Genomic DNA, 113,471 nt, shown 5'->3' on the forward strand with positions numbered 1-113,471 from the left:
TTCCAGCACTTCCAGCGCCTGCGGGACCGCCTGGAGGCCGTCGACGTGCAGCCGACCGGGGCCATGGAGCCCTTCGCGGCCGGCGTGGACGAGTTCCACCGCCAGACCGCCCCGTCGGACTGGCTCGAGGGCCTGGTCAAGGCCTATGTCGGCGACTCGATCGCCAGTGACTTCTACCGCGAGGTCGCGGCCCGGCTGGACTCCGACACCCGGGCGCTGGTGCTGACGGTGCTGGACGACACGGGGCACGCCACGTTCGCGGTCGAGAAGGTGCGCGCCGCGATCGAGGCCGACCCGCGGGTGGGCGGCCGGCTCGCGCTGTGGGCGCGGCGGCTGATGGGCGAGGCGCTCTCGCAGGCGCAGCGCGTGGTCGCCGAGCGTGACGCGCTGTCGACGATGCTCGTGGGCGGAGTGGCCGGCGGCTTCGACCTCGCGGAGGTCGGGAAGATGTTCTCCCGGATCACCGAGGCGCACACCAAGCGGATGGCCGCGCTCGGCCTGGCGGCGTAACGAAGGACGCGGCAGGGACAACGCGCACCACCGGATCCCGCGGATCCGCCCCTCAGGCCGTGGCTGATCGGCGGGGCCGGGCGGCCGGGCGCAGCAGCAGGGAGACCAGCGCGAGGGCCACGCCCAGCGACACCCCGAGGGTGGCCAGGGTGTGGCCCGGTCCCAGCACCGAGTGGGCCAGCAGGGCGCCGAACAGCGCGGCGCCCGGTCCGGTGGACAGCGCGAGGGCGCGGGAGCGGAACTGTCCGAAGCGCGCGGGAAGCCACCGCAGGGCTCCGTAGGAGACGGCGAGGCCGATCAGGACCGAGCCGAGCGCTTCCCAGAGGATCATGCTCATTCCCTCCCGTGAGTGGCCGAGAAGCGGGGTGCAAATCGGTCGTAGCGGTCTTACCCCATGACCGACCCGGGCAACCCTCGTTCCGGGCCCGGTGTGGCGTACGAACAACGGCGGGGCCCCGGTGAGTTCAGCACCGGGGCCCCGCCGTTCATTTCCGCTGGACGCGGGTCACATGGCGCCGAAGCCGACCTTGCGGACGGTGGGCTCGCCGATCTCCACGTACGCCAGGCGGTCGGCCGGGACCATGACCTTGCGGCCGCGGTCGTCCACCAGGGTCAGCAGCTGCGTCGTGCCGGCCAGCGCCTCGGACACCGCGCGCTCGACCTCCTCGGCAGTCAGCCCGCTCTCCAGAACGATCTCGCGGGGCGCCTGCTGCACGCCGATCTTGACCTCCACGGTCTGTCCCTCCGAAGGTGTGGGGTTCCCCCTTGGCTGAGCCCAGGGGAGGGGTGCGCGGAGCGATCCGCGCCGTACGGTCCACACATTAGCCCGGCACGGGCGCCCGGCCGGGCCCGGTGCGCACGCTCGCAGCGAACACGTGCGACGCGCCCGGGCGCGGGGGTCAGTGCTGCTCGGGGCCGACCTTGGGGAAGCCCGCGATGCCGCGCCAGGCCAGCGAGGTCAGCAGCTGGACCGCGGTCTCGCGGGGCACGGAGCTCTCGCTGGAGAGCCAGTAGCGGGCCACGACCTGCGAGACCCCGCCGAGGCCCACGGCCAGCAGCATCGCCTCGTCCTTCGACAGGCCGGTGTCCTCGGCGACCACGTCGCTGATCGCCTCGGCGCACTCGAGCGAGACGCGCTCGACGCGCTCGCGCACGGCCGGCTCGTTGGTCAGGTCGGACTCGAAGACCAGGCGGAAGGCGCCGCCCTCGTCCTCCACGTACGCGAAGTAGGCGTCCATGGTGGCCGCCACCCGCAGCTTGTTCTCGGAGGTGGAGGCGAGAGCGGTGCGGACGGCCTGGAGGAGGTTCTCGCAGTGCTGGTCCAGCAGCGCCAGATAGAGGTCCAGCTTGCCGGGGAAGTGCTGGTAAAGGACCGGCTTGCTGACGCCCGCGCGCTCGGCGATGTCGTCCATGGCCGCCGCGTGGTAGCCCTGGGCCACGAAGACCTCCTGCGCGGCGCCCAGAAGCTGGTTTCGTCGGGCTCGGCGCGGCAGGCGCGTGCCTCGCGGGCGCGCCTCGGTCTGCTCGATGGCTGTCACGCCGCCTCCCATGATTGTTCCCTGCACGGTGTGCACCGCGCCCGCCATCGTACTTTTGGGTAACCGGGCCGTGCGTGGTCGGAGCGGAGAATTTCACGGACCGGACGCTGTGGGAAGCCGACAAAGTCGACAAGCGGTACACGCCGCCCGTCCGCCCCCGCCCATACCGGCCGGTATGCGGCTAGCGGTAGTCGTCCTCGTCGAGCTCCACCACCCGGGCCTGCTCGACCCGGTCCGCCTCGTTGGCCGAGGCCGGGTCGCCGGTCGGCAGCGCCTCGTCGCGCTGCGGGGCCAGGTCGGCGTGCTGTTCTGCGACGTCGGCCTCCGGGGTCTCGGCGTCGGCGGTGATCACATCGGCTGCCGCGGCGTCCTCGTCCTCGAAGGTGTCCGGGTCGGTCGGGTCGACAGGCATGCGGGATCCCTTTCCAGCATCCAGGATGAGCGCCCTCGTACTCCTTGGTACGAGCCTAGGAGACGCGGACGCGCACCGCCAGGCGATCTGTGACCGCCGCCACAACAGTCCCGGCGTGATCGTCTCGTAACATTGCCCGCATGTCTTCGACCGAGTCGCCGGATGCCCGCGCCGTACCGGTGGTGCCGCCCACGCGGTCATCGCAGGTCAGCGCGGGCGAGAAGCTGCGCACGGTGACCCTGCCCGGGGTCACGCTGACCGTGCGCTCCCGGCCGCCCGCCCGCGAGGGTCTGCCGCCCGCGCTCTACGTCCACGGACTCGGTGGTTCCTCGCAGAACTGGTCCGAGCTGATGGAGCGGCTCGCGGACACCGTCGACGGCGAGGCGCTCGACCTGCCGGGCTTCGGCGACGCGCCGCCCCCGGGGGACGGCGACTACTCCATCACCGGGTACGCACGCGTGGTCATCCGCTACCTCGACGCCTCCGCCCGGGGCCCCGTCCACCTCGTCGGGAACTCGATGGGCGGCGCCGTCGCCACCCGCGTCGCGGCCGTGCGGCCCGACCTGGTCCGCACCCTCACGCTCGTCTCGCCCGCCCTGCCCGAGCTGCGGCCGCAGCGCACGGCGGTGCCCACCGGGCTGCTGGCCGTGCCGGGCGTCGTCTCGCTCTTCGCCCGGATGACGAAGGACTGGAGCCCCGAGCGGCGCACCCGCGAGGTGCTGGCCCTCTGCTACGGCGACCCCTCGCGGGTGTCGCCCGAAGGATTCGCCCTGGCGGTGGCCGAGTACGAGCGACGCCTGGAGCTCCCCTATTTCTGGGAGGTCATGGCCCGCTCGGCGCGCGGCATCGTCGACGCCTACACGCTCGGCGGACAGCATTCGCTGTGGCGTCAGGCGGAGAAGGTCCTTGCCCCTACTCTGCTGGTGTACGGAGTGCGCGACCAGCTCGTCTCCATCCGTATGGCCCGCCGCGCGAGCAAGGCGTTCCGCGACTCGCGGCTGCTGACGCTTCTGCAGGCGGGTCATGTCGCGATGATGGAGGACCCGGACGTGGTGGCTCGCGCCTTCCGGGAACTGCTCGCGGATACCGCCACGACATCTGAACGGAGCGCCCCGCCCCGTGGGTAAACACAGCGCACGCGCCGACCGGCCCCGCCAAGGCTCCGCCGCAGGCTCCGGCCGCCGGGTTCCGGACGGTCAGGGACCGGCCGACCACGGCCCGGGGGAGCTGCCCCCGGTACCCGGTCCGGGATCGGGGCGCAGGCGCGGAGGGGCCTCCGGCGACGACGCCGCGGTGCTCGCGGCCGACTTCGACGCGGGCTTCGGCCCCGACTTCGACGCGGGCTTCAGCGCCGGGCTGCGGACGGGCTCCGGCCCGGAGACGGACGCCGCCGGACGCGAGCAGAGCGCCGGATGGGGCGTCATCGGCGCCCAGCGTGCCCAGGACGCCCCGGCCGGTCAGGTGCCCTCCGGGCGGACGCACTCCGCCACCGGCTTCAGCCCCGGCGGGCTCGACGTCGCCACCCCCACCCGCACCCGGCCGGCCGCGTCGGCGGACGGTCCCGGGCGGCCGCGGGGCCGCGCGGCGACCCGGACCCGCAGCGCCTCGCGCGCGCCGGGCGGCGCCGTGGCCCGCACGGTGACCGGGGTGGCCGCCGCCGTGGTGACGGCCGTGCTGGCGGTCACGGTGGCCGGGCAGGTCGAGGAGACCACCGAGAGCAAGGCGCAGGCGCGCTCCATGGACCTCGCGAAGCGCGGCGGGCCGGACGCCGCCTCCCGTTCGGACAGCAGACCGACACCCAACGGCGGCGTCACGATCCCCGCCACGTACGAGCAGAAGATGGCGCGCGCGTACCCGCTGGACGCCAAGGCGAGCGCCTCGGGTGAATTCGAGACCGTCGAGGGCGGCGAGAAGGCCCCCGGTAAGGGTGAAGTTCTGCGGTACCGCGTTGACGTGGAGAAGGGGCTGCCGCTGGACGCCGCGCTCTTCGCCGACGCCGTGCACCGCACCCTCAACGACGACCGCAGCTGGGGCCACGACGGCAAGCGCACCTTCGAGCGGGTCTCCTCGGGCAAGCCCGACTTCGTGGTGACCCTGGCCAGCCCGCGCACGACGGCCACCTGGTGCGCCAAGTCCGGGCTGGACACCACCGAGGACAACGTCTCCTGCGACTCGGCGGCGACCGACCGGGTGATGATCAACGCCTACCGCTGGGCGCAGGGCTCGCAGACCTACGGCGACGGCCGGATGTACCTCTACCGCCAGATGCTGATCAACCACGAGGTCGGCCACCGGCTCGGCCACGACCACGAGTCGTGCTCCGAGGAGGGCGCGCTCGCCCCCGTGATGATGCAGCAGACGAAGTTCCTCACCTCGGACGGCAAGACCTGCCGGCCCAACCCCTGGCCGCACCCGGAGGCGACCGGCTCGCCGTCCTGAGGCCCGTAGCGGGGCCGGCAGCGCGTCTTCGTATTCGAGACGATTCGTCTCTGGATATGAGACACCTTTGCCACGGGCCGAAAATTCGTTCAGTCTTCTTCGCATGTCGCACCGCCACGCCTCCGAGAACGCCGGCTTCCAGCTGGCGCTGATCGGCGTGGCCGCACACGCTGTCGCCGACATTCACTGTCGCTGAGAAGTACTCCCTTCCGGCAGTTCCCCCTTCACGCGCCACCGCGCCTTTTGGCGTCGCGTCCGCCGGGGGCGGTCCGCGGTGCTTCCCGTGTGCTTTTCCCGACCGCCTTCCGTGGGTGCTTCGCGCTCTCCTCCCCCTCGCTTCCCGCGAAAGGCCTTTCCTGTCATGCGTCAGATGTCCGTCATATCCCGTCGGGTGGCCGCGGCCGCCGTCAGTGTGGTCCTGGCCGGCGGCGCGGCGGCGTGCGGCCCGGAGAAGAGCGGCGCCCAGGGCGGCGGCGCCGACGGCGCGCCCAAGAAGGGCGGCACGCTCACGGTCCTCAACAGAGGCCCGCAGAAGCAGTTCGACCCCGCGCGCCTCTACACCTCCGGCGGCGGCAACGTCCCCTCGCTCGTCTACCGCACCCTCACCACCCGCAACCGCGAGAACGGTGCCGAGGGCACCAAGGTCGTCCCCGACCTCGCCACGGACACCGGCACGCCCAGCGACGACGCCAAGACGTGGACGTACAAGCTCAAGGACGGGCTGAAGTTCGAGGACGGCTCGCCCATCACCTCCGCGGACATCAAGTACGGCGTGGAGCGCTCCTTCGCGGCCGAACTCTCCGGCGGCGCCCCCTACTTGCGCGACTGGCTGATCGGTGGCGACACCTACCAGGGCCCGTACAAGGAGAAGAAGGGCCTCGACTCCATCGAGACGCCCGATGCCAAGACCATCGTCTTCAAGCTGAAGAAGTCCGAGGGCGACTTCCCCTACTTCGCCACCTCCACCCAGTTCGCGCCCGTGCCCAAGGCCAAGGACACCGGCGCCAAGTACGCCGAGCACCCGGTCTCCTCCGGCCCGTACAAGGTCGTCAAGAACGTGGGCGACGGCGAGCAGCTGACCCTGGAGCGCAACCCCCACTGGTCCGAGGCGACGGACAAGGAGCGGCACGCCTACCCCGACCGGATCGAGGTCAGGTCCGGTCTGGCCCCGGCCGTCATCAACCAGCGGCTGTCCACCGGATCCGGCGCCGACGCCGCCGCGATCACCACCGACACCAACCTCGGCCCGGCCGAACTCGCCCAGGTCACCGGCGACAAGAAGCTCGCCGCCCGGGTCGGCACCGGCCACTTCGGCTACACGAACTACCTGGCGTTCAACCCCAAGGCCAAGCCCTTCGACGACCCGAAGGTGCGCGAGGCGATCTCCTACGCGATCAACCGCACCAGCGTCGTCAACGCCGCCGGGGGCTCCTCGCTCGCCGAGCCCGCCACCACCTTCCTGCCGAACCAGAAGTCCTTCGGGTACACCGCCCACGACCACTTCCCGGCGGGCGCCAAGGGCGACGTGGACAAGGCGAAGCAGCTGCTGAAGGAGGCGGGCCACGAGGACGGGCTGGAGATCACCCTCACCCACTCCACGGCCCAGAACGCCGAGACCAGCCCCGAGATCGCCACCGCCGTCCAGGCCGCCCTCAAGGACGCCGGGATCAAGGTCAAGCTCGAGGCCCTCGAGGACAACGACTACGAGGAGAAGGTCCACAGCGTCGACAAGCAGCCGGGCCTCTTCCTTGCCCACTGGGGTGCCGACTGGCCCTCCGGCGGTCCCTTCCTCGCGCCGGTCTTCGACGGCCGGCAGATCGTGAAGGACGGCTACAACTTCAACGCCTCCCGTCTCGACGACTCGAAGATCAACGACGAGATCGACGAGATCAACAAGATCACCGACCATGACGCGGCCGCCAAGCGCTGGGGCGCCCTCGACAAGAAGATCGGCGAGCAGGCCCTGACCGTGCCGCTCTTCCACCCCGTCTACAAGCGCCTCTACGGCAAGGACGTCAAGAACGTCGTCATCAGCGACTGGACCGGCGTCCTCGACATCTCGCAGGTCGCGGTCAAGTGACGACCGATCTGATCACCACCCGGGAACCGGAGGCGGGAGCCGCTCCCGCCTCCGGCGCCCGCCAGGTCTGGCGGCGGCTGCGCACGCGCAAGGCCGCGCTCGCGGCCGCCGCCGTGCTGGGCCTGCTCGTCCTCCTCGCCGTCGCCGCGCCCCTGCTGGCCGCGCTCGAGGGCCAGGACCCCAACGCGTACCACGACACCCTCGTCGACTCCGCCCGCGGCGGCGTGCCCTTCGGCGACCTCGGCGGCATCAGCGCCGAGCACTGGCTCGGCGTCGAACCCGGCACCGGCCGCGACCTGTTCGTACGCCTGCTGTACGGCGCCCGCGTCTCGCTGCTCGTCGCCGTCGGCGCGACCCTCGTCCAGATCCTCGTCGGCGTCGGTATCGGCCTCGCGGCCGCGCTCGGCAACCGCTTCGTCGAGAGCGTGCTCACCCACGTCACCGACGTGATGGTGGCGATGCCCCTGCTGGTCTTCGCCATCGCCCTGATGGCCGTCGCCCCGGCGGACTTCCCCCGCCCGCTGCTCCTCGCGATCGCCATCGGTCTGCTGCAGTGGGGCGGCATGGCGCGCCTCGTCCGCGCCCAGACCCTCGGCCTGAAGAAGCTCGACTTCGTCTCGGCCGCCCGGCTGACCGGAGGCTCCACCTGGCGGGTGGCCCGGCGCGAGCTGCTGCCCTCGCTCGCCGCCCCCGTGATCACCTACGCGGCGGTCCTGCTGCCGACCAACATCGTGCTCGAGGCGAGCATGTCCTTCCTCGGCGTCGGCGTGAAGCCCCCGACCCCCTCCTGGGGCCACATGCTCTCGTCGGCCACCACGTGGTTCCGCGCCGACCCCATGTACGTGGCGCTGCCGGCGCTCATGCTGTTCGTCACCACGCTGGCCTTCACCGTCCTCGGCGACGGGGTGCGCACGGCACTGGACCCGCGCGAGGCCTCACGCCTCCGCGTCGGCAGAAGCCGGCGCACGGCGCGCAAGAGCGGCGCGGAGGGCGTGGCATGACCGGATACCTCCTGCGGCGCGCCGCCGGCGCGCTCGCCGTCGTCCTCGTGCTCACCGCCGTCGTCTACGCGACCTTCTACATCGCCCCCGGCGACCCGGCCCGCCTGGCCTGCGGCCCGCGCTGCAACCCCGAGCAGATCGCCCAGGTCCGCGAGCAGCTCTCCCTCGGCGACCCCGTGTACACCCAGTACTGGCACTTCCTGCAGGGCATCCTCGCGGGGCACGACTACTCCACCGGCGCCGAGGTGGTGCACTGCGACGCGCCCTGCTTCGGCCTGTCGTACCAGAACAACCAGCAGGTCACCGACATGCTCGTCGAGCGGCTGCCGGCCACCGCCTCGCTCGCGGTCGGCGCCATGGCCGTATGGCTGCTGCTGGGCACCGGCACCGGCCTGCTGTCCGCGCTGCGCCGCGGCGGGATCACCGAACGGGTCCTGACCTGGCTCACCCTCGCCGGCACCGCCACCCCGGTCTTCATCAGCGGCCTCGGCCTGCTGATGCTCTTCTGCACCTACCTGGAGTGGCTGCCCTTCCCGTCCTACGTGCCGCTCACCGACGACCCCGAGCAGTGGGCCTGGAACATGCTGCTGCCATGGGCCGCGCTGGGGCTGCTGGAGTCGGCGAAGTACACCCGGCTGACCCGCTCCTCGATGCTGGAGACGCTGGCCGAGGACCACATCCGCACGTTCCGCGCCTACGGCGTCGGCGAGCGCTCGCTCGTCGCGCGGCACGCCCTGCGCGGCGCCGTCGCGCCCGTCATCGCGCTGTCGGCCGCCGACTTCGGGTCGATGTTCGGCAACGCGGTGCTCACCGAGATGATGTTCGGCCTGCCCGGGATCGGGCAGCTGCTGGTGAACTCCACCAAGAGCCTCGACCTGCCCGTGGTCGTCGCCGTGGTGACGGTCACCGGCACCGCCGTCGTCGTCGCCAACATCGTGGCGGACGTGCTCTACGCCGTCGCCGACCGAAGGGTGGCCCTGCGATGACGACCGAGCCGCTGGTGGCGGTCGACGGCCTGTCCGTCTCCTTCCCCGCCGGTCCCGACCCGGCCGACGGCCTGATCCGGGCCGTGGACGACCTGTCCTTCACCCTCCCGCCCGGCGGATCGCTCGGCATCGTCGGCGAGTCCGGTTCCGGCAAGTCCACCGCCGCCTACGCGCTGCTGGGCCTGCACCGGGGCACCGGCGCCCGCGTCGCCGGCTCGGTCACCGTCGCCGGGCACGACGTGGGCGCGGCCGACGACGCCGGGCTGCGCCGGCTGCGCGGCGGGGTGGCGGCCATGGTCTTCCAGGACCCGCTGTCCTCCCTGGACCCGTACCAGGCCGTCGGCGACCAGATCGCCGAGGTCTACCGCGTCCACCGCCGCGACGCCTCCCGCCGGGCCGCCCGGGCCCGCGCGGCCGAGGTCCTCGACCGGGTCGGCATCCCGGACGCGGCCCGCCGCGCCCGCTTCCGCCCGCACGAGTTCAGCGGCGGCATGCGCCAGCGCGCCCTCATCGCCATGGCCCTGGCCTGCGAACCCCGCCTGCTGGTCGCCGACGAGCCCACCACCGCCCTCGACGTCACCGTCCAGGCCCAGATCCTCGGCCTGCTGCGCGAGCTGCGCGAGGAGACCGGCATGGGCCTGATCCTGGTCACCCACGACCTCGGCGTCGCGGCCGGCAGCGTCGACGAGCTGCTGGTGATGAAGGACGGGCGGGCCGTGGAGCACGGCCCGCTGCGCGAGGTGCTCGGCACGCCGCGCGAGACCTACACCCGCGACCTGCTCGCCGCCGTCCCGCGCGTCGAGGCCCGCCGCCAGGCCCGGCCGGCCGCTGTGCGCGGAGGCGCGGACGACGACGGCGTGCTCCTCGAAGCCGTGGGCCTGACACGGCGGTTCGGGCGCGGCAAGCGGGCCGTCGACGCCGTGGACGAGGTGTCGCTGACCGTACGGGCCGGCGAGACCGTCGGCGTCGTCGGCGAGTCCGGCAGCGGCAAGACCACGCTCGGCCGGATGCTGGTGCGCCTGCTGGAGCCCACCGCCGGCGAGCTGCGCTACCGGGGCCGCGACATCGGCGGACTGAAGGAGCGTGAGCTGCGGCCGTTCCGCAGCGAGCTGCAGATGGTCTTCCAGGACCCGGTCTCCTCGCTCAACCCGCGCCGCAGCATCGGCGAGTCCATCGCCGACCCGCTGCGGGCTGCGGGGAAACTGGGTGACCATCAGATCACGGCCCGGGTAAGGGAACTGCTCGAGCGCGTCGGCCTCGACGCCGGCTCCTACCACCGCTACCCGCACGAGTTCAGCGGCGGCCAGCGGCAGCGCGTGGGCATCGCCCGGGCGCTGGCCCCCGAGCCGAAGCTGATCGTCTGTGACGAGCCCGTCTCCGCGCTCGACGTCACCACCCAGGCGCAGGTCGTGCGGCTGCTGGGCGAGTTGCAGCGGGACCTCGGCCTGTCCCTGGTCTTCATCGCCCACGACCTGGCCGTCGTACGCCAGGTCAGCGACCGGCTCGTGGTGATGCGCGGCGGGCGGATCGTGGAGGAGGGCCCGGCCGACTCGGTCTACGAGGACCCCCGGCACCCCTACACCCAGGGCCTGCTGGCGGCGGTGCCGGTGCTCGAACCGGCGGAAGCCGCTGCATAGCGCGAGACAACGTCTCATCTATTGGAAAGTCACTCCTGTTCACCCCTTCCGGTGGCGCGACGGACAACCGTCCGCCGCGCCACCGGGAAGCGCGCATAGCGTGCTCCCCGCTGCCGTAACGGCGGCTGCCGACAAGGGAGAACGGGGGTGCGTTCGTGCGTGTGGGACTGCTTTCCGAGGGCGGGTATCCGTATGCCGCCGGCGAGGGCGGGGAGTGGTGCGACCATCTGGTGCGCGGACTCGGCCAGCACGACTTCGAGCTCTACGCCCTGAGCCGCAGCGCCCGCCAGGAGGACAGCGGTTGGCACGCGCTGCCCGGCAACGTCCGCCGCGTGCGGGCGGCCCCGCTGTGGGGCGGCCCCGCACCGGGAAGCGTGGGGAGCGCCTACGGCTCCTACGGCCGCGAGCAGCGGCGCCGGTTCGCCGGGCACTTCGGGGACCTGGCCGCGGCGATCACCCTCCCCGGTGACCAGGCGTACCGTTTCGCCGACGGCCTCCACGGACTCGCCGACCTCGCCCGCGACGAAGGCGGCCTGGCCGCCGCCCTCCGCTCCGAACTGGCCCTGCGCGCCCTCGAGACCGCCTGCCGCGCACCCGGCGCCCACCCCGCCGCCTACAGCGCCAAGGTCGCCGACCTCCTGGTCGTCTCCGGCTTCCTGGAACGGGCCCTGCGCCCGCTCTCCCTCGACTGGTACGGCAGCGCCGACGGCGACCGGGGCCTCGCCGGCGTCGACCTCTGCCACGCCACCTCCGCCGGGCCCGCCGCCCTGCCGGGCCTGCTGGCCAAACGCTTCTTCGGTACCCCCCTGCTCGTCACCGAGTACGAGGTCCACCTGCGCGAGTACTACCTCGCCGGCACCGAGACCCTCTCCCTGCCCGTACGCACCCTCCTGTCGGCCTTCCACCGCCGCCTGGCCGCCCAGGTCTACGCCGAGGCCGCCCTGATCACCGCCGGCGACGGCCAGGCCCGGCGCTGGCAGGAGCGCTGTGGCGCCGACCGCGCCCGGCTGCGCACGATCCACCCCGGCATGGACGCCACCCTCTACGAGGCGGTGGGGGAGGGAGACCTGAACGACACCGCCGCCGGCCCCGCCGGCGGCGGACCGGCCCTGGTGTGGGCGGGCGGCGACGTCGAGCCCCACCTGTGGGAGGCACTGGCCGCCATGCGGACCGCCGAGCCCGGCGTACGGCTCAGGGTGCTCGGCCGGCCCCCCGCCTCCGGCAGCGTGCCCGACGGCGTCGCCTATGGTCCGGCCGTCGGCCCCGAGGACTACGCGGCCGGCGACGTCGTCGTCCTCTCCGGCGCGGCCGACGGCTTCCCCACGGCGCTGGCCGAGGCCATGTTCTGCGGCCGGGCCACGGTCTCGCCCGACGCCGGCGCGGTCCGCGAAGTCATCGGCGGCACGGGCCTGGTCGTCCCCGCGCAGGACCCGCGCGCCCTCGCCGAGGCCTGCCTCGCCCTGCTGCGCGAGCCCGAACGCCGCGCCCGGCTGGGCGCCGCCGCCCGGGCCCGCGCCCTGGAACTCTTCACCGTCGAGCAGAACGTCTCCGCCTTCGGCGCCCTCTATCTCGAGGTCCTCTCCCGCGCCCCGGTCCAGCACGCCGCCCCGGACCCCTCCGTCCCCTTCTCCCACGCCGCCGGCACCCAGCAGCCGCTCAGCGTCTCCCCCCGCGCCGCCTCACCCACCTGGGCGGGCCGCCCATGACGACATCGCTGCGGCCCGAGAACGCCGCGCCGAACCCCGTCGGCATAGCCGAAGCGACGGCCGGCGACGCCGCGCCCGGCGAAGGACCGGCCCCCGAGGAGACACGGGCGCACCCGGACGGGACGCCCGCCGACCCGGTCAAGGCGCTCCTGCGCCGGCACCACGCCCTGTGCGCCGGCGCCGTCGACCCCCTGGAGATCGCCGCCGGCCTGGAGGCCCGCGGCGTCTGCGACCGGGTGGCCGCCGCGTACCGCCACCGCGACGTGTTCGCCCTCGCCGAGGAGCTCCACGCGCGCGTGGAACGAGGACAGGAGAGCGAACGGACGGCGGAGCCCGCGCCCCGCCCGGCCGGTGACGGCCCCTGCGCCGTGCTCCGCGCCGGCTGGGGGACCACCGGATCGCTCGCCTGGCTGTGGCTGGCCGCCTACGCGCTCGTCGGCGACGGCCTGGTCGTCCTGCTGCTGCACGGCCGCCGCGGCCTCCCCCCGCAGGCCCTGGCGTCGGCCGCCGTGACCGCCGCCGCGCCCACCGCGCTCGCCCTGGCCTGCTCGGTGGCGCCCGCCGCCTGGTGCGCGCACTGGTTCGCCGGCCGGGCCCGGCGCGTGCTCGGCGCGAGCCGGGGCCTCGCCGAGTTCGGCAGGAGGGTACGGCCGGCGCTGCTGGTGACCGTCACGCTGTTCGTGGGCGCGCTGCTGGCCTTCCTGTGGCCCGCGCGCACCGCCCTGCCCGCCGGCCCCTCGCCCGCGGCCCCGGCCGCCACCCCCTCCTCGCCTACACCGCCGTCGCGGCGCTCGGCGGGCTGATCTTCCTGGCCCGGCTGCTCGCCGCGCACGGCCTGGCCCGGCCGGCCGTCGCCGCCGTCCTCGCCGCCGCCGTGGCCGAGGCGGTGCCGCTCGCCACCCTCCTCGCCGCCCGCCTGCCCGGCTGTGAGGCCCTGCGCTGGCCCGTCGGCCGGGCGGCCGACGCCTACGGACCCGCCGCGATACCGCTCGTCGCCTGCGCGCTGCCGGCCCTCGCCCTGCTGGCCCACGCCGTCCCCGCCCTGTCCCGGGCCTCGGTCCACGGACGCGGCGACCTCCCGCCCGTGCCCCCGCCGTCAGTCCCCCGGTGGCGCCCCCTGTGCCCACGGCATAGGGGAGCGTCCCTCGCCCGGTGACCCACCCACCCTTCAAGAGGAGAACAAGGACGATGACCGTTCACCCCCGCAGCACCACCGGGCGAGAGCGAGGGCACGACCGATGAGGGTCCTGCTGCTCGGCGCCAACGGCTACCTCGGCCGCTTCGTGGCCGACCGGCTGCTGGCCGACCCCGCCGTCCAGCTCACCGCGCTGGGCCGCGGGGACGACGCGGACGTCCGCTTCGACCTGGCCACCGGCAGCCCCGGCGCGCTCACCCGCTTCCTCAACGCCGTCCACCCCGGAGTCGTCATCAACTGCGCGGGCGCGACCAGGGGCGGGGCCCGCGAGCTGACCCGGCACAACACCGTGGCCGTCGCCACCGTCTGCGAGTCGCTGCGCCGCAGCGGCTGCGGGGCCCGCCTGGTGCAGGTGGGCTGCTCCTCGGAGTACGGCCCCTCCCAGCCCGGCTCCTCCACCGCCGAGGACGCCGTACCGCGCCCGGGCGGCCCGTACGGCGTCAGCAAGCTCGCCGCCACCGAGCTGGTGCTCGGCTCCGGCCTGGACGCCATCGTGCTGCGGGTCTTCTCGCCGGTCGGCCCGGGCACCCCGGCCGGCTCGCCGCTGGGCCGGCTCGCCGAGGCCATGCGCCGGGCGATGCAGAGCGGCGACAACGAACTCAAGCTCACCGGACTGGGCGTGCAGCGAGACTTCGTCGACGTCCGCGACATCGCCCGGGCCGTGCACGCCGCCTCGCTGTCCGCCGCCCAGGGGGCCGTCAACATCGGTACCGGCCGGGCGGTGCGGCTGCGCGACGCGGCGAACCTGCTCGCCCGGGTCGCCGGCTTCGGCGGCGCCCTGCACGAGCTCGACGACCCCCACCTGGGCGCCCCGCCCGCCTACCCCTACCCCGACGGCTGCGGCAGCTGGCAGCAGGCCGACGTGCGCACCGCCCGCGACCGCCTCGGCTGGCGGCCGCGCATCGGCCTGGAGGAGTCGCTGGCCGACATCTGGATGGAGGCGGCGTGTCGTATCTGATCTCGCCGGGCCACCGCCGCGCCCTCTCCGCCCGCAAGGCCCCCTCCGGCTGGCCGTCCCCGGCTTCGCCCACCCCCTGGTCGCCCCCGTCGAGTGGGGCGGGCTGCAGCGCGCCGGACTGCCCCTGGACTGGGTGGTGCTCGGCGGCAGTTCGCTGCGCGAGTCCGGCGGCGTCACCGGCGGGCCGGGCAGCCGCCAGGACCCGTACTGGCTGTCCGCCGTCGTCCCGCTGCGGACCGCCGGCATCCGCGTCCTCGGCCACCTCGACATGGGATACGGCTCGCGCCCCTTCGGCGAACTGCTCTCCGACGCCCAGCGCTTCCTCAACTGGTACCGCGTCGACGGCTTCGCCCTGGCCCGCTGCCCCGCGGACGCCGCCTCGCTCCCCGAGACCCGGCGCATGACCGGCGCGCTGCGCACCCTGCTCGACAAGGCGCACGTGGTGCTCGTGCACGGCACCCAGCCCGCCGCCGGCTACGCCGCCCTCGCCGACCAGCTGGTGACCTTCGCCGGCCCCTGGTCCCGCTACCGCTGGTCCCAGGCCGCCGAATGGACCGCCGAGCACCCTCCCGAGCGCTTCTGCCACCTCGTGCACGGCGTGCCGCGCTCGCATCTGGACGAGGCGCTGCGCATCGCCCGCTGGCAGGGCGCGGGCACCGTCTACTTCACCGACCGCACCGATCACGACCAGCTCGATCCCTGGGAGTCCCTGCCCGGCTACTGGGACGATTTCGTCTCGCGGATCGGACCTGCTGTCTCGGAATGAGACGGGGCGTGGCAGTGTTACGGGTACGTGCGCCCCGCACGCGCGGGGACGTTTCGCATGTGTCCGTTCGCGTATGTCCACCGACCTACGGAGACCCCGTGTCGCTGCCACCCCTGGTCGAGCCGGCCGCCGAGCTCACCGTCGACGAGGTTCGCAGGTACTCCCGCCACCTGATCATCCCGGACGTCGGGATGGACGGGCAGAAGCGGCTGAAGAACGCCAAGGTGCTCTGTGTGGGCGCGGGCGGGCTGGGCTCGCCCGCCCTGATGTACCTGGCCGCGGCCGGCGTGGGCACGCTGGGCATCGTGGAGTTCGACGAGGTCGACGAGTCGAACCTGCAGCGCCAGATCATCCACAGCCAGGCCGACATCGGCCGGCCGAAGGCGGAGTCCGCCCGTGACTCGGTCCTGGGCATCAACCCCTATGTGAACGTCGTTCTCCACGAGGGCCGGCTCGAGGCCGACAACGTCATGGAGATCTTCTCCCAGTACGACCTGATCGTGGACGGGACGGACAACTTCGCCACCCGCTACCTGGTCAACGACGCCTGCGTGCTGCTGAACAAGCCGTACGTCTGGGGCTCGATCTACCGCTTCGACGGCCAGGCGTCCGTCTTCTGGAGCGAGCACGGCCCCTGCTACCGCTGCCTCTACCCCGAGCCCCCGCCGCCCGGCATGGTCCCCTCGTGCGCCGAGGGCGGCGTCCTGGGCGTGCTCTGCGCCTCGATCGGCTCGATCCAGGTCAACGAGGCCATCAAGCTGCTGGCCGGCATCGGCGACCCGCTGGTCGGCCGGCTGATGATCTACGACGCCCTGGAGATGTCCTACCGCCAGGTGAAGGTCCGCAAGGACCCCGACTGCGCGGTCTGCGGCCCGAACCCCACCGTCACCGAGCTCATCGACTACGAGGCCTTCTGCGGCGTCGTCTCCGACGAGGCGCAGGCGGCGGCGGCCGGCTCGACCATCACTCCCAAGCAGCTCAAGGAGTGGATGGACGACGGCGAGAACATCGACATCATCGACGTCCGCGAGCCCAACGAGTACGAGATCGTCTCGATCCCCGGGGCCCGGCTGATCCCGAAGAACGAGTTCCTCATGGGCGACGCCCTGCAGGGGCTGCCGCAGGACAAGAAGATCGTCCTGCACTGCAAGACGGGTGTCCGCTCGGCGGAGGTGCTGGCCGTGCTGAAGTCGGCCGGGTTCTCCGACGCGGTGCACGTCGGCGGCGGCGTGATCGGCTGGGTCCACCAGATCGAGCCGCAGAAGCCGGTGTACTGAGGCCCGCACGCTCCCGGGGGACCCGGGAGCCGTGCCTGCTCTGAACCGCCCCCGCTCGCCTCGCGAGCGGGGGCGGTGCTCGTCTCACGGGCAGGTCGTGCCGTCCTTCGGCACCCTTCCCTCCAGGAAGTCGGCGTTCACGGCCTTCGTCGCGCACTCGTCGACGCCGTACGTGCCATGGCCCTCGCCGGTGACCGTCAGCCGGACGCCGACGCCCTTGCCGAGCTTCTCGGCCATCCTCTCGGCGCCCGCCACCGGCGTCGCCGGGTCGCCCGTGTTGCCGACCACCAGGATCGGCGCGGAGCCCTCGGCGCCCACCTCGGGCGTCTTCCACCGGCCCTTGACCGGCCAGTCCGTGCACGCCAGCAGCGACCAGGCGGCGGACTCGCCGAAGACGGGCGAGGCCGCGCGGAACTCCGGCAGGCGCCGCCGGACGTCCTCCACGGTGTAGCGCTGCTCGGCGTCCGCGCAGGAGATGGCCCGGTTGGCGGCCTGGAGGTTGCTGTAGCGGCCGTCGGGGGAGCGGCCGCTCAGCGAGTCGAAGAGCAGCAGCAGGGTGTTGCCGGTGCGCTTGCCGATGGCCTCCTGGAGGCCGGCCGTCAGGTACTTCCAGGTGTCCTTGGAGTAGAGCGCCGCCGCGATGCCGTTGACCGCCTCGTCCTGCGTGAGCTTGCGGCCCTGGGCGGTGGGCAGCGGGGTCGCGTCGAGGTTCTTCAGCAGCGTGGTGATCTCGTCCCGCGACGGGCAGCGGCCCCCCGCCGCGCCGCCCGCGCCGCCGGAGGCGCAGTCCTTGAGGTAGTCGTCCAGGGCGAGTTGGAAGCCCTTGGTCTGGCCGAGGTTGCCCTGCACGGGGTCCTGGGTGGGGTCCACGACGGCGTCGAGGACCGTGCGGCCGACGTGCTTCGGGTACAGGTGGGCGTACACCGCGCCCAGTTCGGTGCCGTAGGAGATGCCGAAGTAGTGCAGCTTCTCCTCGCCCAGCGCGGCCCTGATCAGGTCGAGGTCACGGGCGGCGCTGACGGTGTCCACGTGCGGCAGGACCTTCGCGGAGTTCTTGGCGCAGGCGTCGGTGTACGCCTTGTTCGAGGCGAGGGTCGCGCGGAGCTCGGCGTCGTCGTCGGGCGTGCCGTCGAGCTGGAAGGCGTCGTCCAGCTCCTTGTCGCTCTGGCAGCGCACGCCCGCGCTCTCCCCGACGCCCCGGGGGTCGAAGCTCACCAGGTCGAAGCGGCCGCGCAGGGTGGAGTACGTGTCGGCCAGGCCCGGCAGGGTCGCCACGCCGGAGCCGCCGGGGCCGCCGAAGTTGAAGACGAGCGAGCCGATGCGGTGGGAGCCGTCGGTCGCCCTGGCCCGGATCAGTGCGAGCTCGATCTTCTCGCCGTCCGGCTTCGCGTGGTCCAGCGGGACGGGCAGCTTCGCGCACTCCCACCCCTTGCCGGGCGCCTTGCCGCCGCCCTGGGCGGCGGTGGGGGCGGAGCAGCGGCTCCAGCGGAGCGGGGCGGCCGAGGACCGGCCCTTGTCGTCGGTGGCGCTCGGGCCGTCGGCGCCGGGCTGCGCGTCGCCGCCGCAGCCGGTCGCGGTGAGGGCGATCGCCAGGGCGGCGGAAGCGAGGGCGAGGGCCCTTGGCCGTGTGGGACTCATTCCATCGACTCTACGGAGGAATCGGGCCGCCGGGCGTCCCCCGCCCCCGGCGTACGGTCGCCGTCAGAGGGAGCGCGGGGGCGTACGCCTCCTTCGCGCTCGTCGCGGCCGTGGGCGTCGGCGAGGGCGGCGACGGCGGGCCGGGGCTGGCGGGGTCGGCGCCGGGAGCGGGGCGGGCACCGTCGCCTCCGTGGTCGCGGCCGTCGTGCCGGGCGTGTCCTGGTGGTCCGGCTGCTCCAGGGGGCTCGACTGCGTCTGCCAGAGCGAGACCAGGGCGGCCAGCAGGGCCGCGACGGCCAGTGAGCCCGTGAGCAGCCGGGCCCGCCGTTCCTCCCGGTCCCCGCCCCTGGGGTGCCCGTACCCGTCGTCGTCGCCGTGCTCGGTGGTCCGGGACATCGCTTCCCTCCCCTCGCCGCCGCCCGCTCGGCGGTGACCGGTGCGTGGTTCCCTGCGGAACTCGCGTGCGGGAGATGGTAGTGCGGGCCACTGACATTCGAGCGGACGGAGTTCGTCCTACCAGTGTGATGTGCTAAAGGGTGCTATCGGTCCTATCGGTGCTATGACCACACCTATGTGTACACCTATGAACACACCTTATTGGGTCCTGGAACAGTGCCTTCCAAGAGGTATGCGTCGACTGCGGACTTCACACAGGCATTGCCGCTGTCGTACGCCCCATGGCCTTCGCCCCGGTACGTCATCTCCACCCCGACCCCCGGCCCGAGCTCCTGGGCCATCTTGTGCGCTCCCTCGTAAGGAGTCGCCGGGTCACCGGTGTTGCCGACGACGAGGATGGGCGCCGCGCCCTTCGCGCTCACATCGGGCGTCAGCCATTCGCCCTTTACGGGCCAACCGGTGCACTGCAGCAGGCTCCACGCCATGAAGTCGCCGAAGACCGGCGACGCCTTGCGGAACTCCGCCTGCTTCTGCCGGGCCTGCTCGGCCGTGTAGCGCTGGGCGAAGTCCGCGCAGGTGATGGCCGTGAGGGAGGCCTGCAGGGAGCTGTACTTGCCGTCCTGGCCACGGCCGTTCATGGCGTCGCCGAGTGCGAGGAGGATCTTGCCGTCGTTGTTCTCGGCGTCCTCGACGCCCTCGGTGAGGTAGTCCCAGAAGTCCTTCGAGTACAGGGACTGCGCGATGCCGCTCGTGGCGAGCGACTGCGTCAGGTCGCGGCCCTCGCCGCCGGGGACGGGCTGCTTGTCCAGGCGCGCCAGCAGGCTCGTGATCTGCTGCTCGGTGGGGCAGTTGTCGGACGTCTGTGTGCATGCCGTCATGTAGTTGCCGAGGGCCAGCTGGAAGCCGGCGGCCTGGGCGAGGGCGCTCTGCACGGGGTCGCTCGCCGGGTCCACCACGCCGTCGAACAGCGCGCGGCCGACGTTCTTGGGGAACAAGTGGGCGTAGACGCCGCCCAGTTCCGTGCCGTACGAGACGCCGAAGTAGTGCAGCTTGTCGTCGCCCAAGACCTGCCGCATCAGGTCCATGTCGCGGGCGGCGTTGGAGGTGCCGACGTACGGGAGGATCTTGCCGGAGTTCTTCCGGCAGCCCGCCGCGTACTTCTCGGTCCGCTCCACCATCGACGTCGCCTCCCGGTCGGTGGTGGGCGTGGCGTCGGAGGCGTAGTACGCGTCGAGCTCCTTGTCGCCCATGCAGGTCACGCCGCTGCTGCGGCCCACTCCGCGCGGGTCGAAGCTGACCAGGTCGTAACGGGTGCGCAGGGTGCGGTAGTCGTCGGCGAACGCCGGGAGGGTGGTGACGCCGGAGCCGCCGGGGCCGCCGAAGTTGAAGACGAGCGAGCCGATGCGGTGGGACTGGTCGGTGGCCTTCGCGCGGATCATGGCGATGCCGATGGTCTCGCCCTGGGGGTGCGCGTAGTCGAGGGGCGCGCGCAGGGTCGCGCACTCCCAGTCGCCGCCCGGGGGGCTGCCGGCGGCTTCGCCGCCGCCCTGGCTGCGGCTGGGCGGCGGGCAGGACTTCCAGTTCAGCTTCTGGGTCGTGGAGGCGTTGGCGGTGTCCGTGTCGCTGTGCCCGTCGCCGCCGCTGCCGCCGCTGCAGCCCGCTGTCAGGGTGAGCAGTGCGGCGGAGAGCAGGGCCTTGGCTCTGGTCGCCCATGCGGATCTGGACACGGCTCCATCCTCCGGGCGGGGTGGGAGGGGCGCGCGTGGTGCGGTGCGTACGGGTTACCGGGGTTGGCGGCTCGTACGGCTCATCCGGCTCATCCGGGTACGAAGGTGACCTCGGTGGCCTTGATCGTCACCCAGACCGGGGTGCCCTCGGCGAGGGCGAGGTCCGCCGCCGCGGCGGGGGTGATCTCGGCCACCACGTCGGGGGTGCCGCTGATGAGCGCGCGCACCCGGCCGCCCTGGGCGGCGAGCTCGCCGACCTTGCCCTGCCAGGCGTTGCGGGCGGCGGCACCCGTGGGGCGGGTGGTGTGCAGTTGGACCGCCGAGGTGGGGACCACGGCCAGGCCGTGGGGCGCGGCGGGCCGGTCGGCCGTGGTGAGTCTCGCGCCGTCGTCGAGCAGGAGGGTGCCGTCCGGCGCCGCCTCGGCCGGCCAGGCGTTGTGGCCCAGCATGCGGGCCGTCCAGGGCGAGCGCGGGTGGCGGGTCAGCTCGGCGGGCGTGGCGTACTGCGTGGTGCGGCCCTCCTCCAGTACGAGGACGTGGTCGGCCAGCGACACCGCCTCCACGGGGTCGTGGGTGACGATCAGGCAGACGCCGGGGAAGCCGGCGAGGTGGGTGCGCAGGGTGTGGCGGACGTGGGCCCGGGTGGACTGGTCCAGGGCCGCCAGCGGCTCGTCCAGCAGGAGCAGGCGGGGGCGGGACGCCAGCGCGCGGGCCAGCGCCACACGCTGGGCCTGGCCGCCGCTGAGCCGGCCGGGCCTGCGGTGGGCCAGGTGGGCCACGCCCAGGCTCTCCAGCCACCGGTGGGCCTCCTGACGGGCCCGGGCCCTGGGTGTGCCGTGGGTCCTCAGGCCGTACGCCGTGTTCCCCAGGGCCGTGAGGTGGGGGAACAGGGCGCCGTCCTGGGGCACCCAGGCGATCCCCCGGCGGTGCGGCGGGGTGGCGGACGTCTCGGCGCCGCCCAGGGTGAGGGTGGTCGCCGTGGCGCGGGTCGTCAGGCCCAGCAGGGCGCGCAGGAGCGTGGTCTTGCCCGCGCCGTTCGGGCCCACGACCGCGATCGTCGTTCCGGCCTCGGCGCGCAGCGTCGTGCCCACCGCGCCCTCCACCGTGGTGCGCAGGGGTACGGGGTGGGAAGGGGCCGGGGCGGGGCGGCCGTTCCGGGGCCGCTTGGTCCACGGCGGTCGCCGTCCGCCCTGCGGCGTGCTCCGCGTGCGGCCGCTCGTCACGGGCGCGTTGCGGGTTGAGCCAGCGGCCGCGCAGGGACACGAGGACCAGCGTCGCGATCAGCAGGAGGAGGAGGGAGAGGGCCGTCGCCCCCTCGGGGTCGTTCTGCAGAAGGAGGTAGACCTGCAGGGGGAGCGTCTGGGTGGTGCCGGGGAGGTTGCCCGCGAACGTGATCGTCGCGCCGAACTCGCCCAGCGCGCGGGCCCAGCAGAGCGCCGCTCCCGCCAGCAGCCCCGGCGCGATCATCGGCAGCGTGATCGTGCGGAAGACCCGCAGAGGGGACGCCCCCAGGGACGTGGCCGTCTCCTCGTAGCGGGGGTGGAGCGTGTTCAGGGCGCCTTCCAGGCTGATCACCAGGAACGGCATCGCGACGAACGCCGAGGCCACGACCGCCCCAGCCGTCGAGAACGGGAGGGTGACGCCCCACTGCTCCAGGTACGGGCCCAGGACGCCCCTCCGCCCGTAGCCCTGGAGCAGCGCCACGCCCGCGACCGTGGGCGGCAGCACCATCGGCAGCATCACCAGGCAGCGCACCAGCGCCTTGCCGGGGAACTCCGTCCTGGCCAGCAGCCACGCCAGCGGAACGCCCAGGAGGAGGGACAGCGCCAGCGCGCAGGACGACACCAGGAGGCTGAGCTTCAGCGCCTGGGTCGTCTGGGGCGCTGTCAGGTGGGCGGGGAGCGCGGCCCACGGGGTGCGGGCCAGGATGCCCGTCAGGGGGAGGAGGAGGAACGCCACCGCCAGGGCGGCCGGTGCCGCCAGCGTCAGGGGAGCGCGCGCCCTCATGGCTGCTGGAACCCCGCCGCCCTGAGGATCTTCTGGGCCTCCGGGCCGCTCAGCCAGGTGACGAAGTCGTTCGCCTCCTCGGTGTGCACCGCGTTCTTGAGCGTCGCCGCCGGGTACGACGCCACCGCGTTCTGCGCGTCGGGGATCGTCACCGTCGCGACCTTGTTCTTCGCCGCCGAGGCGTCGGTGACGTAGACGATTCCGGCGTCCGCCTCGCCGAGGGCGACCTTGCTCAGGACCGCGCGGACGTTCGGCTCCTGGGAGGCGGGCTTGACCGTGACGTGCTGCTGGTCGAGGACCTTCTTGCTGTAGCGGCCCACCGGCACCTCGGGGGCGGCCAGGACGACCTTGAGGTCCGGCTTGGAGAGGTCGGACAGTTCCTTGATGTTCTTGGGGTTGCCCGGGGCCGTCGCGATGGTCAGGCGGTTCTTGGCGATCGTGTGCGGGGCGTTCGCCTGCTGGGCGAGGCCCTCCATCGTCTTGGTGTCGGCCGTCACCAGGGCGTCCGCCGGGACGCCCTGCCGGACCTGGGACGCCAGCTCCTGGGAGCCCGCGAAGGAGAAGGTGAGCTTGATGTCCGGGTGGGCCTTCTCGTAGGCCGCGCCCGCCTCCTTGAAGACGTCCGTCAGGGAGGCCGCCGCCAGGACGGTGACCGTGGTCCGCTTCTTGGCGTCGTCGTGCTCGGCCTCGCTGTCGCAGGCCGCCACGAGCGGGACGAGGAGCGCGGCCACCAGGGCGGTACGGATGAGGGTGCGGGACATGTCGTCTCCTGGTCAGCCGCGGTCGATGTGCACGTTGGTGGCCTTCACCCGGGCCACGGCCTCCATGCCGACGGCCAGGCCCAGCTCCTCGACGGCCTCACGGGTGAGGAGGGAGACCAGGCGGTGCGGGCCGGCCTGGATCTCCACCTGGGCGGCCACGTCGCCCAGCTTGACCGCCGTGATGATGCCCGGGAAGGCGTTGCGGGCCGTGGTGTACGGCTCGTCGGCCTCGCTCGCCTCGGCCGCCAGCGTCACCGAGAACGCCGCCAGGTCCGGGCCCTCGATCAGGCGCTTGCCCGCCTCGTCCCGGCGGGTGGGGATCCGGCCGGCGTCGGCCCAGCGCCGCACGGTGTCCGGGCTGACGCTGAGCAGACGGGCAGCCTGCCCGATGGTGTACGACCGCATATGCGGCACCGTATGGCGTCGTGGGTCGCAGATGCAAGGCTGATCTAGATGGAGCCCTTGCGGGTGAGATGACTGAAGGACGCCCAGCCGGGGAGCACCGGGAGCCACAGGGTCATCAGGCGGAAGAGGAGCACCGCCGGTGCCGCCTGCTCCGCGGGCAGGCCCGCGAAGGTCAGGGCACCGGTCAGGGCGAACTCCACCGCGCCCACGCCGCCCGGGGTCGGCGCCGCCGAGCCCAGGGCGTTGGCGGTCAGGAAGACCACGGCGATGCTGGCGTAGCTGAGCTCGCCGCCGAAGGCGCGGATCGAGGCGTCCAGGCACATCACGTTGGCCGCGGTCAGCATCAGCATGCCGCCGATGCCGAAGAGGAGCTTCTGCGGCCGCTGGAGCACGTCCAGCATGCGGGGCACCACGCCGGCGAACAGCGACCGCAGGCGGGTCGAGACGAACTTCCGCAGGACCGGGATCGCGGCGACGACCAGCACCAGGACGGCCGCGGTGAGCAGGCCGCCGATCACGGTGCGGGACGGGCCGAGGGTGGAGCTGCGCTCGGTTCCGGTGACGTAGCCGAAGGACAGCAGCAGCATGATGTGGCAGGCCAGGCTGAACAGCTGGGAGGCCCCCACGCTCGCCACGGCCAGTCCGGGGCGGACGCCCTCGCGCTGCAGGAAGCGGGTGTTCAGGGCCACGCCGCCGACGGCGGCCGGTGCCACGAGCTTCACGAACGAGCCCGCGACCTGCGCGAGGACCGTACGGGCGAAGGGCACCTTCTCGGGGACGAAGCCCAGCAGGCTCATCGCGGCGGCGACGTAGGTCAGCACCTGGAAGGCGACCGCGACCGCCACCCAGGCCCAGTTGGCCTTGTCGACGAGGTCGCCGAACTTGATGTGCGTGAGCTGGGAGAGGAGGAAGTAGGCGGCGAACGCTCCGGCCACGAAGCTGATGAGGGTGCGCGGCTTGACGCGTTCGAGGCGCACGGGCTCTATCGGGGCCTGGGGGCGGATCAGAAGCACCTGCCGGCGGATCTGCGCGAGCAGGTCCTCCTCGCGGGCCTCCTCGAGGGCCTCGCCCATGGCCTTCTTCTCGGCCTGCCGCTCGGCCTTGAGCGCCTTGCGGCTGACCTCGTCGGAGCGCGCCTCCTTGGCCAGGTCGGCCGCCTCGAGGACCTTCTCGCGCTCGCGCTGGGCGCGCTCCCGGGCGAGCTGGCGCAGGGTCGCGCGGCTGATCCGGGTGAGGGCGAGCGGCTGGAGCAGGGGGAGGCTGTCGGCGACGGCGTCGGGGCCGAGGACGGCCACGCCGGTGGCCACGGCCCGTTCGGCGCCGACGCGCAGGCCGAGGGTGACGAGGAGCTGGGCGACGTCCATGCGCAGGACCAGGTCGCCGGCGGCGATCTCGCCGCCGCGCAGGTCGGTCAGGACGACATTGCCGGAACGATCCACCAGCAGGGCGTCGCCGTCGAGCCTGCGGTGGGCGATCCGGCGGGACTGCAGGGCCCGCACCTGGCGCCAGGCGCCCGCCAGGAGCTCGTCGGTGAGCTCCTCGGTGGGGAGGGCGTCGAGCGTGCGGCCGCCGACGTGCTCGTAGACGAGCATGACGGCGTCCGGGCCGAGCTCGGAGGTGGCGATGAGCTTGGGAGCGTTGGCCCCGGCGGCGATGGCCGCGTAGGCGAGCAGCGCCTCCTGCTCGAGGGCCTGGCGCAGGGACAGCAGGCTGCGCCGCTGGATGATGCCGCGCAGCGCCAGGCGCTGCCAGACGCGGTAGAAGAAGCCCTGCGCCTGCTGTTCGCGGTCGACGACCGTGACGTCGAGGGGCGGGCCGTCCTCCAGCGTGACGATGTAGCGGCGGCCCCGGTCCTGGGACGGCGAGGGCTCGGTGTCGGTCGTGTCCTCCGCGCGGAGGGCGGAGACGGGCTTGAAGCCGACGCGGCGCAGGCCCGCCAGGAGGTGCTGGCCGGTGGGGCGCACGTTGGGGGAGCCGACGGCGTAGAGGGTGCCGTAGGCGACGGTCCAGCCGATCAGGACGGTGATGGCGATGGAGAACGGCGTGGTGTAGCCGTTGACCAGCACCGCGAAGGCGTCCAGGAGGAGCACGGCCCACATGGCCACGCGCCAGCGGGGCCGGCGGGACATGCCGACGGCCGTCATATAGGCGATCACGGGGGCCAGATAGCCGTGCACCGGGTCGGTGAGGCCGCCGGTGGGCGAGGTCTGGGTGAGCGCGGCGCGGATGGACTCGGGCGCGGCCTCGGCCACCCAGAGGGCGGTGGCCAGGGAGACGCCGTGGGCCAGCACGGCGGCCAGGACGCCGTCGGCGATGCGCAGGCCGTCGCGTTTGATCAGCCGCTCGATGGCGAAGGCCACCGGGACGATGAAGATCGCGACGTTGGCGGCGAGCCCGGCGAAGCTCGCCAGCAGCTGGGGCGCCTTGCCGGTGCTCTCGCTGACGTCCTGCGCCAGGCCGGTGGTGGTGGCGTGGGCGAAGGCCGCGAGGGCGAGCACGAGGGCGATGCCCACGATGCCCAGGAACAGCCGTACGAGGTCGGCCGGGCGGTGGACGCGGGCGGGGAGCAGGGGCTCGTCGCCGGAGACCTTGTCGATGTGGACCTCGCCGCCTTCGCACGTGAACCTGCCGGGGTCCTCCGGCTCACCGTCGCAGGGCAGCACCTCGGGGGCGCGGGCCTCGTCCGGAGGCTGCGCGCCCTGCTGCTCGTTGGTCTCTTCTCGGTCTCGTATCACCAGTCACCGCCCGGAAGATGGTGGCATGACCCGGCCGGGCAAGGGGGTATCAGGGTGCATTTCGGGGGCGCGGACTCCGGATCGTACGCCCTGTAGTGCCGGGACGCACTCTGGGTGATCTTGTGGAATGTCCGGCTCCGGTCGGTGCGGAGGGTGCTGTCGGTGGTCTGCGGCAGTATGGACCGGTGACCGACCTTCCCGAAGACACCGAGCTTCCCGAATACGCGGAGCGGGTGCTGGCCGTAGCGGAGCTGATCCCGCCCGGGAGGGTGATGACCTACGGGGACGTCGCCGAATGGCTCGGCGAGGGAGGCCCCCGGCAGGTGGGCCGCGTCATGGCGCTCTACGGCGCCGCCGTCTGCTGGTGGCGCGTCGTCCGCGCCGACGGCGTCCTGCTGCCCGGCCATGAGCTGCGCGCCCTCGAGCACTACCGCGCGGAGGGCACCCCGCTGCGGGAGGCCGGCCGGTCCGCCGACGGACACGTGCCCCGCCTGGCCCTCGCCCGGGCCCGCTGGGACGGCTCCGGTGTGACTCCGCCCACCTGACGGCCGCCGCCGCCCGAGGGCCCCGCACCCGTACTCCCCAGGCATTACCCGAACGGATGAGGCTGCCGGAGAGCCTCGGCGACTCCCGGGACGCCCTGCGCCCCACCCTCCTCCTGGCGTAGCGTCGGGGACCGCCCTCCGGCTCAGCACGGACGGCCGCACGACACCCCGCACCCCCACCAGGACCGGCAAACCACGTGAGCTCCTCTCCGCCTTCCCGCCCCGCCGCGGGCGCGTACCGTCTCGTACGCACCCCACCGGGGCCGGTGGTTCCTCCTGAGCTGGACGCGGCCCAGCGCGCGGTGGTTGAGCACCGCAGGGGCCCGCTGCTGGTGCTGGCGGGACCGGGCACGGGCAAGACCACGACGCTCGTCGAGGCGGTCGCGGAACGGGTGCGCCGCGGCACCGACCCCGAGCGCGTCCTGGTCCTGACCTTCAGCCGCAAGGCGGCGGTCGAGCTGCGCGACCGGATGGCGGCCCGGCTGGGCGGCGCCCACGGCCCGCAGGCGACCACCTTCCACTCGTACTGCTACGCGCTCGTGCGCGCCCACCAGGACGCCGGCCTCTTCGCCGAACCGCTGCGCCTGCTGTCCGGCCCCGAGCAGGACGTCATGGTGCGCGAGCTGCTCGCCGGCGAGGTCGAGCTCGGCCGGCAGGGCCGCGGCCGGGTGCGCTGGCCCGACGACCTGCGGGCCTGCCTGACCACCCGCGGCTTCGCCGACGAGGTGCGGGCCGTGCTCGCCCGCAGCCGCGAGCTGGGCCTGGGGGAACGCCACCTCGGCGACTTCGCCCGCCGCACAGGCCGTCCCGACTGGAGCGCGGCCGCCTCCTTCATGGCCGAGTACCTGGACGTGCTCGACATGCGGGGCGTCCTCGACTACGCCGAACTGGTGCACCGCGCCGTGCTGCTCGCCGAGCACGAGGACGTCGCCGCCGAGCTGGGGCGGCGCTACGACGCCGTCTTCGTCGACGAGTACCAGGACACCGACGCCGCCCAGGTGCGCCTGCTGCGCGCGCTCGCCGGCGGCGGCCGCACCCTGGTCGCCTTCGGCGACCCCGACCAGTCCATCTACGCCTTCCGGGGCGCCGACGTGAACGGCATCCTGGACTTCCCGCAGGCCTTCCCCAGGCCCGACGGCTCGGCCGCGCCGGTACGGGTCCTGACCACCTCGCGCCGCTCCGGCGCCGCCCTGCTCGCCGCGACCCGGCTGCTCACCCACCGCATGCCGCTCACCCGCCTGCCGGCCGACGCCGTCCGCGCGCACCGCGAGCTCACGGCCGTACGGGGCGGCGGCCGCGTCGAGGCGTACACCTTCCCGACCCCGAGCGCCGAGACCGACAACATCGCCGACGTCCTGCGCCGTGCCCACCTCGAGGACGGCGTCCCCTGGCACGAGATGGCCGTCCTGGTCCGCGCCGGCTCCCGCTCGATACCGGGCCTGCGCCGCGCCCTGACCGGCGCGGGCGTCCCCGTCGAGATCGACGGCGACGACCTGCCCCTGCGCCACGAACCGGCGGTGGCCCCCCTCCTGACGGCCCTGCGGGCCGTGGCGGAGGCGGCGGGCACGCCGCAGGACGAGCCCTGGCTGGACGCCGAGACCGCGCTCACCCTCCTCACCTCGCCGCTGGGCGGCATGGACGGCACCGACCTGCGCCGACTGGGCCGCGCCCTGCGCGAGGAGGAACGGGCCGCGGGCGAGGCCGTCCCCCGCCCGTCGGACACCCTCATCGCCGAGGCCCTGGCACAGCCCGCGCGCCTGGTCGCACACGACCCGGCGTACGCGCGCGGCGCCCAGCGCCTCGGCGCACTCCTGCACACCGCCCGCGCGCTCCTCGCCGACGGCGGCACCGCCGAAGAGGCCCTGTGGGCGCTGTGGGACGGCACCCCCTGGCCCGGCCGCCTGCAGCGCGCCGCCCACCGCGGCGGCGCCGCCGGCCGCAACGCCGACCGCGACCTGGACGCCGTGTGCGCCCTCTTCGAGACCGCCGCCCGCGCCGAGGAGCGCACCGGCGGCCGCGGCGCCCTGAACTTCCTCGACGAGCTCGACGCCCAGGACATCGCCGCCGACACCCTCACCCGCCGGCCCGTGCGCCCCGACGCCGTACGGCTGATGACCGCCCACCGCTCCAAGGGCCTCCAGTGGCGGCTCGTGGTCGTCGCCGGCGTCCAGGAGGGCCTGTGGCCCGACCTGCGCCGCCGCGGCTCGCTGCTCGAGGCCGACCGCATCGGCCGCGACGGCCTCGCCGAGCCGCTGAGCCCCAAGGCACTCCTCGCCGAGGAGCGCCGGCTGTTCTACGTGGCCGCCACGCGCGCCCGCGAGCGCCTCGTGGTCACCGCCGTCAAGGCGGCCGCCGAGGACGGCGACCAGCCCTCCCGCTTCCTGACCGAACTCGGCGCCCGGCCCGTCGACGTCACCCAGCGCCCCCGCCGCCCCCTGGCCGTCGCCGCGCTCGTCGCCGAACTGCGCGCCACCACCGTCGACCCCGCCGCTTCGGACACCCTGCGGGCCGCCGCCGCCGAGCGGCTCGCCCACCTGGCCGCGCTGCGCGACGAGGAGGGCATGCCGCTGGTCCCCGCCGCCCACCCCGACCGCTGGTGGGGACTGGCCGAGCCGACCCACACCCCGGCGCCGCTGCGCGACCCCGAGGACCCGCTCGCGCTGTCCGGCTCCGCCCTGGGACAGCTGACCGACGGCGGCTGCTCGCTGCAGTGGTTCCTGGGCCGCGAGGTGAAGGCGGACGCCCCCGCCACCGCCGCCCAGGGCTTCGGCAACGTCGTCCACGTCCTCGCCGACGAGGTCGCCTCCGGGCGCACCCCGGCGGACCTCGCCGTCCTGATGGAGCGGCTGGAGTCCGTCTGGGACTCGCTCGCCTTCGACGCGCCCTGGAAGTCCCAGCAGGAGAAGGAGAACGCCCGCGCCGCCCTCGAGCGCTTCCTGCGCTGGCACGTCATGGAGCGCGGCCGGGCCGCCGTGGCCACCGAGCACCCCTTCGACGTGACGCTCAAGGCCCAGCAGTACCTGGTCCGCATCCGCGGCTCCATGGACCGCGTGGAGCGGGACGCCGAGGGCCGCGCGTACGTCGTCGACTTCAAGACCGGCAAGGGCGCGGTCTCCGCGAACGACGTCGAGCGCCACCCCCAGCTGGCCGTCTACCAGCTCGCCGTCGAGGAAGGCGCCGTGGACGACCTCTTCGCCGGCGAGCGCCCGCGCGCCGGCGGCGCCGAGCTCGTCCAGCTGCGCCAGGGCGCGAACCGCAAGGAAGGCGGCGAGGCCCTGCCCAAGGTGCAGGCGCAGCGGCCCCCGGAGGGCGAGTGGGTCGGCGAGCTCCTCGCCGAGGCCGCCGGCCGCGTCCTCGAGGAACGTTTCAGCCCCCGCCCCGGACAGCACTGCGCCCACTGCTCCTTCCGCGCCTCCTGCACGGCCCGGCCCGAGGGCCGCCAGATCGTGGAGTGAGGTGTCAGTGCCCCCCGCTAGCGTTTCCGGTGTGACCCCGCGCCTGACCGACCCCGAGCAGCTCAAGGAGCTCCTCGGCATCCCCTTCACCCCGGAGCAGACGGCCTGCATCACCGCGCCGCTCGCCCCGCAGGTCATCGTGGCCGGCGCCGGGTCCGGCAAGACCACCGTCATGGCCGCGCGCGTGGTCTGGCTCGTCGGCACCGGACAGGTCGCCCCCGAGCAGGTCCTCGGCCTGACCTTCACCAACAAGGCGGCCGGCGAGCTGGCCGAGCGCGTGCGCCGGGCCCTGGGGGAGGCCGGCATCGCCCCCGGCGAGCCGCAGGACGACGCCGCCGCGGGCGGCGAGCCCCAGATCTCCACCTACCACGCCTTCGCCGGCCGCCTCCTGAAGGAACACGGCCTGCGCATCGGCCTCGAGCCCACCGCCCGCCTCCTCGCCGACGCCACCCGCTTCCAGCTCGCCGCCCGCGTCCTGGCCGCCTCCCCGGGCCCGCACCCCGCGCTCACCCGCTCCTTCGCCGACCTGGTCGCCGACCTCCTCGCCCTCGACGGCGAGCTGTCCGAGCACCTCGTCACCCCCTCCCGGCTGCGCGCCCACGACCGCGAGCTGCTGACCGCCCTCGAAGGCGCCCGGCTCACCAACGCCGACCTGCGCAAGGTGCCCGACGCCGCCCGCGCCCGCCTGGAGCTGCTCGGCCTGGTCGAGGCGTACCGCCGCGAGAAGAACCGCCGCGACCTCCTCGACTTCGGCGACCAGATCGCCCTGTGCGCCGAGCTCGCCCGCACCCGCCCCGAGGTCGGCCGCATCCTCCGCGAGCAGTTCGCGGTCGTCCTCCTCGACGAGTACCAGGACACCTCGGTCGCCCAGCGCATCCTCCTGGCCGGCCTCTTCGGCGGCGGCACGGGCCACGCGGTGACCGCCGTCGGCGACCCCTGCCAGGCCATCTACGGCTGGCGTGGCGCGTCCGTGGCCAACCTCGACGACTTCCCCGCCCACTTCCCCACGCCGACGGCCGCCCGGCCCGCCGCCACACCCTCAGCGAGAACCGCCGCAGCGGCGGCCGCCTCCTCGACCTCGCCAACGCCCTCGCCGCCCCCTGCGCGAGCGCCACGCGGGCGTGGAGGCCCTGCGCCCCGCCCCGGGCGCCGAGCGTGACGGCGTGGTGCGCTGCGCCCTGCTGCCCACCCACGCCCAGGAGCTGGACTGGCTCGCGGACCGCCTCGCCCACCTGGTGCGCACCGGCACGCGCCCGGGCGACATCGCCGTCCTGTGCCGCACGGCCACGGACTTCGCCGAGATCCAGGCCGCCCTGGTCCGGCGCGAGCTGCCCGTCGAGGTCGTGGGCCTGTCCGGGCTGCTCCACCTCCCCGAGATCGCCGACCTGGTGGCGGTCTGCGAGGTCCTCCACGACCCCACCGCCAACGCCTCCCTGGTCCGCCTCCTGACCGGCCCCCGCTGGCGGATCGGCCCCCGCGACCTGGCCCTGCTGGGCCGCCGCGCCCGCACGCTGGTGCCCTACGCCGGCGCCGGCACGGACCCCGAGCGCCGCCTGGCCGAGGCGGTGGAGGGCGTCGACCCCGCCGAGGTGATCTCCCTGGCGGACGCCCTCGACACGTTCCTCGCCGCCGACGCCCCGGACGACGGCCTGCCCTTCTCGCCCGAGGCCCGGGTCCGCTTCGCCCGCCTGGCGGCCGAGCTGCGCGACCTCAGGCGCGCCCTGCCCGACCCCCTGATGGACGTGCTGCACCGCGTCCTGGCCACCACGGGCCTCGAGGTCGAGCTGGAGGCCTCCCCGCAGGCCCTGGCGGCCCGCCGCAGGGAGACCCTCAAGCAGTTCCTCGACATCGCCGCGGGCTTCGCGGCCCTGGACGGCGAGACGACGCTCCCGGCGTTCCTGGGCTTCCTGCGCACGGCGGCGCAGTACGAGAAGGGCCTGGACAGCTCGCTCCCCGGCGGCGACAACACCGTCAAGATCCTCACGGCGCACAAGTCGAAGGGCCTCGAGTGGGACGTCGTGGCCGTCCCCGGCCTGGTCGCGGACAGGTTCCCGAGCACCAAGGGCGCAGACTCCTGGACCGCGCACGCCAAGGTCCTCCCGCACGTCCTGCGCGGCGACGCGGAGACCCTGCCCGGCGTGGAGACGTGGGACGGCAAGGGCCTGAAGGCGTATCAGCAGGCGATGAAGGACCACAAGGCCACCGAAGAGCTGCGCCTGGGCTACGTGACCTTCACCCGCCCCCGCTCCCTCCTGCTCGCCTCCGGCCACTGGTGGGGCCCCGCGCAGAAGAGGAAGCGCGGCCCCTCCGACTTCCTGGAGCGCCTGCGCGCGCACTGCGAGGCCGGCCACGGCGAGATCGACGCCTGGGCCCCCGTCCCGGGGGAGGACGAGACGAACCCGGCCCTGGAGGAGTCGGCGAAGGACCACGCCTGGCCCCTGCCCCTGGACCGGGCCGCCCTGGCCCGCCGCCGGACGGCGGCGGACGCGGTGCTGGCCCGCCTGAACGACGACCGCGGGCCGGACGCGGCCGACGAGCGGGCGGACGAGCCGGGAGAGGCTTCCCCTATCTCGCCCCTCACCCCGGAGGAGGCCCGTGCGGTCGCCTCCTGGGACCGCGACCTCACCGCCCTGGCGGGCGAGCTCCGGCGCGCCCGCGCCACGGTGCGCGACATCGTCGTACCCCCGCCCTGAGCGCTTCCCAGCTGGTCCGCCTGGCCGCCGACCCGGACGGGTTCGCCCGCGACCTGGCCCGCCCCATGCCCCGCCCCCGCAGCCCGCGGCCCGCAGGGCACCCGCTTCCACGCCTGGGTGGAGTCCCGCTTCGAGGCCCTCCCCTTCCCCTCCTGGGCCCCGACGAGCTCCCCGGCGGCCCCGAGGACGACCCGGAGATCGCCGACGAGCGCGACCTGGCCGCGCTGAAGGAGGCCTTCGAGCGCACCCCGTACGCCCGCCGCACGCCGTACCGCGTGGAGGTCCCCTTCCAGCTCACCCTCGCCGGCCGCCTGATCCGCGGCCGCATCGACGCGGTCTACCGGACCGGCACCGCCGGCGCGGAGACCTACGAGATCGTCGACTGGAAGACCAACCGGGCCCACGATGCCGACCCCCTCCAGCTGGCGGTCTACCGCCTGGCCTGGGCCGAGCGGCACGGCCTGCCGGTGTCCTCCGTCACGGCGGCGTTCGTCTACGTCCGCGACGGCGAGACGGTCCGCCCGGCCGGTCTGCCGGACAGGGCCGGGCTGGAGCGCATCCTCCTCGGCGACGGCGCCGCCCTCCCGGAGGAGACGGTGTGACCCCCGCGGGTGGCGGTGTGACCAAACCCGGTCCCGGTCACACCACGTGTGCGGATAGGCTCGATGTCATGAGCAACACCCCGGACAGCGCCGTCCGCACGTACATCGACGCCCATCGCGCCGCCTTCCTCGACGACCTCGCCGAGTGGCTGCGCATCCCGTCCGTGTCGGCCGACCCGGCCCGTGCGGGGGACGTACGGCGCAGTGCGGAGTGGCTCGCGGCGAAGCTCGAGGAGACGGGCTTCCCGACGGCGGAGGTCTGGGAGACGGACGGCGCCCCGGCGGTCTTCGCCGAGTGGCCCTCCGGCGACGAGAACGCCCCCACCGTCCTGGTCTACGGCCACCACGACGTCCAGCCGGCCGCCCGCGAGGACGGCTGGCACACGGACCCGTTCGAGCCCACGACGGTCGACGGCAGGCTCTACGCGCGCGGCGCCGCCGACGACAAGGGCCAGGTGCTCTTCCACACCCTGGGCGTGCGGGCCCACCTCGCGGCCACCGGCCGCACGGCCCCGGCCGTCAACCTCAAGCTCCTGATCGAGGGCGAGGAGGAGTCCGGCTCGCCGAGCTTCCCCGCCCTGATCAAGGCCCGCGCCGACCGCCTGGCCTGCGACGCCGTGATCGTCTCGGACACCGGCATGTGGTCCGAGGACACCCCGACGGTGTGCACGGGCATGCGCGGCCTCACCGACTGCCAGATCGACCTCCGCGGCCCGGACCAGGACATCCACTCCGGCTCGTTCGGCGGCGCCGTGCCCAACCCCGCGCTCGAGGCGGCGCGCCTGGCCGCCGCGCTGCACGACGAGAACCGCCGCGTCGCCATCCCCGGCTTCTACGACGGCATCGTCGAGCTGACCGACGCCGAGCGCGAGCTCTTCGCGGAGCTCCCGTTCGACGAGGAGCGCTGGCTGCGCACCGCCCACTCGCACGGCGCGCTCGGCGAGGACGGCTACAGCACCCTCGAGCGGATCTGGGCCCGTCCGACGGCCGAGGTCAACGGCCTGGGCGGCGGCTACCAAGGCCCCGGCGGCAAGACGATCGTGCCCTCGTCCGCCCAGCTCAAGCTCTCCTTCCGGCTCGTCGCCGGACAGGACGCGGACCGCATCCAGCAGGACGTCCGCGACTGGGTGGCGGCCCGCCTGCCGGAGGGCATCCGGCACGAGGTGACGTTCTGGGGCGCGACCCGCCCCTGCCTCACCCCCCTCGACCACCCGTACCTGCGCTCGGTCGTGCGGGCCATGGGCCGCGCCTTCGGGCAGAAGATCCGCTTCACGCGCGAGGGCGGCTCCGGCCCCGCCGCCGACCTGCAGGACGTCCTCGGCGTCCCGGTGCTGTTCCTGGGCATCTCGGTGCCCTCGGACGGCTGGCACGCGCCGAACGAGAAGGTCGAACTGGACCTGCTCATGAAGGGCGTGGAGACCGCCGCGTACCTGTGGGGCGACCTCGCCGGGAACGCGCCCGCCCGCTAGCACGCGAAGTACGCGCCGGCGGGCCCGCGTGCGCGCCGGCAGGCAGAGGCAAGACACCATTCCGTAGGGGGAGTTGGAAGCAGCCGTGACCACCTGGACCGAATACGCGGCCGAACGGCCGATCACGCTCAGCGGTGCGAGCGGCATCGACCGCGCCGCGCACCACCGCCTCGACGAGGCCTGGCTCTCCGCGGCGTGGAGCCACCCCTCGACGCGGGTCTTCGTGGTCTCCGGCGGTCAGGCGCTGATCGACGACACCCCCGACGGCCGCACCGAGCTGGTGATGACGCCCGCGTTCGAGGCGCCCGTCACCGAGACCCACCGCTACTTCCTCGGCCAGGACGAGGACGGCGTCGCCTACTTCGCCCTGCAGAAGGACGCCCTGCCCGGCCGCATGGACCAGTCGGCGCGCCCGGCGGGCCTGCGCGAGGCGGGCCTGCTGCTGTCCCCGCGCGACGCGGGCCTGCTCGTGCACGCCGTCGCCCTGGAGAACTGGCAGCGGCTGCACCGCTTCTGCTCGCGCTGCGGCGAGCGCACGGTCATCGCCGCGGCGGGCCACATCCGCCGCTGCCCGGCCTGCGGCGCCGAGCACTACCCCCGCACCGACCCGGCCGTGATCATGCTGGTGACGGACGACCGGGACCGCGCGCTGCTGGGCCGCCAGATGCACTGGCCGGAGGGCCGCTTCTCGACGCTCGCGGGCTTCGTGGAGCCGGGCGAGTCCATCGAGCAGGCGGTGCGCCGCGAGGTGGCCGAGGAGGCGGGCGTGACCGTCGGCGACGTGGAGTACGTCGCCAGCCAGCCCTGGCCCTTCCCGTCCAGCCTGATGCTGGGCTTCATGGCGCGCGCCACGTCCGCGGACATCCAGGTGGACGGCGAGGAGATCCACGAGGCGCGCTGGTTCTCGCGGGACGAGCTGCGGGCCGCGTTCAAGACCGGGGAGGTCCTGCCTCCCACCGGCATCTCGATCGCGGCCCGTCTGATCGAACTCTGGTACGGCGAACCACTGCCGTAGCGGGAGCTCAGACCCCGATCTTGGCCTTCACCTGGGCCAGCGAGGGGTTGGTGAGCGTGGAGCCGTCCGCGAAGAGAACGGTGGGGACCGTCTGGTTTCCACCGTTCGCCTTCTCCACGAAGGCCGCCGAGTCGGCGTCGAGCTCGATGTTGACCTCGTTGTACGTGATGCCCTCGCGGTCCATCTGGCTCTTCAGACGGCGGCAGTAGCCGCACCACGTCGTGCTGTACATCGTCACGCTGCTCGACATGCGACCCGCGCTCCTTTTCCTGGCTTTTGCTCGGTGTAATTCCGGAAGGAGAACACGCGGCCCCCCTGCCGCCATTCCCACCGGTCGTATCAGTACGACAATACGGGCCCGGCTGTGGACGACATTCCCGGTCGCCTCCGCGAACCTGGCAGCATGGCGGGGTGACAGCAGCAACGCACTCCACCCTCTTCCCCCAGGTGCCGGCCTCCGCCGACGCGGTGCTCGACGGGCTCGACCCCGAGCAGCGCGAGGTGGCCACGGCCCTGAGCGGGCCGGTGTGCGTGCTGGCCGGCGCCGGTACGGGCAAGACGCGCGCGATCACCCACCGTATCGCCTACGGCGTGCGGTCCGGGGTGCTGCAGCCCGCGAGCGTGCTCGCGGTCACCTTCACCAACCGCGCGGCCGGCGAGATGCGCGGCCGGCTGCGCCAGCTCGGCGCGGGCGGCGTCCAGGCCCGTACGTTCCACTCCGCCGCCCTGCGTCAGCTGCAGTATTTCTGGCCCAAGGCCGTCGGCGGGGACATGCCCCGGCTGCTGGAGCGCAAGGTGCAGGTCGTCGCCGAGGCGGCGGCCCGCTGCCGCGTCCGCCTCGACCGCAACGAGCTGCGCGACGTGACCGGCGAGATCGAGTGGGCGAAGGTCACCCAGACCGTCCCGGAGGACTATCCGGCCGCCGCCGCCAAGTGCGGCCGGGAGGCCCCACGCGACCCCGCCGAGATCGCCCGGGTCTACGGCATGTACGAACAGCTCAAGCGCGAGCGCGGCACGATCGACTTCGAGGACGTCCTGCTGCTGACGGTCGGCGTCCTCCAGGACCGGCACGACATCGCCGAGACCGTGCGCCGCCAGTACCAGCACTTCGTGGTCGACGAGTACCAGGACGTCAGCCCCCTGCAGCAGCGGCTGCTCGAGCTGTGGCTGGGCGACCGGGACACGCTGTGCGTCGTCGGCGACGCCAGCCAGACGATCTACTCCTTCACCGGCGCCACCCCCGACCACCTCCTCAACTTCCGCGTCCGCCATCCGAACGCCACGGTGGTCAAGCTCGTCCGGGACTACCGCTCCACCCCCCAGGTGGTGCACCTGGCCAACGGCCTGCTCTCCGCCGCCCGCGGCCGGGCCGCCGAGAGCAGGCTGGAGCTGATCTCCCAGCGCGACGCCGGCCCCGAGCCGGTCTTCGCCGAGTACGCCGACGAGCCCGCCGAGGCCGAGGGCACCGCCCGGCGCGTCAAGGAGCTCATCGCCTCCGGCGTGCCCGCCAGCGAGATCGCGATCCTCTACCGCATCAACGCCCAGTCCGAGGTCTACGAGCAGGCCCTCGCCGACATCGGCGTGCCCTACCAGCTGCGCGGCGCCGAGCGGTTCTTCGAGCGGCCCGAGGTGCGCGAGGCCGGGCTGCTGCTGCGTGGCGCCGCCCGCGCCGGCCACCACTCCGACCCCCAGCTGGCCGGCGCCGAGGACGTGCCGGCCCAGGTGCGGGCCGTGCTCAGCACCCGGGGCTGGACGCCGGAGCCGCCGGCGGGCTCGGGTGCGGTGCGGGACCGCTGGGAGTCGCTGGCGGCCCTGGTGCGGCTGGCCGAGGACTTCGTGCGGGCCCGCCCCCAGGCCACGCTCTCCGACCTCGTCGCGGAGCTGGACGAGCGGGCGAGCGCCCAGCACGCGCCGACCGTCGAGGGTGTGACGCTGGCCTCACTGCACGCCGCCAAGGGCCTGGAGTGGGACGCCGTCTTCCTGGTCGGTCTGGCCGAGGGCATGATGCCGATCACCTACGCCAAGACCGACGAGCAGGTGGAGGAGGAGCGCAGGCTCCTCTATGTCGGCGTCACCCGCGCCCGGGCGCACCTCTCCCTGACCTGGGCGCTGTCCCGTACCCCCGGCGGCCGCCCCTCCCGCCGGCCCACGCGCTTCCTGAACGGGCTGCGGCCGGGCTCGGCGGCCCCCCGCCCCGGCGGGCTCTCCTCCGGCGCCGGCCCGGGCGGCCGGGGCGGCGTCGAGCGCGGCGGCGGCCGGGCGCGGCGCGGTCCGGCGCGCTGCCGGGTCTGCGGGCGGACCCTGACCGACGCCGGTGAGATCAAGCTCATGCGGTGCGAGGACTGCCCCTCGGAGCTGGACGAGGCGCTCTACGAACGCCTGCGCGACTGGCGGGCCGAGCAGGCCCGGATCCTGGGCCAGCCCGCCTTCTGCGTCTTCACCGACAAGACCCTGCTCGCGATCGCCGAGGCCGTACCGGGAACCGAATCGGAGCTGGCGAGCATCTCTGGAGTCGGAGGACGCAAGCTCGGCAGGTTCGGAGCCGACGTCCTCGCCCTGTGCGCAGGCGACGAGCCGGCCTCGGAAGACGTGTCCCAGGACACGTCCGAAGAATCTCCGGAAAAATAGTTTGCGCGCGCGGACGGCATACCCATAGCCTTCCGAGCAGGGAGACGACGGCTCTGCGGTACTACCGGGATTCGTTGGATCCGTGCTGTACTGAACCGAAGACCAGGACCGGTTTCGACCGGTCCCCGAGACGCCGAAGGGAGGCGGAGAAAATGATCAGCTTTATCGCTCTCAACAAAATGACCGATCGTCAGATCGGCTCCGCCGCCATGCTCGGCTCCTCCCTCGGCATGTTCCAGGGCACCGGTCTGTCCGGCGCCGCTCCGGCCCTGCTGGAACAGCGACCGACCAGGGCGTCCGAGGTAAAGGCAGCAGCGGTGGCACAGGCCCAGGCCTATGTCGTCGTCGCCGCGGCCAATGGCGCCGGATCCCCGAACGCACCGCAGCACCACCTTCCCAAGACGTGGGCCTTCCGTGGGCTCGAACCCTGGAGAGATCCAGCCTGATCGCGATCAGGTCGGCACCTTCCAGGGCCGCGGAACCCACACCGGGATCCGCGGCCCTTTTGTTTGCCCCCAAGCCCGGGGAAAACCAGCCCGGCCACCAGCCGGAACAACAGACGAGGAAATGAACACCGTGCAACTCAAGGCGCACACCCCGTCAGTAGCGACCGACCTGATCCCGCCGCCTGTCCCCACGGAGGACACCTTGACCCCCCTCACCTCACTGACCACCCTCACCGACCTCGACGACGCGATCGAGAACCTGGGTGGCTCGGTGCCCTGCCGCAGCTATGACCCCGAGGTCTTCTTCGCCGAGTCCCCGGCCGACGTGGAGTACGCCAAGTCGCTCTGCCAGACCTGCCCGCTGGTCGCGGCCTGCCTGGCCGGTGCCAAGGACCGCCGCGAGCCCTGGGGCGTCTGGGGCGGCGAGCTCTTCGTCCAGGGCGTGGTCGTGGCCCGCAAGCGTCCGCGTGGTCGCCCGCGCAAGAACCCGGTCACCGCATGAGCACCGCCGGCACCATCGACCGCCCCACCACGTACGACCCCACGAAGCAGGACCCGATCATGCGGCACCCGTCCGAGCCATTCGGCTCCCACGCCCCCCGTCACACCTCCGCGATCGAGTCGCGGCAGAACAGGAACCTCGAAATGCAACTCATCCCAGAAGCCATGGCCCGGGCCCATATGCAAGATCGACTGCGCGAGGCGGAGTCCCAACGGACCGCCCTGCGGCTGGTCGCCGCCCGCCGCATGCAGCGCCGCGCCGAGCGCGCCTCGCTGCGCGCCCGCCGAGCCCTGGCCATGGCCGTCATGCAGTGAACCGCCCCGGGGCCGGTCCGAACGGACCGGCCCCGCGCCGTGTTCGGGTGCGTCATCCGCACCCGGCCCGCTCCCGGGGATATCGTCTGGGAGTGGACCGGAAGACGCATAAGCCAGTGCAGTTGAACCCTGAGGCCACCGAGACCCCCGAGCCCGTCGCCTGCGCTCGTTGCGGCACCGAGGCCCCCGGGGGCACGCCGCTCCCGACCTGGATCTGCTCCGTCGAGAACGGCAGCCGCCGGTACTTCTGCGACGACTGCTCCCGCGCCAACCTCAGATCGATCGAGGGCAGACTCGACTCGTCCTGGTGGTGAGCGGGCGCCCCGGTGTCGTCAGGCGGGGGTGTCCTGGCTTCGGCTCTCCGCCGCGAACCCGGGCACCCAGGCCTCCATCTCCTCCCGCAGCCGCACCGTGGCGCCCAGCTGGCACAGCACCCCTATGGTGCTCATCGTCACCCGGTGGATCAGCAGATACGCCGGAGGAAGGTTGAGCTGCCGGGCCAGCTGGTACGCGGGGGAGCGGGGGTCGGCGATCCGCGTCGCCTGGGCGCGCATCCAGTCCCGGGTGAAGGTGAACTCCGCCACCTGCGCCGGCTCGATGATCGGCAGCAGATAGTCCAGCACCGCCCCCGGGTCGAGCTCGATCTCCGGCTTGACGAAGCCCTCGTCGCACAGCAGTTCGTGGACCGCGTCCGCCTCGCCGTCCAGCGTGAGCCGCAGCGCCGTCCCGATCTCCACGGGCAACCCCTGCGGCAGCCGGTCGACGGTGCCGAAGTCCAGCACCCCCAGACGCCACTTCTCCGGCGGCCCGTCGGGGGCGTCCCCGGTCAGCAGGCGGAAGTTGCCCGGGTGCGGATCGGCGTGCAGCAGCCCCGTACGGGCCGCGCCGGAGAAGAGGAAGCGCGCCAGCAACTGCCCGGCCCGGTCCCGCTGCTCCTGGGTGCCGTTCGCGATCACCTCGGACAGTGGCACCCCTTCGAGCCACTCCGTCACCAGCACTTGATCGCTCTGGTGCACCACGTCCGGCACGGTCACATCGCCGTCGCCGGCGAACTCCCGTGCGTGCGCCGCCTGGGCCCGCGCCTCCAGCTCGTAGTCCAGCTCCTCCGACACCCGGTCGCGCAGCTCGGTGATCAGCGGCTTGATGTCCATCCCGGGCACCAGCGGCCCCAGCAGCTTGGCGAACCGCCCCAGCTGCGTCAGATCGGAGAGCAACGCCTCACCGGCCCCCGGGTACTGGATCTTGACCGCGACCTCGCGCCCGTCGTGCCAGACCGCCCGGTGGACCTGCCCGATCGACGCCGCGGCCGCCGGCCGGTCCTCGAACTCCTCGAACAGCTCCCGCCAGTCCGGCCCCAGCCACTGGGCGAGCGCCGCGTGCACCGACTTCGTCGGCATCGGCGGCGCCGCCTCCTGAAGCTTCGTCAGCGCCGCCCGGTAGGGGCCGGCGACCTGCTCGGGCAGGGCCGACTCGAAGACGGACAGCGCCTGACCGAGCTTCATGGCGCCGCCCTTGAGCTGGCCGAGGGTCGCGAAGAGCTGCTCGGCGGTGCGCTGCTGCAGCTCCGCGGCGATGAGCTCCGCCGGCCGTCCGCCGATGCGCTTCCCCAGCCCGAGCGCCGTGCGCCCCGCGAAGCCCAAGGGCAGCGCGGCCAACTTGACGGTACGGGTGACCGCCTTGCGGGGTAGATCAGACATGCGCCCCTCCAACTAGCTGAACAGCCACGCCGCGGACGGCGGTTACCGGGTCATTGTCCCGTGCGGGACCGCGCGGACCCGGCGTGCTCCGGTCGCCCGGAGTCCGCCGCGCCGCACGGGCACCGCGGATGCGGCTCCACGGGCTGGGGGGACCAGGAGGGCCCCGGCAGGGCCAGCTCCAGCCGTTCCCCCGCGCCCGACGTGGACCCACCGTCGAGAAAGGCCAGCGCCCTCGCCACGGTCAGCCCCGCCACGACCGTGGCCAGTGCCATGTCGCAAGACGGTACCCCCGGGCCGCGGCCGGATCGCCACTGGGCGAGCATCCGGGGCCAGGCCGGATCCCGCTCGGCCCGCTCCAGCTCGAGGCATCCTGCGCACGCCGACTCTCCCGGCAGCACCAGCGGCCCCACCACGCCCGTGGCTTCCAGGACGCCCGCGTACAGGTGGGGAGTCCCGCAGGAGACGAGCTCCTGGGCCGCCGCGACGTCCGGTGCGTAGGCCGCGAGGCCGTCGCGGGGCGCGAACACCACCAGGGCCGGCGGGGAGCCGTCGTCGTCCGTACCGCCGGCTCTCGCCCTCGGGCGGGGCAGCGGCGCGGCCTGACGCACCGCCTGCCGGGCCGCGCCGTCCCGCCGCTCGCCGGTCCGCTCGGCCGCCACGCCGCCGGGCGCCACGTCCCAGGGCTCGACCCGGCCCCCGTCCAGCACGTCGACCCGCCCCACCCCCGAGGCCGCCAGCAGCGCCGCGACGGCCGCCCCGACCCGCCCGGCGCCCCGCACCCGGACCCGTACGGCCTGCCGCGCCGCCATCAGCCGCATCGCGGCACCCGGCTCCGGATGGAGCACCGACAGCGAGGCCAGGTCCGGCCGCAGCCGCTCCAGCGAACCGCCCCGGGCGCGCAGCGCGGCCGCCGCCTCCCCGCCCGCGCGCGGATCGTCGAGCAGCCCGGCCACCGCCAGCCGCCGCACCAGCGCGTCCGCCCGGCCTTCCGGCAGCCCGAAGCCGGTGGCCTTCTCGCGGAGCAGGGGCATTCCGCGCGTCCCGTCGAGCAGGCCCAGGAAGCTGCCCGTCGCGGTGTCCACCGGCCCCAGGAGCACCGCGTGCGCGGGAGCCGCGCCGAACTGCACCATGTCGCGGTTGCGCCAGGCCCGGCGCAGCGCGGGCTTGACCATCGGATGCGCGGAGTCGGGGATCATCGGCTCGGCCGGGACCGCGGGCTCCTCCGGCCGTGCGGAGTGCGGGGCGCGGACAGGCTGTGAGGCACGGACAGGCGGCGAGGCACGGACAGGCTGTGAGGTGTGTACGTGCGGTGAGGTGCGTACGGGCTGCGTCGGCATGTGTCCCCCTCGGTCGTCCCCTCGGTCGGCCTTCAGCATGCCCGTCCCGCCCGGTCCCCGCGTGACGTTGTCCACAGGTCCGGGGTGATTGTCGTACAAGCCAGCATCCAAGTCGGCGTTTCCCCGACAAGCGACCCGAGGGGCGGGACTTCGCGCACCGCCAGCGGGTAACGTCGGGGCCGTGCCCGTCGACCCTCTGCACAGTGCCGCACGCCCACCGCGCAGTGCCCCGAGCCCGCTCGCGGGAGGGCAGGAGACCGGCGCGGTCGAGATCCGGCGGAGCGCGCGCCGTCGCAGAACGGTCTCCGCCTACCGCGAGGGCGACCGGACCGTCGTCCTCATCCCGGCCCGGATGTCGGACGCGGAGGAGAAGCGCTGGGTCCGGGTGATGCTCGACAAGCTCGCGGCGCAGGAGAGCCGCCGCATGCTCGGCGACGGCGAGCTGGCCGAGCGGGCCCGCCGCCTCTCGGAGCAGTATCTGGGCGGCCGGGCGCGCCCCGCCTCGGTCCGCTGGGTCACCAACCAGAACACCCGCTGGGGCTCGTGCACCCCCGCCGAGGGCAGCATCCGCCTCTCGCACCGCCTGCAGGGCATGCCCGAGTACGTCGTGGACTACGTGCTGCTGCACGAGCTGGCGCATCTGCTGGTGCCCGGTCACGGGCCGGAGTTCTGGCGGCTGCTGGAGTCGTACCCCCGCACCGAGCGGGCCCGGGGCTACCTGGAGGGAGTGGTGGCCGCGGACCGGCTGCCCCACCTCCCGGCGGCCCGGAGCGAGTGAGCGGACCTCCCCGGAGGCACTCCCCACGGTCCCCAGCCGTTAGCCTGGCGCAACGCATTTCACCGCAGGTTCGGATGGGGGACGGTCGTCACGCATGTCCAGGGAATTCCAGCGCGGCCACAAGGCCAAGATCACTGACCTGACGGCCGGGACGGATCTGTACGTGGGTGTGCAGATCGGCGGCTCCGGCCTGAGCTTCGACATCAGCTGCTTCGGTCTGGACGCCCGGGAGCGGCTCTCCGACGACCGGTACTTCGTCTTCTTCAACCAGCCGCAGTCGCCGGAAGGCGCCATCCAGCAGCTCGGGGCACAGGCCGGGGACACCGACTCCTTCCGGGTGACCCTCGACCGGGTCCCGGCGCACATCCAGCGGCTGAGCTTCACGGCCACGCTCGACGGCGCCGGGCAGATGTCGCAGGCCGGCCCGGGCTACCTCCGCGTCGTCGCGGGTGGCGTCGAGGTGGCCCGCTACTCCTTCACCGGCGCGGAGTTCAGCACCGAGCGCGCGGTGATGCTCGGCGACTTCTACCTCAAGGACGTCTGGCGGTTCGCCGCCGTGGGCCAGGGCTTCGACGGCGGCCTGGAGGCGCTGCTGAAGCACTTCGGCGGCGAGGTGATGGAAGAGGAGGCGCCCCCGGCGCCCGAGCAGGGCGCGGCCCCCGTCTTCGCGCCCCCGCAGCAGGCGAGCGCGCCCCCGCCTTCGCGCCGCCCCCGGATCCCAGCCCGCCCAGGCACCGGCGGCCCCGCCCGCCCACCAGGCTCCGCCGCCGGCCCAGGGCTTCCCGCCCCCGCCCGGCAGCACCCCGCCCCCGGTGGCCCCGGCCGCGCCCCAGGTGCACGCGGCCGCCACCATGGCGGCGCCCATCGCGCCCCCGGCTACTTCTCCGGCGGCCAGACGCCGCCCGGCGGTGTGGCCTCGCCCGGCGGTGTGGTCCCGCCCCCGCCCGGCCCGCCCGGTGTTCCGGGCCGTCCGGGCGTTCCCGGGCAGCCCGCCCCGTACGCCCAGCCCGGCGCGCCCACCCAGGCCTTCCCGGCGCAGCAGCCCTACGGCCAGCCCGCCGTGCCCGCCCAGCCCTACCAGGCGCAGCAGCCCCACCAGGCCCAGCAGCCCCACCAGGCTCCGTACGGAGCTCCGGCGCCCGGCATGCCCCCGCACGGCGCCGTCGGGCCCGTCGCACCCGCCGTGCCCGGCGTCCAGGCGGCGTTCGAGCGGTACCGCGAGGCCCCCAACGGGCAGCGCTGGACCCTGCAGAACCCCAAGCTCGTCCGCGTCGACCTCGGGGCCGACCCGCAGCCGGTGCTCGCCCGGCAGGGCAGCATGGTCCTCTACCAGGGCAAGGTCGAGTTCGGCTACAAGGGCGCCGGCTTCATGGGCCGCATCGTCGGCAACGCCACCGGCCAGGAGATGCAGCTGATGCGCTGCACCGGCCGCGGCCAGGTCTTCCTCGCCGACGACTCCTCGCACGTGCACCCCATCCAGCTGGAGAACGACGCGATCTGCGTCTCCGCCGACGCGGTGCTCGCCTTCGACGAGTCGCTCCACCACGAGGTCCGCCGCATCGAGGGCCACGGCATCCCCGGCGGCGCGCTGTTCACCATGCAGTTCCAGGGCACGGGCACCGTCGTCGTCAAGACGCACGGCACCCCCGTGGTGCTGCCGGTCACCCCGACCACCTTCGCCGACAGCAACGCCATCGTCGCCTGGTCCGCCGCGTCCCAGGTGATCGTCTCCAGCCAGGTGCGGCTGCGCCGCACCTCCTATCCGGGCCACAGCGGAGAGGCCGTGAACCTCCAGTTCCGCGGCGCGCCCGGCAACTTCATCGTCGTCCAGCCCTACGAGGTCTGAGGGAGCCCGTCATGGACCAGTCACTGATCGCGGGCCACGCCCCGACCCCGCCCGCCGCCCGCATGGAGAACCACGGCAGCAGCATGCTGAAGGTGGCCATGCAAAGCGGCCACGACCTGTTCGCCCGCACCGGTTCGATGGTCGCCTACGAGGGATTCATCCAGTACGAGCCGAACGCCCCCGCCATTCGCCAGATGGCCTCCCAGTGGCTCACCGGCGAGGGCGCCCCGCTGATGAAGTGCAGCGGCGACGGGCTGCTCTACCTCGCCGACTACGGCGCCGACGTCGTCTGCCTCAACCTCAACGGCGAATCGGTCTCCGTCAACGGCACCAACCTGCTGGCCTTCGACGCGCACCTGCAGTGGGGCGTGGAGCGGGTCAAGGGCATGGCCAAGTTCGCCGGGCAGGGCCTGTTCAACGTCGTGGTGAGCGGCAGCGGCTGGGTCGCGCTGACGTCCCGCGGCACGCCCATCGTCGTGGACTGCGGTGGCGGCGAGGACGAGACCTATGTGGACCCCGACGCGCTCGTCGCCTGGTCCAGCAACCTGCGGATGAAGGGGAAGCGCAGCTTCAAGGCTTCCTCGATGATCGGCCGCGGCAGCGGCGAGGCCTACCAACTGGGTTTCTCGGGCCAGGGATTCGTGGTCGTACAGCCCAGCGAGGACAGCACCGACCGGCTCCGGGCCCGGGGCTGAGGGGGACGAGGAGACCATGCAGAGCCCGCTTTTCGGCTACACCGAGGCCCAGACGCAGGACCGCTACGCCCTGCAGAACCCCCAGATGCTGCGCGTCGCCCTCACCGGCCACGACGACGTCCTCGCCCGCAAGGGCTCGATGGTGGCCTACCAGGGCCTGATCGAGTTCGACGGCGAGTACCGCACCCACGGCCAGCACAACGCCCAGATGCACACCGGTGAGGGCCTGGACCTGATGCGCTGCTCCGGGCAGGGCACCGTCTACCTCGCCAACCTCGCCCAGCACGTCCACGTCGTGGACGTGGACCACGAGGGCCTGACGGTCGACAGCTCCTACGTCCTGGCGCTGGACTCGACCCTGCACTGGGACGCGGTCGCGGTGGACAGCCAGTTCGGGATCTCCGGCACCGGCGCGTACCAGCTCAACATCAGCGGGCGCGGCAAGGTCGCGCTGATGACCTCCGGGCAGCCGCTGGTGCTCCAGGTCACGCCGGAGAAGTACGCGTTCGCCGACGCGGACGCCGTCGTCGCCTGGTCGTCGTCGCTGCGCGTGCAGATGCAGGCGCAGACGTCCTCCTCGGGCGTGTGGCGGCGCCGCGGTGGTACGGGCGAGGGCTGGGAGCTCAGCTTCCTCGGCCAGGGGTACGCGCTCGTGCAGCCCAGCGAGATGCTGCCGCCGCAGGGCGCGCAGATCGGTCAGGGCGCCATGGCGCAGTACGGTCTCGGCCAGCACGGCGCCCGCGGTCAGAACCAGGGCAACATCTGGTCCAACTGAACCGCTGAGGGGATGTACGGGTAAGGGGCGGCCACCACGGTGGCCGCCCCTTACCCATGCCGTTCTTCCGCCGTCCCGCGCCGCCTACAGGCGGGCGAGCGTCCGCTGCACCAGCCGGGCGACCGACTCGTCCGCGACGTCGGCCACCTCGGCGTACGGGAACCAGCGCAGGTCCAGCGATTCGTCGCTGATGGCCTCCACCGCCCCGTCCGGCACCAGTGCGGCGTACTGCACGTCCAGGTGCCAGTTGCAGGGCGCCGGGATCGGGTGCCGGTCCAGCCGCACCGGGCCGGCCGGCAGCAGCGTCAGGCCGGCGATCCCGGACTCCTCGGTGGCCTCCCGCAGGGCGGCCGCCTCGAGCGTCGTGTCACCGGGCTCGCAGTGGCCGCCCATCTGCAGCCACATCCGCAGCTTGCGGTGCAGGGTGAGCAGGACCCGGCCCTGCGCGGGGTCGATCACCAGCGCGCTCGCCGTCACGTGTCCGGCCTCACACGGCTTCCACATGCCGTCCGGGTGGGCGGCCAGGTGGTCCAGGTAGAGCCCGCGCAGCTCCGGCTGGTCCTCGTACTCCTTCAGGACGAGGACCGCGTTCTCGTGGAGGCTCACTTCTTGTCGTCGCCTTCGCCGGACTCGTCCGAAGTGCCCTGCTCGGTGCCCTTCGTATCATCGGCGGCCTTCGCCCCCTCGGCACCCTTCGTGCCCTGGGAGCCCTTCGCCGCCTCGCCCAGCATCTTGTCGAGCTCGGAGAAGTCCAGCTGCTCGCGGTGGACGAAGCCGTCCGGGTCGTCCAGGTCGGCGGCCGTCGGCAGCATGTCCGGGTGCTCCCAGAGGCCGTCGCGGCCGTCCATGCCCCGGGCGTCCGTCAGCGAGGCCCACAGCCGGGAGGCGTCCCGCAGGCGGCGGGGACGCAGCTCGAGCCCGATCAGCGTGGCGAACGTCTGCTCGGCCGGACCGCCCGAGGCGCGGCGACGGCGCAGCGTCTCGCGCAGGGCGCCGGCCGACGGCAGGTGCGGCGCGGCCGCCGCGTGCACGACGGCGTCCACCCAGCCCTCGACGAGCGCCAGGGCGGTCTCCAGGCGGGCCAGGGCGGCCTTCTGCTCCGGAGTGTCCTCCGGCTGGAACATGCCCTGCTGCAGCGCGTCCTGCAGCTGCTCGGGGTGCGTGGGGTCGAGCTGGCCGACCACGTCCTCCAGCTTGGCGGTGTCGACCTTGATGCCGCGGGCGTAGCCCTCGACGGCGCCGAACAGGTGCGAGCGCAGCCACGGCACGTGCGCGAAGAGCCGCTGGTGGGCGGCCTCGCGCAGGGCCAGGTACAGCCGCACCTCGTCCTGCGGGACGCCCAGGCCGGAGCCGAACGTCTCGATGTTCACCGGCAGCAGCGCGGCCTTGCCGGCCGGGCCCAGCGGCAGGCCGATGTCGGTGGAACCGACCACCTCGCCCGCCAGCACGCCCACGGCCTGGCCGATCTGGGTGCCGAACATCGCGCCGCCCATGCTGCGCATCATGCCGAGCAGCGGGCCCGCCATGGCCTGCATCTCCTCGGGCAGCACGCCGCCCATGGCCGCCCCGACGCGCTCGGCGACCGGGTCGACGAGGTCCTTCCACACCGGCAGGGTCGCCTCGACCCACTCCGCGCGGCTCCAGGCCACGGCGGTGCCGGAGCCCGAGGGCAGCGACGTGACGCCGTCCAGCCACAGGTCGGCCAGGCGCACGGCCTCCTCGACCGCCGACCGCTCGCCAGCGGTGACGCTGGCGTCCTTGGTGCCGTCGGCGGTGCCCTGCGCGACGGTCTGGCGGGCGATCTGCTGGGCCATCTCCCAGTTCACCGGGCCGCCCTCGTAGGAGAGCATCTGCCCGAGCTGCTGGAAGGCGGCGCCGAGGTCGCCCGGGTTCATGGACCCGAACATCGCGGCGAAGGGGTTGTCCCCACCGCCCGTGGGCCCGCCGAACCCGAACGGATTCGCAGGCCCCTGGCCGCCCTGGCCGCCGCCCTTCTTCTTGCCGTCGTCGCCGTTCTCCGGCTCCTCCGGCGGAAGGCCGAATCCGAATGGGGTGTCACTCACGGGTTTCCTCGGCTCGTAGGGCCGCCGGCGTGGACCGGCGGCGAATGCCCGACAACACCACCAAGCGTAGACACCTCGCCGCTATCCGGGCTTGGTGCTCCACGCGCCCGGGGCCTGCGGCAGGATGGACGTCACCTGGTACGTACGTGTCATGACAACGGTGATGGCACATACGTACTGAAGACAACCGCTGGAGACGCCCGGTGAGTTCCCCCGACCGAGAAGTTCGCGCAGCGCGAAACGGTTCCGCGCGCGAGACCACGACCCCGCACGGCCCCGCCGTGCGCGGCCGGCGACCCGTCGTGGCCGTCACCGGTGCCGCGCGCGGCGTCGGGGCGCTGCTCACGCGGCGGCTCGCCGCGTCCGAGGAGATCAAGCACGTCGTGGCCATCGACGAACGCCGCGGCGACGTCACCGAGGCTCAGTGGCACGTGCTGGACGTGCGCGACCCGGCGATCGCCGAGAAGCTGCGCGGCGCCGACGTGGTGGTCCACCTCGCGCTCGACCTCGACCTGGAGACCGACGCGGCGGCGCGCACGGCGTACAACGTCCGCGGCACCCAGACCGTGCTGACCGCCGCCGCGGCCGCGGGCGTGCACCGGGTGGTGCTGTGCACCTCGGCCATGGTCTACGGCGCCCACCCCGACAACGACGTGCCGCTCGCCGAGGACGCCGAGCTGCGGGCCACTGCGGAGGCCACCGGCGTGGGCGATCTGCTCGAGATAGAGCGGCTGGCCAGGCGTGCGCCCCGGGCGCACCCCGGCCTGAACGTGACCGTGCTGCGGCCCGCCGTCCTGGTCGGCGGCACCGACACCGCTCTGACCCGCTACTTCGAGTCGCCCCGCCTCCTGGTGGTCGCCGGATCCCGGCCCACCTGGCAGTTCTGCCATGTGGAGGACCTGGTGAGCGCCCTGGAGTTCGCCGCCCTGGAGAAGGCGGAGGGGGAGCTGGCCGTCGGCTGCGACGGATGGCTGGAGCAGGAGGAGGTCGAGGAGCTCACCGGCATCCGCCGCATGGAGCTGCCCTCGGCCGTCGCACTGGGCGCGGCCTCCCGGCTGCACCGCCTGGGACTGACGCCGTCCCCGGCGGGCGACCTGGAGTACACGATGCACCCGTGGGTCGTCAGCGGCCACCGGCTGCACGACGCGGGCTGGCGGCCCGGCTGGACCAACGAGGAGGTCCTCGCCGAGCTGCTGGAGGAGGTCGCCGGCCGGCACACGGTCGCGGGCCGCCGCCTGGGCCGCAAGGACGCCACCGCCGCCGGCGCCGCGGGCGCCACCGTCGCCCTGCTCGGCACCGCCGCCCTGGTCCGCAGGGCCCGCAAGGCCCGCCGGCGCCTGTAGGACCGTACGAAGCCCGCCGGGCGGCCCCGGCGGGACCGCCCCTCCCGCGCCCCGCCGCCGTGCGGCACGATGGGGCACATGACCAGCTACGACCATCCCGGCGAGCGCGCCGCCCAGGACCCGGTCCGTCTCCTCGCGGTCAGGGACGCCCCGCTGTCCCTGGACGAGGTCTTCGCGGCGGTCGGCGACGACGCGGCGGGCGGCACGGCCCTCTTCGTGGGCACGGTGCGTGACCACGACGGCGGCGCGGACGTCACCGGCCTCGGCTACTCCGCCCACCCCAGCGCCGAGGCGGAGCTGCGCCGGGTCGCGGAGAAGGTGGCGGCGGACTTCCCGGTACGGGCCCTGGCCGCCGTGCACCGCGTGGGCGAGCTGGCCGTCGGCGACCTGGCGGTCGTCGTGGCCGTCTCCTGCCCGCACCGGGCGGAGGCGTTCGAGGCGTGCCGCAGGCTGATCGACGACCTCAAGCTCGAGGTGCCGATCTGGAAGCACCAGACGTTCGCCGACGGGGCCGAGGAATGGGTCGGCGCGTAGCGCCGTCGAGCAGGAAGATCTGGGGGCACCTCCCAGCGGTAGCTGGGGGAGGGTCGGCGCGTAGCGACGTCGAGCCAGGCCGGCGGGGCCCGGAAGGCTCCATGGGGCCACCGGGGTGACCGTGCCACCCGGCTGTCCGAAACCGTCCACTTATGGGCCGCTCCTGGTTGCGTAACCGTCCCCCTGACGTAAGCGTTGAGACCGAAGACGACTAATCTGCTCATCAGTTGTTCTCATGATTGTTCTCATCGGTCAGTGCGGTTGCATAAGGGGTCGGAGGCCGGCATGGCGGCGCTCGCTTGGTTGCTGATTCCGGTCGCGGCGGCGGTCGCCGCGGCCTTGTGGGGAAGCTGGGCGGCACGTAACCGGAAGGCCGGTGATGTCGCGGAACTGGCGGGTTACGCCCGGTTCCGTGAGGCGATGGAACGCACCGAGTCCGGTTCCGGCTCGGCGAGCTAGCGGAGCGTCCCGTATCTGCCCCGGACGGACCGCCCCGGGAGTGGACTGCCGGACCCGTCCCGTACTGTCGTTCCATGCCCCGCCGCACCGCGACGATGCTCGCCTCCCTCCTGATGCTGATCGCGCTGCTCTGCGCGGGCGTGCTGATCCCCGTGCCCTACTCGGAGATGTCCCCGGGGCCGACGGTCAACACGCTCGGTGAGCACGGCGGCGAGCCGGTGCTGCAGATCTCCGGGCGCCAGACGTACCCCACCTCCGGCCACCTCAACATGACGACGGTCCGGGTGACCGGCTCGCAGTACCGGATGAATCTGGTCGAGGCGGTCTACGGCTGGCTCGCGCACGACAACCTGGTGGTTCCGCACACCACGCTCTACCCGGAGGACAAGTCCCCGGACGAGCTGAACCAGGAGACGGCGGAGGAGTTCACGCAGTCCCAGGAGAGCGCCAAGGTCGCCGCGCTGCGGCAGCTGGACATCCCGGTGGGCACGCGCGTGATCGTCTCGTCCGTGGTCAAGGGCAGCCCCGCCGAGGGCGCCCTGCACGCCGGCGACGTGATCAAGGCCGTGGACGGCACGGCGGTCAAGGAGCATGGCGACGTCGCCAAGCTGGTCACCCGGCACAAGGCGGGCGAGAAGGTCACGTTCCTGATCGTCCCCGCCAAGGAGGCGGCCGCGGCGGAGAAGGAGAAGCGGCAGCCCAGGACCGAGGGCAAGGTCACCCTCGTCACCGCCAAGGCGCCCGAGGACGGCCGGGCGATCGTCGGCATCCAGGCCGGCCGGGACCACACCTTCCCGTTCACCATCAACATCAAGCTGGCGGACGTCGGCGGACCGAGCGCGGGCCTGATGTTCGCCCTCGGGATAGTCGACAAGCTCACCCCGGAGGACCTGACCGGCGGGAAGTTCGTCGCGGGCACCGGCACGATCGACGACACCGGCAAGGTCGGGCCGATCGGTGGCGTGCAGATGAAGACGGTCGGGGCGCGCTCCAAGGGCGCGCGCTATTTCCTGACGCCCAAGGACAACTGCGCGGCCGCGGCCAAGGACGCCCCCTCGGGCCTGACCCTGGTGAAGGTCGACACGATCAAGGACGCCCTGAAGTCCCTGGAGAAGATCCGCAAGGGGGACGCGGCCGGCCTGCCGCAGTGCTCGGCACGCTAGCCGCGCCCCCTCCGGAGCCGCGGGAGGTCAGTCCTCGAACGTCGCCGCCAGGGCTTCGGCCAGGCCGGGCACCAGGTCGGCACCGGTGAGGACCTCGGTCGGCGAGTCCTTCTCGCGCAGCCGTACGGCCGACTCGCGGGCGCCGTCGCGCAGCACGGCCACCGTCATCCGGACCTCCTGGCGGTCCGGGTGCTTGGCGACCCACGCGGCGAGCTGCTTGTCGCTCATGCCGTGGGGCACGGACCCCTCGGCGGACGGCGGGAGCATCAGCCGCTCCACGGTCAGGGCGCAACCCACCACGGCCTGCGGCCAGGCGATCGTGCCGAGGAACTTGTCGAGGGCGGTGCCGGGCGGCAGCTCCTCCTGTTCGATGGGGGTGTAGGACGACGCGGCCTGGGACGCGTCGTCGTCGAGGCCGAGCTGGGCGGCCAGGCCGGGCTCCTGGGTGCGGAGCCGGGCCGTGTCGACCAGGGCGAAGAGGCGGGCCGGCTGGTCCCAGCCGAGAGTCGACGCGTATTCGTCGATCTCGAGGACGGCGCGGGTCAGCGGGCTGGCCGCCATGGGCGTGCTGGGCTCGTGGGAGCCGGGAAGGTTCGAACCGGTATTGCTGGACATGGTCAATATCGTGCCCTGAGAGAGCCCGAAAACGGGAACCGAGTAAAGCCTCGGTAAGTTGCCACAGTGGGTCCTACCATCACGTGGGCCTCAAACGCAGCACAAAACCCGCAGTACCACCCAGCACGACCCACAGCTTCATCGACAGCGAACTTCGAGGTGCGCACCTTGGCTTTCCAGATGCCGGACCGCGGCGGAGGCCCGTCCGGGCCACGGATCAGAGTCGGCCGACCGTCCCGGCGTGTCCGGACCCTGCTGATGACCTTGGGCGTGCTGGCGGTGCTCGCCATGCTCTTCGTCATGTTCGCCGGGTTCTGGACGGACTGGCTGTGGTACCGCTCGGTGGAGTACTCCTCGGTCTTCACCACCACCCTCGGCACCAAGATCGGCCTCTTCGCTGTCTTCGGCCTGCTGATGGCCGTGGCCGTGGGGCTCAACATCTGGCTCGCCCACAAGCTGCGGCCGCCGTTGAGCGCGATGTCCATGGAGCAGCAGAGCCTCGACCGCTACCGGATGAGCGTCGCCCCGTACAAGAAGTGGGTGCTGCTGGCGGTCACCGCGCTCGTCGGGCTCGTCGCCGGCGCCTCGGCCGCCGGGCAGTGGCGCACATGGCTGCAGTGGGTCAACGCCGTCCCCTTCGGCCGGACGGACCCGCAGTTCCACAAGGACATCTCCTTCTACACCTTCGACCTGCCCTGGTACCGCTTCCTGCTGAGCTTCGGCTTCGCGGCGACGATCCTGTCGCTGATCGCCGCCGCCCTCGTGCACTACCTGTACGGCGGGCTGCGGCTGACCAGCCCCGGCGGGCGGGCCACCAAGGCCGCCACGGGCCATCTGTCGGTCCTCCTGGGCGTCTTCGTCACGCTCAAGGCCGTCGCCTACTGGCTCGACCGGTACGGCCTCGCGGTGAAGTCCAGCGGGCTGAAGTCGGCCGACGGCTGGACGGGCCTGCGCTACGTCGACGCCAACGCCTATCTGCCGGCCAAGACCATCCTCTTCATCATCGCGCTGATCTGCGCCGTGCTGTTCTTCGCGACGCTCTGGCGGCGCACCTGGCAGCTGCCGGTGATCGGCTTCGGGCTGATGGTCCTGTCGGCGGTGCTGATCGGCGGGCTCTACCCCGCGATCGTGCAGAAGTTCCAGGTCCAGCCGAACGAGCAGGCCAAGGAGGCGCCGTACATCAAGAAGAACATCGCGGCGACCCGCGAGGCGTACGGCATCGACGGCTCGAAGGTGAAGGACTACGCGGGCACGAGCGACCTGAAGGGCAAGGACAAGGAGAAGCTGCGCGCCGACGCCAACGCCACGGCCAGCCTGCGCCTGCTCGACCCCAACGTCGTCTCCCCGGCCTTCCAGCAGGAGCAGCAGGTCCGCGGCTACTACCAGTTCCCCTCCACCCTGGACGTCGACCGCTACAAGGCGGACGGCAAGGAGCAGGACACGGTCATCGGTCTGCGCGAGCTGAACCTCAAGGGCATTCCCGAGCGCAACTGGATCAACGACCACTTCAAGTACACCCACGGATACGGCGCCATCACGGCGAAGGGCACCTCCACCGACAAGGCGGGCGCCCCGGACTTCACCGAGAAGAAGCTGCCGACCGAGGGCATGCTCGGCTCGTACGAACAGCGCGTCTACTACGGTGAGAAGACCACCCAGTATTCGATCGTGGGCGGTCCGCAGAAGGAGCTCGACCACCCCAGCGACCAGGGCGAGACGAGCTACAGCTACAAGGGCAAGAGCGGCGTCAACCTCTCGAACCCGGTCAATCGCGCGGCTTATGCGGTGGCCTTCGGCGAGCCGCAGATCCTCTATTCCGGCGCCATCGGCGAGGGTTCGCGGATTCTGTACAACCGCACGCCCAAGGAGCGCGTCGAATCGGTCGCCCCGTGGCTGACCATCGACGGCGACGCCTATCCGGCCGTGGTCGACGGGCACATCCAGTGGATCGTGGACGCCTACACCACGAGCAACGGCTACCCGTACGCCTCCCGCACCACCCTCGGCGACACCACGGCCGACTCGCTGACCACCGGCCAGCGCGCGGTCGTCGCCCAGCAGAACCAGGTCAACTACATCCGTAACTCCGTCAAGGCGACGGTCGACGCCTTCGACGGCACGGTCAAGCTGTACCAGTGGGACACCAAGGACCCGGTGCTCAAGACCTGGATGAAGGCATTCCCCGGAACGGTGAAGGCGAAGAGCAGCATCAGCCCCGCGCTGATGGACCATCTGCGCTACCCGCAGGACCTGTTCAAGGTCCAGCGCGAACTGCTCACCCGCTACCACGTCACCGACCCGGGCACGTTCTACACCGGCAGTGAGCGCTGGCAGGTGCCGGACGACCCGACCAACGAAGAGGGCAACGCGGTACCGCCGTACTACCTGAGCATGAGGATGCCGGACCAGGAGAAGCAGACCTTCTCGCTGACGACGACCTTCACGCCCAAGAACCGGCCGAATCTCGGTGCGTTCATGGCCGTCGACGCCGATGCCAAGAGCGACGGATACGGCAGCATCAGAATTCTCAAACTGCCCTCCGAGACCACGGTCTGGGGTCCGGAACAGGCCCAGAGCAAGTTCAACGGACACACGCCCGTCGCCGACCAGATCAATATCTGGAAGAGGGGCGATTCCAAGGTCGAGTACGGCAATCTGCTGACCGTCCCGCTGGACGGCGGCCTGCTGTACGTCGAGCCGGTCTATATGCGCGGCACGGGCTCGAACTACCCGCTGCTCAAGAAGGTCCTGGTCAACTACGGCGAGAAGATCGCGTTCAAGGACACCCTGGACGAGGCCCTGAACGAGATCTTCGGCGAGAAGAGCGCGGACACCGGCCCGCCGCCGTCCGGTGAGCCCACCAAGCCGCCGGCCCAGGACGCGACGGTCAAACAGGCCGTCAAGGACGCCCTGGACGCGTACGAGGCGAGCCAGAAGGCGCTCGACGACAAGGACTGGACGGCCTACGGCAAGGCCCAGAAGGACCTCAAGGAGGCCCTGGACCGGGTGGCCAAGGCCGAGGCCAAGACCGAGGCCAAGACCGGCGGCGAGGGTGCCAAGCCCGGCAGCTAGTCCGGGGCCCGCCCCGCGCCGTGGTACGGTTGTTCCACAACGGCGCGGGGTGGAGCAGCTCGGTAGCTCGCTGGGCTCATAACCCAGAGGTCGCAGGTTCAAATCCTGTCCCCGCTACTCAAAGACAAGGCCCGGAGTTCTCGGACTCCGGGCCTTGTCGTGTACCCGGATCCGCCAGAACCCCGGGCCGGGCGGCAGAACATGCGTCCGCCGCCCGGCACGCGTGGTCTGTGCGGGTTATGTGCGGGGCCTTTGATTAGAGTTTGGAGCACCGCCGTGTCGGGAAGTCGGGAAGTCGACAAAACGCTGAAGTGACCTCACTGGCTGCGGTATTCCAGGTGTACGCAGGTTGCGGGAGTGCGACGATGGGACTTATGGGGGACAAGGCGAGGCTGTTGGAAACACGTCGGCTTGTAGCGGCTCCCGGTGACGGGAGCGATCAGGACGACCAGGACCCGTCGTCGTACGGCCCGGGGGAGGGCTCCCCCGACGCCGACTGTGCCACCGACGCGGCCGACCTGGAGCTCGAGACAGCCCGCCGCCGTGCCGCCGAGTCCGGCGACCCCGCCTCCCTGAGCATGCTCGGAGCCCTGCTGCTGCGCCGCGGCGACCTCGACGGCGCCGAGCGCCATCTGCGCGCCGCGACCGCCGAGGGCGACCGCTCCGCCGCCAACAACCTCGGCGTGCTGCTGCACCAGCGCGGCTACGCCGACGAGGCCGCCAGCTGGTGGCGGGTCGCCGCCGTGGCCGGCTCCGCCCCCGCCGCGCACGCCCTCGGCCGCTACCACCGCGAGCGCGGCGACGAGCCCGCCGCCGAGTACTGGCTGCGCCAGTCCGCCGAGTCCGGCCACGCCCTCGGCGCGTACGCCCTGGCCGACCTGCTGGAGCACCGCAGCGACGTGGGCGCCGAGCGCTGGTTCCGCAGCGCCGCCGAGCGGGGCCACCGCGAGGCCGCGTACCGCCTGGCCCGGATACTCGACGGCCGGGCGCCCAAGGCGTCGTCCCTGTCCGACGGCCTCGCCGAGGCCCTCGGCCCGGCCGTCGGCCGGCAGGCCTCCGGCGGCCCCGACACCTCGGTGCGCGAGCTGCGGGCCGCCGCCGCCAACGGCCGCCAGGACGGCCCGGCGGGCGAGGCCGAGCAGTGGTACCGCCAGGCCGCGGCCCGCGGCCATCGCCGCGCCGCCCTCCACCTGGGCACCCTGCTCGAGGCCCGGGGCGAGACCCAGGAGGCCGCGCGCTGGTACCTGACCTCCGCCAAGGACGGGGAGCCGCGCGCCGCCTGCGCCCTCGGGTTCCTGCTGCGCGACGCCGGCGACACCGACAGCGCCGCCGTCTGGTGGCGCAGAGCCGCCCAGGAGGGCGACGGCAACGCCGCCAACGCCCTGGGCGCCCTGCACGCCGACCGCGGCGAGTCCCAGCAGGCCGAGCGCTGGTACCGCGCGGCCCTGGACGCCGGCGACATCAACGGCGCCTACAACCTCGGCCTGCTCTGCGCCGAGCAGGGCCGCACCGCCCAGGCGGAGCAGTGGTACCGCCGCGCCGCCTACGCCGGGCACAAGGAGGCGGCCAACGCGCTGGCCGTCCTGCTGCTGCAGGGCGGCGACTCCGCCGGGGCCGAGCCGTGGTTCTCCAAGGCCGCCGAGGCCGGCAGCGTCGACGCCGCCTTCAACCTGGGCATCCTCTACGCCGGGCGCGACGAGGAACAGCTGGCCTTCCAGTGGTACGAGCGCGCCGCCGCCGCCGGACACACGGACGCGGCCCTGCAGGTCGCGATGGCGCTGCTGCGCGACGGCGGCGCCGGGGACGCCGAGGCGGCCGAGCACCACCTGCGCGTCGCCGTGCGCGGCGGCAGCGCCGAGGCCGCCTTCCGGCTGGGCGCGCTGCTCGACCGCGACGACGACAGCCGCCCCGGCTGCGAGGAGTGGTACGAGCGGGCCGCCCGGCAGGGCCACCGGCGCGCCCAGGTGCGCCTGGGCATGCTGGTCGCCGAGCGGGGCGACGTGGTCGCGGCCGCCCACTGGTACCGCGCGGCCGCCGAGGCCGGCAGCCGCAACGGCGCCTTCAACCTCGGACTGCTGCTGGCCCGCGAGGGCAGCGAGCAGGAGGCCGCGCTGTGGTGGGCACGGGCCGCCGAGTCCGGGCACGGCCGGGCCGCGCTGCGCCTGGCGCTGCTGGCGGCGCGCCGCGGCGATCTGGCCGAGGGGCGGCTGTGGTGCGCCCAGGCGGTCGAGCTGGGCCCCGCGGAGGTCGCCGAGCGGGCGGCGCGGCTGCGCGACGCCCTGCAGCAGGAGCTCACGGCGTAGGGCGGGCCCGCGCGGTGAGCGCGGTTGTCACGACATTTGCCCGAGGGGTCACGGATGGGTTAAAGTGACACTACCGACGCGGGGTGGAGCAGCTCGGTAGCTCGCTGGGCTCATAACCCAGAGGTCGCAGGTTCAAATCCTGTCCCCGCTACTGACACGAAGGCCCGGATCCTTTCAAGGATCCGGGCCTTCGTCGTGTTCCCCGGGCGCCCCGGGCGGGGCGCCGTTCCTCAGGCCGCGGCGCAGTCGGGGCAGATCCCCCGGAAGGTCACGTCGACCGCGGACACCTGGAAGCCGAAGCGCTCCTCGGACGGCAGGTTGGCCACCAGGTCGCCGGCGGGGTGGACGTCGCGGATCGTCCCGCAGCGGGAGCACACCAGGTGCTGGTGGGCGTGGTGGGCGTTGGGGTCGTAGCGCTTGGCGCGGCCGTCCGTGCACACCTCGAGGACCTCGCCCAGCGAGACCAGCTCGCCCAGCGTGTTGTACACCGTCGCGCGCGAGATCTCCGGCAGCAGGTCGGCCGCCTTGGCGTGGACTTCGTCGGCGGTGTAGTGCACGTGGTCCCCGTCGAGCACTTCGGCGACGACGCGTCGCTGCGCGGTCAGCCGCCAGCCGCGTCCCCGGAGTCGTTCCAGCAGGTCACTCATGCCATTCACCTATCAGTCAGATAGGACCAGCGTAGCAGCGGGCCCTGTCCACCCATGGAATGCGTATTTCTATGGTTCGCATCTTGACTTAGACAGAGTCCAATGTAGGATCGATCTCGGTCGAGGCCAGAGGCTTGGACCCGGCACAGACATCTGACGACGGAGGCGCACGTGACCACGGCGAACGGCGAGGCGACAACCACGACGGGCCCGCTGACCACGGAGTCCGGAGCTCCGGTCGCGGACAACCAGAACAGCGAGACGGCCGGCCTCGGCGGCCCCGTCCTGGTACAGGACCAGCTGCTGCTGGAGAAGCTCGCGCACTTCAACCGCGAGCGGATCCCGGAGCGCGTCGTGCACGCCCGCGGCGCGGGTGCCTACGGCACCTTCACCGTGACCGCCGACGTCACCCGCTGGACCCGGGCGCACTTCCTCTCCGAGGTCGGCAAGCAGACCGAAACGTTCCTGCGCTTCTCCACCGTCGCCGGCAACCTCGGCTCCGCCGACGCGGTCCGCGACCCCCGTGGCTTCGCGCTGAAGTTCTACACCGAAGAGGGCAACTACGACCTCGTCGGCAACAACACCCCGGTGTTCTTCATCAAGGACGCCATCAAGTTCCCCGACTTCATCCACACCCAGAAGCGCGACCCGTACACCGGCTCCCAGGAGGCGGACAACGTCTGGGACTTCTGGGGCCTGTCGCCCGAGGCCACCCACCAGGTGACCTGGCTGTTCGGCGACCGTGGTATCCCCGCCTCGTACCGCCACATGAACGGCTACGGCTCCCACACCTACCAGTGGAACAACGAGGCCGGCGAGGTCTTCTGGGTCAAGTACCACTTCAAGACCGACCAGGGCATCAAGAACCTCACCACCGACGAGGCCGTGCGGGTCTCCGGCATGGACCCCGACAGCCACCAGCGCGACCTGCGCGAGGCCATCGAGCGCGGCGAGTTCCCGAGCTGGACCGTGCAGGTGCAGATCATGCCGGCGGACGAGGCGGCGAACTACCGCTTCAACCCGTTCGACCTCACCAAGGTGTGGCCGCACGAGGACTACCCGCCGATCGAGATCGGCCGGCTGGAGCTCAACCGCAACCCCGAGAACGTCTTCGCCGAGGTCGAGCAGTCGATCTTCTCGCCGGCGCACTTCGTGCCGGGCATCGGCCCGTCCCCCGACAAGATGCTGCAGGGCCGGCTCTTCGCCTACGGCGACGCCCACCGCTACCGCGTCGGCATCAACGCAGACCACCTGCCGGTGAACCGCCCGCACGCCACCGTGGCCCGTACCAACAGCCGCGACGGCTACGCCTACGACGGCCGCCACGGCCGCGCCAAGAACTACGAGCCCAACAGCTTCGGCGGGCCCGTCGAGACCGGCCGCCCGCTGTGGCAGCCGCTCACGGTCACCGGGGCGACGGGCAACACCGAGGCTCCTTCGCACGCCGAGGACAACGACTTCGTCCAGGCGGGCAACCTCTACCGGCTGATGTCGGAGGGGGAGAAGGAGCGCCTGATCGCCAACCTGGCGGGCTTCATCGCCAAGGTCTCGCGCGACGACATCGTCGAGCGGGCGATCGACAACTTCCGCCAAGCGGACACCGACTACGGCAAGCGGCTCGAAGCCGCGGTCCAGGCCCTGCGCGGCTGATAGGCCAACTGGACGCTTGCCGTACAAACCGAAGAGGCCGGACGCCAAAGGGCTCCGGCCTCTTCGGCCTTCTCTCACGCCCGGACGGCCGGCGCGCGGACGGGCTCACCCGGCCAGCGCGCCGGCCCGTTCGCGTTCCGGCTCGGTATCCCGCCGCGCGCCCCGCACCCAGCAGCGGATGATGTCGCGCACCGACACCACGCCGACGGCCTCGTGCCCCTCGAGGACGATCAGGTGCCGGAACTCGCCGCGCGACATGGCGGCCGCCGCCTCCTCCAGGGTCCACTCGGGGGCCGCGAAGACGACGTCGGTGGTGGTGTGGCCGTGGGCGGTCTCGCGGTCGGGGTCGTGGCCCGCCCCGAGCGCGTTGAGTATGTCGCGCTCGGTGAGGATGCCCAGGCCGCCGGCCTCGGGGTCGAGGACGACCGCCGCGCCGATGCCGCGCGCGGACATCAGCCGCGCTGCCTGCCGGAGGGTGTGGGCCGGGCCGATGGTGAGGACGACCGTGCTCATGGCGTCGCGGACGAGCATGGCTTGCGCCACCTCCTACATGGACTGCGAGTCGGTCCCGGAACGCCGAACCCGTCGGCCTCCAGCCGGGGTTCACAAGTTCACAAGCGTCGGGAGTGCCAGCGTGGCACGCTCCCGCGGCGGCCGACAAGGTCCGCGAGGCATGATATTTTGCCTACTTTTTACGACTGCCTTGTGGGTTTGAACCCGTTACGTCCGCAGATAGCCGAGCAGTTCGTCGTGCAGCAGCCCGTTCGACGCGGCGGCGTTGCCGCTGTGGGGCCCCGGAAGCCCGTCGAGGCCGGTGAAGCGGCCGCCGGCCTCCTCCACGATGACGACGTTCGCCGCCATGTCCCACAGCGACAGCTCCGGCTCGGCGCAGATGTCCACCGAGCCCTCCGCGACCATCATGTACGGCCAGAAGTCGCCGTAACCGCGCGTCCGCCAGCAGTCCCGGGTCAGATCCAGGAAGCCCGGCAGCATGCCACGCTCCTCCCAGCCGGACAGCGAGGAGTACGCGAACGACGCGTCCTCGATCCGGCCCACCCGCGAGGTCTGCAGCCGCGAGGCCGACAGCAGGCTCCGCCCGGTGTAGGCGCCCGAGTCCTTCGCCGCCCACCACCGGCGGCCCAGCGCCGGCGCCGACACCACGCCCACGACGGGCTGGAAGCCGTCCTTGTCCTGCACCATCAACGAGATCAGCGTGGCCCACACCGGCACCCCGCGGACGTAGTTCTTGGTGCCGTCGATCGGATCGATGACCCAGCGGCGCGGCCCCATGCCCTCGCTGCCGAACTCCTCGCCCAGCACGGCGTCGCGCGGCCGCGCGCGCTGGAGATGACCCCGGATCAGCTCCTCGGCGGCCTTGTCCGCCTCGCTCACCGGAGTCATGTCCGGCTTGGTCTCGACCTTCAGGTCGAGAGCCTTGAACCGGTCCATGGTGGCCGCGTCCGCGGCGTCCGCCAGGACGTGGGCCAGGCGCAGATCATCGTGGTAGTCCGACATGCTCAGCACATTACCCCTGGCCAACGCCAGGTCACGTGCGGCGCGACCTGCCGGCGCTCTTGACACCGTCTGGCGGCGCGTCAATCCTGTGCCTGGCCCCCAATCTTCGTGCGGCCGTCCGGCCGGGGAGGCGACGATGCCCGCGGCACGAGAGCTCTTGCTGGACGCGGCGTTCACGGCGCTCGGCGCCCGGCCCTGGAACGGGGTCCGGATGGTCGACGTCGCAGCCGCCGCCGGGGTGTCCCGGCAGACCCTCTACAACGAGTTCGGCAGCAAGGACGGCCTCGCCCGCGCTCTCGTGCGCCGCGAGTCGGAGTCCTTCCTGGCCGGGGTGGAACGTTCCCTCGCCGACACCGCCGCCCGCGGCGGGGCCGACGCCGGGGACTGCTGCGCCGCGGCCGCCGTCTGGACGCTGCGCTCGGCCCGGGCGAACCCGCTCGTCCGCGCCGCCCTGACCGGCTGCCGGGGCGACCGCCTGCCGCCCGCCGCCGCCCCCCCTGCCGGCCCCCGCACCCCGTTCGGCGTGCGGCCGACCCGTGGCACGCCCTCGCCCGTCGCGCTGGCCGAGCGGATCCGCGACAGCGTGGCCGGGGCGCTCGGCGCGCCAGGCGCCGCTGCCCCGCCGGGCGCGGCGCCCGGGCCGGAGGGGGTGCGGCGGGCCTGTGAGGCGGCGGTGCGGCTGACGCTGTCGTACGTCGTGGCCCCGGCCGGCTCGGACGAGGAGGCGGCGGGCGAGGTCGCCCGGCTCGTACGGATCCTGCTGGGCGGACCCTTGTCCGAGGGGGCCTGAGGGGGCCTGAGGCGGGGTGCCTGAGGGGTGTCCGAGGGGGCTAGTGCGCCGACCCCGACAGCTGCAGCCCGATGACGCCCACGATCACGAACGTGATCGAGACGATCTTGAGCGTGGACACCAGGTCGCCCAGGAAGACCATGCCGTAGATCGCGGTCCCGGCCGCGCCGATGCCCGTCCACACGGCGTAGGCCGGACCCACGTCGAGCTTGCGCAGGGCGAGCGTCAGCAGGCCGAAGCTGCCCAGCGCGAAGCAGGCGAAGGCGATCGTGGGCCAGAACCGGGTGAAGCCGTGGGAGAGCTTGAGGCAGACGGCGAAGCCGGTTTCCAACAGTCCGGCGACCACGACCAGCAGCCACGCCATCAGATTGCCTCCCGTTTCGCGGACCGCCCCGTGGGCTTCGGCGCTCTTGATGCACTTGCCGCCCGCGGTCACTCGCAAACGTAGGCGATCAGTCGCCTTCGCGCCGCTCCCTCGTCGCCAGCAACCGGCGCAGCGAGTACAGCCGCTGCGGGTCGGCGTGGCCGTCGGCGACCCACTGGTCCAGCGCGCAGTCCTGCTCGTCGTGACTGCACGCGCGCGGGCAGCCCTCGGTGCCGGGCTCGAGGTCGGGGAAGGCGTGGATGACCCGCGAGGGGTCCACGTGGTGCAGCCCGAAGGACCGCACGCCCGGGGTGTCGATGACCCAGCCCGTGCCCTCCGGCAGCGGCAGGGCCAGCGCGGACGTGGTGGTGTGCCGGCCGCGGCCGGTGACCGCGTTGACGTGGCCGGTGGCCCGCTGACGGTCCACGAGCGCGTTGACCAGCGTGGTCTTGCCGACGCCGGAGTGCCCGACGAACGCGGTGATGCGGCCCTCCAGCTTCTCGCGGACCCGGCGGGCGGCATCGCCCTCGGTCAGCTCCTCGCGACTGGTGACGACATAGCGGATGCCGAAGGACCCGTAGGACTCCATCAGCTTCTCCGCGGAGGCCAGATCCGACTTCGTCAGAACCAGCAGCGGCTCGAGCCCCGCGTCGAACGCCGCGACCAGGCAGCGGTCGATCAGCCGGGGCCGGGGCTCGGGGTCGGCGAGGGCCGTGACGATCGCCAGCTGGTCGGCGTTGGCGACGACCACGCGCTCGTAGGGATCGTCGTCGTCGGCGGTGCGGCGCAGCACCGAGCTGCGCTGCTCGACGCGGACGATGCGGGCGAGGGTGTCCTTGTCGCCGCTGAGGTCGCCGACGACCGCGACCCGGTCGCCCACCACGGCGCTCTTGCGGCCCAGCTCGCGGGCCTTCATCGCCACGATGGTGCGGTCGTCGATGAGGACGTGCAGCCGGCCGCGGTCCACGGTCAGGACGAAGCCCTCGGAGGCGTCCTCGTGCTTGGGCCGGATGTTCGTACGGGGGCGGTTGCCCTTGCGGTTGGGGCGGACGCGGACGTCGTCCTCGTCGGTGTGCTTGCCGTAGCGGCGCATGGTGCTTCCAGGTCTCTTTAGCTTCTCGGCGCCGTCGTCGCCCCCGCGACGGAGCCGAGCATCCCGGTCCACAGCTCCGGGAAGTCGGGAAGGGTCTTGGCGGTGGTCGCCACGTTCTCCACCTCCACGCCGTCGACGGCCAGGCCGATGACGGCGGCGGCGGTGGCCAGCCGGTGGTCGTCGTAGGTGTGGAAGACACCGCCGTGCAGGGTGCGCGGGCGGATGTGCAGCCCGTCCTCGGTCTCGGTGACGTCGCCGCCGAGCTCGTTGATCTCCTTGGCCAGGGCGGCCAGCCGGTCGGTCTCGTGCAGTCGCAGGTGGGCGATGCCGCGCAGGACGGACTCGGAGTCGGCCAGGGCGGCCACGGCCGCGATGACCGGGGTGAGCTCGCCGACCTCGTTCAGGTCCGCGTCGATGCCCGTGATGCGGCCGGTGCCGGTGAAGGTCAGGCCGGCGTCGGTGAGCTCGCAGCGGCCGCCCATGGCGGTGAAGATCTCGCGCAGCGCGTCGCCCGGCTGGGTGGTGCGCTCGGGCCAGTCCGGGATGGTGACGCGGCCGCCGGTGACCAGGGCGGCGGCCAGGAACGGCGCGGCGTTGGACAGGTCGGGCTCCACGACCAGGTCGCGGCCGAGCAGGGCGCTGGGGGAGACGCGCCAGACGTTGGGCTCGCCCCCGGATTCGGGGGTGTCGACCTGGGCGCCGGCCGAGCGCAGCATGTCCACGGTCATGCGGATGTGCGGCATCGACGGCAGTACGGCGCCGACGTGGCGGACCTCGACGCCCTGGTTGAAGCGCGGGCCGGAGAGCAGCAGGGCGCTGACGAACTGCGAGGACGAGGAGGCGTCGATCTCCACCAGGCCGCCGTCCAGCGCGCCCGCGCCGTGCACGGTCAGCGGCAGCGCGCCGCGGTCGTTGTCGTCGATACGGGCGCCCAGGGCGCGCAGCGCGTCGATCACGCCGTGCAGGGGGCGCTCGTAGCTGCGGGGGTCGCCGTCGAAGCGGACCGCGCCGTCGGCGAGGGCCGCGACCGGCGGCACGAAGCGCATGACGGTGCCGGCGTTGCCGACGTCGATGGTGGCCGGGCCGTGCAGCCGGGCGGGGATCACCCGCCAGGCCTCGCCGGTGGTGTCGGGGCCGTCCGCGACGGTGGAGCTGGAGGAGACGGTCTCCTCGATGCCGACGCCCAGGGTGCGCAGGGCGTCCGCCATCAGCACGGTGTCGCGCGAGCGCAGCGGGCGGCGCACCCAGCCCGGCTCGGCGGCGAGCGCGGCCAGGACCAGCGCACGGTTGGTGACCGACTTCGATCCGGGCACGGGGACGGTCGCGTCGACCGCTCCGGTGGCGAGCGGAGCGGGCCAGAGGTCGGGGTGCACGGGGCTCTCGGTCATGCCCTTACCTTACTGACGTTCTCGTCGTGGTTCGGTACGAGAAGCCCGGTCACAGCCCCAGCAGCCAGCGTCCGCCCCCGCTCAGGCAGCACAGGGTCACCACGTGGAACAGCCCCAGCCACACCGCCGCGGGCAGGTTCGTCAGCCGCGCCAGCTGGTCCGCGTCGGAATCCCGGGCTCCGCCGTGCCGGCGCTTGCTCCCCAGCTCGAACGGCGGCCGGACCCCGCCCAGCAGCAGGAACCAGACCACCCCGTAGGCGAACGCCGCCTGCACGGCGGGCCCCGTCAGCCATGACACCAGCACGAACGCCGCCCCCGTGAGCACCACGGTCAGGACGCCGTAGGCGTTGCGGATCATCACCAGCATCGCGGCCAGCAGCGCCGCCGCCCCCCACAGCAGGGCGGTGATGTGCCCGGCGGCCAGCAGGTAGGCGCCGCCGAGGCCGAGCAGGGAGGGGGCGGTGTAGCCGGCGGCCGCGGTGAGGACCATCCCGATCCCGGTCGGCCGGCCCCGGGAGACGGTCAGCCCCGAGGTGTCGGAGTGCAGCCGGATGCCGTCCAGGCGCCGCCCGCTGAGCAGGGCCACCAGGGCGTGACCGCCCTCGTGGGCGATGGTGACGGCGTTGCGCGTGATCCGCCATACGCCATGCGGGACCACCGCGGCCAGCGCGACGACGCCGGTGACGGCTATGAGCCAGATCGAAGGGTGCGGCTGAGTGCCGAAGACGCTCGAGGAACGGTCCCACAGATCGGTGGCGGTGGTGCTGTTGTCCATTTCTGAGCCGCTCCTAGCGTCTTCGTGGCAGTGTGGCACTCATGTGCGGTCGATATGCGGCGAGCCGGCGGCCGGAGGACCTGGCCGGGCTCTTCGGGGTGGAGAAGTGGGAACCGGAGGAGACGCTGGCTCCGGACTGGAACGTGGCGCCGACGAAGAGCGTCTACGCGGTGCTCGAGCGTCCTGTCAAAGACGCAGCCGACCCGCGTCCGGTTCGTCAGCTTCGCGCCCTGCGCTGGGGGCTGGTGCCGTCATGGGCGAAGACGCCCGAGGGCGCGGCGCGGATGATCAACGCGCGCGCGGAGACGGTCCACGAGAAGCCGTCCTACCGGCGGGCCTTCGGGGCGCGGCGCTGCCTGCTTCCGGCGGACGGCTACTACGAGTGGGTCACCGGCGAGCGGGAGCGCGAGCTGGAGGAGAAGGGGCGCCGCAAGCGCGCCCGCAAGCAGCCGTACTTCGTCACGCCGGCCGACGGGTCGGTGATGGCGATGGCAGGGCTGTTCGAGTTCTGGCGCGATCCCACGCTGCCGCCCGACCACCCCCAGGCCTGGTGGGCGACCTGCTCGGTGATCACCACCGAGGCCGACACCGAGCCGTTCGCGGGGACGGGGGAGACGGGGGAGACGCAGGAGCCCGGGCCGCGCTCGCTCGCCGAGATCCACCCGCGGATGCCGCTCGTCCTGCCGCCCGAGCGGTGGGCCACGTGGCTGGACCCGGCGCGCACCGAACCGGAGGAGCTGCTGCCGCTGCTGGCGCCCCCGCCCGCCGGACTGCTGCGGGCCTACCCCGTCTCCACCGCGGTCAGCGACGTCCGCAACAACGGGCCCGAGCTGCTGAAGGAACTGCCCGCGCCGGAGGAGTCGACACTGTTCTGAGCCGTCGCTGTTCTGAGCGGCGCGCGCCGCCGCCGGCGTGCCCGCTCGGCGCGATGGACGCGCCCGCCCGGCAGGATGGGGGCGTGAGCGAACGCATCGAGCAGACCGTCCAGGACGTGCCCACCCCCGCCGGCGACGCCCGCGTCCACTGGCACCTCGCGCCCCACGCGCGCCTCGTGCTCGCCCTCGGACACGGCGCGGGCGGCGGCGTCGAGGCCCGCGACCTGCGGGCGCTGGCGGCGGCCCTGCCGTCCGACGGGGTGAGCGTCGCCCTGGTCGAACAGCCGTGGCGGGTGGCCGGCAGGAAGGTCGCGCCCGCGCCCTCGGCCCTCGACGCGGCCTGGCGGGCCGTCTGGCCCGCGCTCACCGCGCCCGGGGTGCCGGTGGTGGCCGGCGGCCGCAGCGCGGGCGCCCGCGTCGCCTGCCGCACGGCGGCCGGCCTCGGCGCCGCGGCCGTGCTCGCGCTGAGCTTTCCGCTGCACCCGCCGGGCCGGCCGGAACGCTCCCGCGCCGACGAGCTGACCGGCGCCGGGGTGCCGGTGCTCGTGGTGCAGGGCGCCCGCGATCCGTTCGGCCGCCCCGAGGAGTTCCCGCCCGGCGCCGAACCCGTGGTCGTGCCGCACGGCGACCACGGCTTCGCGGTGCCGAAGAAGGCGGACGTCACCCAGGAGGAGGCGCTGGACGTGATCACCCATGCGGTCGGGATGTGGCTGAAGGCGGTCTAGAGCGATCTGGGCCGGTCCGCAAGGGCTCTTGGGCGGTTTCCGTCCGGGCGGGAATGATCCACCGGGTGCCGCTGTTGTGGTCTCTGTATCACGTACCGGCACAGACGAAGGAATGGGAGCTCCCCGCATGGGTTCGATCGCATGCCCGTCCCGCCCGCAGACGGCCGACCCGGGTTGGGCGGTCATGGGTGTGGACCAGTCGGCCCTGGCCGGAGCGGCGAGCGCACCGGATCGTCGTCTATTCTCCGATTCGAGCGGGTCCGGTCCGGGCGCCGCCGTGTTGTTGGAGGAGGTGGGTCCGGTCACTGGGATCGACGCGGGGGCCGACGACAACCGCAAGCGGGAGCCTGCCGAGAGCGCGGCGGAGCGCAACGCGCGCTTCGAGCGCGACGCCCTGACCTTCCTCGACCAGATGTACTCGGCCGCCCTGCGCATGACGCGCAACGCGGCGGACGCCGAGGACCTGGTGCAGGAGACGTATGCCAAGGCCTACGCGTCCTTCCACCAGTTCCGTGACGGTACGAACCTCAAGGCGTGGCTCTACCGCATCCTCACCAACACCTTCATCAACTCGTACCGCAAGAAGCAGCGCGAGCCGCTGCGCAGCGCGTCCGAGGAGATCGAGGACTGGCAGCTGGCGCGCGCCGAGTCGCACATGTCGACCGGGCTGCGCTCCGCCGAGTCCCAGGCGCTGGACCATCTTCCCGACTCCGACGTCAAGGCGGCCCTTCAGGCCATTCCGGAGGAGTTCCGCATAGCGGTCTACCTCGCGGACGTGGAGGGCTTTGCCTACAAGGAGATCGCGGACATCATGGGTACCCCCATCGGCACGGTGATGTCCCGGCTGCACCGGGGTCGCCGGCAGCTGCGCGGACTGCTGGAGGACTACGCACGCGAGCGCGGTCTGGTCCCGGCCGGGACCGCCCCCGCGCAGAACGGTTCCGACGAGTCGCACAATCGGAAAGGCTCGGACTCATGAGCTGCGGAGACCCGCACGAGACGGACTGCTCCGAAGTCCTCGACCACCTGTATGAGTACCTCGATCACGAGATGCCCGAAGGCGACTGCGCCAAGTTCGAGGTGCACATCGACGAGTGCTCTCCGTGCCTGGAGAAGTACGGGCTCGAGCAGGCGGTGAAGAAGCTGGTCAAGCGCTGCTGCGGCCATGACGACGTGCCGGCCGACCTCCGCTCGAAGGTCATGGGCCGCATCGACCTCATCCGGGCCGGGCACGCGGTGCCCGATCAGGACCTGGTGGCCGAGGCCAGGGCGGCCGAGGCCGCGCAGCAGGACTGACGCCCGCGCGCCGCGCTCGCGGCGCGGGGATCCCGCCCGCGCCGCGCTCGCGGCGCGGGCGGGATCCTGCGATAGCAGTGATCCAAACCACCGCACCAGGGAACGTCACCCGAACGGACGGCGGATTCCCCGTGCGCGGTTCTCCGGGCTTTCCTGAGCCTATTCTCCCCATCCAGACGCCATGTCCAAGGGTCGGGGAGGACGCGCCATGTGGGCACTTCCGGCGGCGGCGCGCGCGTATATCGCGTGCGCCGTGCTCGCCGCCGCGGTGTGCGCCGCGCCCGTCGTACGCGGCGGCCCGGCCGTGCCCTGGGGCGAGGTCGTCCTGCTCGCCGCCGTCTGCGCCGCGGGCGAGCGGCTGCCACGCCGCCCCCTGACGCTGCCGGTGCTGATCGCCGCGGCGGTGCTGCTGCCGCCCGCGTCCGCCGCCGTCGTGGCGGTGCCCGGGGCGCTCGTGCGGCCGGTGGGCCGGCGCCCGGCGTGGGTGCGGCGGCTGTGGCACGCGGCGCGGTCCTCCCTGGCGGCCGCCGCCGCCTCGTACGTCTACGGGCCCGGCCTGGGCGCCCCCCGCGCGCCCGACGCCGCCTGCCTCCCCGCCGCGCTGCTGCCGGCCGTCGCCGCCGGACTCGTGCTCGCCCTCGTCGGAGCCGTCCTGGACGGCGGCGTGCTGGTCACCGCCGAGGGCCGCTCGGCGCGGACGGCCTGGCGGGCGCCGATGCCGGCGGCGCTCGCGCCGGCGCTGGTCCACGGGCCGACGGGACTGATGACGGCGCTGCTGTGGCACAGCCCCTACGGGCCCCCGGCGGCGCTGCTGGTCCTGCTGCCGGTGTCGGTCTCCTCCTGGGTCCAGGACCGCTGCCGCCGCGAGCGGGCGGCCCACCAGGCCACGGTGCGCGCGCTGGTGCAGGCCGTCGACCTCAAGGACCGCTACACCCGTGGCCACAGCGAGCGCGTCGGCCGGGCGTCCGTGCTGATCGCCCGCGAGCTGGGCATCGGCGGCGAGCGCCTGGAGGCGCTGCGCTTCGCCGGCACCCTGCACGACCTCGGCAAACTGGCCGTGCCCACCGGGGTGTTGCGCAAGGACGGCCCGCTCACGCCGGAGGAGCGCCGGATCATCGAGCTGCATCCCGAGTACGGCCACGAGATGGTGCGCGGCATCGGCTTCCTCGACGAGGCCCGCGCCGCGATCCTGCACCACCACGAGCGGCTGGACGGCACCGGCTATCCCTACGGCCTGGCGGGCCGTCAGATCCCCGAGTTCGCCCGGGTGGTGGCCGTGGCCGACGCCTTCGACGCGATGACCTCCACCCGCAGCTACAGCCGCGCCCGGCCCGTGCCGGTGGCCCTCGCGGAGCTCGACCGCTGCTCCGGCTCCCATTTCGACCCCCGCATGGTCGCCGCGCTGGTGCGCGCCCTCGACCGCCACGGCTGGCAACCGGAAGCTGTCATTCCGTCCAGCCGAAACGTCCCTGTTGATCACTGTTCCGTCCCGGGCGCCCCCGTGGGCCCACCGGCGGCGGGCGACCGTACGGACCGGGGTGGTCCCGGATGAGAACACGACCGCCGCAGGATCTGACCTGCTGTGACGCGCCGGCCTGCCGGGCGGCCGCCGACCCCTCGGCGCCCCCGGGCGACGCGCCCCCGGGGGCCTGCCCGGCCGCCTCGACGGCCCAGGCCGGGCCCGAGCGGCCCGGCGCCGAGGCGCCCCCGGGGCCCTCACGCGGGGTACGGCCCCCAGGCCCCCAGGCACCTCAGGCCCCCACGGCCGCCCCGGCCCCCTGGCCCGGCGCCGGCTGCGGCCTCCTCCGCCCCGGACGCGCCCTACCGCCCCGGCACGCCCCGGACGCCGACGAGCGCGCCCCGCGGGAAGCCGCACCGGACGCGCCGGAGTGGGCCCGCCCCGGCGGGCCCGGCCGGGCCCGCGCCGGGGGGCTCGCGCGGGGGGTGCACGTCGTCGCCGGGCTCACGGCGGTCCTCGCGCTGGCGTGGACGGCGTGGCGGGGGGTGGCGCAGCCGCACGTGGCCCTGGCCTACGGAGTGCTGATCGCGCTCGGGGAGGCTGCCCGGCGCACGCCGCGCGGGGCGGGCGCCGGAGCCCGGGAGACCGCGCCCGTGGGGTCCGCCGGCACGCTCGCGTACGCCCTGCTCGGCGAGGTCGGCGGAGAGCCCGCCTCGCACGGCGCCGCCCAGGTCGTCGCCGTCGTGCTCGGCGCCACCCTCGCCGGAGCCGTGGGCCGCCCGCCCGCGCTCGACCGGCTCGCGCGCCGGGTGCTCAACGCCGCCTTCGCCGCCGTCTGTTTCCAGCCGCTGCACGGCTGCGCGCCCAGCCCGTCCTACCCGCTCCTCCTCCTGCTGCTCCTGGCCCTGACCGCCCTGTGCGACGCGGTCCTGGCCGCCGCCCTCACCCGCTCCCGCACCGGCGGCGGACCGTACGGGCCCCTGCTGCGCGAGGAGCTCAGGGCGCTCCCCGGCGTCGGCTCGGCCATCGGCGCCGGCGGCGTCGTCATGGCGCTGGCCGTGGCCGCTGCGGGGCTGTGGGCCCTGCCGGTGTTCTGCCTGCCGCTGCTGGTCACCCAGCTGTCCGTGCACCGCTACGAGGCCGTGTGCGCCACCCGCCGCCAGACCATCGCCTCGCTGGCCAGAGCCACCGAGATCGCCGGCTACACCCGGCCGGGACACGCCCGGCGGGTCGCGACGCTGGGCCGCGCCGTCGGCCGCGAGCTGGGGCTGTCGGGGGCCGACCTCACGGTGGTGGAGCACGCGGCGCTGATGCACGACATCGGCCAGCTCTCCCTCCCGGTGCCGGTCCCCGCCGGGGCGACCGAGCCGCTGCCGCCCGAGGAGCGCCGCCGCATCGCGCTCCTGGGCGGCGCGGTGGTCCGCCGGACCGGGGTCTCGCCGGATGTCGTCCTGGTGGTCGAGCGCCAGGCGGATCCGTACCGGGACCAGCCGCTCACCGCCCGTATCGTCCGGACCGTCAACGCCTACGACGACCTCGCCGGCGACCCGGCGTGCGGCCCGCTGCGCGCCCTCGAGCGCCTCCGTCTGGCCACCGCGCACGACCACGAGCCCCGGGTGGTGGAGGCGCTCGCGGCGGTGCTCGCGCGCGGCGGCCCCGCTCCATCAGGCCCGTGACAGCGGGGGTGAAGGGGGACTGGCCCGCCGAACCCACGGGTAATGAGCGGGCGTCCGAAGGGGCATGGTTGGATGCGAAGAGACGAAGAGAATGGCGAGAAAGCGGAAACCGGGGGGTGTCGTGCGCGGGGTCGTCGGCAAGGAGGTCCGACAGGGCGGCTTTCTCCGCCCGGTCCATCCGGCGTGGTGGCACGCAGAACACGCAGAAACCGGCAGGCGGGAATCGTGAGGATCTTCGGCAAGGTACGGCACCGGCCTTCCGCCTCGTGGCGGCAGGCGACCGACCGTGCCTTCACGCTCATCGGCGACGGCCGCTACGAGGACGCGGGAGCGCTGCTGACGCGCGCGGCCGACATGGAGCCATGGCTGTCCGAGTCGTGGTTCAACCTCGCGCTGCTGCACAAGTTCCGGCACGACTGGGAGCAGGCCCGCGCCGCCGGGCTGCGCGCGGTGGCGCTGCTGGACCGCGAGACCGGCGCGCCCGACTGGTGGAACGTCGGCATCGCCGCCACCGCCCTGCAGGACTGGCCGCTGGCCCGCCGCGCCTGGCAGGCGTACGGGCTGCGGGTGCCCGGCGAGGGCGGCCCGGCCGGTGAGCCGACCGGGATGGAGCTGGGCAGCGCGGCCGTGCGGCTCTCGCCGGAGGGCGAGGCGGAGGTCGTCTGGGGCCGCCGGCTCGACCCGGCGCGCATCGAGGTGCTGTCCATCCCGCTGCCGTCCTCCGGCCGCCGCTGGGGCGAGGTCGTGCTGCACGACGGCGTCCCGCACGGCGAGCGCGTAACCGCCGCCGGGCCCTCGTACCCCGTCTTCGACGAGATCGAGCTGTGGGCCCCCTCGCCCGTCCCCACCTGGGTCGTGCTGCTGGAGGCCGCCACCGAGGCCGACCGGGACGCCCTTGAGCGGCTCGCGGCCGACGCGGGCTTCGCCGCCGAGGACTGGTCCTCCTCCGTGCGCCTGCTGTGCCGGACGTGCTCGGAGAGCCGGATGCCCAGCGACGAGGGCGACGGCGAGCACCTCGACCCGCACGACCACAGCGAGCCCGGACACCCCGGCCCGCTGGGCCACCGCACGGCCGGCTCCGGCTCGGGTTCCCTGTGGGTGCCCGAGCGCGAGTGCGGCATCGCGGCACCCGCGGGGCTCGTCAGGGGGCTGCTCGACGGCTGGGTGGCCGACAGCCCGGACACCCGTGAATGGCGGGATCTGGAAGAGGTCTGCTGAGCGGCCGCTGTGGCCCCCGTACCCTGTAGAGACCCAGTGGATTCAGGGCAAGATATTGCTTTCGGGTTGTGAGAGAGGCATACGGCGGACATGGCGCAGCAAGACACGGACCAGCCAGTGAACGACGAGTCGAACGAGTCGACCGCTTCCGGCGAGTTCATCGTGGACACCGAGGACTGCGAGGCGCGTGAGCTCGCGCACCGCGAGCGCGGCACCTCCCGCCCGATCACCGTCGTCGGCAACCCGGTGCTCCACAAGGAGTGCAAGAACGTCACGGAGTTCGACGAGAAGCTCGCGCAGTTGATCGACGACATGTTCGCCAGCCAGCGCACCGCCGAGGGCGTGGGCCTGGCGGCCAACCAGATCGGCGTCGACCTGAAGGTCTTCGTCTACGACTGCCCGGACGACGAGGGCGTGCGCCACGTCGGCCACGTGGTCAACCCCGTGCTCGACGACCTGCCGGCCGACCGCCGCATCCTCGACGACTCCAACGAGGGCTGCCTGTCGGTCCCGACGGCCTACGCCGCCCTGGCCCGCCCCGACTACGCGGTCGTCCGCGGCCAGGACCTGCACGGCAACCCGATCGCCGTCGAGGGCACCGGCTACTTCGCCCGCTGCCTGCAGCACGAGACGGACCACCTGTACGGCTACCTGTACATCGACCGTCTCTCCAAGCGCGATCGCAAGGACGCCCTGCGGCAGATGGCCGACGGCACCCCGCGCTACCCGGTCGTCTCCAACGGCTGATCGCGCGTACGACGCACATGTGGCGGGCGCTCCCCAGGGAGCGCCCGCCACACGCGTTTCACGACTACGCCGGGAAGTCGGAGGCCTCGAAGAGCGGGCGCACCTCGACCTCGCCCTCGCGGAAGGGGATGCGCCGGGCCCATTCCAGGGCCTCGTCCATCGAGCCGGTCTCGATGATCCAGAAGCCGGCGATCTGGTCGGCGGCCTTCCCGAAGGGCCCCTCGGTGACGACGGGCGGCCCGTCGGAGTACCGCACACGCGCCCCCTTGGAGGTCGGGTGCAGGCCGTCGCCGGCGAGCATCGCGCCGGCCTGGGCCAGCCGCTCGTTGTACTGCCCCATCTCGGCGATCATCTCCTTGGTCGGCATCACGCCGGCCTCGGAGTCCTCGCTCGCTTTGACGATCATCATAAAACGCGGCATCGCGTGCCTCCCGTTCTGTCCGGATTCCGCACTGGATTCCCGGACGGGAGACACGCGATGCCGCGTTCGAGACTATTTAACCCGTGAGGATCAGAACTCGTCGTCGAAGGCGACCGTGCCCTCGACCGCCACCTGGTACGCGGACGCGCGGCGCTCGAAGAAGTTGGTCAGCTCCTGGACGTTCTGCAGCTCCATGAAGGAGAAAGGGTTCTCCGAGCCGAAGACCGGGGCGAAGCCCAGGCGCTGGAGGCGCTGGTCGGCGACGCACTGCAGGTACTCGCGCATGGACTCGGTGTTCATGCCCGGCAGGCCGTCGCCGCACAGGTCACGGCCGAACTGCAGCTCGCACTCCACGGCCTCCTTCAGCATGTCGGTGACCTGCTGCTGGAGCTCGTCGTCGAAGAGGTCGGGCTCCTCCTGGCGGACGGTGTCCACGACCTCGAACGCGAAGTTCATGTGCATGGTCTCGTCGCGGAAGACCCAGTTGGTGCCGGTCGCCAGGCCGTGCAGCAGGCCGCGGCTGCGGAACCAGTACACGTAGGCGAAGGCGCCGTAGAAGAACAGGCCCTCGATGCAGGCCGCGAAGCAGATCAGGTTGAGCAGGAAGCGACGGCGGTCGGCCTTCGTCTCCAGGCGGTCGATCTTCTCGACCTCGTTGATCCACTTGAAGCAGAACTGCGCCTTCTCGCGGATGGAGGGGATGTTCTCCACCGCGTCGAACGCCGCGGCGCGGTCGTCCGGGTCGGGCAGGTAGGTGTCGAGCAGCGTCAGATAGAACTGGACGTGCACGGCCTCCTCGAACAGCTGCCGCGACAGGTAGAGGCGCGCCTCGGGGGAGTTGATGTGCTTGTACAGCGTCAGCACGAGGTTGTTCGCCACGATCGAGTCGCCGGTCGCGAAGAACGCGACCAGGCGGCCGATCATGTGCTGCTCGCCCGGGGACAGCTTGGCCAGGTCGGCGACGTCCGAGTGGAGGTCGACCTCCTCGACGGTCCAGGTGTTCTTGATCGCGTCGCGGTAGCGGTCGTAGAAGTCCGGGTACCGCATGGGGCGCAGGGTCAGCTCGAAGCCCGGGTCGAGCAGGTTCTTCTGTTCAGCGGCGGACATTACTGGCAGGCCTCGCAGGACTCGGGGTTCTCAAGGGAGCAGGCGATGGCGTCCGCGTCGGGCGCGGCCTGCTGCACGGGGATGGTGGCCGGCACGGCGGCACCGGCGGAGGCGGCGCGGGCGATCCGGGTGGCCGGGCGGGAGCGCAGGTAGTACGTCGTCTTGATGCCCTGCTTCCAGGCGTACGCGTACATCGAGCTGAGCTTGCCGATGGTGGGCGAGGCCATGAAGAGGTTCAGCGACTGGCTCTGGTCCAGGTACGGCGTACGGGCCGCGGCCATGTCGATCAGGGCGCGCTGCGGGACCTCCCAGGCGGTGCGGTAGAGGTCGCGCACCTCCTGCGGGATCCACTTCATGTCCTGGATCGAGCCGTTGGCGTCGGTCATCGCGTCGCGGGTGGTGCGGTCCCACACGCCGAGCTTCTTGAGGTCGTCCACCAGGTAGGTGTTGACCTGCAGGAACTCACCGGAGAGCGTCTCGCGCTTGAACAGGTTGGAGACCTGCGGCTCGATGCACTCGTAGACGCCCGCGATGGAGGCGATGGTGGCGGTCGGGGCGATCGCCAGCAGCAGCGAGTTGCGCATGCCGACGGCGGCGATGCGGGCGCGCAGCGCCTCCCAGCGGCTCTCCCAGGCGGCGACGGCGTTGGGGTAGTGGTCCGGGTGCAGCACGCCGCGGGCGGTGCGGGTCGCGGACCAGGCCGGGTGCGGGCCGTGCCGCTCGGCGAGGTCGGCGGAGGCCTCGTACGCCGCGAGCATGATCCGCTCGGAGATCTTGGTGGAGAGGGCCTTCGCCTCGGCGGAGTCGAAGGGCAGGCGCAGGCGGAAGAAGACGTCCTGCAGACCCATCAGGCCCAGGCCCACCGGGCGCCAGCGGCTGTTGGAGTTGCCGGCCTGCTCGGTCGGGTAGAAGTTGATGTCCACGACGCGGTCGAGGAACGTCACGGCCGTACGGACCGTACGGTCGAGCTTCTCCCAGTCCATCTCGCCGTCGGCACCGAGGTGCTGCGCGAGGTTGACCGAGCCCAGGTTGCAGACCGCGGTCTCGCCGTCGTCCGTGACCTCGAGGATCTCCGTGCAGAGGTTCGAGGAGTGGACGACCTTGCCCTTCTCGGCCGTCTGGTTGGCGGTGCGGTTGGCGGCGTCCTTGAACGTCATCCAGCCGTTGCCGGTCTGCGCGAGGGTGCGCATCATGCGGGCGTACAGCACCCGGGCCGGGATCTGCTTGACGGCCTTGCCGGCGGCCTCGTAGGCGCGGTAGGCGGCGTCGAACTCGTCGCCGTAGAGGTCGACCAGGTCCGGGGTGTCGGCGGGGGAGAAGAGCGACCAGTCGGCGTCGGCCTCGACGCGGCGCATGAACTCGTCCGGGATCCAGTGCGCGATGTTGAGGTTGTGGGTACGACGGGCCTCCTCACCGGTGTTGTCGCGGAGCTCCAGGAACTCCTCGATGTCGGCGTGCCACGTCTCGAGGTAGACGCAGGCCGCGCCCTTGCGGCGGCCGCCCTGGTTCACGGCGGCGACGGAGGCGTCGAGGGTGCGCAGGAACGGCACGATGCCGTTGGAGTGGCCGTTGGTGCCACGGATCAGCGAGCCGCGGGAGCGGATGCGCGAGTACGACAGGCCGATGCCGCCCGCGTGCTTCGACAGACGCGCCACCTGGTGGTAGCGGTCGTAGATCGAGTCCAGCTCGTCCAGCGGAGAGTCCAGCAGGTAGCAGGACGACATCTGCGGGTGGCGGGTGCCGGAGTTGAAGAGCGTGGGGGAGGAGGGCAGGTAGGAGAGCGTGCTGGTGAGCCCGTAGAGCTCGGCGACGTCCTCCAGGGCCCGCACGGAGTGGTCCTCGGCCAGGCCGCAGGCCACGCGCAGCAGGAAGTGCTGCGGGGTCTCGATCACGTTGCGGGTGATCGGGTGGCGCAGCAGGTAGCGGCTGTGCAGGGTGCGCAGGCCGAAGTAGCCGAAGCGGTCGTCGGCGCCGTCGGCGAGTGCCTTGGCGACCAGCGCGTCCAGGCGCTCGGCGTGCTCCTTCACGAACGCGGCGGTCTCGTCCGCGATCAGGCCCTCGCGGTGGCCGACGGCCACCGAGGCGGAGAAGGAGGTCGCACCCTCGCCGGCCGCCTCGTCGGCGATGGCGCGGGTGAGCAGCCGGGCGGCGAGGCGGGAGTACTCCGGCTCCTCGGCGATCAGGCCGGCGGCGGCCTCGGTGGCGAGGGAACGCAGCTCGGCCTCGTCCGACGCGGCGCTACGGCCGCGCAGCGCGGCGGCGGCGACCTTGCCCGGGTCGGTGGAAGGCAGGTCTGCGGTGAGGTCGGTCAGGGTGCGCAGCAGCGCGGTCCCGGGACCGCCGGTCGCTTCCGCGTTCGCTGAGACCGGATCTGCGGGCGCGATGGTCACGTGTGGCTCTCCCTCGCTCGGCTGGGGTGGGCCGGGCGGGTGCGCGCGACGGTCGCGTACGGGCATGCCGAATACACCGGGGCATGCCTCGTAGGCGTCCGTCGGCCCAACCCGCGGGGCCCGGACGAATTCAACGCCCATAGCCGAGCCCAGGGCAGGCTCGGTGGTGGGCGCGCTGGCGGCAGGTCCTCGGACTACAGGTGCGCTGGGTATATGCGCACACATACACCGTTGCGGGACAGTTCCGGACTTTCACCGGATTCCCCTGCGGCATCAGCGAGGACGAGCATACATCTAGTGCCGCCCCTCGTACGCGCCCCCACATGTTGTGTCGTCCCGTCATGACACGGTCGCGGAATGTGCTAACGGGCGGGCTGCGCAAGGCCGCCACAAGGCTACGGAAGGCCACGCGAAAGGGCCGCCACGCCCCTCGGAGAGGGGTGTGGCGGCCCTGATGTCGGGGCGGGGCCGGCGGGCCCGCCAGGGTGCTGTCAGTGGCCGCCAGGGGCCCCCGCGGTGGCCGGGGGGAGCTCCGCCGCGACGCCCGGGTCGCCGGCGTCCGCGGTGTAGTCCGACGGGCTGGTCTGGTCGACGCCGTCGGGAGCCTTGATCGCCTTCAGGACGAAGGTCGCCACGATGACGACGATCACATTGAGGGCGAACGCGGTGAGGCCGATGTAACCCTTCTCCCCGAGGAGGGGGATGAGGTTGGTGTTCCCGAAGTGGGCCTGGGTGGCGCTCGGCGTGGCGTACGCCCGCCAGGTGCCGTACCCCATGCCGGCCGCCCAGCCCGCCAGCAGGGCCCAGCGGTGGAACCAGCGGGTGAAGAGCCCGCCGACGAGCGCCGGGATCGTCTGCAGGATCCATATGCCGCCGAGCAGCTGGAAGTTGATGGCGACCGTTTTGTCCATGGTGAGGACGAAAACGAGCGCTCCGACCTTGACGAGCAGAGAGGCGAGCTTGGACACCTTCGCCTCGTGTTCGGGCGAGGCGTCCGGCTTGAGGAACTCCTTGTAGATGTTCCGGGTGAACAGATTTGCGGCGGCGATCGACATGATGGCCGCCGGGACGAGCGCCCCGATGCCGATCGCGGCGAACGCCACGCCCGTGAACCAGTCCGGGAACATGTCCTCGAACAGCTGCGGGATGGCCAGCTGCCCGTTCTTGACCTTCACCCCGGCGGCCAGCGCCATGAAGCCGAGCATCGCCAGCAGGCCCAGCATCAGGGAGTAGAGGGGAAGGATCGTGGTGTTGCGGCGGATGACGTTGCGGCCCTTGCTGGAGAGCACCGCCGTCACCGAGTGGGGATACAGGAACAGCGCCATCGCCGAACCCAGTGCGAGCGTCGCGTACGACCACTGCGCCTGCGGCCCGGGGACGAGCGCGCCGCGCGGCTTGCCCGTTGCTGGGTTTTCGGCCGCGAACGCGTGACCGGCCTTGGCGAAGATCTCGTCGAAGCCGCCGAGCCGGATCGGGATGTAGATGGTCGCCACGATGATGACGATGTAGACCAGCGCGTCCTTGACGAAGGCGATCATCGCCGGCGCCCGCAGCCCGGAGGAGTAGGTGTAGGCGGCGAGCACGCCGAAGGCGATCAGCAGCGGCAGGTCCTTGACGAACCAGTTGGTGCCCTCGCCGCCGCCGACGCCCAGCACGTCCAGGACGGCCTGTATGCCGACCAGCTGCAGGGCGATGTACGGCATGGTGGCGAGGATGCCGGTCAGCGCGAGCGCCAGGGACAGGCCCCGGGAGCCGAAGCGGCCCCGGACGAAGTCCGACGAGGTCACGTACCCGTGCTTGTGCGCCACCGACCACAGCCGCGGCAGGAAGGTGAAGACCAGGGGGTAGCAGAGGATGGTGTAGGGCACCGCGAAGAAGCCCGCCGCGCCGCCCGCGTAGATGGCCGCCGGGACGGCGACGAAGGTATAGGCGGTATAGAGGTCGCCGCCGAGCAGGAACCAGGTGACCCAGGTGCCGAACGAGCGGCCGCCCAGTCCCCACTCGTCGAGGTTGTTCGCGTTCTCCGCCCGCCGCCATTTCGATGCCATGAAGCCCATGACGGTCACGGCGAGGAAGAAGAAGACGAACACGGCGAGCGCCACGCCGTTCACGCCGTCCTTCATCGGACCTCACCGCCCCGGTGCTTCCGCTCGTGGTGGCGGACGATGACGTAGGCGATCACGGTGAGCATCGTCGAGATGACGACCCACAGCATCTGGTACCAGTAGAAGAACGGGACGCCGGCGAGGGTGGGCGTGAGCCGGGAGTAGGAACCGACCCACAGCATCGCCACGAAGGGGATGGCCAGGCACACCCCGGCGACGATCAACGGCACGGTGACGACCGGCCTTCGTGAGCCCTCTACAGGCTGCTCGGGTGGTTCCGACATGCGGTGTCTCCGTCCCCTGTGCGATCACATGCGTAATGTCGGGGAAATCTAAGGGAGGCTCCCTCCGGGCGTCACCCCCTATCCGCATATCGGAATGGCAACGCCCCGACGGTTCGTCAGAAGCCGTAGGAGGAAGCCCTGGTGCGGGAGTCCGGGGCGCATCAATAGGAAGTAAAGAGTCCACTTGACCCATGGGGCGCATGTGGGCGTGGTCACGGTGGTGATGTGCGCGGTACGCGCCCCAAGTGCCCAACCGCGAGCCCTATTTGATGAAATATTTACCTGTCATCAAAGGGTAACGTGCAGGTAAAGTGAACGTCTCGTCCGTCGCGCAGGATTGGCTGCACGGCGGCCGGCGCAGCCATGCACTGGCGCGCTCACACCCGTAATGCTGACTTGAACACACCGCGCCCCAAAGGGAACCCACCGGGGCGCAGGAGGCAGGCCAACATGAAGTCGCTCATCGACAACGCCCGATCGTTCGCAACCCACGTGGCCGAGAACGCCGAGAGCTTCCGGGCTTTCGAAGCCGGCCAGTCGCCGGAGACCCTGTTCATCACGTGCTCCGACTCGCGCGTCGTGCCGTCCCTCATCACCGGCGCACGACCCGGCGAACTCTTCGAGCTCCGTACCGCGGGCAACATCGTCCCCGAGTACCGCAGCGACCACCCTTCCGGCGAGACCGCCACCATCGAGTACGCGGTCCGCGTGCTGGGCGTCCGCGACATCATCGTCTGCGGGCACTCCCACTGCGGCGCCGTGAGCGCCGTCGTCCGGGGCGATGACCTCTCCTCCGCGCCCGCCGTCCAGGGCTGGCTCGACCGTGCCGTCCCGGCGGACGCCGACGCCCGGACCGCCGACGCGGACTCCCCCGGCATGGCCGAGGCGGTCCAGGTCCACGCCGTCGCCCAGCTCAGGACCCTGCGGGACTACCCCTGCGTCCGCGAACGCCTCGAGGAAGGGCTGCTGACGCTGCACGCCTGGTACTACGAGGTGCACACCGGCTCTGTCACCGTGCACCGGCCCGAGAACGGCCACGGGCCGTTCGGACCTCTGTGAACCACCCGGACGCACGACCCAAGGGGCCCTCACCCATGTTCTCCGTCAAGAAACCCGCCGTCCTGCGTCAGGACGCGCTCGCCTCGCTCGTCGTCTTCCTCGTGGCCCTGCCGTTGTGCGTCGGCGTGGCCGTGGCGTCCGGGGTGCCGGCCGAACTCGGCCTGATCACCGGCATAGTCGGCGGCCTCGTCGTAGGCGCCATGCCGGGCAGCACCTTCCAGGTCAGCGGCCCCGCCGCCGGACTGACGGTGCTGGTGTTCGAAGCCGTACGGGAGTTCGGCCTGGGCATGCTCGGCGCCATCGTCCTGGTCACCGGCCTGCTCCAACTCGCCCTGGGCGCCCTGCGCTTCGGCCGGTGGTTCCGGGCGATCTCGGTCGCGGTCGTCCACGGCATGCTCGCCGGCATCGGACTCGTCCTCCTCTTCGGCCAGCTCTACACCATGGCCGGCGTCAAGCAGCCGCGCTCGGGCATGGAGAAGATCGCGGGCGTCCCCGGGCTCGCCGTGGACATCGTCACCGACGGCGACGCCCTGACCGCCTTCGCGGTCGGCGCGGCGACCATCGCGGTGCTGGTGCTGTGGAAGAAGCTCCCGGGCAAGGCCCAGCTGGTGCCCGCGCCGCTGGTCGCCGTCGCGCTGGCCACGGCCGTCACCGCGCTGGGCGGCCTGGACATCGCCAACGTCGAGGTGAAGGGGCTGCTGGACGCCGTCCAGCCGCCCGGCCTGAACGACCTCACCTCGCTCGCCAGCGTCGCCGTGCTCGGCACGGTCCTCGCCTTCACCCTCATCGCCTCGGCCGAGTCCCTGTTCAGCGCGGCCGCCGTGGACCGGATGCACGACGGCCCCCGCACCCACTACGACAAGGAGCTGCTCGCCCAGGGCCTGGGCAACACGGTGTGCGGCGTACTCGGCGCCCTGCCGATGACGGCCGTCATCGTCCGCAGCGCCGCCAACGTCCAGGCCGGCGCGAGGACCCCGCTCTCCCGGGTGCTGCACGGCGCGTGGCTGCTGCTGTTCGCGGTGCTGCTCCCCGCGGCCATCGGCGTCATCCCGCTCGCCGCGCTGGCGGGCGTGCTGGTGCACGCCGGCTGCAAGCTGGTGCCGGTGAAGGAGATCGGCCCACTGTGGCGCGACCACCGGGGCGAGGCGGTGATCCTCGCGGTCACGGCCGTCGCCATCGTCACGACCAGCATGTTCGAGGGCGTGGTGCTCGGACTCCTGCTGGCGGTGGTGAAGTCGGCATGGGAGACCTCCAAGATCCATGTGGAGGTCCGTGAGGACGACGGCCGGATGACGGTGGTCCTCACCGGCAACGCCACGTTCCTGCGGCTGCCCCGCATCCTGGAGACCCTGGAGGCGCTCCCGCAGGACCGGCCCATCGAGCTGGACCTGTCCCCCCTGCGCCATGTGGACCACGCGTGCCGCACGGCCCTGGAGGCCTGGGCCGCCCGCCACAACGACGCGGACACCGAGCCGGTACGGCTGCGGCACGCACGGCTGACCGCCGTGGCCTAGCCCGGCTCGGCCGACCCGGCCCGCCGACGACGGCCGTACCCGGCACCCCAGGTGCGGCCGCCGCGCCCGCCGGCCCGGCCGGCGGGCGGTGGGCGGTCAGTGAGCGGTCAGTGGGCGCGCTCGCCCCGGTTGAGGACCATGACCACCACGGACCCCACGATCACCAGCCGTTCCGTCAGCGCGTCGAGCTGCCGGCGCTGCTCCGGCGGCAGGTGCCAGTCCTCCCACCACGCGGCCTCCTGCTGCGAACAGGGGCCCGACCACTCCTCCTCCCACGCCCGTCCCAGCTGGACGGAGAGGGGGATCACCGAGCGGGCCAGGCCGCCGTAGGCGCCGAGCACCGCGAGCATGGGGCTGCCCGGCAGCCAGTCCCGCCAGGTCGCCAGCAGCTCGTCGGCGAGGCGGGCCACGTCCTCCAGCCACAGCACGTGCTGGGACACCCAGCCCTGGGCCTGGGGGCATGCGGGCATGCCCGGCAGCAGGCGCTGTTCCAGCTGCTCACGACGGGTGAGGAACTCCCGTGCGAGGCCCAGCTCGTAGTCGGAAGGAACCCAGGAACCCTCGGTCAGGGCGATGGCGGCGGCCTCGACCGCATCGACAGCTTGGCTCATCCCGCCACCGTACGTGACCCCTGGTCAGCGGGGTTGCCAAGGCCCCCGATCCGCCGGACGCGAGCGCCTCGGTCCGTGTGCCGCCTCAGCCTGGCGACACTGCGCTGTCCCGGGGGCAACCCCCGGACCCCCGGCCGGGCCCGGCTCCGGCCGCCTCAGTCCGTGGGCCGCCTCAGCCTCGCGACGAACTTGTACCGGTCGCCCCGGTAGACCGAGCGCACCCATTCCACCGGCTTGCCCTCCGCGTCCAGCGAGTGGCGCGAGAGCATCAGCATCGGCAGGCCGACGTCCGTGCCCAGCAGGCCCGCCTCGCGGGGGGTGGCCAGGGAGGTCTCGATCGTCTCCTCCGCCTCGGCCAGATGGACGTCGTAGACCTCCGCCAGGGCGGTGTAGAGCGAGGTGTGCTTCGCCAGGCTCCGGCGCAGCGCCGGGAAGCGCTTCGCCGACAGGTGGGTGGTCTCGATCGCCATCGGCTCGCCGCTGGCCAGCCGCAGCCGCTCGATGCGCAGCACCCGCCCGCCCGTGGCGATGTCGAGGAGCCCGGCGAGCCGGTCGTCGGCGGTGACGTAGCCGATGTCCAGCAGCTGGGAGGTGGGCTCGAGGCCCTGGGCCCGCATGTCCTCCGTATAGGAGGTCAGTTGCAGCGCCTGGGAGACCTTGGGCTTCGCGACGAACGTCCCCTTGCCCTGGATGCGTTCCAGGCGGCCCTCGACGACCAGCTCCTGCAGCGCCTGGCGCACGGTGGTGCGCGAGGTGTCGAACTCGGCCGCCAGCGTCCGCTCCGGCGGCACCGGAGTGCCCGGAGGCATGGTTTCGGTCATTTCCAGCAAGTGCCGTTTGAGCCGGTAATACTTGGGCACCCGCGCGGTCCGCGTGCCGCCCGCGGCCGCGCCGCTCTCCGTACCGCCCTCGGTCGCCATGGCGTGCCTTCCCGACTCCGATGATCCTGCTGCCGTCACCGGCTCCTCCGTCTATAGCGGTCACATGGTGGCACGGGCCGAGCCCGAGGAGCCCGGAGAAGCCCAGGTCGACCTCGAGGTGTCGGTCCGGTAACGGAGCCGACAGCGACTCTTATACACCCTTGACACCCCAAAAGGTCTAGGCCAAGCTGCGGGCACTGGTCTAAACCATTAAAGACCACATTCGGTCCTTGAGGAGAGTGCTGTGAAGCGAGGGCTCATAGCGGCGACGGGTGTCGCGGCCATGTTGGTGAGTGTTGCTGCCTGTGGGTCCAGCGACGGTGACAAGGAGACCGATGCCGGCGGTTCCCAGGGCAAGACCCTGACCGTCTGGTTCATGGATGGCTCGAATCCGCCTGGTTGGACGAAGGCCGTCCAGGCCGAGTTCGAACAGAAGACCGGGGCCAAGCTGGACATCAAGATCCAGAAGTGGGACGGCATCCAGCAGAAGCTGACCACCGCCCTCTCCGAGTCCAGCCCGCCGGACGTCGTCGAGATCGGCAACACCCAGACCCCCTCCTACGCCGAGACCGGCGGCCTCGCGGAACTCGGCGACCTGAAGAAGGAGATCGGCGGGGACTGGACCGAGTCCCTCAACAAGCCCTCCGTCTTCGAGGGCAAGCAGTACGCCGCCCCCTGGTGGGCGGCCAACCGCGTCGTCATCTACAACAAGAAGGTCTGGACGGACGCGGGCATCAAGGACACGCCCAAGACCCGGGACGAGTTCTTCAAGGACCTCGAGGCCATCGACAAGAAGGGCGACGCCGAGCCCCTCTACCTGCCCGGCCAGAACTGGTACTTCTTCGACGGCCTGACCATCGGCACGGGCGCCGACCTGGTGAAGAAGGACGGCAAGAAGTGGGTGTCCAACCTGGCCGACCCCAAGGTCGCCAAGGCCATGGAGCTCTACAAGAAGTACCAGTCCTTCTCCAAGGCCCCCAAGGACAAGGACGAGGCCACCCCGCAGCAGGCCGACGTCTTCGCCAAGGGCAAGACCGGCGCGTTCATCGGCATGGGCTGGGAGGCCCAGACCGCGATCAAGGCCAACCCGGAGATCGAGAAGGAGATCGGCTACTTCACCATCCCCGGTGAGACCGCCGGCAAGCCCGAGGGCGTCTTCCTCGGCGGCTCCAACCTCGCCGTCGCCGAGGGCAGCAAGAAGAAGGCCCTCGCCAAGGAGTTCCTGAAGATCGCGCTGTCCGACAAGAACGAGGGTGCGCTGGCCAAGGAGGTCGGCTCCCTTCCCAACAAGGACGCACTGCTGCCCAATGTGAAGGGCAACGCCGTCGCCGAGGCCGCCGCGCCCGCCGCCAAGAGCGGCGGCACCACGCCGCTGATCCCCGAATGGGCCAGCGTGGAGAACGCGCCCAACCCGGTCAAGGCCTATATGACGGCCGTCCTGAACGGCAAGTCCCCCGAGGAAGCCGCCAAGCAGGTCGAGGCCGACATGAACAAGCGCCTCAGCCAGAAGCAGTGACCCGCCGCCTTCCGTACGGGGCGGCCGACCGCGCCGGCCCGTACGGAAGCGCGCAGACGTAACACGGTTCGACAGGGGAGAAGGCGGACGACGATGTCAGCGCAGATCGAAGAGGCGACGGCCGCCCCGCCGGCGCCGAAGGCCGGCAAGGGGGGCGCCCCGCCGGCGCGCCCGGGCGGCGTCCGGGCCGGACGCGTCGTCCCGTACCTGCTGATCCTCCCCGCCGCCGCCCTCACCGTGCTACTGCTCGGCTGGACGATGGTGAAGAACGGCCTGCTGTCGTTCCAGAACCTCAACCGGCGCCAGCTCATCCGGCACGTCACCGAGTGGACCGGCGTCGACAACTACCGCGAGGCCCTGGGCAGCGCGGAGTTCTGGGGCGTCACCGGCCGGTCCGTCGTCTTCACCGCCGCCAACGTCGTCCTGATCATGGTGCTGGGCTGCCTCATCGGCCTGCTGCTCGCCCGCCTCGGTACGAAGACGCGCCTGCTGCTCTCGCTCGGGCTCGTCCTCGCCTGGGCGATGCCCGTCGTCGCCGCGACCACCGTCTTCCAGTGGCTGTTCGACCAGCGCTACGGCATCGTCAACTACCTGCTCGACCAGGCCGGCTGGCACTCCATGGCCGGCTACAACTGGACCGGCGACCAGCTGTCGACGTTCTTCGTCATCACCGTGCTGATCGTCTGGCAGTCGATCCCCTTCGTGGCGATCAACCTCTACGCGGCCACGACCACGATCCCCACGGAGCTGTACGAGGCGGCGTCCCTGGACGGCGCGGGCGCCTGGAAGCAGTTCACCTCGGTGACCTTCCCCTTCCTCAAGCCCTTCTTCCTCGCCACCACCTTCCTCGAGGTCATCTGGGTCTTCAAGGCCTTCACCCAGGTCTTCGCGATCAACGAGGGCGGCCCCGACCGGCTCACCGAGACGCTGCCCGTCTACGCCTTCACCGAGGGCATCGGCAGCCAGCACTTCGGCATGGGCGCCGCGGTCTCCATCCTGACCATCGTGATGCTGCTGGCCCTGACCGCCTACTACCTGCGCCTGGTGCTCAAGCAAGAGGAGGACGAGCTGTGAGCCGCACGGTTCCCCACCGCCGGACGGGCTCCGGCTCGCCGCTCGGCCGTCTCTGGCCGCAGGCGACGGCGGTCGTCCTCTTCGTGGTCTTCGCGTTCCCCGTCTACTGGATGTTCGCCACGGCCCTCAAGCCCACCCCGGACATCGTCAGCGAGACCCCGGTCTGGTTCCCCACCAGCCCCACCTTCGACCACATCACCAAGGCGGTGGACGCCGACGGCTTCTGGACGTTCGTCGGCAACTCCCTCACCGTCACCCTGATCGCCGTCGGGCTCTCGCTCGTCATCGCGCTGCTCGCGTCGTTCGCCGTCGCCCGCATGCGCTTCAAGGGCCGCAAGAGCTTCATCCTCGTGATGATGATGGCCCAGATGGCGCCCTGGGAGGTCATGACCATCGCCTACTACATGATCGTGCGCGACGCGGACATGCTCAACGGCCTGCCGCCCCTCATCGCCATCTACACGGTCATGGTGCTGCCCTTCACCGTCCTGACGCTGCGCGGCTACGTCGCCGCCGTGCCCAAGGAGCTGGAGGAGTCCGCGATGGTCGACGGCTGCACCCGCACCCAGGCCTTCCTCAAGGTGATCTTCCCGCTGCTCGCGCCGGGCCTGATGGCCACATCGCTGTTCGGATTCATCACCGTATGGAATGAATTCCCCATGGTCCTGATCCTCAACAAGGACCCCGGCTCCCAGACTCTTCCCCTGTGGCTCACCGGCTTCCGCACCACCTTCGGCGACGACTGGGGCGCCACCATGGCCGCCTCCTCCCTCTTCGCCGTGCCCATCCTCATCCTCTTCGTCATCCTCCAGCGCAAGGCCGTGGGCGGTCTTACGTCCGGCGCAGTGAAGGGCTAGCCCTACCGACATGACGACGCTGACCCCGCAGGGCACGCTCACCCGCGACGCCCTCACCGTCCTCCAGCCCGGCTTCACGGGCACCACCGCCCCCGACTGGCTGCTGCGCCGGCTCGGCGAAGGGCTCTCCTCCGTCGGCCTGTTCGGCCGCAACGTCGCCTCCCCCGAGCAGCTCGCCGCCCTCACCGCCCAGCTGCGGGCCGAGCGCGACGACGTCCTCGTCGCCATCGACGAGGAGGGCGGCGACGTCACCCGCCTGGAGGTGCGCACGGGCTCCTCCTTCCCCGGCAACCTCGCGCTCGGCGCCGTCGACGACACCGCGCTGACCCGGGACGTCGCCCACGAGCTCGGCCGCCGCCTCGCCGCCTGCGGCGTCAACCTCAACTGGGCGCCCTCCGCCGACGTCAACTCCGACCCCGACAACCCGGTCATCGGCGTACGGTCCTTCGGCGCCGACCCCGCTCTGGTCGCCCGGCACACCGCCGCCTACGTCGAGGGCCTGCAGGCCGCCGGGGTCGCCGCCTGCACCAAGCACTTCCCCGGCCACGGCGACACCGCCGTCGACTCCCACCACGACCTGCCGCGCATCGACGCGGGCCTGGCGACCCTGCGCGAGCGCGAGCTGGTGCCCTTCCGCGCCGCCGTCGCCGCCGGCACCAAGGCCGTGATGAGCGCCCACATCCTGCTGCCCGCGCTCGACCCCGCCCTGCCCGCCACCCTCAGCCCGGCCGCCCTGCACGGCCTGCTGCGCGCGCCCGTCGCCGACGGCGGCCTCGGCTTCGACGGCCTCGTCGTCACCGACGGCATGGAGATGCGGGCGATCTCCGCCACGTACGGCATCGAACGCGGCAGCGTCATGGCGATCGCGGCGGGCGCCGACGCCATCTGCGTCGGCGGCGGCCTGGCGGACGAGGACACCGTGCTCCGGCTGCGCGACGCGCTGGCCGGCGCCGTGCGCTCCGGCGAACTGCCCGAGGAGCGGCTCGCCGACGCCGCCGCGCGGGTACGGGCCCTGGCGCGCTGGACCTCGGGGGCGGGCGGTGACGAGGAGGGGACCTCGCCCGCCCCGGAGATCGGCCTGGTCGCGGCGCGCCGAGCGCTGCGGGTGACCGCCCCGGCCGGACACGAGCCGCTGACCGGCCCCGCCTACGTCGCCGCGTTCACCCCGCTGGCGAACTTCGCGGTGGGCGACGAGACGCCCTGGGGTGTCGGCGCCGAGCTGGGCCGGCTGCTGCCGGGCACCGAGACCCGCGCGTACGGCCAGGAGACGGCCGGCGCCGAGGAGGTGCTCGCGGACGCCGGAGAGCGGCGGATCGTCGCCGTCGTCCGCGACGTCCACCGCCACCCGTGGATGGCGAGGGCCCTGGGTTCCCTGGTCGCCGCGCGCCCCGGCACGATCGTCGTCGAGATGGGCCTGAACCAGGCCCCGCCGTCCGGTGCCCTGCACATCGCCACCCATGGAGCGGCCCGCGTGTGCGGCGTCGCCGCCGCGGAGGTCATCGCGGGACGCTGACCCGAACGCCGGAGGGGGGTCGCGATCGCGACCCCCCTCCGGCATTTCGAAGCAACGACTACAGGCCCTGCCAGACGGGCTTGTTGGCGTAGGTGTGGCGGAAGTAGCCGGCCAGCTTCAGCTTCGAGGCCGCCGCCTCGTCGACGACGACGGTCGCGTGCGGGTGCAGCTGGAGGGCCGAGGCCGGGACCAGGGCGGCGACCGGGCCCTCGACGGTGGCGGCCACGGCGTCGGCCTTGCCCTCGCCGGTGGCCAGCAGGACCAGGTGGCGGGCCTCGAGGATGGTGCCGATGCCCTGGGTGATGACGTGGTGGGGGACCTGGTCGATGTCGCCGTCGAAGAAGCGCGCGTTGTCGACGCGGGTCTGCTGGGTCAGCGTCTTGATGCGGGTGCGGGAGGCGAGCGAGGAGCAGGGCTCGTTGAAGCCGATGTGGCCGTCGGTGCCGATGCCGAGGATCTGCAGGTCCACGCCGCCGGCCTCGCGCAGGGCGCGGTCGTAGGCCTCGCACGCGGCCTGGACGTCGTCGGCGGTGCCGTCGGGGCCCATGAAGGCCTCCTCGGTCAGGCCGAGCGGGCGGACGACCTGGCGCAGCACCGTGGAGCGGTAGGACTCGGGGTGGTCGGCGGGCAGGCCGACGTACTCGTCGAGCTGGCAGATGCGGGCGCGCGAGGGGTCCACGGCGCCGGAGCGGACCTTCGCCTCGAGGGCCTCGTAGATGGGCAGCGGGGTGGAGCCGGTGGCCACGCCGAGCAGGGCGTCGGGCTTGCGGCTCAGCAGGGCGCCGATTGCCTCCGCGATCAGTTCGCCGCCTGCCTTGGCGTCCGGAACGATGACAATTTCCACGCTGGGGCCTGCCGATCTCAAGATAAAACTCGGTGGTATAGACCAATCTAGCAGAGGTGAGGGGCGCTTCCGGGGCCGGACGAGGGCCGGGTCGGCGGCGGTGCGAGGGCCGGGTCGGCGGCGGTGCGGGGGCCGGAACGTACTACGGGCCGCGGCGCCTGGCCGGGACCCTCAACCCGACCGGCACCGCAGCCCGGAGCGACATCGGCCGGCTCCGGATGCCGCGGGGTGTGCGGGCCCCGCGGCCGGCGCAGGCCGACCTCGCCCCCTTGTACCGCGGGGGCGAGACTTTGCCATCTCATTGTGGACTAGACCATTCGCCGCTGTCCACGCTCTTCACCCGGCCGGGGAAAATCCCCGCCCACCAAGCCCGCGGGTAGGCTCGGGGCCGTGCCCTCCATGAACGATCTCGTACGCCAGCACACCGCCCTCGGCGACTCCGACCTGGAGTGGCTGCACCTGCTGGTCTCGGAGTGGCAGCTGCTCTCCGACCTCTCCTTCGCCGACCTCGTCCTGTGGGTGCCCACCCTCGACGGCACCCGCTATGTGTCCGTGGCCCAGATGCGGCCCAACACCGGACCCACCTCCTACCAGGACGACATGGTCGGCCACCTCGTCCCGCGCGGCCGCCGGCCGATGCTGGACGCCGCCCTCGACGAGGGCCGGATCGTCCGCGAGGGCGACCCGGAGTGGCGCGAGGAGGTGCCGGTGCGGGTCGAGTCCATCCCCGTCCGCCGGGAGGGGCGGGTCCTGGGGGTCATCGCCCGGAACACCAACCTGCTCACCGTGCGCACCCCCAGCCGGCTGGAGCTCACCTATCTGCAGAGCGCCTCCGACCTCGCGCAGATGATCGCCGCCGGGGCGTTCCCCTTCCCCGGCCAGCAGGTCGACATGGACGCCTCGCCGCGCGCCGGCGACGGGCTGATCAGGCTCGACGCCGACGGCATCGTGCAGTACGCCAGCCCCAACGCCCTCTCCGCCTACCACCGGCTCGGGCTCGCCGCCGATCTCGTCGGGCATCATCTGGGCGAGACCACCGCTCAGTTGGCACCCTCACGCACGCCCGTCGACGAGGGCCTGGCCAAGCTGGCCAGCGGCTGGGCCCCCCGGGAGTTCGAGGTCGAGGCCAACGACGGGGTCATTCATCTGCGCGCGATCCCGCTCAAACCCAAGGGCAGCCACATCGGTTCGCTCGTCCTGCTCCGCGATGTGACCGAACTGAGACGTCGCGAGCGCGAGTTGATCACCAAGGACGCCACCATCCGGGAGATCCACCACCGGGTGAAGAACAATCTCCAGACCGTCGCGGCCCTCCTGCGCCTCCAGGCGCGCCGCATCGTCTCCGCCGAGGGGCGCGAGGCGCTGGAGGAGGCGGTGCGCCGGGTGGGATCCATCGCGATCGTCCACGAGACGCTCTCGCAGAACCTCGACGAGCGGGTCGAATTCGACGAGATCGCCGACCGGGTGCTCGCCATGGTCGCCGAGATCTCCCCGGGCCGGGTCGCCGCCCGCCGCACCGGCCGCTTCGGGATACTCGACGCCGAGGTCGCCACCCCCCTCGCGATGGTGCTCACCGAGCTGCTGCAGAACGCGCTCGAGCACGGCTTCGGGCCGGGGGATCAGGGCATGGTCGAGGTCACGGCCGTGCGCGGCGGTTCGCGCCGGGACGCCCGGCTGCTCATCTCGGTGCAGGACGACGGCCGGGGGCTGCCCGAGGGCTTCGACCCGCAGCGGGCCGGCAACCTGGGCCTGCAGATCGTACGGACCCTGGTGGAGGGGGAGTTGGGCGGAAAGTTCGACATGCTGCCCGCTTCCGGGCAGGGAACGCGGGTGGTGCTCGACCTCCCGGTGCGGGCCGAGAAGCCGTAGCCGCCGCTCCGGCGCCGGAGCCGGAGGGCACAGCACTGAGCCCCGGACCTCGAAGGAGGTCCGGGGCTCAAAGCTCTTCGGTGCTTAGCGCACTGTGGGGGGTGCTGCGCGCTGCGGCTCGGGGGCCGAGGGGTGTCAGGCGGTCGCGTTGCGCGCCCGGTTGCGAGCGGCGCGGCGCTTCATGGCGCGGCGCTCGTCCTCGCTGAGGCCACCCCAGACGCCGGAGTCCTGGCCGGACTCGAGCGCCCACTGCAGGCACTGCTCCATGACGGGGCAGCGGCGGCAGACGGCCTTGGCTTCCTCGATCTGCAGCAGCGCAGGACCGGTGTTGCCGATGGGGAAGAAGAGCTCGGGGTCTTCCTCGCGGCAAACGGCGTTGTGACGCCAGTCCATGGCTGCTCCATCTCCTCGTGTTACGGCTACGTGGCTTGTGAATGTGAACGCTTTCACGAATCCCCCCGCAAGGGAAGGGCCGACAACCAGTCACAGACCGGCGTGGTCCAAGGGAGGTAAGGGGGATTCGGGCTTTCCGGGAAGCCTTGATGGCGGGCTGTCCCGATCGCCAGGAAGAGACTCGCAAACCTCGGCGACGGATACAACCCCTTCCGGAAAGTTTTTTTTGATTCCTCGGTGTCGGCTAGGTCACAGCCGTCATTCCAGGGGGTGGAACCCAGTCTAAACGTTCGAGTGGAAGGACTTTAGGCCCTTGCACTCACACAATCACACGCAGTGCACGGCGAACGCCTGTGAACGTCACGCTTCTGCGCAGTCCGAGGTGGTCGCCGTCCATCTGGAAGGGGAGGGGAGCCTGCGAATGCAAGGTGAACGAGTCCTGGTCATGCAGTGACACAGCGTGTTTGCCCTGGGGGCCGCGCTCCGGCGTCGACGTCAGCAGCTGGGTGGCGTAGCGGGTCGCCGTCATGGTCGACAGCTTGGTGAATCCCAGCACGTCAAGGGCGGTGTCGAAGGACGCGTCGGGCAGCGCGTAGACCGGCCGGTTGCCCAGATAGGTCCATGGCGCGGTGTTGCAGATTATCGACATGACGAGATTCTCGAGTGGCTCCTCGCCAGGCCGTTCGAGGGTGATCGAGCCATGCCGGCGGTGCGTTTCTCCGAGGAACTGGCGCATCACCTGTCGCACGTACAGGGAGTGCGTCGAACGCTTGCCGCGCTCGCGCTGCTGCTCCACCCGGCCCACGACGCCCGCGTCGAACCCGAAGCCGGCGCAGAAGGTGAACCAGCGCGCGGGCACCCCCTCGTCCTCCGTGCCCGGGGTGCCGGCCGCGAGTCCGAGGCCGACCGTCCGCTCGGAGCCCTCGCGCAGGGCGTCCAGCAGGGCGCCGGTGGCCTCCACGACGTCGTTGGGCAGCCCCAGCGCGCGGGCGAAGACGTTGGTGGAGCCGCCGGGCACCACGGCGAGCCGGGGCAGCGCCGCCGGGTCGGGGCCGGCGTGCAGCAGACCGTTGACGACCTCGTTGACGGTGCCGTCCCCGCCGAGCGCGACCACCAGCTCGATGGTGCCGCTCTCCGCCGCTCTGCGCGCGAGGTCGCGGGCGTGCCCGCGGTACTCCGTGGTGGCGACGTCCAGTTTGAGGTCGCTGGCCAGGGCGTGCGCCAGGACATCGCGGGTACGGGCACTGGTGGTGGTGGCCGAAGGATTGACCACGAGAAGCGCACGCATGCGCGCCAGCCTACCTACCTGTCGGTACACCAACCGTCCCAGGTCCGGCTTCCGATGGTTTGCGTACCGATACCCTGCAGGGGTGAGCAGCAAGCAGTCCGTGTCGAAAACCGCCCGGAAGGGCGCACAGGGGAGCGCCGCCGTCGCGGCCTCCGAGCCCACCGGGCCCCGCCCGGCCCGGCTGACGGCGGCCGCCGTGCTGACCGGCCTGCAGGGCCTGGCGCTGGCCGCCTCGGGAATCTATCTGCTGGTGATGGGCCTGCTCGGCACGCCCGACAGCCCCCAGCAGGCCGAGACCGGCGGGCTGACCGTCCTCGCGCTGGCCGCGCTGCCGCTGCTGGCCGCGCGCGGCCTGTGGCAGCTCCGCCGCTGGAGCCGCGGCCCGGCCATGATCACGCAGATCATGGCACTGCCGGTCGCCTGGACCCTCCTCAATGCCGGCGGCGCCCTGATGATCACGGCCGCCGTGGCGCTGACGCTGGTCGCCGTGGTCACCCTGGCGCTGGTGGTCAACCCCACCGCGACCGAGGCGCTGGGGATCGGGCCCCGCGAGTCCTGAGAGCGACTCGCGCGGGGCCGTGACACGCCGGGACCCCCGGCTACTCCTCGATCAGCAGCCGGTCCCTCAGCTGGGCGAGCGTGCGCGCCAGCAGCCTCGAGACGTGCATCTGCGAGATGCCCACCTCCTGGGCGATCTGCGACTGGGTCATGTTGCCGAAGAACCGCAGCAGCAGGATCTTCTTCTCGCGCGGCGGCAGATCCTCCAGCAGCGGCTTGAGGGACTCGCGGTACTCCACGCCCTCCAGCGCCTCGTCCTCCGCGCCCAGGGTGTCGGCGACCGCCGGCGACTCGTCGTCGGTGTCGGGCACGTCCAGCGAGAGCGTGCTGTAGGCGTTGGCGGACTCCAGGCCCTCCAGCACCTCCTCCTCCGAGATGCCCAGGTGCTCGGCCAGCTCGTGGACCGTCGGGGCGCGGCCGTGCCGCTGCGACAGCTCGGCCGTGGCCGTGGTCAGCGCCAGGCGCAGCTCCTGCAGCCGGCGCGGCACCCGCACCGCCCAGCCCTTGTCGCGGAAGTGCCGCTTGATCTCGCCGACGACCGTGGGCGTCGCGTACGTGGAGAACTCCACCCCGCGGTCCGGGTCGAAGCGGTCGACCGACTTGATCAGGCCGATCGTGGCGACCTGGGTGAGGTCGTCGAGCGGCTCACCGCGGTTGCGGAAGCGCCGCGCCAGGTGCTCCACCAGGGGCAGGTGCATCCGCACCAGGTGGTTGCGCAGCTCGGCCCGCTCCGGCGAGCCGTCCGGCAGCGTCCGCAGCTCGATGAACAGGGCCCGGGCACCGCTGCGGTCGTGCGGATCGGGATGCTGAGGCCGCTGCTGGTGCTGGCGCTGGTGCTGATCCATGTGGTCCGCCCGCTCTGGTGGGTCGCCCGCCTGGTCCGGCTCCGGACCCGTGCGGTCCGGTTCGAGTTCCTCCGGGTGCGGCCGGGCAGGCTGCTGCGGGATGGCCGGGGTACGCACTCCCCGCGATGACGCAGTACTCACGGAGCCCCCTCTTCCGTCACGGCTGCCCGGGGCCGGCGCCGCGCTTCTTGTGCAGGCTGATGCTGACCGTCCGGTCCTCGGCGACCGTGGAGTCGACCTCACCGGCCAGGGCGGAGAGCACCGTCCAGGCGAAGGTGTCGCGCTCGGGCGCGCGGCCGTCCGTGGTGGGCGCGGAGACGGTCACCCGCAGCGCGTCGCCGACCAGCCGGAAGACGCAGCTGAGCACGGAACCGGGCACGGCCTGTTGCAGCAGGATCGCGCACGCCTCGTCGACGGCGATGCGCAAGTCCTCGATCTCGTCGAGGGTGAAGTCCAAGCGGGCCGCGAGGCCGGCTGTCGCCGTCCGCAGCACCGACAGGTAGGCACCCGCAGCGGGCAGCCGGACTTCCACGAAGTCCTGGGTCGTCCCAGGCTCGCCTGCGATTGGGGACACCCTCACCTCCAAGGTGGCACAAGCTTCTTGAGCTGTTGAGGAGCGTCGGTCCGCCGCCTTCCGGTGAAGGGTGGCACGGTCCGGCGCGGCACATGGTCCGGCGAAGACGCTATCGCGATCCGCGGTTCCGCGCCGCAGCCCCGCGACTGTCACTCATGGTAAACCCATGAGCACGGACAGTGGCTAGGGGTCTGCGGTCTCAATTCGAAAGAGCAGTCGCCCTGTTGGGATTTTCGTCACTGTGCGCGAGCGCGGCAAGAGCCCGGAGCGAATCGCCGGACAACCGCTGAACCGTCCACTCGTCCATCGGCTGGGCGCCGAGGGACTTGTAGAACGCGATCGAGGGTGCGTTCCAGTCCAGCACTGACCACTCGAAACGTCCGTAGCCGCGCTCGACGCAGATGCGCGCCAGCTCCGCCAGGAGCGCCCTGCCGTGGCCGCCGCCGCGGGCGTGCGGGCGGACGTAGACGTCCTCGAGATAGACACCGTGCGTGCCCGTCCACGTCGAGAAGTTGCGGAACCAGAGCGCGAAGCCGACCGGCTCGCCGCCCGAACGATCTTCCGGACCCGAGAATTCGTCACTCTCCGCTATCAACGCGAAGACCGCGGGGTGTTCTCCGAACAGGGCCTCGCGCAGCTGCTCCTCGGTGGCCCGGGCGTCGTCCAGCGCCCGTTCGTACTCCGCCAGTTCGCGGATCATGGCGTGGAGGAGGGGGACGTCGTCCTGCGTCGCGGCTCGGATCATGCGTTGCATGCTAGCGGGCCGCACCGACAGGCCCGGGGGCCGCGACGGCGCGCTCTCACACGATGTGCCGGTCCACATAGCACCAGCGCCAGCTCTGGCCCGGCTCGAAGCTGCGCATCACGGCGTGGCCCGTCTCCTCGAAGTGGGCCGTGGCGTGGCGGTACGCCGAGGAGTCGCAGCAGCCGACGTGCCCGCACTCCAGACACAGCCGCAGCTGTACGGGATTGCTGCCGCGCGCCGCGCACTCCGGGCAGGTGGGGGTCAGCGGCCGGGGTTCGGGGCGCGGCAGCGCCGCGAGGTGCGAACAGTCGATCATGATGGCCAGGTTAGAGCGTCACCCGAACGCCGACCTGCCCGAACGCCGACCCGCTCGCGCCGACCCGGAGGGGACCGATGGACGTCATGCCCTTGCTGATGCTCGTGGCGGTCTCCGCCGCCGTGGCGGGGGCCGCCCGCCGCACGCCCGTGCCCGCGCCGCTGCTGCTCGTCGCCGCCGGGCTCCTGGCGTCGTACGTGCCGGGGGTGCCGTCGTACGCGCTCGACCCCTCCATCGTGCTGCCCCTGCTCCTGCCCCCGCTGCTGCACACGGCCGCGCTCGACAGCTCCTACCTCGACCTGCGGGCGAACTGGCGTCCCGTGGCCCTCCTGTCGGTCGGCTACGTGCTGTTCGCGACGCTCGCCGTCGGATACGTCGCCTCGCACGCCGTGCCGGGCCTGCCGCCCACCGCCGCGCTCGTGCTCGGCGCGGTGGTCGCGCCGCCCGACGCGGTGGCCGCCACCGCCATCGCCCGGCGGCTCGGCCTGCCCTCCCGGATCACCACCATCCTGCAGGGCGAGTCCCTGGTGAACGACGCCACCGCCATCACCGCCTACCGGGTCGCTGTGGCGGCCGCCGTGGGGGAGGGCGTGGGGTGGGCGGACGGCGTACGGGAGTTCAGGATCGCCTCGGCCGGCGGCATCGGGGTCGGCCTGATCCTCATGGTGCCGATCCACTGGCTGCGCAAGCACCTGCGCGAGCCGCTGCTGCAGAACACGCTCTCCCTGCTCATCCCCTTCGCCGCCTACGCGGCCGCCGAGGAGGTCAAGGCGTCGGGCGTGCTCGCCGTGGTGGTGGTCGCCCTCTACCTGGGACACCGGTCCTGGCAGGTCGACTTCGCCACCCGGCTGCAGGAGGCCGCGGTGTGGCGGATGGTCGCCTTCGTCCTGGAGTCCACCGTCTTCGCGCTCATCGGGCTGCAGCTGCCGGTGGTCCTGAAGGGACTGGGCGCGTACGGGATGGGGACGGCGGCGGGCTACGCGGTGGTCGTCTTCGTCGCGGTGGTCGCCGTCCGCTACCTCTGGGTGTTCCCGGCCACGTACCTGCCCCGCCTGCTGTCCCCCCGCATCCGGGAACGCGAGCCCGACACGACCTGGAAGGCGCCGGTGGTGGTGGGCTGGGCCGGGATGCGCGGCGTCGTCTCGCTGGCCATCGCGTTCTCGATCCCGCAGACCACGCACGACGGCTCGCCCTTCCCCGCCCGGAACCTGATCCTGTTCCTGACGTTCACCACCGTGATCGGGACGCTGGTGGTCCAGGGGCTCACCCTGCCGCCGCTGATCCGGCGCCTGCGGCTGCCCCGACGGGAGCCGGGGGAGGTCACGCTCGCGGAGGCCCAGGCCCAGAGCGAGGCGTCCTCGGCCGCCGAGGCCCGCCTGGAGGAACTGCTGGCCGACGAGCACAACACACTGCCCGAACCGCTCGCCGACCGGCTGAGGTCGGTGCTCGAACGGCGGCGCAACGCGGTGTGGGAACGGCTGGGCGCCGTCGACGAACGGACCGGCGAGTCGGTGGACGACACCTACCGCCGGCTGTCGCGCGAGGTGATCGGCGCGGAGCGGGCGGTCTTCGTCGCGCTGCGCGACGCCCGCCGCATCGACGACGAGATGCTGCGCACGCTCCTGCGGAGGCTGGACCTGGAGGAGGCTGCGGCGTACCTGGAGGAGGGGGCGGGTGGTGGGGCTGAGGCCGGTGATCGGGGGCGGGGCCGGGGCGGGATGGGCCGGGCCCTTACGGGACTGGATTATTTACGGCCCGGAGCCGTTTCGCAGGGATGGTCGGCCCGCACCTGGGCCGCAAATAACCCTGACGTCCCTCTCAGGGCCCGGCCCATCCCACCCCGGCCCCTCCCGTGATCACGGCGGCCACCGTGGTGCCGGCGGGGAACGCGCCCTCCTCGGCCAGCGTCGTCAGCCCGTACAGCATCTTCGCCACGTACAGGGGCTCGAGCGGCAGCCCGTGCCGTGCCGCGAAGTCCTCCGCGAACGCGTCCAGCTCCGGGGTGCGCTTCGCGTAGCCGCCGAAGTGGAAGCGGTCCTCCAGCGTCCACGCGCCCCGTGCGCCGCCGAACGCCTCTTGCTGCAGGCGGCGTATCTCCTCGCCGAGGAAGCCGCCCTTGAGGACCGGGAAGCCGATGGCCCGCTGGTCTCCGGCCAGCCCGGCCGCCAGGCCGGCCAGCGTCCCGCCCGTACCGCAGGCCACGCCCACCACGTCCGCCACGCCCCGCAGCTCGCGCCCCAGCTCCGCGCACCCGCGCGCCGCGGCCGCGTTGCTGCCCCCCTCGGGCACGACGAAGCAGCCCGGCGGGGCCAGGGAGGCCAGCACGTCCGGCTCGTTCTTGCGGCGGTACAGCGATCGGGAGACGAAGCGCAGTCGCATGCCGTCCGCCGCGCACTGCGCCAACGACGGGTTCAGGGGGAGGTCCGCCAGCTCGTCGCCGCGCACGACGCCGATCGTCCCGAATCCCAGCAGCCGTCCGGCCGCGGCCGTCGCCCGGAGGTGGTTGGAGTACGCCCCGCCGAAGGTCAGCAGGGTGCGGGTGCCCGCGGCGGCGGCCTCCCGCAGGTTCGGCTCCAGCTTGCGCCACTTGTTGCCCGGCAGGTCGGGATGTATGAGGTCGTCCCGCTTGAGCAGCAGCCGCAGCCCGCGCCGGGCGAAGCGCTCGTCCGCCACCTCGACGAGGGGCGACGGCAGCAGCGGCCGCAACGCGGCGGTGTCCGCCGTACCGGGGGGATTGTCGCTGGTCACACGGTCCATTTTGTACTCTTGCCCGGCCAGCAACGAAGCTAGGAAAGCGCAGCACTGCAGTGGACTACCAGGCCGTACTCGAAGAGGTCGCCGCGTTCGCGCGGCCGCTGGTCGGCCGCGGCCAGGTCGCCGACTACATTCCGGCCCTCGCCGAGGTGGACATCGCGCAGTTCGGGATGGCCGTCGTGGACGTCGACGGCGGGATCCACGGCGTGGGCGCCTGGGAGCGGCCCTTCTCCGTCCAGTCCATCTCCAAGGCCTTCGGCCTGGCCCTGGTCCTGGCCGAGGGCGGCGACAAGATCTGGGAGCGGGTGGGCACGGAACCCTCCGGCAACCCCTTCAACTCCCTGGTGCAGCTCGAGTACGAGCAGGGCATCCCGCGCAACCCGTTCATCAACGCCGGCGCGCTGGTCGTCACCGACCGGCTGCAGACGCTGACGGGCGACGCCAGCACGACGATGCTGGAGTTCCTGCGGGCCGAGAGCGGGAACCCGGAGCTCTCCTTCGACCCGGCCGTCGCCAAGTCCGAGTCCGAGCACGGCGACCGCAACGCCGCGCTGGCCCACTTCATGGCCAGCTACGGCAACCTCGACAACCCCGTGCCGACGGTGCTCGAGCACTACTTCTGGCAGTGCTCCATCGAGATGAGCTGCCGCGACCTCGCCCTGGCGGCCGGCTTCCTGGCCCGGCACGGCCTACGGGCGGACGGCAGCCGGCTGCTGCCCCGCCGCGAGGCCAAGCAGGTCAACGCCGTGATGCTGACCTGCGGCACGTACGACGCCGCCGGCGACTTCGCCTACCGCGTGGGCCTGCCGGGCAAGAGCGGCGTCGGCGGCGGCATCATCGCCGTGATACCGGGACGCTGCACACTGTGCGTCTGGAGCCCCGGCCTGGACGCCCGCGGCAACTCCGTGGCCGGCGTGGCGGCCCTGGACCACTTCACGACCCTGACGGGCTGGTCGGTCTTCTAGGAGGGACGTAGGGGGCCGACCTGCGGCCGGAGGGGCCGGGGTGGGATGGGCCGGGCCCTGAGAGGGACGTCAGGGTTATTTGCGGCCCAAGTGCGGGCCAACCATCTCCGTGGAACGGCTCCGGGCCGTAAATAATCCAGTCCCGTAAGGGCCCGGCCCATACCCCGGCCCCGCCCCCGACCACCGGCCACCGCCTACGGACAGCGAATGACCTGCCCCGCATAAGACAGGTTGCCGCCGAACCCGAACAGCAGCACCGGCGCCCCCGGCTCCACCCGCCCGGAAGCCACCAGCTTCGACAGCGCCAGCGGAATGCTCGCCGCCGAGGTGTTCCCCGACTCCGTCACGTCGCTGGCGACGATCGCGTTGACCGCGCCCAGCTTCCGGGCGACCGGCTCGATGATGCGCAGGTTCGCCTGGTGCAGGACGACCGCCGCCAGGTCCTCCGGGCGGACCCCGGCGCGCTCGCAGACGCTGCGGGCGATGGGCGGCAGCTGGGTGGTGGCCCAGCGGTAGACGGACTGGCCCTCCTGGGCGAAGCGCGAGGGCGTGCCCTCGATGCGGACGGCGTGGCCCATCTCGGGCACCGAGCCCCAGACGACCGGGCCGATCTCCGGCTCGTCCGACGCGCCGATCACGGCCGCGCCGGCGCCGTCGCCGACGAGGACGCAGGTGGTGCGGTCGGTCCAGTCGGTGACGTCGGTGAACTTCTCCACGCCGACGACCAGGGCGTGCCGCGCCGATCCGGCGCGGATGGCGTGGTCGGCGGTGGCCAGGGCGTGGGTGAAGCCGGCGCAGACGACGTTGACGTCCATGACGGCGGGCGCGGCGAGGCCGAGCTCGGCGGCGACGCGCGCGGCGGTGTTGGGGCTGCGGTCGACGGCCGTGCAGGTGGCGACGAGCACGAGGTCGATGTCGGCGGGGGCGAGCCCGCTGCCCGCGAGGGCCTTGGCTGCGGCCTGGGCGGCCATGGAGGCGACGGTTTCGTCGGGCGCGGCGACACGCCGTGTGCGGATGCCGACCCGGGAGCGGATCCATTCGTCGCTGGTGTCCACCATGGTGGCCAGCTCGTCGTTGGTGAGCACCCTGGCGGGCTGGTAGTGGCCGAGGGCCAGTACACGAGACCCTGACATCGGCGGTTCCTCCTGCGCGCGAGTGATGCGGAAGCAACAGTCTTGACGCTGGAGGGCGCGGAGGGGGTATGTGATCCGCCAATGTTCAGGCGGGTTCAGTGGCCGGTCTCCACAGAGGCCGGGGTCCGCGAAGGGCGGTAAGCGGAATGGGGGCCCGGCCGCTGGGCCGGACCCCCATGATCGTACGGCGCGCGGGGTCAGCGCAGGGAGAGCGCCGTGCGGATGGTGGTGAAGAGCTCGGTCTGGTCGGTGACGCCGAGGACGCGGTGGGCCTGCGGGCCCTGGGCGGCGATGCGGACCTGGGTGCCGGTGTGCTCCTGGGCCTTGCCCGGGGTGTTGGTGGAGTAGTTCACCTGGAGCTTCTGGCCCTCGTTGGTGACCAGGGTGGAGGACAGGCCGGGCGGGGTGGCCTCCAGCGGCACGATCTGGCTGGTGTGGCCGTGGTCGGCGGTGGTGACGACCAGCGTGTCGGGGTGCTTGGCGGCGTAGTCGCGGGCGACCTTGACCGCGCGGTCGAAGGCGGCGGTCTCGCCGATCTGGCCGCAGGGGTCGGCGGCGTGGTCGCGCTTGTCGATGGAGGCGCCCTCGATCTGCAGGAAGAAACCATTCTTCTTGGCCTTGGGCGTGTCCAGGAGCGACAGCGCCTTGCGCGCCTGCTCCTCGAGGGCGGGGGTGCCCGCCTTGCGCTCGGGGTTGTTCGTCACACAGCGCTGGGCGTCGGTGCCGCCGACGGCGGCGGCCTTGCCGGTCCACTCGACGGGGACGTTGCCGTCGGCGAAGAGGCCGAGGACGGGCTTGCCGGACCGGGCCGAGGTCAGGCCCTTGGAGTCGGTCACGACCTGGTAGCCGAGCTTCTCGGCCTGCTGGGTGACGGTCAGGCCGCGGTAGCGGCCCTCGGTGATCTTCTGGTCGAAGCGGGCCTTGCCGCCGCCGAGGAGCACGTCCACCTTGTGGTTGACGCTCTGCTCGGCGATCGAGCCGGGGCCGCCCTTGGCGACGGTGTCGTTCGGGCAGGCCTTCATGTCGGCCGGGCCCGCGCAGCTGCGGTCGGTGGCGTGGGAGGCGAGGACGGCCGGGGTGGCGTCGGTGAGCTCGGCCGTGGTGACGCTGCCGGTGGCCAGGCCCTTGCGCTGCGCCAGCTCGAGGATGGTGGGGAGCGCCTTGTCGGTGTCGGGCGTCTTGGATATCCGGCCGTTGACGGTCTTGTGGCCGGTGGCCCAGCCGCTGCCGCTGGCGGCGGAGTCCGTGACGTAGTCCGGCTTGCCGTCCTTGTCGACCGAGTAGGTGGTGTACGCCCCGGTCATCGGGAACTTGTCCATGTTGAGGCGGCCGGCCGCGCCCACGGTGTAGTCGCGGGCCAGCGTGATCTCCGAGTCGCCCATGCCGTCGCCGATGAGCAGGATCACGTTCTTGGCCTTCTTGGAGGCCGAGCCGTGGCCCAGGGCCGACGCGACGTCCGACTGGCCGCCCTGGTCCGACGCGGCGGCCGCGGCGGGCACCGCCACGCCGGCGGCGAGCAGAGCGGCGGCGCCCCAGGCGAGACGGCGGCGGTACGGACGAGAACCCATGGTCTATTCCTCCTAGCTGCGCCGGACTTCGGTGCCCGGCGGGAGAAGCTCACCAGGGGCGGGTGTACCGCGGGGGACGTCCAGGTGACGTGCGGGTCACCGGATGCTGTCGACAGGACCGGGCGGATTGCCGGCGCGCGGGGCCGCCGCCTCGCCGCCGTAACGGCGGCCTATACTTGCTGGATTGCGCAAGTGGACAACCTAACTGCCGGGCAAGCCGTCTCACCCGGAGACGGGTAGTGGCCGGGGGAGCGGATGAGGGTGCGCACATGACGGGCAGGCGGAGGAAACCCAGGCGCGGTCGCATACGGGTCGTCACCGTCGTGGTGGTGTCGTTCGTGGTGCTGCTGACCGCCGGGGCGGGGTGGGTCTATCTCAAACTCAACGGCAACATCAGCGTCTTCGACGCCGACGGGCTGTCCAAGAACCGGCCCCGGGCGAGCGCCGCCGGACAGAACGTCCTGGTCATCGGCTCGGACTCGCGCTCCGGTGACAACCGCTCGCTGGGCGGCGGGGAGGGTGACGTCGGCCGGTCGGACACGGCCTTCCTGCTGCACGTCTACGGCGACGGCGAGCACGCCGTCGCGGTCTCCATCCCGCGCGACACGCTCGTGGACATCCCGCCCTGCCGCAATCCCGACGGCAGTTGGACCGAGGAGCAGCGGCACGTGATGTTCAACTCCGCCTTCTCCGTGGGCGAATCGCCCAAGGGCAACCCCGCCTGCACGCAGAACACCGTCGAGAGACTCACCGGGCTGCGCGTCGACCACACCGTGGTCGTCGACTTCGCGGGCTTCGCCGCGATGGCCTCGGCGGTGGGCGGCGTCGAGGTGTGCGTACCGGCCGACGTCCACCAGGGCGACCTCGACCCCCATCGCGGCTCGCGCGGCGACCTGATCTTCGCCAAGGGGCGGCAGACCGTCTCGGGCCGCAAGGCGCTGGACTACGTCCGCGTGCGGCACGGCCTCGGCGACGGCTCCGACATAGGCCGCATACGACGGCAGCAGGCCTTCCTCTCCGCGATGGTCGGGAAGGTCCGGTCGCAGGGCTTCAGCCCCACCACGCTGCTGCCGCTCGCGGACGCGGCCACCAAGTCGATGACCGTGGACCCCGGGCTCGGCTCGGTCGACAAGATGCTGTCGTTCGCGATGTCGCTCAAGGACATCGCCCCGCACGACATGAAGTTCGTGACCCTGCCCTGGCGCTACGACGGCAACCGCGTCGCCGTCGTCCAGCCCGACGCGGACGCGCTGTGGGCCGCGCTGCGCGCGGACCGCACGGTCGACGGCAAGAACGCGGGCAAGGGCGGCACGGCGCTGGGCGGCACGGCACGTGCGGGGGCGCCGTCGCCTCCGGCCGCGCTCGGCTCGGCCGCCCCCTCGCCGGTGACTCCCACGCCCCCCGGAACGTTGTCCTCGGATGTGGTGAGCGGGGCCCGCTCGGCGGACGACGATCCCTGCGCCAACCTCTCCTACGGCTGAGTGCGGCCGAGTGCGGCCGAGGAAATGCCGGGGAGCGGGAACGCTGATGCCTGAATAGTCCGTTTTCGTGGTAGGTGCAGAGTACGCCGTGAACGCAAGGAGCCCCGTCATGTCCGCCATCGCCGTCCTCCGGGGGCTGCCCAGGCCGGTCCTGGCCCTGGTCGTCGCCCTCTTCGTGCTCCTCGCTCCGGTGACCGCCGCGGCGGGCCCCGCGGCCGCAGCGCCCACGGCCGCCCGCGCCGGCACCACCGCCGCCGCGGCCGGGCTCGACACCGTCGCCGAGGCCCTGCGCAAGGGCCCCGTCTACGTCGACCCCGCGGCCTCCGCCCAGCTTCCGCCGGCCGACGCCGAGGCGCTGGCGAAGAAGATCAAGGACGCGGACAAGCCGATCTTCGTCGCCGTGCTGCCCGCGGCCCCCGAATACCCCCGGTCCACCGTCCTGCGGGACCTGCGCACCAAGGTCGGGCTCGCCGGCGTCTACGCCGTCCACCTCGGCGACGCCTTCAACGCGGCCGCCGACCGCTCGGTGATGTCACGCAACGCCGTCGCCAACCTCGCCGGGTCCGTCCGGCGCTCCGGCGGCGACACCGCCTCCCAGCTCGACGACTTCGTCGACCAGGCCGCCCGGATCTCCCGGGGCCACGCCCCCGGCTCCTGGGGCGGCGACACGGGCGAGGGCGTCGGCGCCACCGGCCTGATCACCGGCGGGGCCGTCCTGCTGGCCGGCGGCGCGGGCGCGTACGCCGTCTACCGCCGCGCCCGGCGCCGGCGCGAGGAGCGCGAGCGCGCCGAACTGGACGCGCTGCGCGTCGTGGTCGACGAGGACATCACGGCCTTCGGCGAGGAGCTCGACCGGCTGGACTTCTCGCCCTCCGAGGCCGGCGCCACGGACGAGATGCGCGCGGACTACGAGCGGGCGCTGGACTCCTACGAGGAGGCCAAGGCGAAGATCGCGGCGGCCGCGCGGCCAGAGGACGTGCGAGGGGTCACCGAGTCGCTGGACGACGGCCGGTTCGCTCTGGCCACCCTCGCCGCCCGGCGCACCGGCACCCCGCTGCCCGAACGCAGGCCCCCCTGCTTCTTCGACCCCCGGCACGGGCCGTCGGTCAAGGACGTGGAGTGGGCCCCGCCCGGCGGCGCCCAGCGGACCGTGCCGGCCTGTGCCGCCGACGCGGCACGGCTGGCGGACGGGCAGGAGCCGATGTCCCGCCAGGTGCAGACGGCGTACGGCCCCCAGCCGTACTGGAACGCCGGGCCCGCCTACGCCCCCTGGGCGGGCGGCTACTTCGGCGGCGGGCTGCTGCCCGGCCTGCTGGTGGGCACGATGCTCGGCGGCATGCTGTCCGGGCCCGCCTACGGGGCGCCCTACGACGCGGGCCCCGATGGCGGCGACTACACCGGCTCCGACTACAACCCCGACGACTTCGGCGGCGGTGGCTGGGGGACGGAGGCGGCGGCTTCGGCGACGGCGGTGGTGGCGGGGGCGACTTCGGGGGCGGCGGCTGGTGAGCGGCCCTCGCCCGTTCCGGGGTCGTACGGGCCTCAGGCGCCCAGGCCGCGGAGGGGTCCGGCGGCGGCGGTGTCCCGCTCGCGGCCCGTCCTGCGGTCGGCGAGCTGGCCGACCATGAGCCGCACGATGGTCACCACGTCGGGGTCGTCGACCAGGTAGACCACCCGGCGTCCCTCGCGCCGGGAGCGCACGAGCCCGGCGAGCTTGAGCTTCGCCAGGTGCTGGCTGACCGCGGGCAGGGCGCCGCCCACCCGCTCGGCCAGGCCGCTCACGTCGCTCTCGCCCTGGGCGAGCGCCCACACCAGGTGCAGCCGGGCGGCGGAGGCGAGCAGTCCGAACGCGACGGCCGCCTCGCCCAGCACCTCCGGCGAGGGGTCGGACCGGTCGGGGGAGTCACGCGGGTCGTCGAAAGACCCTTCGAAACTCTCGAAGCCCCCGACGCCTGCCGTCACTGTCGCTCTCCCGTCCCCAGCGGGCGCCCCTACGCCCGGGAAGGACCCAGTCTAGGCATCCCGGCCCGGCCCGTCGGTCTGACATGCGCGCGCCGTGAGATGGGCAGATCTATCGTCAGGAATCGGTCGTAAGGGGGAGGGCATGGGAATCTCAGGAATTATCAGTGCGATCGTGATCGGCGCGATCATCGGCCTGCTGGGCCGGCTGCTCGTGCCGGGCCGTCAGCACATCGGGGTGCTGGCGACCATCGGCGTGGGCATCGTGGCGGCCTTCGTCGGCGCGCTCATCGCCCACGCGCTGCACGTGGACCACACCAAGGGCGTCGACTGGATCCAGTGGCTCATCCAGATCGCGCTGGCGGCGCTGGGCATCGCCGCGCTCGAGCGGTTCAAGGCCCGGCACTGACCCGCCCGGGCGGGGGAGGGGGGTTCAGGAGAGCTTGCCGTCGTAGTCCGGCAGCTTGAAGGTCCGCTCCGCGTGCCCGCCCACCAGGTCGGTGGAGTTGTTCCCGATGTTGGCGATGATCGTGTAGCCCTTCGCCTCGATCTCCGCCCGCTTGGCGGTCTTGTACGTGCTCACGCCCTGGAAGAGGTCGGGGAGGTGGCGCACGTACAGGCCGCTGACGGGGTAGCCCACCTGCCGCAGGTTCCAGTCCGTCACGGAGTCGAGGATGCCGGGGCGGGCGGTGACGAAGAAGACCGCGACACCGCGGGAGTGCGCGTACCGGGTGAGCTCCAGGACCGGCTTGATGGCCGGCGTGGGGAACGTGGTCCAGTGGAAGTCCGTCTCGAGCGAGCTGTTGTCGATGTCGAGGACGATGGCCTGCTTCCGTCCCCGCGCGTCGGCGGTGCGCTCGGTGACGTAGGGCGTCGCCTGGTCGACGACGGCCTGGACGTCGCGCTGCCAGGCGGCGTAGTCGACGCCCTTGAGACCGGCCGTGCCGCTCGTCCTCGCGGTGGCGGAGTCCGCGGCGGGGCGGCCGCCTCGGCGGCGGGGGCGGCCGCGGCCACGGTGGCCAGGGCGGTGACGGCCACGAGGGCCGCGGCGGCGCGGCGGGCCATGATCGAGTCGCTCATGGGTGGCATGTTCATGGCCGTACATGGCGGGTCGGGGACGCTCCGGTTACGCGGGGGTGGACAGGGGCGGACAACGCCGGGCGGGCCGGCGTCAGCCCACCGGACGCCGGGCCACCGCGACCGTCACCAGGGCGCCCAGCGCCAGCACCCCGCCCAGCCACAGCGCGGCCGGCACCGACGCCGCGTCCACGGCCCGCCCGCCCAGCAGCGCCCCCAGCGCGATGGCCACGTTGAACACCGCCACGAACAACGCCGACGCCGCCTCCCGGGCGTCCGGCGCCGCCGCCGTCAGCCAGCTCTGCGTGCCGACCGACACCCCGCCGTACGCCAGCCCCCACACGACCAGCAGCCCGCCCGCCGCCAGGGTCGTACCGCGCGGGGCGGCCGACACCGCGGGGACCACCACGGCCAGGGCGCAGGAGAGCACCAGCAGCACCCGGCGCGGCCGCCGGGCGGCAGCCGCCCCGGCGAGGAAGTTGCCCGCCACCCCCGCCACGCCGTACGCCAGCAGCAGGGTGCCGACGGCCCCGGCGTCGGCACCCGGAACCCGCTCCAGGGCGGGACGTATGAACGTGTAGCCCGCGAAGTGCCCGCTCACCAGCAGGAGCACGGCCAGCAGGCCGGCCCGCACCGGCGTGCGGCGCAGCAGCGCGCGCATCGCGCCGGCCGTCGTGGCCCGCTCGGCCGGGAGCGGGGGCAGCAGCACCGCAAGGGCCGCCGCCACGGCCAGCGCCAGCGCGCCGACCACCGCGAACGGAAGCCGCCAGCCGCCCGCCGCGCCCAGGAAGGCGCCCGCCGGCACGCCCAGCACCGAGGCCACGGCGATGCCGCTGAAGACGACCGAGGTCGCGAGCCCCACGGACGCCGCCGGCACGAGCCGTGGGGCCAGCCCGGCCGCGACGGCCCACACGCCCCCGATGCACACCCCCACCAGAACCCGCAGTCCCACCAGCACCTCGATGTCGGGGGCACGGGCGGACAGCAGATCGGCCGCCGCCAGCAGGACCATCAGGCCCACCAGCAGCGGCCGCCGGTCCAGCCGGCCGGCGGCCGCCGTCACCGCGGGCGCGGCCACGGCGGCCACCAGGCCGGGAACCGTCATCGTCAGCCCCGCCGTGCCCCCGGAGACGCCGAGGTCCTCCCCGATCGGGGTGAGCAGCCCGACCGGCAGCATCTCGGTGGTGACGACCGAGAACGTGCCCGCCGCCAGGGCCACGACGGCGGGGCCGCCGCCCGAAGTCTTGATCTTTTCCATGAGGCCCACCCTCGGCGGCGGACCACCCGGGAACAACGGCCGGTTCCTCATGCTTCGATGAGCGGGGCTCATCGATCGAAAGGGCGGGCGGATGGACGGCGGGACGCACGGCGGGGGCGGCCCGGCCGGCGGGCTGGAACTGCGGGAACTGGAGTGCTTCCTGGTCCTCGCCGAAGAGCTGCACTTCGGCCGCACCGGTGAGCGGTTGTACGTGTCGCAGAGCCGCGTCAGCCAGCTCCTGCGGTCCCTGGAGAGCAGGGTCGGCGCCCGCTTGGTCGACCGCACCAGCCGCCGGGTCGCCCTCACCCCGCTCGGCGAACGCCTCCGCACCGGACTGCGCCCCGCCTACGAAGCCCTCAAGGGCGCCGTCGACGACGCCCGTTCCGTCGCCCGTGGCATGGAGGGCACCCTGCGCGTGGGCTTCCAGGGAACCGCCGACGAACGGATCACGACGGCCGTCGGGGCCTTCCAGGCCCGGCACCCCGGCTGCGTCGTCGAGATCACCGAGGTGCCCCTGTCCGACCCCTTCGGCGCCCTGCACCGGGGCGAGGTCGACACCGCGGTCGTCCTGCTGCCCGTCGAGGAGCCCGGGCTGGTGCTCGGGCCGGTCTTCTCCCGGGAGCGTCAGACCCTCGCCGTCTCCGTCCGCCACCCCTTCGCCCGCCGGCCGTCCCTGCCCGCCGAGGACCTCGCCCGCTGCCCCCTCATCTCGGCCGCCGCCCCCGCCCCGCGTACTGGCGTGCCGCCAGGCCCCGCCCTCACCCCGGCGGCCGCCCGATCCCCGGGGGCCCGAGGTGACCACCCTGCAGGAGGGCATCACGCTGGCCGCGGCCGGCCGTGGCGGCATGCTGCTGTGCCGGCCGACGGCCGACTACCACGGCCGCCGCGACATCGCCTTCGTCCCGGTCGCCGGCCTCCCCGAGTCGGCCCTCGGACTGGTCTGGCGCCGGGACGCGGAGACGGCACGTGTGCGGGCCTTCGGCGACTTCGTGGCGGAGGCGGCCTGAGGGGGGTCAGCCGCCCGTGACCGTGACCGTGACGGGAGCCCCGGCCCACCGCGCGGCCCGGACCTGGACCCTGCCGCGCTCGCCCGGCGGTACGGCCCTGGTCGCCGCCCACGCCGGACCGTCGACCGTGATCCGCCAGCCGTGCGGCGACGGTGGCAGGGAGAGCTCGGTGATGCCTCCCGGGTGGGGCGCGTAGGTCAGCCGGTAGGCGTGGGTGCCCTGGTCGTACGCCTCGGTGCGCGGCGTGCCGGCCACGGCGGGGGCGTACGGCCGGACCGTGCGCTCCTTGTTGGGCTGGAAGCGCCCGTCCGCTTGGAGGGCGCAGTAGCCGCCTCCGTAGCACCACTCCCAGCTCGCCCAGCCGGACGCGTACCGGCCGATGGAGGCGACGGCGTCCTCGTAGAACCGGCGCATGTTCGGCAGCGAGCTGTCGCGCGGGCCCCATTCGCCCACGACGACGGGCACGCGGTGCTCGCGCGGGTAGCGCACGATCTCGCGCTCGTAGGCCTCCAGCCAGCCGGACGCGGGGTCGTAGTCCCCGCCGGCCTCCATGACCGCGTTGTAGAAGTGCGGCGCGTAGACCACCTTCGGGTCGTCCACCCGGCCCAGGCCGGTGGGCCTGCCCTCGCCCGCGGCCGGGGTGGGCTCGACGAACAGCCAGTGCTTCCGGTCGACCTCGCGGATCGCGTCGGCGATGCGGTTGTACATCGGAGTGACCTGGGTGGCCTCGATGCGGCGGGCGGCGGCGAAGAGGTCCTCGCCGGGCCGCATGCGCCCCATCGGCTCGTTGATCAGGTCGTAGCCGAACACGGCCGGGTGGCCGGCGAGGCGGGCGGCCAGCGTCCGCCACATGCGGGTCTGCGCGCGCCGCAGGTCGGGGTCCTCGTAGAGGTGCTCGAACGCGGCCTGCACGGCGGGCTCGAAGTACTCGGCGAACCAGTCGTCCGGATGCGGCCGGTAGGACAGGCCGTCCGTGCGGGTGGCCCACTCGGGGATGCCCCGGTGGCCGCCGAAGGCGGGGCCGTAGACGTCCTGGTGGGCGTCGATGACGACGCGGACGCGGTGGGCGTGCGCCCAGTCCAGGATCCGCTCGATCCTGCGGAGGTAGCGCTCGCTGTACTGCCCGCGCCGCGGCTCCAGGTCGTCCCAGAACACCGCGAGCCGGGCGAAGTCGAAGCCCTGTGCGGCCATGTCGCGCAGGGACCGCTCCGTGATGCTCTCCAGGGCCCGCTCGCCGCGGTGCTCCTTGTCCGCGAGGTTCCAGCCTCGCAGGGTCAGGGCGCGGCCGTGGTCGTCGGTGAGGCGGGGGATGCCGCCCTCGGTGCCGGCGGTGGCCCCGGTCGTGGGAACGAGCAGGGCCAGAACGGTGGTTACGGCGAGGAACGCCGCCGTGCGCAAGCGTCTCTTCGGCATCCGTCGTTCATACCGTCAGCACCACTTTGCCGAACAGGTCGCCGCTGGACATCTTTTCGAAACCCTCGCGTGCGCGGTCCAGGGGCAGGACCGTGTCGATCACCGGCCGAACCCCCGTCGTCACACAGAAGTCGAGCAGGTCGGCCAGTTCGTCCTTGGTGCCCATGGTCGCGCCGACGACGTTCAGCTCCAGGAAGAAGATGCGCGTCAGCTCGGCCGCCGGCGGCCTGTCGCCGCTGGTCGCGCCGGAGATCACCAGGGTGCCGCCGGGCCTGAGGGACTTGACCGAGTGCGACCAGGTCGCCGCGCCCACGGTCTCGATGACGGCGTCCACGCGGTGCGGCAGGCGGGCCCCCGGCTCGTACGCCGCCTCGGCCCCCAGCTCCACCGCTCGCTCGCGCTTGGCCTTGTCCCGGCTGGTCGCGAAGACCCGCAGCCCGGCCGCGGCGGCCAGCACGATCGCCGCCGTGGCCACCCCGCCGCCGGCCCCCTGGACCAGCACGCTCTGGCCGGGCCGTACGCCCGCCTTGGTGAACAGCATCCGGTACGCGGTCAGCCAGGCCGTGGGCAGGCAGGCGGCCTCCTCGAAGGACAGCTCCTTCGGCTTGGGCAGGACGTTCCAGGCCGGGACGGCGACGCGCTCGGCGAACGTGCCCTGGTACCGCTCGGTGAGGATGGAGCGGGGCTCGTCGGGGCCCACGCCGTGGCCGCTCTGGCCGATGACCGAGTGGAGGACGACCTCGTTGCCGTCCTCGTCGACGCCGGCGGCGTCGCAGCCCAGGATCATCGGCAGCGACTCCTCGCCCAGCCCGACGCCGCGCAGCGACCACAGGTCGTGGTGGTTGAGGGAGGCGGCCTTGACGGTGACGGTCGTCCAGCCGGGGCGCGCCTCGGGCTCGGGGCGTTCCCCCAGGACGAGGCCGTTCAGCGGCTGGTCACGGTCGATGCGTGCGGCGTAGGCGGCGAACATGTGCCGAACCTAGTGCCGGGGTGCGCACGGCGGAACCACGCGGCGATGTGACACGCGCCGCGTCCGTCCAGCGGTTCCTGCCGCAACGGCCGTAACCGGCGCGGAGTCCGGAACGCCGCCGTTGACCGGGCCGTACCGGGCCGGTTGGCTTCACTTCTGTCCGAACATGACAGTTCGTGAGGGGGAGGAATGCGTCATCTCAGACCCGCCGCCCTGATGGCGGTCCTGGTCGGCTGCGTCGCCGTCGCGCCGGCGGCCGCGGAGCCCACGCCGCGCACCGAGCGGGTGAGCGTCGCCGCCGACGGGACGCAGGCCGACAGGGAGACCGGCGGCGCGGATCTC

Annotated in this window: 101 protein-coding genes, 2 tRNA genes, 4 pseudogenes and 1 riboswitch (2 of these 108 only partly in view); of the genes and pseudogenes, 61 read left to right on the plus strand and 46 right to left on the minus strand. The window is 72.8% G+C overall.

Translation table 11 applies throughout. The annotated features are described in order from the left end of the window. Positions 1–510, plus strand: partial view of a ferritin-like fold-containing protein gene (locus J1792_RS19660; protein WP_086569710.1) — the 3' portion only. Its footprint begins 237 nt before the window's first position; 510 of the gene's 747 nt are visible here — the last part of the coding sequence; the start codon falls outside the window, past its left edge; the stop codon is at positions 508–510. 52 nt (positions 511–562) lie between these two features. Here the strand turns inward: J1792_RS19660 and J1792_RS19665 are convergent, their stop codons facing one another. The 4 genes from J1792_RS19665 to J1792_RS19680 all read right to left on the minus strand — a co-directional run bounded on the left by J1792_RS19665 (position 563) and on the right by J1792_RS19680 (position 2,460). After that, positions 563–841: a hypothetical protein gene (locus J1792_RS19665; RefSeq protein ID WP_179198883.1), complete on the minus strand. Its 279-nt coding sequence runs from the start codon at positions 839–841 to the stop codon at positions 563–565. 174 nt (positions 842–1,015) lie between these two features. Continuing rightward, positions 1,016–1,243, minus strand: coding sequence for a DUF3107 domain-containing protein (locus J1792_RS19670; protein WP_086569708.1), 228 nt, complete (start codon positions 1,241–1,243; stop codon positions 1,016–1,018). A gap of 166 nt (positions 1,244–1,409) precedes the next feature. Next, the gene (locus tag J1792_RS19675) at positions 1,410–2,048 is read right to left on the minus strand and encodes a TetR/AcrR family transcriptional regulator (RefSeq protein WP_207247910.1); all 639 of its coding nucleotides are present in this window, start codon (positions 2,046–2,048) and stop codon (positions 1,410–1,412) included. 181 nt (positions 2,049–2,229) lie between these two features. Next, entirely contained in the window at positions 2,230–2,460 is a 231-nt protein-coding gene (locus J1792_RS19680) for an Rv3202a family protein (RefSeq protein ID WP_086569706.1), read from the minus strand. 140 nt (positions 2,461–2,600) lie between these two features. Here J1792_RS19680 and J1792_RS19685 point away from each other — a divergent pair, with 140 nt between their 5' ends. From J1792_RS19685 to moeZ, 13 genes are all read left to right on the plus strand, one after another. Next, entirely contained in the window at positions 2,601–3,587 is a 987-nt protein-coding gene (locus J1792_RS19685; RefSeq protein ID WP_086569704.1) for an alpha/beta fold hydrolase, read from the plus strand. Beyond that, positions 3,580–4,899 carry a DUF3152 domain-containing protein gene (locus J1792_RS19690; RefSeq protein WP_207247911.1) on the plus strand — a complete coding sequence of 440 codons (1,320 nt, stop codon included), beginning with the start codon at positions 3,580–3,582 and terminating at the stop codon, positions 4,897–4,899. Before J1792_RS19685 ends, J1792_RS19690 begins: the two co-directional genes overlap by 8 nt. 103 nt (positions 4,900–5,002) lie before the next feature. Then, on the plus strand, positions 5,003–5,095 hold the full coding sequence (locus J1792_RS35840) for an Ms4533A family Cys-rich leader peptide (RefSeq protein ID WP_342749518.1): 93 nt from the start codon (positions 5,003–5,005) through the stop codon (positions 5,093–5,095). Positions 5,096–5,260: 165 nt separating this feature from the next. Next, positions 5,261–6,979: an ABC transporter substrate-binding protein gene (locus tag J1792_RS19695; RefSeq protein ID WP_207247912.1), complete on the plus strand. Its 1,719-nt coding sequence runs from the start codon at positions 5,261–5,263 to the stop codon at positions 6,977–6,979. Next, positions 6,976–7,980, plus strand: a complete 1,005-nt coding sequence (locus J1792_RS19700; protein ID WP_207247913.1) for an ABC transporter permease — start codon at positions 6,976–6,978, stop codon at positions 7,978–7,980. Before J1792_RS19695 ends, J1792_RS19700 begins: the two co-directional genes overlap by 4 nt. After that, the gene (locus J1792_RS19705) at positions 7,977–8,966 is read left to right on the plus strand and encodes an ABC transporter permease (RefSeq protein WP_207247914.1); all 990 of its coding nucleotides are present in this window, start codon (positions 7,977–7,979) and stop codon (positions 8,964–8,966) included. The genes J1792_RS19700 and J1792_RS19705 overlap by 4 nt, the downstream gene beginning before the upstream one ends. Beyond that, the gene (locus J1792_RS19710) at positions 8,963–10,603 is read left to right on the plus strand and encodes a dipeptide ABC transporter ATP-binding protein (protein WP_207247915.1); all 1,641 of its coding nucleotides are present in this window, start codon (positions 8,963–8,965) and stop codon (positions 10,601–10,603) included. The genes J1792_RS19705 and J1792_RS19710 overlap by 4 nt, the downstream gene beginning before the upstream one ends. 161 nt (positions 10,604–10,764) lie before the next feature. Continuing rightward, positions 10,765–12,309, plus strand: coding sequence for a DUF3492 domain-containing protein (locus tag J1792_RS19715; RefSeq protein WP_372446135.1), 1,545 nt, complete (start codon positions 10,765–10,767; stop codon positions 12,307–12,309). Then, positions 12,306–13,112, plus strand: coding sequence for a hypothetical protein (locus tag J1792_RS19720; protein WP_207247917.1), 807 nt, complete (start codon positions 12,306–12,308; stop codon positions 13,110–13,112). The genes J1792_RS19715 and J1792_RS19720 overlap by 4 nt, the downstream gene beginning before the upstream one ends. Beyond that, a complete protein-coding gene (locus tag J1792_RS19725) occupies positions 13,013–13,465 on the plus strand; it encodes a hypothetical protein (protein WP_207247918.1) in 453 nt (150 codons plus the stop codon). Before J1792_RS19720 ends, J1792_RS19725 begins: the two co-directional genes overlap by 100 nt. Before the next feature lie 82 nt (positions 13,466–13,547). Then, positions 13,548–14,462 carry an NAD-dependent epimerase/dehydratase family protein gene (locus J1792_RS19730; RefSeq protein ID WP_086573224.1) on the plus strand — a complete coding sequence of 305 codons (915 nt, stop codon included), beginning with the start codon at positions 13,548–13,550 and terminating at the stop codon, positions 14,460–14,462. A 49-nt stretch (positions 14,463–14,511) separates the two neighbouring features. Then, entirely contained in the window at positions 14,512–15,228 is a 717-nt protein-coding gene (locus J1792_RS19735) for a spherulation-specific family 4 protein (RefSeq protein WP_207248152.1), read from the plus strand. Between the two features lie 98 nt (positions 15,229–15,326). After that, positions 15,327–16,505, plus strand: a complete 1,179-nt coding sequence (moeZ, locus tag J1792_RS19740) for an adenylyltransferase/sulfurtransferase MoeZ (RefSeq protein WP_086575038.1) — start codon at positions 15,327–15,329, stop codon at positions 16,503–16,505. An 84-nt stretch (positions 16,506–16,589) separates the two neighbouring features. Here the strand turns inward: moeZ and J1792_RS19745 are convergent, their stop codons facing one another. From J1792_RS19745 to J1792_RS19775, 7 genes and pseudogenes are all read right to left on the minus strand, one after another. Next, entirely contained in the window at positions 16,590–18,143 is a 1,554-nt protein-coding gene (locus J1792_RS19745; protein ID WP_207247919.1) for an alpha/beta hydrolase, read from the minus strand. A 63-nt stretch (positions 18,144–18,206) separates the two neighbouring features. Continuing rightward, entirely contained in the window at positions 18,207–18,539 is a 333-nt protein-coding gene (locus J1792_RS19750; RefSeq protein WP_207247920.1) for a hypothetical protein, read from the minus strand. A 185-nt stretch (positions 18,540–18,724) separates the two neighbouring features. Next, positions 18,725–20,266, minus strand: coding sequence for an alpha/beta hydrolase (locus J1792_RS19755; RefSeq protein ID WP_086572202.1), 1,542 nt, complete (start codon positions 20,264–20,266; stop codon positions 18,725–18,727). 89 nt (positions 20,267–20,355) lie between these two features. Continuing rightward, positions 20,356–22,273 (minus strand): annotated as a pseudogene (locus tag J1792_RS19760) (ABC transporter permease). Continuing rightward, positions 22,270–23,034 carry a molybdate ABC transporter substrate-binding protein gene (gene modA / locus J1792_RS19765; protein WP_207247921.1) on the minus strand — a complete coding sequence of 255 codons (765 nt, stop codon included), beginning with the start codon at positions 23,032–23,034 and terminating at the stop codon, positions 22,270–22,272. The pseudogene J1792_RS19760 and the gene modA overlap by 4 nt, the downstream one beginning before the upstream one ends. Positions 23,035–23,046: 12 nt before the next feature. Then, a complete protein-coding gene (locus J1792_RS19770; RefSeq protein WP_086571072.1) occupies positions 23,047–23,439 on the minus strand; it encodes a TOBE domain-containing protein in 393 nt (130 codons plus the stop codon). Between the two features lie 44 nt (positions 23,440–23,483). Then, complete coding sequence (locus J1792_RS19775; protein ID WP_086571070.1) at positions 23,484–26,174, minus strand: flippase-like domain-containing protein; 2,691 nt, start codon at positions 26,172–26,174, stop codon at positions 23,484–23,486. A 185-nt stretch (positions 26,175–26,359) separates the two neighbouring features. Here J1792_RS19775 and J1792_RS19780 point away from each other — a divergent pair, with 185 nt between their 5' ends. The 5 genes and pseudogenes from J1792_RS19780 (at position 26,360) to nudC (ending at position 35,953) form a co-directional block, all read left to right on the plus strand. Further along, positions 26,360–26,719 carry an MGMT family protein gene (locus J1792_RS19780; RefSeq protein ID WP_372446136.1) on the plus strand — a complete coding sequence of 120 codons (360 nt, stop codon included), beginning with the start codon at positions 26,360–26,362 and terminating at the stop codon, positions 26,717–26,719. 197 nt (positions 26,720–26,916) lie between these two features. After that, the gene (locus J1792_RS19785) at positions 26,917–30,174 is read left to right on the plus strand and encodes an ATP-dependent helicase (RefSeq protein WP_086571068.1); all 3,258 of its coding nucleotides are present in this window, start codon (positions 26,917–26,919) and stop codon (positions 30,172–30,174) included. A 31-nt stretch (positions 30,175–30,205) separates the two neighbouring features. Beyond that, a pseudogene (locus J1792_RS19790) lies at positions 30,206–33,469 on the plus strand (ATP-dependent helicase). A 68-nt stretch (positions 33,470–33,537) separates the two neighbouring features. Further along, positions 33,538–34,938 (plus strand): dipeptidase, encoded by a 1,401-nt coding sequence (locus tag J1792_RS19795; protein WP_207247922.1) that lies wholly within the window; start codon positions 33,538–33,540, stop codon positions 34,936–34,938. A gap of 85 nt (positions 34,939–35,023) precedes the next feature. After that, entirely contained in the window at positions 35,024–35,953 is a 930-nt protein-coding gene (gene nudC / locus J1792_RS19800; protein ID WP_086574139.1) for an NAD(+) diphosphatase, read from the plus strand. 7 nt (positions 35,954–35,960) lie between these two features. Here the strand turns inward: nudC and J1792_RS19805 are convergent, their stop codons facing one another. Then, positions 35,961–36,203, minus strand: a complete 243-nt coding sequence (locus J1792_RS19805; RefSeq protein WP_086574137.1) for a mycoredoxin — start codon at positions 36,201–36,203, stop codon at positions 35,961–35,963. A gap of 161 nt (positions 36,204–36,364) precedes the next feature. Here J1792_RS19805 and J1792_RS19810 point away from each other — a divergent pair, with 161 nt between their 5' ends. The 5 genes from J1792_RS19810 (at position 36,365) to J1792_RS19830 (ending at position 40,157) form a co-directional block, all read left to right on the plus strand. Then, positions 36,365–38,581, plus strand: coding sequence for an ATP-dependent DNA helicase UvrD2 (locus J1792_RS19810; protein ID WP_086574134.1), 2,217 nt, complete (start codon positions 36,365–36,367; stop codon positions 38,579–38,581). Between the two features lie 152 nt (positions 38,582–38,733). Continuing rightward, on the plus strand, positions 38,734–39,027 hold the full coding sequence (locus tag J1792_RS19815; protein WP_179199080.1) for a hypothetical protein: 294 nt from the start codon (positions 38,734–38,736) through the stop codon (positions 39,025–39,027). A gap of 130 nt (positions 39,028–39,157) precedes the next feature. Further along, positions 39,158–39,529: a WhiB family transcriptional regulator gene (locus J1792_RS19820; RefSeq protein WP_086574142.1), complete on the plus strand. Its 372-nt coding sequence runs from the start codon at positions 39,158–39,160 to the stop codon at positions 39,527–39,529. Next, positions 39,526–39,843, plus strand: coding sequence for a putative WhiB-interacting protein (locus J1792_RS19825; RefSeq protein WP_086574129.1), 318 nt, complete (start codon positions 39,526–39,528; stop codon positions 39,841–39,843). Before J1792_RS19820 ends, J1792_RS19825 begins: the two co-directional genes overlap by 4 nt. A 116-nt stretch (positions 39,844–39,959) precedes the next feature. Next, positions 39,960–40,157: a hypothetical protein gene (locus J1792_RS19830; protein WP_372446137.1), complete on the plus strand. Its 198-nt coding sequence runs from the start codon at positions 39,960–39,962 to the stop codon at positions 40,155–40,157. Between the two features lie 18 nt (positions 40,158–40,175). Here the strand turns inward: J1792_RS19830 and J1792_RS19835 are convergent, their stop codons facing one another. Together J1792_RS19835 and J1792_RS19840 are read right to left on the minus strand one after the other, a co-directional pair. Next, positions 40,176–41,540 carry an ABC1 kinase family protein gene (locus J1792_RS19835; protein WP_086574125.1) on the minus strand — a complete coding sequence of 455 codons (1,365 nt, stop codon included), beginning with the start codon at positions 41,538–41,540 and terminating at the stop codon, positions 40,176–40,178. A 50-nt stretch (positions 41,541–41,590) separates the two neighbouring features. Then, on the minus strand, positions 41,591–42,736 hold the full coding sequence (locus J1792_RS19840) for a TOMM precursor leader peptide-binding protein (protein ID WP_242646314.1): 1,146 nt from the start codon (positions 42,734–42,736) through the stop codon (positions 41,591–41,593). A gap of 322 nt (positions 42,737–43,058) precedes the next feature. On the opposite strand from J1792_RS19840, the gene J1792_RS19845 reads away from it, so the two are divergent. The 4 genes from J1792_RS19845 to J1792_RS19860 all read left to right on the plus strand — a co-directional run bounded on the left by J1792_RS19845 (position 43,059) and on the right by J1792_RS19860 (position 46,971). Continuing rightward, on the plus strand, positions 43,059–43,655 hold the full coding sequence (locus tag J1792_RS19845; protein ID WP_086575269.1) for a M48 metallopeptidase family protein: 597 nt from the start codon (positions 43,059–43,061) through the stop codon (positions 43,653–43,655). A gap of 94 nt (positions 43,656–43,749) precedes the next feature. Next, positions 43,750–45,501: a TerD family protein gene (locus tag J1792_RS19850; protein WP_372446138.1), complete on the plus strand. Its 1,752-nt coding sequence runs from the start codon at positions 43,750–43,752 to the stop codon at positions 45,499–45,501. A gap of 11 nt (positions 45,502–45,512) precedes the next feature. Continuing rightward, positions 45,513–46,196, plus strand: coding sequence for an AIM24 family protein (locus J1792_RS19855; RefSeq protein ID WP_086566442.1), 684 nt, complete (start codon positions 45,513–45,515; stop codon positions 46,194–46,196). Between the two features lie 16 nt (positions 46,197–46,212). Continuing rightward, positions 46,213–46,971 carry an AIM24 family protein gene (locus tag J1792_RS19860; protein ID WP_207247923.1) on the plus strand — a complete coding sequence of 253 codons (759 nt, stop codon included), beginning with the start codon at positions 46,213–46,215 and terminating at the stop codon, positions 46,969–46,971. A gap of 84 nt (positions 46,972–47,055) precedes the next feature. On the opposite strand, the gene J1792_RS19865 is transcribed toward J1792_RS19860, so the two are convergent. Both J1792_RS19865 and J1792_RS19870 read right to left on the minus strand, forming a co-directional pair. Next, positions 47,056–47,577 (minus strand): NUDIX hydrolase, encoded by a 522-nt coding sequence (locus tag J1792_RS19865; protein ID WP_086566445.1) that lies wholly within the window; start codon positions 47,575–47,577, stop codon positions 47,056–47,058. Beyond that, positions 47,574–49,034, minus strand: coding sequence for a zinc-dependent metalloprotease (locus J1792_RS19870; RefSeq protein ID WP_086566447.1), 1,461 nt, complete (start codon positions 49,032–49,034; stop codon positions 47,574–47,576). The genes J1792_RS19865 and J1792_RS19870 overlap by 4 nt, the downstream gene beginning before the upstream one ends. 203 nt (positions 49,035–49,237) lie before the next feature. Here J1792_RS19870 and J1792_RS19875 point away from each other — a divergent pair, with 203 nt between their 5' ends. The 4 genes from J1792_RS19875 to J1792_RS19890 all read left to right on the plus strand — a co-directional run bounded on the left by J1792_RS19875 (position 49,238) and on the right by J1792_RS19890 (position 52,533). Next, positions 49,238–50,377, plus strand: coding sequence for an SDR family oxidoreductase (locus J1792_RS19875; protein WP_086566448.1), 1,140 nt, complete (start codon positions 49,238–49,240; stop codon positions 50,375–50,377). Positions 50,378–50,446: 69 nt separating this feature from the next. Beyond that, entirely contained in the window at positions 50,447–50,911 is a 465-nt protein-coding gene (locus J1792_RS19880) for a molybdenum cofactor biosynthesis protein MoaE (RefSeq protein WP_086566450.1), read from the plus strand. A gap of 285 nt (positions 50,912–51,196) precedes the next feature. After that, a complete protein-coding gene (locus J1792_RS19885; RefSeq protein ID WP_179198745.1) occupies positions 51,197–51,370 on the plus strand; it encodes a hypothetical protein in 174 nt (57 codons plus the stop codon). Between the two features lie 74 nt (positions 51,371–51,444). Then, the gene (locus tag J1792_RS19890) at positions 51,445–52,533 is read left to right on the plus strand and encodes a YlbL family protein (protein WP_207247924.1); all 1,089 of its coding nucleotides are present in this window, start codon (positions 51,445–51,447) and stop codon (positions 52,531–52,533) included. A gap of 27 nt (positions 52,534–52,560) precedes the next feature. Here the strand turns inward: J1792_RS19890 and J1792_RS19895 are convergent, their stop codons facing one another. Then, positions 52,561–53,148 (minus strand): PPA1309 family protein, encoded by a 588-nt coding sequence (locus J1792_RS19895; RefSeq protein WP_242646316.1) that lies wholly within the window; start codon positions 53,146–53,148, stop codon positions 52,561–52,563. A gap of 180 nt (positions 53,149–53,328) precedes the next feature. Between J1792_RS19895 and J1792_RS19900 the strand changes: the two genes are divergently transcribed. The 4 genes from J1792_RS19900 (at position 53,329) to J1792_RS19915 (ending at position 58,674) form a co-directional block, all read left to right on the plus strand. Continuing rightward, complete coding sequence (locus tag J1792_RS19900; RefSeq protein WP_086566456.1) at positions 53,329–56,220, plus strand: UPF0182 family membrane protein; 2,892 nt, start codon at positions 53,329–53,331, stop codon at positions 56,218–56,220. 43 nt (positions 56,221–56,263) lie between these two features. Then, positions 56,264–56,337, plus strand: a tRNA-Met gene (locus J1792_RS19905). A 248-nt stretch (positions 56,338–56,585) separates the two neighbouring features. Next, a complete protein-coding gene (locus tag J1792_RS19910; protein WP_086566458.1) occupies positions 56,586–58,523 on the plus strand; it encodes a tetratricopeptide repeat protein in 1,938 nt (645 codons plus the stop codon). 77 nt (positions 58,524–58,600) lie between these two features. Continuing rightward, a tRNA-Met gene (locus J1792_RS19915) sits at positions 58,601–58,674 on the plus strand. Positions 58,675–58,753: 79 nt separating this feature from the next. Here the strand turns inward: J1792_RS19915 and J1792_RS19920 are convergent. Further along, positions 58,754–59,170 (minus strand): Fur family transcriptional regulator, encoded by a 417-nt coding sequence (locus tag J1792_RS19920; RefSeq protein ID WP_086566459.1) that lies wholly within the window; start codon positions 59,168–59,170, stop codon positions 58,754–58,756. A 153-nt stretch (positions 59,171–59,323) separates the two neighbouring features. Between J1792_RS19920 and J1792_RS19925 the strand changes: the two genes are divergently transcribed. Next, positions 59,324–60,820 carry a catalase gene (locus J1792_RS19925; RefSeq protein ID WP_372446164.1) on the plus strand — a complete coding sequence of 499 codons (1,497 nt, stop codon included), beginning with the start codon at positions 59,324–59,326 and terminating at the stop codon, positions 60,818–60,820. A gap of 105 nt (positions 60,821–60,925) precedes the next feature. Here the strand turns inward: J1792_RS19925 and J1792_RS19930 are convergent, their stop codons facing one another. After that, positions 60,926–61,351, minus strand: coding sequence for a CBS domain-containing protein (locus tag J1792_RS19930; RefSeq protein ID WP_086566463.1), 426 nt, complete (start codon positions 61,349–61,351; stop codon positions 60,926–60,928). A 189-nt stretch (positions 61,352–61,540) separates the two neighbouring features. Continuing rightward, positions 61,541–62,335, minus strand: coding sequence for a histidinol-phosphatase (hisN, locus tag J1792_RS19935; RefSeq protein ID WP_086566465.1), 795 nt, complete (start codon positions 62,333–62,335; stop codon positions 61,541–61,543). A gap of 136 nt (positions 62,336–62,471) precedes the next feature. Between hisN and J1792_RS19940 the strand changes: the two genes are divergently transcribed. Then, entirely contained in the window at positions 62,472–63,125 is a 654-nt protein-coding gene (locus tag J1792_RS19940) for a TetR/AcrR family transcriptional regulator (protein WP_207247925.1), read from the plus strand. A 40-nt stretch (positions 63,126–63,165) separates the two neighbouring features. On the opposite strand, the gene J1792_RS19945 is transcribed toward J1792_RS19940, so the two are convergent. The 4 genes from J1792_RS19945 to J1792_RS19960 all read right to left on the minus strand — a co-directional run bounded on the left by J1792_RS19945 (position 63,166) and on the right by J1792_RS19960 (position 66,745). Continuing rightward, complete coding sequence (locus J1792_RS19945) at positions 63,166–63,489, minus strand: DMT family transporter (RefSeq protein WP_086573657.1); 324 nt, start codon at positions 63,487–63,489, stop codon at positions 63,166–63,168. An 88-nt stretch (positions 63,490–63,577) separates the two neighbouring features. Further along, positions 63,578–64,582, minus strand: a complete 1,005-nt coding sequence (gene rsgA / locus J1792_RS19950) for a ribosome small subunit-dependent GTPase A (protein ID WP_086573645.1) — start codon at positions 64,580–64,582, stop codon at positions 63,578–63,580. Between the two features lie 17 nt (positions 64,583–64,599). Continuing rightward, positions 64,600–65,970 (minus strand): 3-phosphoshikimate 1-carboxyvinyltransferase, encoded by a 1,371-nt coding sequence (gene aroA, locus J1792_RS19955; protein WP_086573647.1) that lies wholly within the window; start codon positions 65,968–65,970, stop codon positions 64,600–64,602. Between the two features lie 49 nt (positions 65,971–66,019). Continuing rightward, positions 66,020–66,745 carry a M50 family metallopeptidase gene (locus tag J1792_RS19960; protein ID WP_207247926.1) on the minus strand — a complete coding sequence of 242 codons (726 nt, stop codon included), beginning with the start codon at positions 66,743–66,745 and terminating at the stop codon, positions 66,020–66,022. A gap of 41 nt (positions 66,746–66,786) precedes the next feature. Between J1792_RS19960 and J1792_RS19965 the strand changes: the two genes are divergently transcribed. The 8 genes from J1792_RS19965 to def all read left to right on the plus strand — a co-directional run bounded on the left by J1792_RS19965 (position 66,787) and on the right by def (position 74,741). Next, positions 66,787–67,620, plus strand: a complete 834-nt coding sequence (locus J1792_RS19965; RefSeq protein ID WP_086573650.1) for an SOS response-associated peptidase — start codon at positions 66,787–66,789, stop codon at positions 67,618–67,620. Positions 67,621–67,673: 53 nt separating this feature from the next. After that, positions 67,674–68,345: an alpha/beta hydrolase family protein gene (locus J1792_RS19970; protein ID WP_086573651.1), complete on the plus strand. Its 672-nt coding sequence runs from the start codon at positions 67,674–67,676 to the stop codon at positions 68,343–68,345. A 292-nt stretch (positions 68,346–68,637) separates the two neighbouring features. Beyond that, positions 68,638–69,324, plus strand: coding sequence for a sigma-70 family RNA polymerase sigma factor (locus tag J1792_RS19975; RefSeq protein ID WP_242705446.1), 687 nt, complete (start codon positions 68,638–68,640; stop codon positions 69,322–69,324). Beyond that, positions 69,321–69,641 carry a mycothiol system anti-sigma-R factor gene (gene rsrA, locus J1792_RS19980; RefSeq protein ID WP_086573655.1) on the plus strand — a complete coding sequence of 107 codons (321 nt, stop codon included), beginning with the start codon at positions 69,321–69,323 and terminating at the stop codon, positions 69,639–69,641. Before J1792_RS19975 ends, rsrA begins: the two co-directional genes overlap by 4 nt. A gap of 208 nt (positions 69,642–69,849) precedes the next feature. Continuing rightward, positions 69,850–71,193: an HD-GYP domain-containing protein gene (locus J1792_RS19985; protein ID WP_207247927.1), complete on the plus strand. Its 1,344-nt coding sequence runs from the start codon at positions 69,850–69,852 to the stop codon at positions 71,191–71,193. Positions 71,194–71,585: 392 nt separating this feature from the next. Next, positions 71,586–72,776, plus strand: a complete 1,191-nt coding sequence (locus J1792_RS19990; RefSeq protein ID WP_107431160.1) for an HD-GYP domain-containing protein — start codon at positions 71,586–71,588, stop codon at positions 72,774–72,776. Positions 72,777–73,001: 225 nt separating this feature from the next. Continuing rightward, on the plus strand, positions 73,002–73,994 hold the full coding sequence (locus tag J1792_RS19995; RefSeq protein WP_086572405.1) for a tetratricopeptide repeat protein: 993 nt from the start codon (positions 73,002–73,004) through the stop codon (positions 73,992–73,994). A gap of 90 nt (positions 73,995–74,084) precedes the next feature. Beyond that, complete coding sequence (gene def / locus J1792_RS20000; protein WP_086572406.1) at positions 74,085–74,741, plus strand: peptide deformylase; 657 nt, start codon at positions 74,085–74,087, stop codon at positions 74,739–74,741. Between the two features lie 64 nt (positions 74,742–74,805). Here the strand turns inward: def and J1792_RS20005 are convergent, their stop codons facing one another. The 5 genes from J1792_RS20005 to J1792_RS20025 form a co-directional block, all read right to left on the minus strand. Further along, positions 74,806–75,162 (minus strand): YciI family protein, encoded by a 357-nt coding sequence (locus J1792_RS20005; protein ID WP_086572408.1) that lies wholly within the window; start codon positions 75,160–75,162, stop codon positions 74,806–74,808. A 90-nt stretch (positions 75,163–75,252) separates the two neighbouring features. Continuing rightward, on the minus strand, positions 75,253–76,269 hold the full coding sequence (locus J1792_RS20010; RefSeq protein ID WP_179198988.1) for a ribonucleotide-diphosphate reductase subunit beta: 1,017 nt from the start codon (positions 76,267–76,269) through the stop codon (positions 75,253–75,255). Then, a complete protein-coding gene (locus tag J1792_RS20015; protein ID WP_086572412.1) occupies positions 76,269–78,659 on the minus strand; it encodes a ribonucleoside-diphosphate reductase subunit alpha in 2,391 nt (796 codons plus the stop codon). The genes J1792_RS20010 and J1792_RS20015 overlap by 1 nt, the downstream gene beginning before the upstream one ends. Before the next feature lie 163 nt (positions 78,660–78,822). Then, positions 78,823–78,949: riboswitch (cobalamin riboswitch) on the minus strand. Between the two features lie 201 nt (positions 78,950–79,150). Further along, positions 79,151–80,782 (minus strand): monocarboxylate uptake permease MctP, encoded by a 1,632-nt coding sequence (mctP, locus tag J1792_RS20020; RefSeq protein WP_086572414.1) that lies wholly within the window; start codon positions 80,780–80,782, stop codon positions 79,151–79,153. After that, the gene (locus J1792_RS20025; RefSeq protein ID WP_086572416.1) at positions 80,779–81,048 is read right to left on the minus strand and encodes a DUF3311 domain-containing protein; all 270 of its coding nucleotides are present in this window, start codon (positions 81,046–81,048) and stop codon (positions 80,779–80,781) included. Before J1792_RS20025 ends, mctP begins: the two co-directional genes overlap by 4 nt. Positions 81,049–81,498: 450 nt before the next feature. Here J1792_RS20025 and J1792_RS20030 point away from each other — a divergent pair, with 450 nt between their 5' ends. Then, positions 81,499–82,107, plus strand: coding sequence for a carbonic anhydrase (locus J1792_RS20030; RefSeq protein ID WP_086572418.1), 609 nt, complete (start codon positions 81,499–81,501; stop codon positions 82,105–82,107). A gap of 35 nt (positions 82,108–82,142) precedes the next feature. Continuing rightward, positions 82,143–83,621 (plus strand): SulP family inorganic anion transporter, encoded by a 1,479-nt coding sequence (locus tag J1792_RS20035; protein ID WP_086572420.1) that lies wholly within the window; start codon positions 82,143–82,145, stop codon positions 83,619–83,621. A 107-nt stretch (positions 83,622–83,728) separates the two neighbouring features. Here J1792_RS20035 and J1792_RS20040 read toward each other — a convergent pair whose 3' ends face one another. Together J1792_RS20040 and J1792_RS20045 are read right to left on the minus strand one after the other, a co-directional pair. After that, complete coding sequence (locus J1792_RS20040) at positions 83,729–84,232, minus strand: hypothetical protein (RefSeq protein ID WP_086572422.1); 504 nt, start codon at positions 84,230–84,232, stop codon at positions 83,729–83,731. 155 nt (positions 84,233–84,387) lie between these two features. Beyond that, the gene (locus tag J1792_RS20045; protein WP_086572424.1) at positions 84,388–85,152 is read right to left on the minus strand and encodes a GntR family transcriptional regulator; all 765 of its coding nucleotides are present in this window, start codon (positions 85,150–85,152) and stop codon (positions 84,388–84,390) included. Between the two features lie 244 nt (positions 85,153–85,396). Between J1792_RS20045 and J1792_RS20050 the strand changes: the two genes are divergently transcribed. The 4 genes from J1792_RS20050 (at position 85,397) to J1792_RS20065 (ending at position 90,112) form a co-directional block, all read left to right on the plus strand. Beyond that, positions 85,397–86,668: an extracellular solute-binding protein gene (locus tag J1792_RS20050; protein WP_086572425.1), complete on the plus strand. Its 1,272-nt coding sequence runs from the start codon at positions 85,397–85,399 to the stop codon at positions 86,666–86,668. A 93-nt stretch (positions 86,669–86,761) separates the two neighbouring features. Beyond that, positions 86,762–87,742 (plus strand): carbohydrate ABC transporter permease, encoded by a 981-nt coding sequence (locus J1792_RS20055; protein ID WP_207247928.1) that lies wholly within the window; start codon positions 86,762–86,764, stop codon positions 87,740–87,742. Then, positions 87,739–88,599: a carbohydrate ABC transporter permease gene (locus J1792_RS20060; protein WP_086572429.1), complete on the plus strand. Its 861-nt coding sequence runs from the start codon at positions 87,739–87,741 to the stop codon at positions 88,597–88,599. Before J1792_RS20055 ends, J1792_RS20060 begins: the two co-directional genes overlap by 4 nt. 10 nt (positions 88,600–88,609) lie before the next feature. Continuing rightward, entirely contained in the window at positions 88,610–90,112 is a 1,503-nt protein-coding gene (locus J1792_RS20065; protein WP_207247929.1) for a glycoside hydrolase family 3 protein, read from the plus strand. A 58-nt stretch (positions 90,113–90,170) separates the two neighbouring features. Here the strand turns inward: J1792_RS20065 and nagB are convergent, their stop codons facing one another. After that, on the minus strand, positions 90,171–90,956 hold the full coding sequence (gene nagB / locus J1792_RS20070) for a glucosamine-6-phosphate deaminase (protein ID WP_207247930.1): 786 nt from the start codon (positions 90,954–90,956) through the stop codon (positions 90,171–90,173). 399 nt (positions 90,957–91,355) lie between these two features. Here nagB and J1792_RS20075 point away from each other — a divergent pair, with 399 nt between their 5' ends. After that, positions 91,356–92,825 carry a sensor histidine kinase gene (locus tag J1792_RS20075; RefSeq protein ID WP_207248154.1) on the plus strand — a complete coding sequence of 490 codons (1,470 nt, stop codon included), beginning with the start codon at positions 91,356–91,358 and terminating at the stop codon, positions 92,823–92,825. A gap of 135 nt (positions 92,826–92,960) precedes the next feature. On the opposite strand, the gene J1792_RS20080 is transcribed toward J1792_RS20075, so the two are convergent. Continuing rightward, positions 92,961–93,218: a WhiB family transcriptional regulator gene (locus tag J1792_RS20080; protein WP_004937597.1), complete on the minus strand. Its 258-nt coding sequence runs from the start codon at positions 93,216–93,218 to the stop codon at positions 92,961–92,963. Positions 93,219–93,537: 319 nt separating this feature from the next. Further along, positions 93,538–94,506, minus strand: coding sequence for a diacylglycerol/lipid kinase family protein (locus J1792_RS20085; protein ID WP_207247931.1), 969 nt, complete (start codon positions 94,504–94,506; stop codon positions 93,538–93,540). 82 nt (positions 94,507–94,588) lie between these two features. On the opposite strand from J1792_RS20085, the gene J1792_RS20090 reads away from it, so the two are divergent. Beyond that, positions 94,589–95,065 carry a hypothetical protein gene (locus J1792_RS20090; protein WP_372446139.1) on the plus strand — a complete coding sequence of 159 codons (477 nt, stop codon included), beginning with the start codon at positions 94,589–94,591 and terminating at the stop codon, positions 95,063–95,065. 40 nt (positions 95,066–95,105) lie between these two features. On the opposite strand, the gene J1792_RS20095 is transcribed toward J1792_RS20090, so the two are convergent. The 4 genes from J1792_RS20095 to J1792_RS20110 form a co-directional block, all read right to left on the minus strand. Then, on the minus strand, positions 95,106–96,050 hold the full coding sequence (locus J1792_RS20095; RefSeq protein ID WP_242705355.1) for an RNA polymerase sigma factor SigF: 945 nt from the start codon (positions 96,048–96,050) through the stop codon (positions 95,106–95,108). 16 nt (positions 96,051–96,066) lie between these two features. Further along, positions 96,067–96,483, minus strand: coding sequence for an ATP-binding protein (locus J1792_RS20100; RefSeq protein ID WP_126915983.1), 417 nt, complete (start codon positions 96,481–96,483; stop codon positions 96,067–96,069). A gap of 199 nt (positions 96,484–96,682) precedes the next feature. Further along, positions 96,683–97,228, minus strand: coding sequence for a GNAT family N-acetyltransferase (locus tag J1792_RS20105; RefSeq protein ID WP_207247932.1), 546 nt, complete (start codon positions 97,226–97,228; stop codon positions 96,683–96,685). Between the two features lie 55 nt (positions 97,229–97,283). Continuing rightward, a complete protein-coding gene (locus J1792_RS20110; RefSeq protein WP_207247933.1) occupies positions 97,284–97,544 on the minus strand; it encodes a UBP-type zinc finger domain-containing protein in 261 nt (86 codons plus the stop codon). A gap of 77 nt (positions 97,545–97,621) precedes the next feature. Between J1792_RS20110 and J1792_RS20115 the strand changes: the two genes are divergently transcribed. After that, positions 97,622–99,400, plus strand: coding sequence for a Na+/H+ antiporter (locus J1792_RS20115; RefSeq protein WP_207247934.1), 1,779 nt, complete (start codon positions 97,622–97,624; stop codon positions 99,398–99,400). On the opposite strand, the gene J1792_RS20120 is transcribed toward J1792_RS20115, so the two are convergent. Next, entirely contained in the window at positions 99,363–100,301 is a 939-nt protein-coding gene (locus J1792_RS20120; protein ID WP_207247935.1) for a 1-aminocyclopropane-1-carboxylate deaminase/D-cysteine desulfhydrase, read from the minus strand. The two genes, J1792_RS20115 and J1792_RS20120, sit on opposite strands and share 38 nt — an antisense overlap. A gap of 50 nt (positions 100,302–100,351) precedes the next feature. Here J1792_RS20120 and J1792_RS20125 point away from each other — a divergent pair, with 50 nt between their 5' ends. Further along, on the plus strand, positions 100,352–101,263 hold the full coding sequence (locus tag J1792_RS20125) for a glutaminase (RefSeq protein ID WP_086566278.1): 912 nt from the start codon (positions 100,352–100,354) through the stop codon (positions 101,261–101,263). Positions 101,264–101,457: 194 nt separating this feature from the next. Here the strand turns inward: J1792_RS20125 and J1792_RS20130 are convergent, their stop codons facing one another. Further along, positions 101,458–102,396: a beta-ketoacyl-ACP synthase III gene (locus tag J1792_RS20130; RefSeq protein WP_207247936.1), complete on the minus strand. Its 939-nt coding sequence runs from the start codon at positions 102,394–102,396 to the stop codon at positions 101,458–101,460. A 197-nt stretch (positions 102,397–102,593) separates the two neighbouring features. Further along, positions 102,594–103,964 (minus strand): alkaline phosphatase, encoded by a 1,371-nt coding sequence (locus J1792_RS20135; protein ID WP_086570112.1) that lies wholly within the window; start codon positions 103,962–103,964, stop codon positions 102,594–102,596. Between the two features lie 269 nt (positions 103,965–104,233). Between J1792_RS20135 and J1792_RS20140 the strand changes: the two genes are divergently transcribed. Both J1792_RS20140 and J1792_RS20145 read left to right on the plus strand, forming a co-directional pair. Next, positions 104,234–105,445 carry an LCP family protein gene (locus J1792_RS20140; RefSeq protein WP_086570110.1) on the plus strand — a complete coding sequence of 404 codons (1,212 nt, stop codon included), beginning with the start codon at positions 104,234–104,236 and terminating at the stop codon, positions 105,443–105,445. Positions 105,446–105,554: 109 nt separating this feature from the next. Beyond that, positions 105,555–106,954, plus strand: a pseudogene (locus J1792_RS20145) (hypothetical protein). A 33-nt stretch (positions 106,955–106,987) separates the two neighbouring features. Here the strand turns inward: J1792_RS20145 and J1792_RS20150 are convergent. Beyond that, positions 106,988–107,407: an ArsR/SmtB family transcription factor gene (locus J1792_RS20150; protein WP_207247937.1), complete on the minus strand. Its 420-nt coding sequence runs from the start codon at positions 107,405–107,407 to the stop codon at positions 106,988–106,990. Between the two features lie 142 nt (positions 107,408–107,549). On the opposite strand from J1792_RS20150, the gene J1792_RS20155 reads away from it, so the two are divergent. Beyond that, positions 107,550–107,813 carry a GlsB/YeaQ/YmgE family stress response membrane protein gene (locus J1792_RS20155; RefSeq protein ID WP_207247938.1) on the plus strand — a complete coding sequence of 88 codons (264 nt, stop codon included), beginning with the start codon at positions 107,550–107,552 and terminating at the stop codon, positions 107,811–107,813. 24 nt (positions 107,814–107,837) lie between these two features. Here the strand turns inward: J1792_RS20155 and J1792_RS20160 are convergent, their stop codons facing one another. Both J1792_RS20160 and J1792_RS20165 read right to left on the minus strand, forming a co-directional pair. Beyond that, positions 107,838–108,509, minus strand: coding sequence for an HAD family acid phosphatase (locus tag J1792_RS20160; protein ID WP_207247939.1), 672 nt, complete (start codon positions 108,507–108,509; stop codon positions 107,838–107,840). A 66-nt stretch (positions 108,510–108,575) separates the two neighbouring features. After that, entirely contained in the window at positions 108,576–109,739 is a 1,164-nt protein-coding gene (locus J1792_RS20165) for an MFS transporter (RefSeq protein WP_207247940.1), read from the minus strand. Positions 109,740–109,830: 91 nt separating this feature from the next. On the opposite strand from J1792_RS20165, the pseudogene J1792_RS20170 reads away from it, so the two are divergent. Further along, a pseudogene (locus tag J1792_RS20170) lies at positions 109,831–110,746 on the plus strand (LysR family transcriptional regulator). A 6-nt stretch (positions 110,747–110,752) separates the two neighbouring features. Here J1792_RS20170 and J1792_RS20175 read toward each other — a convergent pair. Both J1792_RS20175 and J1792_RS20180 read right to left on the minus strand, forming a co-directional pair. After that, positions 110,753–112,159, minus strand: coding sequence for a cellulase family glycosylhydrolase (locus J1792_RS20175; RefSeq protein ID WP_086567964.1), 1,407 nt, complete (start codon positions 112,157–112,159; stop codon positions 110,753–110,755). 7 nt (positions 112,160–112,166) lie between these two features. Further along, a complete protein-coding gene (locus tag J1792_RS20180) occupies positions 112,167–113,129 on the minus strand; it encodes a zinc-binding dehydrogenase (RefSeq protein WP_086567963.1) in 963 nt (320 codons plus the stop codon). A gap of 189 nt (positions 113,130–113,318) precedes the next feature. Here J1792_RS20180 and J1792_RS20185 point away from each other — a divergent pair, with 189 nt between their 5' ends. Next, on the plus strand, positions 113,319–113,471 hold the beginning of the coding sequence (locus J1792_RS20185; protein ID WP_207247941.1) for a TolB family protein. 453 nt of this gene lie beyond the right edge of the window; the window shows 153 of its 606 coding nt (coding positions 1–153); the start codon lies at positions 113,319–113,321; its stop codon lies off the right edge, out of view.

It is taken from the genome of Streptomyces triculaminicus, from assembly GCF_017349075.1.
GTDB lineage: Bacteria > Actinomycetota > Actinomycetes > Streptomycetales > Streptomycetaceae > Streptomyces > Streptomyces triculaminicus.

What these genes read in the sequence shown, in the direction of transcription:
- J1792_RS19665 (WP_179198883.1), bottom strand. Translation starts at nt 841, where the DNA reads ATGATCCTCTGGGAAGCGCTCGGCTCGGTCCTGATCGGCCTCGCCGTC.
- J1792_RS19680 (WP_086569706.1), bottom strand. Translation starts at nt 2,460, where the DNA reads ATGCCTGTCGACCCGACCGACCCGGACACCTTCGAGGACGAGGACGCC.
- J1792_RS19685 (WP_086569704.1), top strand. Translation starts at nt 2,601, where the DNA reads ATGTCTTCGACCGAGTCGCCGGATGCCCGCGCCGTACCGGTGGTGCCG.
- J1792_RS35840 (WP_342749518.1), top strand. Translation starts at nt 5,003, where the DNA reads ATGTCGCACCGCCACGCCTCCGAGAACGCCGGCTTCCAGCTGGCGCTG.
- J1792_RS19695 (WP_207247912.1), top strand. Translation starts at nt 5,261, where the DNA reads ATGCGTCAGATGTCCGTCATATCCCGTCGGGTGGCCGCGGCCGCCGTC.
- J1792_RS19705 (WP_207247914.1), top strand. Translation starts at nt 7,977, where the DNA reads ATGACCGGATACCTCCTGCGGCGCGCCGCCGGCGCGCTCGCCGTCGTC.
- J1792_RS19710 (WP_207247915.1), top strand. Translation starts at nt 8,963, where the DNA reads ATGACGACCGAGCCGCTGGTGGCGGTCGACGGCCTGTCCGTCTCCTTC.
- J1792_RS19720 (WP_207247917.1), top strand. Translation starts at nt 12,306, where the DNA reads ATGACGACATCGCTGCGGCCCGAGAACGCCGCGCCGAACCCCGTCGGC.
- J1792_RS19730 (WP_086573224.1), top strand. Translation starts at nt 13,548, where the DNA reads ATGAGGGTCCTGCTGCTCGGCGCCAACGGCTACCTCGGCCGCTTCGTG.
- J1792_RS19745 (WP_207247919.1), bottom strand. Translation starts at nt 18,143, where the DNA reads ATGAGTCCCACACGGCCAAGGGCCCTCGCCCTCGCTTCCGCCGCCCTG.
- J1792_RS19750 (WP_207247920.1), bottom strand. Translation starts at nt 18,539, where the DNA reads ATGTCCCGGACCACCGAGCACGGCGACGACGACGGGTACGGGCACCCC.
- modA (WP_207247921.1), bottom strand. Translation starts at nt 23,034, where the DNA reads ATGTCCCGCACCCTCATCCGTACCGCCCTGGTGGCCGCGCTCCTCGTC.
- J1792_RS19770 (WP_086571072.1), bottom strand. Translation starts at nt 23,439, where the DNA reads ATGCGGTCGTACACCATCGGGCAGGCTGCCCGTCTGCTCAGCGTCAGC.
- J1792_RS19795 (WP_207247922.1), top strand. Translation starts at nt 33,538, where the DNA reads ATGAGCAACACCCCGGACAGCGCCGTCCGCACGTACATCGACGCCCAT.
- J1792_RS19805 (WP_086574137.1), bottom strand. Translation starts at nt 36,203, where the DNA reads ATGTCGAGCAGCGTGACGATGTACAGCACGACGTGGTGCGGCTACTGC.
- J1792_RS19815 (WP_179199080.1), top strand. Translation starts at nt 38,734, where the DNA reads ATGATCAGCTTTATCGCTCTCAACAAAATGACCGATCGTCAGATCGGC.
- J1792_RS19825 (WP_086574129.1), top strand. Translation starts at nt 39,526, where the DNA reads ATGAGCACCGCCGGCACCATCGACCGCCCCACCACGTACGACCCCACG.
- J1792_RS19835 (WP_086574125.1), bottom strand. Translation starts at nt 41,540, where the DNA reads ATGTCTGATCTACCCCGCAAGGCGGTCACCCGTACCGTCAAGTTGGCC.
- J1792_RS19840 (WP_242646314.1), bottom strand. Translation starts at nt 42,736, where the DNA reads ATGATCCCCGACTCCGCGCATCCGATGGTCAAGCCCGCGCTGCGCCGG.
- J1792_RS19850 (WP_372446138.1), top strand. Translation starts at nt 43,750, where the DNA reads ATGTCCAGGGAATTCCAGCGCGGCCACAAGGCCAAGATCACTGACCTG.
- J1792_RS19855 (WP_086566442.1), top strand. Translation starts at nt 45,513, where the DNA reads ATGGACCAGTCACTGATCGCGGGCCACGCCCCGACCCCGCCCGCCGCC.
- J1792_RS19860 (WP_207247923.1), top strand. Translation starts at nt 46,213, where the DNA reads ATGCAGAGCCCGCTTTTCGGCTACACCGAGGCCCAGACGCAGGACCGC.
- J1792_RS19880 (WP_086566450.1), top strand. Translation starts at nt 50,447, where the DNA reads ATGGGGCACATGACCAGCTACGACCATCCCGGCGAGCGCGCCGCCCAG.
- J1792_RS19885 (WP_179198745.1), top strand. Translation starts at nt 51,197, where the DNA reads ATGGCGGCGCTCGCTTGGTTGCTGATTCCGGTCGCGGCGGCGGTCGCC.
- J1792_RS19890 (WP_207247924.1), top strand. Translation starts at nt 51,445, where the DNA reads ATGCCCCGCCGCACCGCGACGATGCTCGCCTCCCTCCTGATGCTGATC.
- J1792_RS19895 (WP_242646316.1), bottom strand. Translation starts at nt 53,148, where the DNA reads ATGTCCAGCAATACCGGTTCGAACCTTCCCGGCTCCCACGAGCCCAGC.
- J1792_RS19900 (WP_086566456.1), top strand. Translation starts at nt 53,329, where the DNA reads ATGCCGGACCGCGGCGGAGGCCCGTCCGGGCCACGGATCAGAGTCGGC.
- J1792_RS19910 (WP_086566458.1), top strand. Translation starts at nt 56,586, where the DNA reads ATGGGACTTATGGGGGACAAGGCGAGGCTGTTGGAAACACGTCGGCTT.
- J1792_RS19920 (WP_086566459.1), bottom strand. Translation starts at nt 59,170, where the DNA reads ATGAGTGACCTGCTGGAACGACTCCGGGGACGCGGCTGGCGGCTGACC.
- J1792_RS19930 (WP_086566463.1), bottom strand. Translation starts at nt 61,351, where the DNA reads ATGCTCGTCCGCGACGCCATGAGCACGGTCGTCCTCACCATCGGCCCG.
- hisN (WP_086566465.1), bottom strand. Translation starts at nt 62,335, where the DNA reads ATGTCGGACTACCACGATGATCTGCGCCTGGCCCACGTCCTGGCGGAC.
- J1792_RS19940 (WP_207247925.1), top strand. Translation starts at nt 62,472, where the DNA reads ATGCCCGCGGCACGAGAGCTCTTGCTGGACGCGGCGTTCACGGCGCTC.
- J1792_RS19945 (WP_086573657.1), bottom strand. Translation starts at nt 63,489, where the DNA reads ATGGCGTGGCTGCTGGTCGTGGTCGCCGGACTGTTGGAAACCGGCTTC.
- rsgA (WP_086573645.1), bottom strand. Translation starts at nt 64,582, where the DNA reads ATGCGCCGCTACGGCAAGCACACCGACGAGGACGACGTCCGCGTCCGC.
- aroA (WP_086573647.1), bottom strand. Translation starts at nt 65,970, where the DNA reads ATGACCGAGAGCCCCGTGCACCCCGACCTCTGGCCCGCTCCGCTCGCC.
- J1792_RS19960 (WP_207247926.1), bottom strand. Translation starts at nt 66,745, where the DNA reads ATGGACAACAGCACCACCGCCACCGATCTGTGGGACCGTTCCTCGAGC.
- J1792_RS19965 (WP_086573650.1), top strand. Translation starts at nt 66,787, where the DNA reads ATGTGCGGTCGATATGCGGCGAGCCGGCGGCCGGAGGACCTGGCCGGG.
- J1792_RS19970 (WP_086573651.1), top strand. Translation starts at nt 67,674, where the DNA reads ATGGACGCGCCCGCCCGGCAGGATGGGGGCGTGAGCGAACGCATCGAG.
- rsrA (WP_086573655.1), top strand. Translation starts at nt 69,321, where the DNA reads ATGAGCTGCGGAGACCCGCACGAGACGGACTGCTCCGAAGTCCTCGAC.
- J1792_RS19985 (WP_207247927.1), top strand. Translation starts at nt 69,850, where the DNA reads ATGTGGGCACTTCCGGCGGCGGCGCGCGCGTATATCGCGTGCGCCGTG.
- def (WP_086572406.1), top strand. Translation starts at nt 74,085, where the DNA reads ATGGCGCAGCAAGACACGGACCAGCCAGTGAACGACGAGTCGAACGAG.
- J1792_RS20005 (WP_086572408.1), bottom strand. Translation starts at nt 75,162, where the DNA reads ATGCCGCGTTTTATGATGATCGTCAAAGCGAGCGAGGACTCCGAGGCC.
- J1792_RS20010 (WP_179198988.1), bottom strand. Translation starts at nt 76,269, where the DNA reads ATGTCCGCCGCTGAACAGAAGAACCTGCTCGACCCGGGCTTCGAGCTG.
- mctP (WP_086572414.1), bottom strand. Translation starts at nt 80,782, where the DNA reads ATGAAGGACGGCGTGAACGGCGTGGCGCTCGCCGTGTTCGTCTTCTTC.
- J1792_RS20025 (WP_086572416.1), bottom strand. Translation starts at nt 81,048, where the DNA reads ATGTCGGAACCACCCGAGCAGCCTGTAGAGGGCTCACGAAGGCCGGTC.
- J1792_RS20030 (WP_086572418.1), top strand. Translation starts at nt 81,499, where the DNA reads ATGAAGTCGCTCATCGACAACGCCCGATCGTTCGCAACCCACGTGGCC.
- J1792_RS20035 (WP_086572420.1), top strand. Translation starts at nt 82,143, where the DNA reads ATGTTCTCCGTCAAGAAACCCGCCGTCCTGCGTCAGGACGCGCTCGCC.
- J1792_RS20040 (WP_086572422.1), bottom strand. Translation starts at nt 84,232, where the DNA reads ATGAGCCAAGCTGTCGATGCGGTCGAGGCCGCCGCCATCGCCCTGACC.
- J1792_RS20045 (WP_086572424.1), bottom strand. Translation starts at nt 85,152, where the DNA reads ATGGCGACCGAGGGCGGTACGGAGAGCGGCGCGGCCGCGGGCGGCACG.
- J1792_RS20055 (WP_207247928.1), top strand. Translation starts at nt 86,762, where the DNA reads ATGTCAGCGCAGATCGAAGAGGCGACGGCCGCCCCGCCGGCGCCGAAG.
- J1792_RS20065 (WP_207247929.1), top strand. Translation starts at nt 88,610, where the DNA reads ATGACGACGCTGACCCCGCAGGGCACGCTCACCCGCGACGCCCTCACC.
- J1792_RS20075 (WP_207248154.1), top strand. Translation starts at nt 91,356, where the DNA reads ATGAACGATCTCGTACGCCAGCACACCGCCCTCGGCGACTCCGACCTG.
- J1792_RS20080 (WP_004937597.1), bottom strand. Translation starts at nt 93,218, where the DNA reads ATGGACTGGCGTCACAACGCCGTTTGCCGCGAGGAAGACCCCGAGCTC.
- J1792_RS20085 (WP_207247931.1), bottom strand. Translation starts at nt 94,506, where the DNA reads ATGCGTGCGCTTCTCGTGGTCAATCCTTCGGCCACCACCACCAGTGCC.
- J1792_RS20105 (WP_207247932.1), bottom strand. Translation starts at nt 97,228, where the DNA reads ATGATCCGAGCCGCGACGCAGGACGACGTCCCCCTCCTCCACGCCATG.
- J1792_RS20110 (WP_207247933.1), bottom strand. Translation starts at nt 97,544, where the DNA reads ATGATCGACTGTTCGCACCTCGCGGCGCTGCCGCGCCCCGAACCCCGG.
- J1792_RS20115 (WP_207247934.1), top strand. Translation starts at nt 97,622, where the DNA reads ATGGACGTCATGCCCTTGCTGATGCTCGTGGCGGTCTCCGCCGCCGTG.
- J1792_RS20120 (WP_207247935.1), bottom strand. Translation starts at nt 100,301, where the DNA reads ATGGACCGTGTGACCAGCGACAATCCCCCCGGTACGGCGGACACCGCC.
- J1792_RS20130 (WP_207247936.1), bottom strand. Translation starts at nt 102,396, where the DNA reads ATGTCAGGGTCTCGTGTACTGGCCCTCGGCCACTACCAGCCCGCCAGG.
- J1792_RS20135 (WP_086570112.1), bottom strand. Translation starts at nt 103,964, where the DNA reads ATGGGTTCTCGTCCGTACCGCCGCCGTCTCGCCTGGGGCGCCGCCGCT.
- J1792_RS20140 (WP_086570110.1), top strand. Translation starts at nt 104,234, where the DNA reads ATGACGGGCAGGCGGAGGAAACCCAGGCGCGGTCGCATACGGGTCGTC.
- J1792_RS20155 (WP_207247938.1), top strand. Translation starts at nt 107,550, where the DNA reads ATGGGAATCTCAGGAATTATCAGTGCGATCGTGATCGGCGCGATCATC.
- J1792_RS20160 (WP_207247939.1), bottom strand. Translation starts at nt 108,509, where the DNA reads ATGTACGGCCATGAACATGCCACCCATGAGCGACTCGATCATGGCCCG.
- J1792_RS20165 (WP_207247940.1), bottom strand. Translation starts at nt 109,739, where the DNA reads ATGGAAAAGATCAAGACTTCGGGCGGCGGCCCCGCCGTCGTGGCCCTG.
- J1792_RS20175 (WP_086567964.1), bottom strand. Translation starts at nt 112,159, where the DNA reads ATGCCGAAGAGACGCTTGCGCACGGCGGCGTTCCTCGCCGTAACCACC.
- J1792_RS20180 (WP_086567963.1), bottom strand. Translation starts at nt 113,129, where the DNA reads ATGTTCGCCGCCTACGCCGCACGCATCGACCGTGACCAGCCGCTGAAC.